Source organism: Comamonas sp. 23, from assembly GCF_049601575.1.
Taxonomy (GTDB): Bacteria; Pseudomonadota; Gammaproteobacteria; order Burkholderiales; family Burkholderiaceae_C; genus Comamonas; species Comamonas squillarum.
Window position 1 is genome coordinate 622,292 of record NZ_CP187127.1, and the last position, 112,662, is coordinate 734,953.

General features: G+C 63.8%; 99 protein-coding genes, 8 tRNA genes and 1 pseudogene (1 of these 108 running past the window's edge). 61 read left to right on the top strand and 47 right to left on the bottom strand.

Translation table 11 applies throughout. The features are described from left to right. Positions 1-49: 49 nt before the first annotated feature. From ACPEE1_RS02710 to ACPEE1_RS02735, 6 genes are all read left to right on the top strand, one after another. Positions 50-1,072, top strand: coding sequence for an ABC transporter substrate-binding protein (locus tag ACPEE1_RS02710; protein WP_116926834.1), 1,023 nt, complete (start codon positions 50-52; stop codon positions 1,070-1,072). Between the two features lie 30 nt (positions 1,073-1,102). After that, entirely contained in the window at positions 1,103-2,167 is a 1,065-nt protein-coding gene (locus tag ACPEE1_RS02715) for a FecCD family ABC transporter permease (protein ID WP_423935119.1), read from the top strand. Next, positions 2,164-2,967, top strand: a complete 804-nt coding sequence (locus tag ACPEE1_RS02720; protein WP_260718426.1) for an ABC transporter ATP-binding protein — start codon at positions 2,164-2,166, stop codon at positions 2,965-2,967. The genes ACPEE1_RS02715 and ACPEE1_RS02720 overlap by 4 nt, the downstream gene beginning before the upstream one ends. A 48-nt stretch (positions 2,968-3,015) precedes the next feature. After that, positions 3,016-3,429 (top strand): pseudoazurin, encoded by a 414-nt coding sequence (locus ACPEE1_RS02725; protein WP_260718424.1) that lies wholly within the window; start codon positions 3,016-3,018, stop codon positions 3,427-3,429. Between the two features lie 32 nt (positions 3,430-3,461). Beyond that, positions 3,462-4,796, top strand: coding sequence for an OprD family outer membrane porin (locus ACPEE1_RS02730; RefSeq protein WP_423935122.1), 1,335 nt, complete (start codon positions 3,462-3,464; stop codon positions 4,794-4,796). Between the two features lie 150 nt (positions 4,797-4,946). Next, positions 4,947-5,336 (top strand): Fur family transcriptional regulator, encoded by a 390-nt coding sequence (locus tag ACPEE1_RS02735; RefSeq protein ID WP_116926839.1) that lies wholly within the window; start codon positions 4,947-4,949, stop codon positions 5,334-5,336. Between the two features lie 14 nt (positions 5,337-5,350). On the opposite strand, the gene ACPEE1_RS02740 is transcribed toward ACPEE1_RS02735, so the two are convergent. The 4 genes from ACPEE1_RS02740 to ACPEE1_RS02755 form a co-directional block, all read right to left on the bottom strand. Next, entirely contained in the window at positions 5,351-6,541 is a 1,191-nt protein-coding gene (locus tag ACPEE1_RS02740) for a DUF1624 domain-containing protein (RefSeq protein WP_423935124.1), read from the bottom strand. A 121-nt stretch (positions 6,542-6,662) separates the two neighbouring features. Further along, complete coding sequence (locus ACPEE1_RS02745) at positions 6,663-7,181, bottom strand: TPM domain-containing protein (RefSeq protein WP_182343998.1); 519 nt, start codon at positions 7,179-7,181, stop codon at positions 6,663-6,665. Further along, positions 7,181-8,119, bottom strand: a complete 939-nt coding sequence (locus ACPEE1_RS02750) for a TPM domain-containing protein (RefSeq protein ID WP_182343996.1) — start codon at positions 8,117-8,119, stop codon at positions 7,181-7,183. Before ACPEE1_RS02750 ends, ACPEE1_RS02745 begins: the two co-directional genes overlap by 1 nt. 4 nt (positions 8,120-8,123) lie before the next feature. Beyond that, a complete protein-coding gene (locus ACPEE1_RS02755) occupies positions 8,124-8,726 on the bottom strand; it encodes a LemA family protein (protein ID WP_021027151.1) in 603 nt (200 codons plus the stop codon). Between the two features lie 130 nt (positions 8,727-8,856). On the opposite strand from ACPEE1_RS02755, the gene ACPEE1_RS02760 reads away from it, so the two are divergent. Further along, the gene (locus ACPEE1_RS02760) at positions 8,857-9,426 is read left to right on the top strand and encodes a DUF2946 family protein (RefSeq protein ID WP_423935127.1); all 570 of its coding nucleotides are present in this window, start codon (positions 8,857-8,859) and stop codon (positions 9,424-9,426) included. 29 nt (positions 9,427-9,455) lie between these two features. Here the strand turns inward: ACPEE1_RS02760 and ACPEE1_RS02765 are convergent, their stop codons facing one another. The 4 genes from ACPEE1_RS02765 to ACPEE1_RS02780 all read right to left on the bottom strand — a co-directional run bounded on the left by ACPEE1_RS02765 (position 9,456) and on the right by ACPEE1_RS02780 (position 16,532). Continuing rightward, positions 9,456-10,343, bottom strand: a complete 888-nt coding sequence (locus ACPEE1_RS02765; protein ID WP_260718411.1) for a c-type cytochrome — start codon at positions 10,341-10,343, stop codon at positions 9,456-9,458. A 194-nt stretch (positions 10,344-10,537) separates the two neighbouring features. Then, positions 10,538-11,977, bottom strand: coding sequence for an efflux transporter outer membrane subunit (locus tag ACPEE1_RS02770; protein ID WP_116926845.1), 1,440 nt, complete (start codon positions 11,975-11,977; stop codon positions 10,538-10,540). Continuing rightward, positions 11,970-15,188 (bottom strand): efflux RND transporter permease subunit, encoded by a 3,219-nt coding sequence (locus ACPEE1_RS02775; protein WP_260718408.1) that lies wholly within the window; start codon positions 15,186-15,188, stop codon positions 11,970-11,972. Before ACPEE1_RS02775 ends, ACPEE1_RS02770 begins: the two co-directional genes overlap by 8 nt. A gap of 15 nt (positions 15,189-15,203) precedes the next feature. Next, a complete protein-coding gene (locus tag ACPEE1_RS02780; RefSeq protein ID WP_420093969.1) occupies positions 15,204-16,532 on the bottom strand; it encodes an efflux RND transporter periplasmic adaptor subunit in 1,329 nt (442 codons plus the stop codon). 221 nt (positions 16,533-16,753) lie between these two features. On the opposite strand from ACPEE1_RS02780, the gene ACPEE1_RS02785 reads away from it, so the two are divergent. The 22 genes from ACPEE1_RS02785 to ACPEE1_RS02890 all read left to right on the top strand — a co-directional run bounded on the left by ACPEE1_RS02785 (position 16,754) and on the right by ACPEE1_RS02890 (position 37,589). Then, complete coding sequence (locus ACPEE1_RS02785) at positions 16,754-17,389, top strand: TetR family transcriptional regulator (protein WP_116926847.1); 636 nt, start codon at positions 16,754-16,756, stop codon at positions 17,387-17,389. A 114-nt stretch (positions 17,390-17,503) separates the two neighbouring features. Continuing rightward, a tRNA-Arg gene (locus ACPEE1_RS02790) sits at positions 17,504-17,579 on the top strand. A gap of 352 nt (positions 17,580-17,931) precedes the next feature. Next, a tRNA-Arg gene (locus tag ACPEE1_RS02795) sits at positions 17,932-18,008 on the top strand. Between the two features lie 153 nt (positions 18,009-18,161). Next, positions 18,162-18,247, top strand: a tRNA-Tyr gene (locus tag ACPEE1_RS02800). A gap of 53 nt (positions 18,248-18,300) precedes the next feature. After that, positions 18,301-18,374: transfer RNA gene (locus tag ACPEE1_RS02805), tRNA-Gly, on the top strand. Positions 18,375-18,413: 39 nt separating this feature from the next. Continuing rightward, positions 18,414-18,488: transfer RNA gene (locus ACPEE1_RS02810), tRNA-Thr, on the top strand. 66 nt (positions 18,489-18,554) lie between these two features. Next, positions 18,555-19,745 (top strand): elongation factor Tu, encoded by a 1,191-nt coding sequence (tuf, locus tag ACPEE1_RS02815; protein ID WP_116926819.1) that lies wholly within the window; start codon positions 18,555-18,557, stop codon positions 19,743-19,745. A 13-nt stretch (positions 19,746-19,758) separates the two neighbouring features. After that, a tRNA-Trp gene (locus ACPEE1_RS02820) sits at positions 19,759-19,834 on the top strand. A gap of 88 nt (positions 19,835-19,922) precedes the next feature. Further along, positions 19,923-20,306: a preprotein translocase subunit SecE gene (secE, locus tag ACPEE1_RS02825; protein ID WP_021025391.1), complete on the top strand. Its 384-nt coding sequence runs from the start codon at positions 19,923-19,925 to the stop codon at positions 20,304-20,306. After that, on the top strand, positions 20,306-20,899 hold the full coding sequence (nusG, locus tag ACPEE1_RS02830) for a transcription termination/antitermination protein NusG (protein WP_021025390.1): 594 nt from the start codon (positions 20,306-20,308) through the stop codon (positions 20,897-20,899). The genes secE and nusG overlap by 1 nt, the downstream gene beginning before the upstream one ends. A gap of 102 nt (positions 20,900-21,001) precedes the next feature. After that, positions 21,002-21,433 (top strand): 50S ribosomal protein L11, encoded by a 432-nt coding sequence (gene rplK / locus ACPEE1_RS02835; protein WP_021025389.1) that lies wholly within the window; start codon positions 21,002-21,004, stop codon positions 21,431-21,433. 1 nt (position 21,434) lies between these two features. Beyond that, the gene (gene rplA, locus ACPEE1_RS02840; RefSeq protein WP_021025388.1) at positions 21,435-22,130 is read left to right on the top strand and encodes a 50S ribosomal protein L1; all 696 of its coding nucleotides are present in this window, start codon (positions 21,435-21,437) and stop codon (positions 22,128-22,130) included. 242 nt (positions 22,131-22,372) lie between these two features. Then, positions 22,373-22,891, top strand: coding sequence for a 50S ribosomal protein L10 (rplJ, locus tag ACPEE1_RS02845; RefSeq protein WP_021025387.1), 519 nt, complete (start codon positions 22,373-22,375; stop codon positions 22,889-22,891). A 37-nt stretch (positions 22,892-22,928) separates the two neighbouring features. Next, positions 22,929-23,303 (top strand): 50S ribosomal protein L7/L12, encoded by a 375-nt coding sequence (gene rplL, locus ACPEE1_RS02850; protein WP_021025386.1) that lies wholly within the window; start codon positions 22,929-22,931, stop codon positions 23,301-23,303. A gap of 270 nt (positions 23,304-23,573) precedes the next feature. Then, positions 23,574-27,686, top strand: coding sequence for a DNA-directed RNA polymerase subunit beta (gene rpoB / locus ACPEE1_RS02855; RefSeq protein ID WP_116927794.1), 4,113 nt, complete (start codon positions 23,574-23,576; stop codon positions 27,684-27,686). A gap of 19 nt (positions 27,687-27,705) precedes the next feature. Further along, positions 27,706-31,935, top strand: coding sequence for a DNA-directed RNA polymerase subunit beta' (gene rpoC, locus ACPEE1_RS02860; RefSeq protein WP_116927795.1), 4,230 nt, complete (start codon positions 27,706-27,708; stop codon positions 31,933-31,935). Positions 31,936-32,218: 283 nt separating this feature from the next. Then, the gene (gene rsmB / locus ACPEE1_RS02865) at positions 32,219-33,628 is read left to right on the top strand and encodes a 16S rRNA (cytosine(967)-C(5))-methyltransferase RsmB (RefSeq protein ID WP_182343965.1); all 1,410 of its coding nucleotides are present in this window, start codon (positions 32,219-32,221) and stop codon (positions 33,626-33,628) included. 10 nt (positions 33,629-33,638) lie between these two features. Beyond that, positions 33,639-34,235 (top strand): DUF4390 domain-containing protein, encoded by a 597-nt coding sequence (locus ACPEE1_RS02870; RefSeq protein WP_165841254.1) that lies wholly within the window; start codon positions 33,639-33,641, stop codon positions 34,233-34,235. A gap of 20 nt (positions 34,236-34,255) precedes the next feature. Continuing rightward, on the top strand, positions 34,256-36,523 hold the full coding sequence (locus tag ACPEE1_RS02875; RefSeq protein WP_116927808.1) for a sensor histidine kinase: 2,268 nt from the start codon (positions 34,256-34,258) through the stop codon (positions 36,521-36,523). A 39-nt stretch (positions 36,524-36,562) separates the two neighbouring features. After that, on the top strand, positions 36,563-37,255 hold the full coding sequence (locus tag ACPEE1_RS02880) for a response regulator (protein ID WP_182343962.1): 693 nt from the start codon (positions 36,563-36,565) through the stop codon (positions 37,253-37,255). A gap of 52 nt (positions 37,256-37,307) precedes the next feature. Further along, a tRNA-Phe gene (locus tag ACPEE1_RS02885) sits at positions 37,308-37,383 on the top strand. A gap of 130 nt (positions 37,384-37,513) precedes the next feature. After that, positions 37,514-37,589 (top strand) — tRNA-Phe (locus tag ACPEE1_RS02890). Positions 37,590-37,643: 54 nt separating this feature from the next. Here ACPEE1_RS02890 and ACPEE1_RS02895 read toward each other — a convergent pair. The 3 genes from ACPEE1_RS02895 to ACPEE1_RS02905 form a co-directional block, all read right to left on the bottom strand. Further along, positions 37,644-38,132: an NUDIX hydrolase gene (locus ACPEE1_RS02895; protein ID WP_260718394.1), complete on the bottom strand. Its 489-nt coding sequence runs from the start codon at positions 38,130-38,132 to the stop codon at positions 37,644-37,646. Between the two features lie 24 nt (positions 38,133-38,156). After that, positions 38,157-38,513 (bottom strand): helix-turn-helix domain-containing protein, encoded by a 357-nt coding sequence (locus ACPEE1_RS02900; RefSeq protein WP_260718392.1) that lies wholly within the window; start codon positions 38,511-38,513, stop codon positions 38,157-38,159. 230 nt (positions 38,514-38,743) lie between these two features. Beyond that, the gene (locus ACPEE1_RS02905) at positions 38,744-39,103 is read right to left on the bottom strand and encodes a helix-turn-helix domain-containing protein (protein ID WP_423935135.1); all 360 of its coding nucleotides are present in this window, start codon (positions 39,101-39,103) and stop codon (positions 38,744-38,746) included. Positions 39,104-39,452: 349 nt separating this feature from the next. Here ACPEE1_RS02905 and ACPEE1_RS02910 point away from each other — a divergent pair, with 349 nt between their 5' ends. From ACPEE1_RS02910 to ACPEE1_RS02925, 4 genes are all read left to right on the top strand, one after another. Beyond that, a complete protein-coding gene (locus ACPEE1_RS02910; protein ID WP_165841255.1) occupies positions 39,453-39,590 on the top strand; it encodes a hypothetical protein in 138 nt (45 codons plus the stop codon). Positions 39,591-39,766: 176 nt separating this feature from the next. Then, positions 39,767-40,249: a DNA-directed RNA polymerase subunit alpha C-terminal domain-containing protein gene (locus ACPEE1_RS02915; protein WP_423935137.1), complete on the top strand. Its 483-nt coding sequence runs from the start codon at positions 39,767-39,769 to the stop codon at positions 40,247-40,249. Positions 40,250-40,265: 16 nt separating this feature from the next. Further along, the gene (locus ACPEE1_RS02920; protein WP_133248234.1) at positions 40,266-40,715 is read left to right on the top strand and encodes a hypothetical protein; all 450 of its coding nucleotides are present in this window, start codon (positions 40,266-40,268) and stop codon (positions 40,713-40,715) included. A gap of 214 nt (positions 40,716-40,929) precedes the next feature. Continuing rightward, positions 40,930-41,967 carry a hypothetical protein gene (locus ACPEE1_RS02925; protein ID WP_423935139.1) on the top strand — a complete coding sequence of 346 codons (1,038 nt, stop codon included), beginning with the start codon at positions 40,930-40,932 and terminating at the stop codon, positions 41,965-41,967. A gap of 141 nt (positions 41,968-42,108) precedes the next feature. Here the strand turns inward: ACPEE1_RS02925 and ACPEE1_RS02930 are convergent, their stop codons facing one another. Both ACPEE1_RS02930 and panC read right to left on the bottom strand, forming a co-directional pair. Continuing rightward, a complete protein-coding gene (locus ACPEE1_RS02930; RefSeq protein WP_423935141.1) occupies positions 42,109-44,112 on the bottom strand; it encodes a DUF5979 domain-containing protein in 2,004 nt (667 codons plus the stop codon). Between the two features lie 413 nt (positions 44,113-44,525). After that, the gene (gene panC / locus ACPEE1_RS02935) at positions 44,526-45,374 is read right to left on the bottom strand and encodes a pantoate--beta-alanine ligase (RefSeq protein ID WP_260718382.1); all 849 of its coding nucleotides are present in this window, start codon (positions 45,372-45,374) and stop codon (positions 44,526-44,528) included. Positions 45,375-46,039: 665 nt separating this feature from the next. Between panC and ACPEE1_RS02940 the strand changes: the two genes are divergently transcribed. Beyond that, positions 46,040-47,305 (top strand): Hsp70 family protein, encoded by a 1,266-nt coding sequence (locus ACPEE1_RS02940; protein ID WP_423935143.1) that lies wholly within the window; start codon positions 46,040-46,042, stop codon positions 47,303-47,305. 21 nt (positions 47,306-47,326) lie between these two features. Here ACPEE1_RS02940 and rsmI read toward each other — a convergent pair whose 3' ends face one another. Next, positions 47,327-48,259, bottom strand: coding sequence for a 16S rRNA (cytidine(1402)-2'-O)-methyltransferase (gene rsmI, locus ACPEE1_RS02945; RefSeq protein WP_182343919.1), 933 nt, complete (start codon positions 48,257-48,259; stop codon positions 47,327-47,329). Between rsmI and ACPEE1_RS02950 the strand changes: the two genes are divergently transcribed. The 3 genes and pseudogenes from ACPEE1_RS02950 to ACPEE1_RS02960 all read left to right on the top strand — a co-directional run. After that, positions 48,250-48,696 (top strand): YraN family protein, encoded by a 447-nt coding sequence (locus tag ACPEE1_RS02950; RefSeq protein ID WP_339521042.1) that lies wholly within the window; start codon positions 48,250-48,252, stop codon positions 48,694-48,696. The two genes, rsmI and ACPEE1_RS02950, sit on opposite strands and share 10 nt — an antisense overlap. Before the next feature lie 188 nt (positions 48,697-48,884). Then, positions 48,885-49,484, top strand: coding sequence for an SIS domain-containing protein (locus tag ACPEE1_RS02955; protein WP_116927665.1), 600 nt, complete (start codon positions 48,885-48,887; stop codon positions 49,482-49,484). After that, positions 49,484-50,143: pseudogene (locus ACPEE1_RS02960) on the top strand (BON domain-containing protein); the annotation flags it as partial. The gene ACPEE1_RS02955 and the pseudogene ACPEE1_RS02960, both read left to right, overlap by 1 nt. A gap of 206 nt (positions 50,144-50,349) precedes the next feature. Here the strand turns inward: ACPEE1_RS02960 and ACPEE1_RS02965 are convergent. From ACPEE1_RS02965 to ACPEE1_RS02980, 4 genes are all read right to left on the bottom strand, one after another. Next, complete coding sequence (locus tag ACPEE1_RS02965) at positions 50,350-51,276, bottom strand: NAD(P)-dependent oxidoreductase (RefSeq protein WP_021027360.1); 927 nt, start codon at positions 51,274-51,276, stop codon at positions 50,350-50,352. Positions 51,277-51,352: 76 nt separating this feature from the next. Beyond that, entirely contained in the window at positions 51,353-52,489 is a 1,137-nt protein-coding gene (locus ACPEE1_RS02970; RefSeq protein ID WP_116927663.1) for a PilT/PilU family type 4a pilus ATPase, read from the bottom strand. Between the two features lie 73 nt (positions 52,490-52,562). After that, positions 52,563-53,171: a cyclic nucleotide-binding domain-containing protein gene (locus ACPEE1_RS02975; protein ID WP_021027362.1), complete on the bottom strand. Its 609-nt coding sequence runs from the start codon at positions 53,169-53,171 to the stop codon at positions 52,563-52,565. A 107-nt stretch (positions 53,172-53,278) separates the two neighbouring features. Beyond that, positions 53,279-54,322: a type IV pilus twitching motility protein PilT gene (locus ACPEE1_RS02980; protein ID WP_021027363.1), complete on the bottom strand. Its 1,044-nt coding sequence runs from the start codon at positions 54,320-54,322 to the stop codon at positions 53,279-53,281. 83 nt (positions 54,323-54,405) lie between these two features. Between ACPEE1_RS02980 and ACPEE1_RS02985 the strand changes: the two genes are divergently transcribed. The 3 genes from ACPEE1_RS02985 to ACPEE1_RS02995 all read left to right on the top strand — a co-directional run bounded on the left by ACPEE1_RS02985 (position 54,406) and on the right by ACPEE1_RS02995 (position 56,875). Further along, on the top strand, positions 54,406-55,134 hold the full coding sequence (locus tag ACPEE1_RS02985) for a YggS family pyridoxal phosphate-dependent enzyme (protein WP_182343914.1): 729 nt from the start codon (positions 54,406-54,408) through the stop codon (positions 55,132-55,134). 105 nt (positions 55,135-55,239) lie between these two features. After that, on the top strand, positions 55,240-56,376 hold the full coding sequence (locus ACPEE1_RS02990) for a pyridoxal-phosphate-dependent aminotransferase family protein (protein WP_116927661.1): 1,137 nt from the start codon (positions 55,240-55,242) through the stop codon (positions 56,374-56,376). A gap of 82 nt (positions 56,377-56,458) precedes the next feature. Continuing rightward, entirely contained in the window at positions 56,459-56,875 is a 417-nt protein-coding gene (locus tag ACPEE1_RS02995; RefSeq protein WP_116927672.1) for an FKBP-type peptidyl-prolyl cis-trans isomerase, read from the top strand. 58 nt (positions 56,876-56,933) lie between these two features. On the opposite strand, the gene ACPEE1_RS03000 is transcribed toward ACPEE1_RS02995, so the two are convergent. Then, entirely contained in the window at positions 56,934-57,536 is a 603-nt protein-coding gene (locus ACPEE1_RS03000; protein WP_423935148.1) for a zinc-ribbon domain containing protein, read from the bottom strand. 27 nt (positions 57,537-57,563) lie between these two features. Beyond that, the gene (norR, locus tag ACPEE1_RS03005; protein WP_423935150.1) at positions 57,564-59,183 is read right to left on the bottom strand and encodes a nitric oxide reductase transcriptional regulator NorR; all 1,620 of its coding nucleotides are present in this window, start codon (positions 59,181-59,183) and stop codon (positions 57,564-57,566) included. 141 nt (positions 59,184-59,324) lie between these two features. Between norR and hmpA the strand changes: the two genes are divergently transcribed. Then, positions 59,325-60,500 (top strand): NO-inducible flavohemoprotein, encoded by a 1,176-nt coding sequence (hmpA, locus tag ACPEE1_RS03010; RefSeq protein WP_423935152.1) that lies wholly within the window; start codon positions 59,325-59,327, stop codon positions 60,498-60,500. A gap of 152 nt (positions 60,501-60,652) precedes the next feature. Here the strand turns inward: hmpA and ACPEE1_RS03015 are convergent, their stop codons facing one another. Further along, entirely contained in the window at positions 60,653-60,904 is a 252-nt protein-coding gene (locus tag ACPEE1_RS03015) for a DUF3297 family protein (protein ID WP_133858265.1), read from the bottom strand. 161 nt (positions 60,905-61,065) lie between these two features. Between ACPEE1_RS03015 and ACPEE1_RS03020 the strand changes: the two genes are divergently transcribed. The 4 genes from ACPEE1_RS03020 (at position 61,066) to ACPEE1_RS03035 (ending at position 68,606) form a co-directional block, all read left to right on the top strand. Beyond that, positions 61,066-62,391: a DUF445 domain-containing protein gene (locus ACPEE1_RS03020; protein WP_021025983.1), complete on the top strand. Its 1,326-nt coding sequence runs from the start codon at positions 61,066-61,068 to the stop codon at positions 62,389-62,391. Positions 62,392-62,734: 343 nt separating this feature from the next. Then, positions 62,735-64,804, top strand: coding sequence for a ligand-gated channel protein (locus tag ACPEE1_RS03025; RefSeq protein WP_423935155.1), 2,070 nt, complete (start codon positions 62,735-62,737; stop codon positions 64,802-64,804). 706 nt (positions 64,805-65,510) lie between these two features. Continuing rightward, the gene (locus ACPEE1_RS03030) at positions 65,511-67,556 is read left to right on the top strand and encodes a ligand-gated channel protein (RefSeq protein WP_423935157.1); all 2,046 of its coding nucleotides are present in this window, start codon (positions 65,511-65,513) and stop codon (positions 67,554-67,556) included. Positions 67,557-67,625: 69 nt separating this feature from the next. Continuing rightward, positions 67,626-68,606, top strand: coding sequence for a siderophore ABC transporter substrate-binding protein (locus tag ACPEE1_RS03035; protein WP_423935159.1), 981 nt, complete (start codon positions 67,626-67,628; stop codon positions 68,604-68,606). A gap of 67 nt (positions 68,607-68,673) precedes the next feature. Here the strand turns inward: ACPEE1_RS03035 and ACPEE1_RS03040 are convergent, their stop codons facing one another. Further along, positions 68,674-69,072 carry a rhodanese-like domain-containing protein gene (locus ACPEE1_RS03040; protein WP_116927654.1) on the bottom strand — a complete coding sequence of 133 codons (399 nt, stop codon included), beginning with the start codon at positions 69,070-69,072 and terminating at the stop codon, positions 68,674-68,676. 92 nt (positions 69,073-69,164) lie between these two features. On the opposite strand from ACPEE1_RS03040, the gene ftrA reads away from it, so the two are divergent. Beyond that, on the top strand, positions 69,165-70,163 hold the full coding sequence (ftrA, locus tag ACPEE1_RS03045) for a transcriptional regulator FtrA (protein ID WP_116927653.1): 999 nt from the start codon (positions 69,165-69,167) through the stop codon (positions 70,161-70,163). A gap of 174 nt (positions 70,164-70,337) precedes the next feature. Here the strand turns inward: ftrA and ACPEE1_RS03050 are convergent, their stop codons facing one another. The 8 genes from ACPEE1_RS03050 to ACPEE1_RS03085 all read right to left on the bottom strand — a co-directional run bounded on the left by ACPEE1_RS03050 (position 70,338) and on the right by ACPEE1_RS03085 (position 77,718). After that, entirely contained in the window at positions 70,338-71,564 is a 1,227-nt protein-coding gene (locus ACPEE1_RS03050) for a CaiB/BaiF CoA transferase family protein (protein ID WP_423935161.1), read from the bottom strand. 8 nt (positions 71,565-71,572) lie between these two features. Beyond that, positions 71,573-72,352 carry an enoyl-CoA hydratase-related protein gene (locus tag ACPEE1_RS03055; protein WP_182343904.1) on the bottom strand — a complete coding sequence of 260 codons (780 nt, stop codon included), beginning with the start codon at positions 72,350-72,352 and terminating at the stop codon, positions 71,573-71,575. Between the two features lie 192 nt (positions 72,353-72,544). Next, entirely contained in the window at positions 72,545-73,339 is a 795-nt protein-coding gene (locus ACPEE1_RS03060; RefSeq protein WP_423935164.1) for a MetQ/NlpA family ABC transporter substrate-binding protein, read from the bottom strand. A 109-nt stretch (positions 73,340-73,448) separates the two neighbouring features. Further along, positions 73,449-73,886 carry a hypothetical protein gene (locus ACPEE1_RS03065; protein WP_116927649.1) on the bottom strand — a complete coding sequence of 146 codons (438 nt, stop codon included), beginning with the start codon at positions 73,884-73,886 and terminating at the stop codon, positions 73,449-73,451. Between the two features lie 67 nt (positions 73,887-73,953). Further along, entirely contained in the window at positions 73,954-74,538 is a 585-nt protein-coding gene (locus ACPEE1_RS03070; RefSeq protein WP_116927648.1) for a DJ-1/PfpI family protein, read from the bottom strand. 216 nt (positions 74,539-74,754) lie between these two features. Next, complete coding sequence (locus tag ACPEE1_RS03075) at positions 74,755-75,480, bottom strand: OmpW/AlkL family protein (protein WP_182343900.1); 726 nt, start codon at positions 75,478-75,480, stop codon at positions 74,755-74,757. Positions 75,481-75,803: 323 nt separating this feature from the next. Beyond that, the gene (locus ACPEE1_RS03080; RefSeq protein WP_423935167.1) at positions 75,804-76,796 is read right to left on the bottom strand and encodes a Bug family tripartite tricarboxylate transporter substrate binding protein; all 993 of its coding nucleotides are present in this window, start codon (positions 76,794-76,796) and stop codon (positions 75,804-75,806) included. A 4-nt stretch (positions 76,797-76,800) separates the two neighbouring features. Then, positions 76,801-77,718, bottom strand: coding sequence for a LysR family transcriptional regulator (locus tag ACPEE1_RS03085; RefSeq protein WP_423935170.1), 918 nt, complete (start codon positions 77,716-77,718; stop codon positions 76,801-76,803). A gap of 150 nt (positions 77,719-77,868) precedes the next feature. Here ACPEE1_RS03085 and ACPEE1_RS03090 point away from each other — a divergent pair, with 150 nt between their 5' ends. Further along, complete coding sequence (locus tag ACPEE1_RS03090) at positions 77,869-79,239, top strand: hypothetical protein (protein ID WP_423935172.1); 1,371 nt, start codon at positions 77,869-77,871, stop codon at positions 79,237-79,239. A gap of 133 nt (positions 79,240-79,372) precedes the next feature. Here the strand turns inward: ACPEE1_RS03090 and ACPEE1_RS03095 are convergent, their stop codons facing one another. The 3 genes from ACPEE1_RS03095 to ACPEE1_RS03105 form a co-directional block, all read right to left on the bottom strand. Beyond that, positions 79,373-80,056, bottom strand: a complete 684-nt coding sequence (locus ACPEE1_RS03095) for a TetR family transcriptional regulator (protein ID WP_116927643.1) — start codon at positions 80,054-80,056, stop codon at positions 79,373-79,375. A 141-nt stretch (positions 80,057-80,197) separates the two neighbouring features. Beyond that, entirely contained in the window at positions 80,198-82,636 is a 2,439-nt protein-coding gene (locus ACPEE1_RS03100; RefSeq protein WP_423935174.1) for a membrane-bound PQQ-dependent dehydrogenase, glucose/quinate/shikimate family, read from the bottom strand. A 264-nt stretch (positions 82,637-82,900) separates the two neighbouring features. Next, positions 82,901-83,788: a LysR family transcriptional regulator gene (locus ACPEE1_RS03105; RefSeq protein ID WP_182343882.1), complete on the bottom strand. Its 888-nt coding sequence runs from the start codon at positions 83,786-83,788 to the stop codon at positions 82,901-82,903. Between the two features lie 93 nt (positions 83,789-83,881). On the opposite strand from ACPEE1_RS03105, the gene ACPEE1_RS03110 reads away from it, so the two are divergent. From ACPEE1_RS03110 to ACPEE1_RS03130, 5 genes are read left to right on the top strand one after another with little or no spacing between them, the layout of a single operon-like run. Then, positions 83,882-84,769, top strand: coding sequence for an amidohydrolase family protein (locus tag ACPEE1_RS03110; protein WP_423935176.1), 888 nt, complete (start codon positions 83,882-83,884; stop codon positions 84,767-84,769). Positions 84,770-84,790: 21 nt separating this feature from the next. Further along, positions 84,791-85,624 carry an SDR family NAD(P)-dependent oxidoreductase gene (locus ACPEE1_RS03115; protein ID WP_116927639.1) on the top strand — a complete coding sequence of 278 codons (834 nt, stop codon included), beginning with the start codon at positions 84,791-84,793 and terminating at the stop codon, positions 85,622-85,624. Positions 85,625-85,649: 25 nt separating this feature from the next. Then, positions 85,650-86,636, top strand: a complete 987-nt coding sequence (locus tag ACPEE1_RS03120) for a Bug family tripartite tricarboxylate transporter substrate binding protein (RefSeq protein ID WP_116927638.1) — start codon at positions 85,650-85,652, stop codon at positions 86,634-86,636. A 15-nt stretch (positions 86,637-86,651) separates the two neighbouring features. After that, positions 86,652-87,170: a carboxymuconolactone decarboxylase family protein gene (locus tag ACPEE1_RS03125; protein WP_116927637.1), complete on the top strand. Its 519-nt coding sequence runs from the start codon at positions 86,652-86,654 to the stop codon at positions 87,168-87,170. Then, entirely contained in the window at positions 87,170-87,817 is a 648-nt protein-coding gene (locus tag ACPEE1_RS03130) for a hypothetical protein (protein WP_207788105.1), read from the top strand. Before ACPEE1_RS03125 ends, ACPEE1_RS03130 begins: the two co-directional genes overlap by 1 nt. On the opposite strand, the gene ACPEE1_RS03135 is transcribed toward ACPEE1_RS03130, so the two are convergent. The 4 genes from ACPEE1_RS03135 to leuS all read right to left on the bottom strand — a co-directional run bounded on the left by ACPEE1_RS03135 (position 87,814) and on the right by leuS (position 92,639). After that, a complete protein-coding gene (locus ACPEE1_RS03135; protein ID WP_116927670.1) occupies positions 87,814-88,209 on the bottom strand; it encodes a VOC family protein in 396 nt (131 codons plus the stop codon). The two genes, ACPEE1_RS03130 and ACPEE1_RS03135, sit on opposite strands and share 4 nt — an antisense overlap. 119 nt (positions 88,210-88,328) lie before the next feature. Next, the gene (gene holA / locus ACPEE1_RS03140) at positions 88,329-89,381 is read right to left on the bottom strand and encodes a DNA polymerase III subunit delta (protein ID WP_116927636.1); all 1,053 of its coding nucleotides are present in this window, start codon (positions 89,379-89,381) and stop codon (positions 88,329-88,331) included. 40 nt (positions 89,382-89,421) lie between these two features. Continuing rightward, a complete protein-coding gene (lptE, locus tag ACPEE1_RS03145) occupies positions 89,422-89,934 on the bottom strand; it encodes an LPS assembly lipoprotein LptE (RefSeq protein ID WP_116927635.1) in 513 nt (170 codons plus the stop codon). 5 nt (positions 89,935-89,939) lie between these two features. Further along, the gene (gene leuS / locus ACPEE1_RS03150) at positions 89,940-92,639 is read right to left on the bottom strand and encodes a leucine--tRNA ligase (RefSeq protein ID WP_423935180.1); all 2,700 of its coding nucleotides are present in this window, start codon (positions 92,637-92,639) and stop codon (positions 89,940-89,942) included. Between the two features lie 302 nt (positions 92,640-92,941). On the opposite strand from leuS, the gene ACPEE1_RS03155 reads away from it, so the two are divergent. Further along, positions 92,942-94,168, top strand: coding sequence for a mechanosensitive ion channel family protein (locus ACPEE1_RS03155; protein WP_182345508.1), 1,227 nt, complete (start codon positions 92,942-92,944; stop codon positions 94,166-94,168). Between the two features lie 13 nt (positions 94,169-94,181). Here ACPEE1_RS03155 and ACPEE1_RS03160 read toward each other — a convergent pair whose 3' ends face one another. From ACPEE1_RS03160 to ACPEE1_RS03185, 6 genes are all read right to left on the bottom strand, one after another. Next, the gene (locus tag ACPEE1_RS03160; protein WP_423935182.1) at positions 94,182-96,023 is read right to left on the bottom strand and encodes a GDYXXLXY domain-containing protein; all 1,842 of its coding nucleotides are present in this window, start codon (positions 96,021-96,023) and stop codon (positions 94,182-94,184) included. Then, a complete protein-coding gene (locus ACPEE1_RS03165) occupies positions 96,023-97,024 on the bottom strand; it encodes a DUF2157 domain-containing protein (RefSeq protein ID WP_165841256.1) in 1,002 nt (333 codons plus the stop codon). Before ACPEE1_RS03165 ends, ACPEE1_RS03160 begins: the two co-directional genes overlap by 1 nt. Before the next feature lie 184 nt (positions 97,025-97,208). Further along, positions 97,209-97,637: an ExbD/TolR family protein gene (locus tag ACPEE1_RS03170; protein WP_116927822.1), complete on the bottom strand. Its 429-nt coding sequence runs from the start codon at positions 97,635-97,637 to the stop codon at positions 97,209-97,211. 28 nt (positions 97,638-97,665) lie between these two features. Continuing rightward, complete coding sequence (locus ACPEE1_RS03175) at positions 97,666-98,394, bottom strand: MotA/TolQ/ExbB proton channel family protein (RefSeq protein WP_423936379.1); 729 nt, start codon at positions 98,392-98,394, stop codon at positions 97,666-97,668. A gap of 51 nt (positions 98,395-98,445) precedes the next feature. Continuing rightward, on the bottom strand, positions 98,446-99,282 hold the full coding sequence (gene dapB / locus ACPEE1_RS03180; protein WP_116927820.1) for a 4-hydroxy-tetrahydrodipicolinate reductase: 837 nt from the start codon (positions 99,280-99,282) through the stop codon (positions 98,446-98,448). Between the two features lie 115 nt (positions 99,283-99,397). Continuing rightward, on the bottom strand, positions 99,398-99,964 hold the full coding sequence (locus ACPEE1_RS03185) for an outer membrane protein assembly factor BamE (protein WP_182343865.1): 567 nt from the start codon (positions 99,962-99,964) through the stop codon (positions 99,398-99,400). 100 nt (positions 99,965-100,064) lie between these two features. On the opposite strand from ACPEE1_RS03185, the gene fur reads away from it, so the two are divergent. The 3 genes from fur to ACPEE1_RS03200 all read left to right on the top strand — a co-directional run bounded on the left by fur (position 100,065) and on the right by ACPEE1_RS03200 (position 103,464). Next, the gene (gene fur, locus ACPEE1_RS03190) at positions 100,065-100,487 is read left to right on the top strand and encodes a ferric iron uptake transcriptional regulator (protein ID WP_021025553.1); all 423 of its coding nucleotides are present in this window, start codon (positions 100,065-100,067) and stop codon (positions 100,485-100,487) included. A 146-nt stretch (positions 100,488-100,633) separates the two neighbouring features. Continuing rightward, a complete protein-coding gene (locus ACPEE1_RS03195) occupies positions 100,634-102,244 on the top strand; it encodes a DUF1800 domain-containing protein (RefSeq protein ID WP_116927818.1) in 1,611 nt (536 codons plus the stop codon). 11 nt (positions 102,245-102,255) lie between these two features. Continuing rightward, positions 102,256-103,464 (top strand): DUF1501 domain-containing protein, encoded by a 1,209-nt coding sequence (locus ACPEE1_RS03200; RefSeq protein ID WP_423935186.1) that lies wholly within the window; start codon positions 102,256-102,258, stop codon positions 103,462-103,464. A 20-nt stretch (positions 103,465-103,484) separates the two neighbouring features. On the opposite strand, the gene hprK is transcribed toward ACPEE1_RS03200, so the two are convergent. The 3 genes from hprK to hpf form a co-directional block, all read right to left on the bottom strand. Next, positions 103,485-104,441, bottom strand: coding sequence for an HPr(Ser) kinase/phosphatase (hprK, locus tag ACPEE1_RS03205; RefSeq protein WP_021026712.1), 957 nt, complete (start codon positions 104,439-104,441; stop codon positions 103,485-103,487). A 127-nt stretch (positions 104,442-104,568) separates the two neighbouring features. Next, the gene (locus ACPEE1_RS03210; protein ID WP_116927816.1) at positions 104,569-105,054 is read right to left on the bottom strand and encodes a PTS sugar transporter subunit IIA; all 486 of its coding nucleotides are present in this window, start codon (positions 105,052-105,054) and stop codon (positions 104,569-104,571) included. A 137-nt stretch (positions 105,055-105,191) separates the two neighbouring features. Further along, positions 105,192-105,524, bottom strand: coding sequence for a ribosome hibernation-promoting factor, HPF/YfiA family (hpf, locus tag ACPEE1_RS03215; RefSeq protein WP_116927826.1), 333 nt, complete (start codon positions 105,522-105,524; stop codon positions 105,192-105,194). Positions 105,525-106,007: 483 nt separating this feature from the next. Here hpf and ACPEE1_RS03220 point away from each other — a divergent pair, with 483 nt between their 5' ends. After that, positions 106,008-106,928 carry a phosphoribosylaminoimidazolesuccinocarboxamide synthase gene (locus ACPEE1_RS03220; protein WP_021026709.1) on the top strand — a complete coding sequence of 307 codons (921 nt, stop codon included), beginning with the start codon at positions 106,008-106,010 and terminating at the stop codon, positions 106,926-106,928. Between the two features lie 56 nt (positions 106,929-106,984). Here the strand turns inward: ACPEE1_RS03220 and ACPEE1_RS03225 are convergent, their stop codons facing one another. Continuing rightward, complete coding sequence (locus ACPEE1_RS03225) at positions 106,985-107,272, bottom strand: hypothetical protein (RefSeq protein ID WP_232539465.1); 288 nt, start codon at positions 107,270-107,272, stop codon at positions 106,985-106,987. Positions 107,273-107,349: 77 nt separating this feature from the next. Here ACPEE1_RS03225 and ACPEE1_RS03230 point away from each other — a divergent pair, with 77 nt between their 5' ends. The 4 genes from ACPEE1_RS03230 to gshA all read left to right on the top strand — a co-directional run. Continuing rightward, positions 107,350-108,681, top strand: coding sequence for a glutamate-5-semialdehyde dehydrogenase (locus ACPEE1_RS03230; RefSeq protein ID WP_260720303.1), 1,332 nt, complete (start codon positions 107,350-107,352; stop codon positions 108,679-108,681). Positions 108,682-108,801: 120 nt separating this feature from the next. After that, positions 108,802-110,292: a Trk system potassium transporter TrkA gene (trkA, locus tag ACPEE1_RS03235; RefSeq protein ID WP_116927814.1), complete on the top strand. Its 1,491-nt coding sequence runs from the start codon at positions 108,802-108,804 to the stop codon at positions 110,290-110,292. Positions 110,293-110,301: 9 nt separating this feature from the next. Beyond that, positions 110,302-111,768 carry a TrkH family potassium uptake protein gene (locus ACPEE1_RS03240; RefSeq protein WP_182343859.1) on the top strand — a complete coding sequence of 489 codons (1,467 nt, stop codon included), beginning with the start codon at positions 110,302-110,304 and terminating at the stop codon, positions 111,766-111,768. A 116-nt stretch (positions 111,769-111,884) separates the two neighbouring features. Continuing rightward, positions 111,885-112,662: the 5' portion of a glutamate--cysteine ligase gene (gshA, locus tag ACPEE1_RS03245; protein ID WP_021026705.1), read on the top strand. 512 nt of this gene lie beyond the right edge of the window; 778 of the gene's 1,290 nt are visible here — the first part of the coding sequence; it begins with the start codon at positions 111,885-111,887; its stop codon lies off the right edge, out of view.

The window sequence follows — 112,662 nt, forward strand, 5'->3', positions numbered from 1 at the left end:
CGGCTCGCACGGCCCGCATGCCCAGCCTCTACCTGGAGAGACGATTCCGATGCCTGTTCGCCGTTTTGCGCTGCCTGCCCTGTTGGCTACCTGTGTATTCACCTCGCTGTCCGCCTGGGCTGCCCCTTATCCGATGCAGCTGCACAACTGCGGCTACGCGGTGTCCCTCAAGCAGGCGCCCGCCTCGGTCGTCACCATCGGCCAGGCCGGCACCGAGATGCTGTATGCGCTGGGTCTGGGCGACAAGCTGGTGGGCACCTCGCTGTGGTTCAACGCCGTGCTGCCCCAGTTCAAGGCGATCAATGACAAGGTGCCACGCCTTGCGGACAACGACCCGAGCTTCGAGTCGGTGATCGGCAAGCGCCCGGCACTGGTGGTGTCGCAGTTCGAGTGGATGGTCGGCAAGGACGGCGTCGTGGGCACGCGCGAGCAGTTCCATGACCTGGGCATTGCCACCTATGCGATGCCCTCCGACTGTGAAGGCAAGAACAACCTCAAGGGCGCCGATGGCACCCGCACCGCGGCCTACGATGTGCAGGCGCTCTACAAGAGCATCACGCAACTGGCGCAGCTCTTTGATGTGCAGCCCCAGGGCGAGCGCCTGGTCAAGGACCTGCGCGAGCGCCAGGCCAAAGCGGTCGCCAAGGTCCAGGCGGCGCAGCAGCCGAACCTCTCGGCTGCGCTGTGGTTCTCCAGCGCCGATCTGGCCATCGACCCGTATATGGCTGGTAAGAATGGCGTTGCCGGCTACATGCTGCAGACCTTGGGCCTGCGCAATATCGTCGACTCGTCCGAAGAATGGCCCACCGTGGGCTGGGAGACGATTGCCAAGGCCAACCCCTCGGTCCTGGTGATCGCCCGCATGGACCGCCGCCGCTTCCCTGCGGACGACTACCAAAAGAAGCTGGAGTTTCTGAAGATGGACCCGGTCACCCAGCACATGGATGCGGTCAAGAACAACCGCATCGTCATTGTTGATGCCGATGCGCTGCAAGGCTCGATCCGCCTGGTCGATGGCATGGAGCAGATCAGCGATGCGGTACGCAAGCTCGGCCCAGCGGCCGCGCGTTGATCAGCCGCTGATGCAAGGCTCTGCATAATGGTGGCAACGGCATCAGCGCGCCCATCGGCGCTGCGCAGGCCGCTGCATGGGGCCGCCTGGTGCCTGGGCGCGGCACTGGCGATGCTGCTGAGCGTGGCGCTGGGCATCGCCATTGGCGAGACGGCGCTGTCGCCCAGCCTGGTGCTGCAGGTGCTGGCCAACAAGCTGGCCGGTGCCCACTACGCCATCGATCCCATCAGCCAGGGCATTGTCTGGAACTACCGCCTGCCCCGCGCGCTGGTGGCGGCCAGCTGCGGCGCGGGCCTGGCGGTCTCGGGCGTCATTTTGCAATCGCTGCTGCGCAATGCGCTGGCCGAACCCTATTTGCTCGGCATCTCTGCCGGGGCCTCCACCGGCGCAGTGCTGGTGACCGTCGTGGGCATCGGCGCGGGCGCCATCTCGATGACCGTGGGCGCCTTTTTTGGCGCGCTCTGCGCATTTGCACTGGTCGCCCTGCTGGCCCACGCCGCCGGCAGCGGCGGGCTGCGCAACAGCGGCCAGATTGTGCTGGCCGGCATTGCGGGCTCGCAGCTGTTCAATGCGCTGACCTCGCTCATCATCACCAAGTCGGGCAGTGCCGAGCAGGCCCGGGGCATCATGTTCTGGCTGCTGGGCAGCCTGAGCGGCGTGCGCTGGCCCGATACCGTTCTGACCGCCTGCATCGCGATCCCCGGCCTGGTGCTGTGCCTGCTGCATACGCGCGCGCTCGATGCCTTCACCTTTGGCAGCGAATCGGCGGCCGCGCTGGGCGTGCCGGTGCGCCGTGTGCAACTGGTGCTGCTGCTGGCCGCGGCTCTGATGACGGCCGTCATGGTCTCCATCGTTGGCGCGATCGGCTTTGTTGGCCTGGTGATTCCACATGCCGCGCGCATGCTGGTCGGCGTCAGCCACGGCCGCCTGGTGCCTGCCAGCGCGATGATGGGCGCGGTGTTTCTGATCGCCGCCGATGTGCTCTCGCGCACCCTGATCCGGGGCCAGGTGCTGCCCATTGGCGTCATCACCGCCCTGGTCGGGGCGCCGGTGTTTGCCGTCATCCTGCTCAAAAGCCAGCGGAGGCGCGGATGACGGCGGCACCTCTGGTCACGGCGGATCAACCCGTGTTGCAGGCCTGTGCGCTGGGCCTGCGCCTGCAGGGCCGGCCGGTTGTCGAGCAGCTCAGCCTGCCGGTGCAGCGCCACGAAATGCTGGGGCTGATCGGCCCCAACGGCTCGGGCAAATCCAGCCTGCTGCGCTTGCTCGCCGGTGTGATCCGGCCCAACGAGGGCCAGGTGCTGCTGCAGGGTCAGCCGCTGCACAAGAGGGGGCGCCGCGCCATTGCGCGCGAGCTGGCCCTGGTGGCGCAGATGGCCGAGACGCAGGATGCCATCAGCGTCGAAGACGCGGTGGCGCTGGGGCGCACGCCCTGGCTGTCGGCGCTGCAGCCTTTTGCCGCGCAGGACTGGGAGGCCGTGCAGCAGGCCCTGGATGCCGTGGGCATGGCGGACCGCCGCCACAGCGCCTGGCACAGCCTCTCGGGCGGCGAGCGCCAGCGTGTGCACATCGCACGCGCGCTGGCGCAGCAGCCCGGTGTGCTGCTGCTCGATGAGCCCTGCAACCACCTCGATATCCACCAGCAGCTGTCGCTGATGGCCTTGATCCGCGCCTTGCCCGTCACCAAGGTCGTGGCCCTGCATGACCTGAACCAGGCGCTGGCCTGCGACCGGCTGGCCGTCATGCAGCAAGGCCGGCTCGTTGCGCTGGGCAGGCCCGAGCAGGTGCTCGATGCCGCGCTGCTGGCGCAAGTTTTTCGCGTCGAGGCCAGCGCGCTGGTCGACCCCTGGGACGGCAGCCGCGTGCTGCGTTTTCGCCCGCTTTCTTCTTCCTGACTGTGAGCCGATATGCCCACCCTGAACCACCGAATCTGGCTACCTGTTGTGTTGAGCAGCTTGCTGTGCAGCCAGGCGGGCGCAGAGACTTTTGAAGTCAAGATGCGCAACCGCAGCGCCACCGGCGCAATGACCTATGAGCCCGAGTTTTTGCAGATCAAGCCGGGCGACAAGGTCAAGTTCCTGGCTAGCAGCAGCGGTCACGATGCGGTCAGCATCCCGGGCATGGCGCCCGCCGGTGCCAAGCCCTTCAAGGGCAAGATCAACGAGGAGATCGAGGTCAGCTTTGATGCCGCAGGTTTGTATGGCGTGCAGTGCCTGCCCCATTACGCCATGGGCATGGTGATGCTGGTGCAGGTGGGCGATGCGCCGCTGCCCGGCCTGCAGGTGCCCGCCGAGGTGCCCGAGCGCGCGCAGCAGCGCTTCAAGGACATCGTCAGCCGTGCCTCGGCGCCGCGCTGAACCGCTATCGCAATTTTGGGCAACACAAGACAATGACTTATTTCAAATGGATGGCGCGCAGCAGCGGCCTGGCGGCGCTGGCCCTGGCGGCAGGCCATGTGCAGGCGGGCGCGCAGGACGAGGCTAAGGGCTTCATCGAGGGCGCGAGCCTGGGCATGGTCAACCGCATGGTCTATGAGCAGCTGGACTACCGGCGTGGCGACAGCACGCGCGTGGTGTCCGGCGGCGCGCGCTCGGACAAGGCCGCCGAAGCAGCCTATGGGCTGATGATGAACTTCAGCTCGGGCTACACGCAGGGGGTGGTCGGCCTGGGGCTGGATGCGCATGCCTATGGCGGCATCAACCTGGGCTCGGAGGCCGACAAGGTGCGCAGCAACCCGCGCTATATCGCCAAGGACGGCACGGACCTGCAGGACAGCTTTGGCCGCGCAGGGGCGGCGCTCAAGCTGCGCTGGTCGTCGACCGAGCTGAAGGTGGGTGAGATGCGCACCAAGAACCCGATCTTCCACTCGTCCGACACCCGCCTGCTGCCCGAGACCAACCGGGGCTGGCAGATAAGCAGCAACGATATTGCGCAGCTGACGCTGCAGGCCGGTCGCTTTACCCGCTGGGCCGACCGCAATGCGCGCAAGAATGGCCAGCCCCTGCTGGCCAATTACTCGGGCGTGCAAGGCGATGCCTTCAGCTTTGCCGGCGGCAGCTGGACTACGCCCTGGAGCGGGCTGAGCCTGTCGAGCTATGTGGGCCAATACGAGGATGTCTGGAACACCTGGTATCTGGGCGGCGTCTACAAAAAGGCGCTGGCCGAGAAGAAAAGCCTCTCGCTGAGCCTGAACCTGTACCGCAACAAGGACACCGGCGCGGCCAAGGCTGGCCGGGTGGACAACCTGACCTGGAGCCTGATGGCGACCTATGCGGCCGGCATGCACCAGCTGGGCCTGGGCTACCAGAAGGTCGATGGCGATACGCCGTTCGACTATGTCAACCGGGGCTCCATCTGGCTGGACAACGCGATGCAGCTGTCGGACTTCAATGCGCCGCATGAGGCGTCCTGGCAGCTCAAGTACGAGGCCGATCTGGGCCAGTGGCTGACACCGGGCCTGCGCGCGGGCGTCGCCTATACACGCGGCTCGGGCATTGACTACAGCCGCGCCGGCAGCGTGTACGCCAACTACCTGGGCGCCAGCGGCCGTGGCGGCCGCCACTGGGAGCGCGACATGCTGCTGCGCTACACCGTGCAGCAAGGCCAGGCCAAGGGGCTGGCGCTGCAGCTGCGCTACGGCGTGCACCGGGCCAACCAAACCCAGGGTGAGCTCAATGTGAACCAGGTGCGGCTGCTGGCGGAGATGCCCTTGCAGATTTTCTGAGGCACCAGCGCGGCGACGGAGGGCCACTGAGGGCAATGGCGGGCAGTGGCCTGCCCGCCAGCGCTGCCTGGCTGCAGGCCGCAGCCCAAGCGGCTATGATGGGCGCTCCCCCGATTGCCCATCCGTTCTTCGGAACGCCCCTGTCAGACCATGCAACGTCCTACCCGCCAGCGCGCCGCCATCGCCGATGCCTTTGCATCGCAAGGCCGTCCACTCTCACCCCAAGAGGTGCTGGAGATTGCGGGTGCTGCGCTGCCGGCCTTGGGCATTGCGACCGTCTACCGCAACCTCAAGTTGATGACCGAAGAGGGCCTGCTGCGCGTGGTCACCTTGCCCGGTGGCCTGCCGCTGTATGAGCCGGCCACGCATGACCACCACCACCACTTCCAGTGCAACAGCTGCCGGCGGGTGTTTGATATCCAGGCCTGCCCGGGCGACCTCAAGGGCATGGCACCGCCGGGCTTTCTGGTGGAGGGCCATGAGATCACCTTGTACGGCCAGTGCAAGGATTGCCGCAGCGGCGCGGGCCCTGCGGCTTAAGCTATCACGGCGGCTTACAGGTACTTGAGCCAGGCAATATCGCGCCGGCGGGCCTTGAACGCGGCAAAGGCCTTGACCGGCGGGTAGAGCGCAACGCCCAGGGCGAGGGTGCTGAGCCAGACCATCCACATCGAACCAAAGCCGAACAGCTCGCCCTGGTTGTTGCCCCAGATCGCCTGCGCGCCCAGGTAGAGAAACTTGAGCACATAGAGGTGCAGCACATAAAAGAACATCGGCGCGGCGCCAAACACCGTCAGCGGTGCCAGCCAGCGCATCTGTGGCCGGCGCTCAAAGGCGCGCAGCAGCAGCAGGCCGATGCCCAGGGTCAGCGCCAGAAACAAGAGGGATGGCGGGTACTTGGTGATGTTCAAAAAGCCCATGGCGCTCACGAGGAACGAATCGTCCACCACCCAGGGCTTGTCGCCATAGACGTTGGTGGCACGCAGCAGCACAAAACCCACCAACAGGCCCAGGCCCCAGGTCAAAAGGCGGCGCTGGCGCTGCAGTGCATCGGCACCCTTGGCAAACCAGGGGCCCATCGCATAGCCCAGTGCGATCACGCCGATCCAGGGCAGCAGGGGGTAAGAGGTGCGCAGGCGCAGGGTCTCGCTCACCTCGATCCAGCCCCGGTCATGCAGCACGGCCCACAGCGTGTGCAGCGCATGGTCGGGCGCAAAGTGCAGGTGGTCGAGCAGGTTGTGGCCGGCAACCAGCAGCAGGCCCAGCGGAATGATCAGGCGGCGCGGCAGCCAGACCAGGGCCGACAGCATCAGCATCGACAGGCCAATGGCCCAGATCACCTGCAAGAAGATCTTGGTGGGCGGGAACTGGAAGGTCCAGGCAAAGTTGACCACGGTCACCTCCAGCAGCACCAGAAACAGCCCGCGCTTGAACAGAAAGCCCGAGGCCGCCGCGCGCCCATCTTCGTACTTGCTGCCGTACAAAAAGGCCGACAGGCCCGTGAGCAGCACAAACACCGGCGCGCACAGGTGGGCGAGCAAGCGGCTGAAGAACAGCTCCGGTGCGGTGGCGGAGACATCCATCGGGTCGGGCACCTGGTGGTGCAGGTAGAAGGTCTCGCGCACATGGTCGATCAGCATGAAGAGGATGACCAGGCCGCGCAGGGCGTCAATCGATTGCAGGCGGCTGGCGCCCGGCAGAACGGCAGCAGGGCTGCGGGGGAGGATGGGGGTGTCGGAGGACATGGAGCAGGCAGGCGAGAAGGGCGGGCGAAAGGTGTATCAAATGATATTGATTGCGCATTATCATTTATATCGACTGCCCGGTTGGGCTGGGAGGCAGAAATTCGCCTCCCGTGCGCCGTGCTCAGCCGATCAGCGGCTGGTCATCGAGTTCGTTACCTGCCGCCGAGGGTGCGGCGCCGCGTGGGAACTGCTGCTCCAGATGGTGCGAAACCTGGCCAATGGCCGCCAGCAAGGCCTTTTCGTACTGGCCGCTGCGCAGGTCGTTAGCCAGGCTGTCGACCATCGCCTGCCACTGCGGGCCGCTGACGCAGCGCGAGACGGCCCGGTCGGCGACGATCTCGATCGCATGGTCGGTCAGCAGCAGGTAGATGAGCACGCCATTGTTGTGCTCGGTATCCCAGACGCGCTGCTTGCCAAACTGCATCACCGCGCGCTCGCGCGCGGGCGCATCACGGCGGATATAGCTCCAGGGCAGGGCGCTTTCCACATAGACGCGGATCTGGCCGCTGTGCCTGGCCTCCGATGCCGCGATGGCCTGCGCCAGGCGCTGCCTTGCGTCATCGGGCAAGGCATGGGAGGCATCGCGCTCCAGAAAGCGGTGGCGCAGTTGCCTGCCCCAGCGTTGCAACCAATGGCCCATCACCAGCTCCCCGAGGCGCCACCGCCCCCAAAATTGCCGCCGCCGCCGGAGCTGAATCCGCCGCCTCCACCGCCGCCGCCACCAAATCCACCCCCGCCAAAGCCGCCTCCGCCGCCAAAGCCTCCACCACCGCCGCCGATCGAGCTGCCCCCTCGCATGCTGCCGGCCAGCAAGACCACAAAGAGCGCAGCAACGCCAGCGCCAATGCCCAGCAGCACGCTGGAGGTGAGCCAGGCCGCTACCAGGCCAGCTGCGCCGCCGGTGGCCAGCGAGCCCAGCGCGCGGCCCAGCATGCTGCGCAACACGCTGCCGCCCACCATCACAAAGATAAAGAAGAACAGCAGCAGCTGCGCCGGGTCATCGGGCAAGGCCGACGACGCTTGGTTGCGGGCGGGGGGCGTGCTGCGGGGCGGCGGCAGCGCCTCGCCCTTGATCAGCGCGCTGATCTGGGCCAGGCTGTCGCCAATGCCGGCGGCAAAGTTGCCGGCGCGGAAAGCCGGTGCCATCGTCTGGTCAATGATGCGCGCAGCGCGCAGGTCGGGAATCGCGCCTTCCAAGGTCTTGGCGACCTCGATGCGCATGCGCCGGTCGTCCTTGGCCACCAGCACCAGCAGGCCATCGCCCACCTCCTTGCGGCCAATCTTCCAGGTGCTGGCCACGCGCTGGGCATAGGCGGCAATGTCTTCGGGGCTGGTGCTGGCGACCATCAGCACCACGACCTGCGCGCCGGTGTCGCGCTCCAGCGCCGTCAGCTGCGCTTCGAGCTGGGCCTGGTCCTGCGCGCTCAAGGTGGCGGTCTGGTCGATCACATGGGCGCTGAGTGCGGGCACCGGCTGCACGGCAGCGCGCGCTGGCGCGCTGAGCCAGGGCAGCAGCACGGCCACTGCCAGGGCCAGCACCCAGGCCAGCGGCGGGCGCCAAGCGGGCATCCGGGCCATGCGCTTACTTCCGCTCGGACGAGAAGTCGACGCTAGGCGGCTGGGAAATCTGGGCCTCGTTCTGCACCGTGAAATTGGCCTTGGGCTGGTAGCCAAAGACCTTGGCCGTCAGGTTGGTGGGGAACACGCGGGCCTTGATGTTGTAGGCCTTGACGGTGCCGATATAGCGGTCCCGCGCCACGGCAATGCGGTTTTCTGTACCTTCCAGCGTCACGCGCAGATCGCGGAAAGCCTGGTTCGCCTTGAGCTCGGGGTAGCGCTCCGAGACCACCATCAGGCGCGACAGCGCGCTCGACAGCTCGCCCTGGGCCTGCTGGAACTTGTTGAAAGCCTCGGGGTTGTTCACCAGCTCGGGCGTGGCCTGGATCGAGGTGGCCTTGGCCCGCGCTTCGATCACCTTGGTGAGCGTGTCCTGCTCGAAGTTGGCCTCACCCTTGACGGAGGCCACGATGTTGGGCACCAGATCCGCACGGCGCTGGTACTGGCTCAGCACCTCGCTCCAGGCGGCGGTGGATTCTTCGTCCAGCCGTTGAAAATCGTTATAGCCGCAGCCCGTCAGTGCCAGCGCTGCGGCTGCTACCACCAGAAATCGTTTCCATGCGTTCATGAGGGCTCCTCGCCATGTTCAGAGCCGCCATTGTTACCGATCTGGCAGCGGCCCATTGTCAGCGATTATTGACGGTCTGAGGGGCGCATGACCGGCATGCCGGCGTCAGCGCATGCAGTAGGATCAGCAGATGGACGATATCGTGAAACAAGCCATGGCCAAATGGCCCAACGTGCCCGCCTGCTGGGGCTGGCTGGCGCTGGATGCGCGCGGCAACTGGTGGCTGCGCGATGCGCAGGCCCAGGCCGCCGGTGCTTTTACCAGTGGCCTGCCAGGCGCCAAGGGCTCGCGGGTGGAGCACGACAAGCTCGCGCAGTTCATTGCCCGCAATTACCTAGCCGATGCCCAGGGCTGCTGGTATTTCCAGAATGGCCCGCAGCAGGTGTTTGTGGAGCTGGAGGCTACGCCCTGGGTCTGGCGTGCGCAGTGGCGCGATGAGGCCCTGCATCTGCATGCCCATACCGGCGCTGTGCTGGCGCCTGCGCAGGTGCAGGCCGTGCTGGCCGATGAGCAAGGCGCCGTCTACCTGCACACGGACCAGGGGCTGGGCATTGTGCATACGCAGGATGTGCTGGATGTGTCGCAGGCCCTCGAGCAGGGCCTGCTGCCCGAGCCGACCGAAGTGGCCAGCGTGCTGCTGGAAAAGCGCTATGGCTTTGTGCGCTCGCCCGCTGCGCTGAAGGCGGCGGGCCAGGCTTGATCTTTTAGGTCGCGCGGTGGGCGGCTTGGTTACTGCGCTTGCTCCACCATGTACTGCACCGCCGCATGGATCTCTTCATCCGATGCGCTGGAGCCGCCGCGCGGGGGCATTGCGCCCTTGCCGCTGATGGCAATCTTCACCATGCTGTCGATGCCCTGGGCGATATAGGGTGCCCAGGCGGCCTTGTCACCGAACTTGGGCGCGCCTGCCACACCAGCGGCATGGCAGACAAAGCAGGCCTTGTCATACAGCGCCTTGCCATTGGCGGCGGCGTTGGCTGTGGGAGCAGCGGCTGCGGGCGCTGCGGCTACGGCCGCTGCTGGCTCGGAGGCTGCCGCAGCAGGGGCACTAGTGGCAGCCGGTGCAGCCGCAGCAGCAGTGGCGGGGGTGGCACTGCCCGCCGCATCGGCGCTGGCAGAGGCCGGGCGCTGGGGTTCGTCAAACTTGGCGCCTGCAGCATTGGCCATGTAGACCACGCCGCGCGCGATTTCGGTGTCTTCAAAGTCACCGCCGCCTTGCGGGGCCATGGCGCCCTTGCCGGCCAGGGCCGAGTGCACCAGCGCTTCCAGGCCGGTCTTGATGCGCGGCGCCCAGGCAGCAGCATCTTCAAACTTGGGGGCGCCGGCGGCGCCGGTGGCATGGCAGGTGGCGCACTGCGCCTGGTAGACCTCCTGGCCGGATTTGAGGGGGCGGTTGGCGTCGCGTATTTCGACCGAGCCCACTTTTTGCAGCCGGCTTTCGATGGATCCTGCGTTATCGGCCGCGCCAGGGCCGGATTTGTTGGCCGAGGTCACAAAGGTCACCAGGCCAATGATGGCAAATACCGGGATCACAAAAGCAAAGATCACCGTCCACAAAAATTGCTTGGGTGATTTGACGGGGCCTGTATGTGCTTCTTCTTGCTGGATGTCGCTCATGGCTTCCTCAAATTCTCTGTGGGCTTGTTGTTCATCGTGCAGAGGCCAAAATCATTATATCGACGGGTTTTTTGGCAGGGCCTCCGGGCAAATACCTGCAGGTAAACAACCACAGTTGCACCGCGCGCGCATAAAAAAATGGCTTGCCAGCAGGTCTGGCAAGCCATTGTGGGGCCGCAGTCGCGGGCAGGAACCTATGGTTTGCCAGCAGTCGGGGCCGCCTGTGCGACAGTGTCGGCCGGTGCCGGATCGGTCCAGCCGCCACCCAGTGCCTTGTACAGGCCGACCTGGTTTTGCAGCTGGGTCAGGCGCACTTGCACCACGGCTTGCTGCAAGGTGAACAGCGAGCGCTGCGCATCGAGCAGGTCCAGGTAGCTGGCCACGCCATTCTTGTAGCGCAGGTCCGACAGCTTCAGGCGTGCCGACTCGGCCTCGACCTGGGCTTGCTGCGACTGCAGCTGGTCGGACAGCGTCTGGCGGCTGACGAGGGCATCCGACACTTCGCGGAACGCCGTCTGGATGGCCTTCTCATACTGCGCAGCCGCAATCTGGGTCTGCACCTGCGCCACTTCCAGGTTGGCCTGGTTGCGGCCGGCATTGAAGATCGGCAGGTACAGCGAAGGCGCGATCGTGAAGCCCTTGGACTTGGAGTCGAACAGGTCGGACAGCTCGGAGCTGGCAAAGCCGGCGCTGGCCGTCAGCGAGATCGCCGGGTAGAACAGCGCACGCGCCGCGCCAATGTTGGCATTGGCGGCGATCATGGTCTGCTCGGCCTGGCGCAGGTCGGGGCGGCGCAGCATCAGGTCCGAGGGCAGGCCCGCTGGTACATCGGCCATCACCGGCAGATCGGTCAGGCGCTTGCCCTGCAGGCTGGTCAGCAGCTCGGCCGGTGGCGTCTGGCCCAGCAGCAAGGTCAGGGCGTTGACGTCCAGCGCGCGCTGGCGCAGTTGCTGGGCCAAGGTGGCCTTGGCGTTTTCCGTCAGCGACTGGGCCTGGCGGTAGTCCAGCTCCGAGGCCACACCGGCATCGAGGCGCAGCTTGGACAGCTTGATCGATTCCTCACGCGTCTCCAAGGTGCGGCGCGAGATGTCGATCAGCTCCTCGTCGGCCTGCAGGGTCAGCCAGGCATTGGCAACCGAGGCCACCAGGCTGATCTGGGCCGACTTGCGGCCTTCTTCGGTGGCCAGGTACTGGGCGAGAGCCTGCTCCTTGAGGCTGCTGATGCGGCCAAAGAAGTCAATCTCCCAGCTCTGGATGCCGACACCTACGCTGAAGGCATTCGCATAGCCGCCAGTGATCTGGCTGCGCTGGCGCGAGGCCGCACCCGAGACGCCCACTTCCGGAAAGCGCTGGGCGTCCTGGATCTGGTAGAGCGCACGGGCCTGGGCGATGTTGAGCACCGCCACGCGCAGGTCACGGTTGTTGTCCAGCGCGGTCTGGATCAGCTGCTGCAGGCGCGTATCGGTGAAGAAGTTCTGCCAGGGAATATCGGCAGCGGCCTGCTGCGTCTCTTCCGTGGCCACCGGGTACTGCGCCGCCACCGGGCTGGCGGGCTTGTCCAGTGAGGGAATCAGCGAGCAGCCCGAGGCCAGCAGCGCTGCAGCCAAAACGGTTGGGATCAGTTTCTTATTCATGGTGGGTTCCTTTCCCCACATTGGCAGACAGAACGGCGTCATGTCCGCGGTCAGGCGAATGCGGCGCGGGCGGGCTGCCTTGCGGTCCCTGGTTCTGCTCGCCCTTGCGGCCGAACAGACGGAAGACCTCGACAAAGAACACCGGCACCAGGAACACGGCCAGGAAGGTGCCGATGATCATGCCCCAGAACACGCCGGTGCCGATCTCGTGCTGGCTCACGGCGCTGGCGCCCGAGGCGATGTACAGCGGCACCACACCCAGGATGAACGCGAGCGAGGTCATCAGGATCGGGCGGAAACGCAGGTGACCGGCTTCGAGCGCCGCATCGAGCGCACTCATGCCCTGGTCGTGCAGGTCCTTGGCGAACTCCACAATCAAGATGGCGTTCTTCGCAGACAAGCCGATCACGGTGATCAGCGCCACCTGGAAGTAGATGTCGTTGGGCATGCCACGCAGGTGCATACCGGCAACGGCGCCCAACACACCGAGCGGCACCACCAGCAGCACGGCCAGCGGAATGCTCCAGCTCTCATACAGCGCTGCCAGGCAGAGGAAGACCGCCAGGATCGAGAACGCGTACAGGATCATCGCCGACGAGCCGGCTTTCTTTTCGTCCAGCGACTGGCCGGTCCACTCATAGCCAAAGCCTTGGGGCAGCTCGGCCGAGAGCTTTTCCATCTCTGCCATCGCGTCACCGGTGGTGTAGCCGGGCTTGGCCTGGCCGGTGATGCTCATCGACGGATAGCCGTTGTAGCGCGACATCTGCATCGGGCCGGTGATCCACTTGGCCGTCACCAGAGTTGAGAGCTCGACCAGCTTGCCGTCCGCATTGGGCACGGTCAGCTTCAGCACGTCCTCGGGCTGCATGCGGGTGGCGGCGTCGGCCTGGATGGTCACGCGCTGCATATAGCCCTTGTTCGGGAAGTCGGTCGAGTTGCTCGAGCCCAGTGCTGTCGACAAGGTGGTGGCGATATCGCCCATGCTGACCTTTTGCGCATACACCGCATTGCGGTTGATATCGACCTGCCATTGCGGCGCATCGTCCACACCGTCAAAGCGCATACCCGTCAGAATCGGGCTCTTGCTGGCCTTGGCGATCAGGTCATTGCGGGCCTTGAGCAGCTCGGCGTGACCATGGTTGCCCCGGTCCTGCAGACGGAAGGTAAAGCCATCGCTGTTGCCCAGCTCGGAGATCGACGGCGGCACCAGAGTGTAGATGAAACCATCGCGCAGGCTCATCATCGCGCCCATGGCACGGCCGGCGAACGACGAGGCATCCGAGCCCGGCGCGGTGCGCTCTGACCAGTCCTTGAACACCGTGAAGGCCAGACCCATGTTCTGCGCTTGACCGGCAAAACTGAAGCCCAGAATGCTCACGATGTTGGCCGTCTCAGGTTGCGCCAGGGCAAAGTCTTCGAGCTGCTTCATGGTCTCGCTGGTGCGCTCCTGGGTGGCACCTGGGGGCAGCTGCACCAAGGAGATCACATAGCCCTGGTCTTCCACCGGCAGGAACGCGGTGGGCAGCGCCTTGAAGCCAAACACCACACCGACGATCACCGCTGCATAGACCAGGAAGGCCATGAAAGTGCGCTTGACGACGCCGACCAGGGTCTTCTGGTAGCCCTTGGTGGCCTTGCCGAACATGCGGTTGAACCAGTTGTAGAAGGGGCCCAGCAGGCCGGTCTTCTTGTCATGCGCATGGCCCTTGGGAATGGGCTTGAGCATGGTGGCGCACAGCGCAGGCGTCAGGGTCAGCGCGAAGAAGCCCGAGAAGAAGATCGAGATCGCCATCACCAGCGAGAACTGGCGGTAGATATTGCCGGTCGCGCCCGAGAACATGGCCAGCGGGATGAACACGGTCACCAGAATCACGGTAATACCGACCACGGCGCCCTGGATCTGGCCCATGGCCTTGATCGTCGCCTCCTTGGGCGATAAACCCTCTTCGGACATGATCCGCTCGACGTTCTCGACCACCACGATCGCATCGTCCACGACGATACCGATCACCAGCACCATCGCGAACATCGACAGAATGTTGATGGTCAGCCCCACGCTGTACATCACCGCAAAGGCCCCGAGCAGCGCAATGGGCACGACGATGGTCGGGATCAGGGTGTAGCGGATGTTCTGCAGGAAGATTAGCATCACGATGAACACCAGCACAATGGCTTCGAGCAAGGTGTGCAGCACTTTTTCAATCGAGATCTTGACGAACTTCGAGGTGTCATACGGCGCGGCCCACTTCACGCCGGCTGGCAGGAAGGGTTCGAGCTCGTCCATCTTGCTGTAGACCTCTTTGGCGGTGGCCATCGCGTTTGCGGTCGAGGTCAGCTGCACGGCCAGCGCCACGGCGGGCTTGCCATCCAGGCGCGAGTTGGTGGCATAGCTCTCGGAGCCCAGCTCCACGCGGGCCACGTCCTTGAGGCGCACGGTCGAGCCGTCCGAGTTGGAGCGCAGCACCACCTCGCCGAACTCTTCGGGCGTGGACAGCTGGCCCGGCACGACGATCGTGGCATTCATCATGGTGCCCGGCAGGCTCGGCGTATCGCCCAGCGCGCCGCCCGAGATCTGCTGGTTCTGCGCGGCAATGGCGGCATTGATTTGTGCGATCGACATGCTGTAGCCCTGCAGCTTGGCAGGGTCGACCCAGACGCGCATCGCGCGGCCGGCCGCAAACAACTGGGCCTTGCCCACGCCGTTCAGACGCTGGATTTCCGGCACCACATTGCGGTTGACGTAATCGGAGATTTCGTCACGCGAGGTCTCCCCGGTGTCCGACTGGAAAGTCAGAATCATCAGGAAGTTGCTCATCGACTTGTCGACACGCACCCCCAGCGATTGCACGATGCTGGGCAGGCGTGGCGTGGCGCGGGCCAGCCGGTTTTGCACATCCACCTGGGCCAGGTCGGGGTTGGTGCCGGGCTCGAAGGTCACGGTCAACTCGCCGCTGCCGGTGGCAGAGGCGGACGACGACATGTACATCAGGCCTTCGGCGCCATTGATTTCCCGCTCGATCAGTTGCAGCACCGAGTCAGTCAGGGTTTGCGCGGTTGCGCCAGGGTAGGTCGCCGTCACCGTGATGGTGGGCGGCGCCACACTCGGGAACTGCGCCACCGGCAGTCGGGTAATGGACACGATACCTGCGAGGACCACGAAGATCGCGATCACCCAGGCAAAAATCGGTCTGTGAATAAAGAACTTTGACATTCCGCTGTGTCCTGTTTATTTGCTGGCGGCGGTGTTGCCTGCAGCTTCTGGCGAGGCGGCAGGCTTGTCCGCCGCGGGTGCCTCAGCCTGGGGCGCTGCCCCGGCTGCGGGAGCCGCTGGCGCTGCCGCCTTGTCGCTCGGGTTCTTCCATGGCACCGGCGTGACGTGCGTCGCGCCCATGCCCAGCTTGATGAAGCCATCGACCATGACCTGGTCGCCCGCCTTGAGGCCTTCGCTGACCACCCAATTCGTGCCCTTGGACTGGCTGATCTGCACCGGCCGTGGGCTGACCGAGCCATCGGCAGCGACGACCATCACGGTGTTGCCCTTTTCATTGCGGGTGACGGCCTGCTGGGGCACCAGCACGGCGTTTTCCACTTGGGCTTCCTGGATGTGCACACGCACATACATGCCCGGCAGCAGCAGGTTTTCGGGGTTGGGCAGCTCGGCGCGCACACTCACCTGGCCGGTGGCAGGGTCCACCGTCAGATCGGTGAACAGCAGCTTGCCGGGGTGGGCATAGGGCTTGCCGTCGTCGGTGTAGACGATGACCTTGGCGGCGTTGTCACCGGCCTTGGCCAGCTTGCCGGACTTGAGGGCCTCCCGCATGCGCAGGATGTCGGACGACGACTGCGTCACGTTCACATACAGCGGGTTGATCTGCTGAATCACGGCCAGTTCGGTCACACCGCTTTGGCCCACCAGCGCGCCTTCGGTCACCAAAGAGCGGCCAATGCGGCCGGAGATCGGAGCCGTCACCGAGGCATAGCCCAGGTTGATGTTGGCATTGGTGACTGCAGCTTTGCCGGCCGCGACCTGGGCCTGTGCGGCCTTTTCGTTGGCGACGGCAACGTCGTATTCCTGCTTGCTGATGGCGTTGGCTTCGACCAGGGGCTTGTAGCGGCGGGCGGTGGATGCCGCCTGGGCCAGCGTAGCCTGGGCCTGGGCCAGAGTCGCCTGTGCGCTTTCCAAGTTGGCCCGGTAGGGCGCATTATCGATCTGGAACAGCACCTGGCCGGCCTTGACGTCCGAGCCTTCGGTGAACAGACGCTTTTGCAATATGCCCGCTACGCGCGCGCCGACCTGGGCGACGCGGACGGGCTCCAGGCGACCGGGCAGGTCGGAGACCACGGGAATGCTCTCCAGCTTCACCGTCAGAACGCTGACCTCAGGCGGCTTGGGCGCGCCTCCTTGTGGGGCTGCGTGTTCGTCTTTCTTGTTGCCGCAGGCGGTCAAGACCAGGGCAGCGACCAGCGTCAGGGCCAGCACGCCGGTTTTGCGGCGTGGGCTGGTAGCGGCTGGGCGGTTCCCGGTAGATTGGTTTGCTTCATACATCTGCTGCATGAAAGTCCCTTCGGTAGATGAGAAATGGTAAAGATGGAGAACCCGGAGGTTCCTCTAGGGCTTGTCTCACATCCGGGCGCGGATGATCCTCAATTCCCATGAAATTGCTGCGCGATTATACATACATGCGCAAATGTATAATTGTCGAAATTTGATAAATAACGCATGGCCTTTGGGTTGACAAACAGGGGTCATGTGCTTGCAAGAACGGAATACACGCGATGGCCCGACGTACCAAAGCAGAGGCAGATGAGACCCGCATCAAGCTGCTGGATGCGGCAGAACAGGTGTTCTTTGAGAAAGGCGTTGCGCGCGCCTCACTCAACGAAATCGCCCAGCGGGCAGGTGCGACCCGCGGGGCGGTGTACTGGCACTTCAAAGACAAGGTCGATGTGTTTTCATCGATGCTCGATCGCATTTGCATGCCCTTCGAGGAAATTTGTGATGACAAATACGGTGACCTCGCACCGCTGGACCGCATTCGCCGGTCCATCTATGCGGTGTTCGACAGTATGGATGGGGATGAACGCCGCCGCAAGGTATTTGACACGGCGCTGTTCAAGCTCGAATACGTCGGTGAGCTAGAGAGTGTGCGCGAAGGCCATGTCGAGAGTTTTGCCTGCTCGCAGCGCAAATTTGCCGCGGATCTGGAAGAGGCCGCCAGCCGGGACCGGGTGCAGATGCAGATGACGCCCCAGGAGGCGGCGCTGGGCTTGCACTCCCTGTTTGTGGGGCTGATCCATGGCTGGGTGCTCAATGAGGGCAACTTTCCGCTGCGCAGCATGGGTGAAAAAGCGGTCGAAGCCTATCTGGCAGGCCTGGGCTTTGGCCCCGGCAAGCTGCCTGCGGGTGCCTGAAGGCTGGTGGTGCCGGCAACAGGTGCGATGCCGCGCGACAACTGAACGGCCAGGGCATCCAAGCCATGCCATAATCTGCGGGTTGATCTGCAGCGCCTGGCGTCTGCAGCTTGTGCGGCTGTAGCTCAGTGGATAGAGTATTGGCCTCCGAAGCCAAGGGTCGTGGGTTCGATCCCCGCCAGCCGCACCAACGCCTTCTTTGTGCGCTGCCAGAGCAGCACCAACCCGCCTGTGGAGTCGCAGTGCGGGTTTTTTGTTGCCTGGTGCCTGGTGCCTATTGGGTGCTGCTGGTGTGCGGTTGTTGGGTTGCCCGGCTGCAGATGGGGCTGCATTCTGCGGAGGGAGGCGTTGCGCAGCGGTGGCTACCAGGCCTTTGCGTGTCGCTGGTTGGGCATTGCTATGTGTCTCTGCAGGTATTAAAGAGGAAAGAGGCCCCATGTGCGCCATCGCTGCGACGGATCGCACAGCTTTCGCACGATTTTTTGAAAAAACCTGGCCGATTCGTCTGAGGCACTCAAAAACCGCCTACAATATGCAGCTTAGCGGCTGTAGCTCAGCTGGATAGAGTACTTGGCTACGAACCAAGGGGTCGTGGGTTCGATTCCTGCCAGCCGCACCAGTTAAGAGCCTCGAGATTCAGGTCTCGGGGCTTTTTATATAGAGTGAAGCATTGTTTTCGGGTTTGTTCGGGTTGCGTCCCTTGAAGAAATTTGCGAGAAATCGGAAGTTTCTAAAAACAGCCAAAAATGATGCTACAATCTAGTTCTTCTTCGGAGGGGTGCCCGAGTGGCTAAAGGGGGCAGACTGTAAATCTGTTGGCTTACGCCTACACTGGTTCGAATCCAGTCCCCTCCACCAGAAATGGTTGAAGAAGAAAGCTTTGCAGCAATTGCGCTTCTGGCGCGGTTGATGCGGGAGTAGTTCAATGGTAGAACCCTAGCCTTCCAAGCTAATGACGCGGGTTCGATTCCCGTCTCCCGCTCCAGTCTGCAGTAAAGCGATCCTGTTGCAATTTGAAAAAATTGCCCATGTGGCTCAGTGGTAGAGCACCCCCTTGGTAAGGGGGAGGTCGGCAGTTCGATCCTGCCCATGGGCACCATATTTAAGTGCGCACGGTTCTTGTTGCGCTATATCCCATTAGGTTTAGGTTTTTTCGGAGTCTAGAATGGCAAAAGGAAAATTCGAGCGCACCAAGCCGCACGTGAACGTGGGCACCATTGGTCACGTGGACCACGGCAAGACCACGCTGACGGCTGCTATCGCAACCGTGCTGTCTGCCAAGTTCGGCGGCGAAGCCAAGAAGTACGACGAAATCGACGCTGCTCCTGAAGAAAAGGCACGCGGCATCACCATCAATACCGCACACGTTGAGTACGAAACGGCTAACCGCCACTACGCTCACGTGGACTGCCCAGGTCACGCCGACTATGTGAAGAACATGATCACCGGCGCTGCCCAGATGGACGGCGCTATTCTGGTTTGCTCGGCTGCTGACGGCCCCATGCCCCAGACCCGTGAACACATCCTGCTGGCTCGCCAGGTGGGCGTGCCTTACATCATCGTGTTCCTGAACAAGTGCGACATGGTGGATGACGAAGAGCTGCTGGAGCTGGTGGAAATGGAAGTCCGCGAACTGCTGGACAAGTACGATTTCCCAGGTGACGACACCCCCATCATCCGCGGCTCGGCTAAGCTGGCTCTGGAAGGCGACCAATCCGACAAGGGTGAACCCGCTATCCTGCGTCTGGCTGAAGCGCTGGACACCTACATCCCAACGCCAGAGCGCGCTGTGGACGGTGCTTTCCTGATGCCCGTGGAAGACGTGTTCTCCATCTCCGGTCGTGGTACCGTGGTGACCGGCCGTATCGAGCGCGGTATCATCAAGGTCGGCGAAGAAATCGAAATCGTCGGTATCAAGGACACCGTCAAGACCACCGTGACCGGCGTGGAAATGTTCCGCAAGCTGCTGGACCAAGGTCAAGCTGGTGACAACGTTGGCCTGCTGCTGCGCGGCACCAAGCGTGAAGACGTGGAGCGTGGCCAAGTGCTGTGCAAGCCTAACTCGATCAAGCCACACACCCACTTCACCGCTGAAGTGTATGTGCTGAGCAAGGACGAAGGCGGCCGCCACACCCCCTTCTTCAACAACTACCGTCCTCAGTTCTACTTCCGTACCACGGACGTGACCGGCGCCATCGAGCTGCCAGCTGACAAGGAAATGGTGATGCCTGGCGATAACGTGTCGATCACCGTCAAGCTGATCAACCCCATCGCTATGGAAGAAGGTCTGCGTTTTGCTATTCGCGAAGGCGGCCGTACCGTGGGCGCTGGCGTGGTTGCCAAGATCATTGCGTAAGTATTGATTTCGTAGGGGTATAGCTCAATTGGCAGAGCGTCGGTCTCCAAAACCGAAGGTTGTAGGTTCGATTCCTACTGCCCCTGCCACTGAATAAGTGGTCAACCAAGCCCGCCTGATTACAAGGCGGGCTTCGGCGTCTTGAGTGATGCCTATTTTCATCTCTGAATTGTCGACATGGCTGCTACACAAGTTGAAACTGTTAGTTCTGGTGCGGACAAGCTCAAGCTGTTCGCCGTAGCTGCATTGGTCATAGCTGGTATCGCCGGCTTTTACCTGTTGGCCAAACAAGGTGCGATTGCCCAGTGGGCCGTGCTGATTGTGGCTCTCATTGCGGCTGTCACCGTTTTTCTGGTGTCTGAACCAGGTAAGCAATTTGTTGGTTTTGCCAAGGACTCCTGGCGTGAAGTCAAGAAGGTTGTTTGGCCTTCGCGTAAAGAGACGCTGCAGATGACCGCCTACGTGTTCGCGTTTGTGGTCATCATGTCTTTGTTCTTGTGGATGACTGATAAAACGCTGGAATGGGTCTTGTATGACCTGGTTCTGGGCTGGAGGAAGTAATGTCGAACACGGACGAAACAACCAACACAGGCGCTGAGGCGCCTATGAGTGCTGCTAATCCCGATCTGCGCTGGTACATCGTGCATGCCTACTCGGGCATGGAGAAGGCCGTCGAGCGCAATATCCTGGAGCGCATTCACCGCTCGGACATGCAAAGCAAGTTCGGTCGCATCCTGGTGCCTACCGAGGAAGTGGTGGAAGTGCGCAATGGTCAGAAGAAGACCACCGAGCGCCGCCTGTTCCCCGGTTATGTGTTCGTCGAGATGGTCATGGATGACGACACCTGGCACTTGGTCAAGCACACCAGCAAGGTGACGGGTTTTGTGGGCGGTGCCAAGAACCGTCCGGCACCCATCTCCGAAGCAGAAGTTCAGAAGATCGTTCTGCAGATGGAAGAAGGCTCGGACAAGCCACGCCACAAGATCGAATTCACGGTGGGCGAATTCATCCGCGTCAAGGAAGGTCCGTTCACGGACTTCAACGGATCTGTCGAAGAAGTAAACTACGAAAAGAGTCGACTTCGCGTTTCTGTTATGATCTTTGGCCGTTCAACTCCGGTTGAGCTGGAATTTGCGCAGGTCGAAAAAACCTGATTCATTTTCATGCACTTACGGACTCGGTGCCTAAACAGAGTCTTAACCCCCGGGGAGCCCGCGCTATGCAGTGCGGGCGTTTTTACCCGTAAGGAGCTATAAATGGCAAAGAAAATTGTCGGCTTCATCAAGCTGCAAGTGCCAGCTGGTAAAGCCAATCCATCGCCACCCATTGGTCCAGCGCTGGGTCAACGTGGTCTCAACATCATGGAATTCTGCAAGGCGTTCAACGCCCAGACCCAAGGTGTCGAGCCAGGTCTGCCACTGCCTGTGGTGATCACCGCTTTTGCGGACAAGAGCTTCACGTTCGTCATCAAGACCCCACCCGCAACGGTGCTGATCAAGAAGGCGATCAAGCTGGACAAGGGCTCTTCGAACCCTCTGGCCACGAAGGTCGGCAAGATCACCCGCGCTCAGCTGGAAGAGATCGCCAAGACCAAGCTGAAGGACATGAACGCTGCTGACGTTGACGCCGCTGTGCGCACGCTGGCTGGTTCCGCCCGTTCGATGGGCGTTACGGTGGAGGGCCTCTAAGATGGCAAAGTTGACCAAGAAGCAAAAGGCCCTGCAAGGCAAGGTGGACACCACCAAGCTGTACGCATTCGCTGATGCAGTTGCAATCGTCAAGGACGCAGCAACGGCCAAGTTCGACGAATCCATCGACGTGGCTATCCAGCTGGGCGTGGACGCCAAGAAGTCGGATCAAGTGGTTCGTGGCGCTGTCGTGCTGCCTAACGGCACCGGCAAGACCACCCGCGTGGCCGTGTTCGCACAAGGCGCCAAGGCTGAAGAAGCCAAGGCCGCTGGTGCCGATATCGTGGGTATGGACGAGCTGGCCGCGATGGTCAAGGCTGGTGACATGCCTTTCGACATCGTGATCGCTGCGCCTGACGCCATGCGTATCGTTGGTACCCTGGGTCAAATCCTGGGCCCACGTGGTCTGATGCCTAACCCCAAGGTGGGCACCGTGACTCCCGACGTCGCTACGGCTGTGAAGAACGCCAAGGCAGGTCAGGTGCAGTTCCGCGTTGACAAGGCTGGTATCGTTCACTCGACCATCGGCCGCCGCTCGTTCGAGAACGACAAGCTGCAAGGCAACCTGGCAGCCCTGATCGACGCTCTGAACAAGGCAAAGCCAGCTACCAGCAAGGGTCTGTACCTGCGCAAGGTGGCGGTGTCGTCGACGATGGGTATCGGCGTGCGCGTCGATGCACAGACCATCGCAGCGTAATTGCTAAAAAAATCGTCAGGCAGGTGCTTGCACCTGTCTGGTGTGGTGGGCTGGCAAGGGGTTTTGAAAAAGACGCCATGCCAGGCCATCCAAGACCGTTGGTGTGATTCGATCACTTAAATCTTTTTGCCAACGCAGATGGCGATCCCGCTGCAGATGGATGAATTTCCAAAACAGTTGGTCGCTGCAACAAGAGCGCGCAGGTGGAGTTCGCTCCTAATGCGCATTTGAAGGAGTAGACCTTGAGTCTGAATCGCAGTGAGAAAGAAGCGGTCATCAATGAAGTGACCAGCCTCGCCGCTAAAGCTCAAACGCTTGTGTTCGCGGAATACCGCGGCATCACGGTCGCTGACATGACGAAGCTGCGTGTGGAAGCACGCAAGCAAGGCGTGACGCTGAGTGTTCTGAAGAACACCCTGGCTCGTCGCGCTGTTGCTGGTAGCAGCTTTGAAGTGGTCGCTGACCAGATGACCGGCCCGCTGATCTACGGTTTCTCTGAAGATGCAATCGCCGCTGCCAAGGTAGTGGCCGATTTCGCGAAGACCAACGACAAGTTGGTGATTCGCGGTGGTGCATTCGAAGGAAAGGCGTTGGACGCTAACAGCGTTAAGCAACTGGCAAGCGTGCCTTCCAAGGAAGTGCTGCTGGCCCAATTGTGTGGCTTGCTCATGTCGCCAATCTCGCGTACGGCCGTTGTGCTGGGCGCACTGGCGGCCAAAAAGGGCGAAGGCGCGGAAGTCGCCGAAGTCGCTGCAGCTTAAGCGCGGCAAAACCAACCGATATATTTAGGAAATCAAAATGGCATTCGATAAAGACGCATTCTTGACCTCCCTGGACAGCATGACTGTTCTGGAACTGAACGACCTGGTCAAGGCAATTGAAGAGAAGTTTGGCGTGAGCGCTGCTGCTATGGCCGCTCCTGCTGCTGGTGGTGGCGGTGCCGCTGCTGCTGCTGAAGAAAAGACCGAGTTCAACCTGGTGCTGCTGGAAGCCGGCGCTAACAAGGTTGGCGTGATCAAGGCCGTGCGTGAAATCACCGGTCTGGGTCTGAAGGAAGCCAAGGACATGGTCGACGGCGCTCCTAAGGTTCTGAAGGAAGCTATGCCTAAGGCTGACGCTGAAGCCGCTGCTAAGAAGCTGGTGGACGCTGGTGCAAAGGCCGAACTCAAGTAATTGAGGGCTTTTTCAAGGCTGGAGTACCCGAAAAGGTGCTCCAGCCTTTGGCGCTTCTGGAATATCGTTCGCTAGAGCACACCAAAAACTGGCCGTTGATGGCTGATTTTTAGTGTTTTCTAACATCCGACACTAGAAAACCCCTTGGTTCGGGTGGTGTGCAATGCACCACCGTCTGCCATGGTTGGTAGTGGCCAACCCACCAAGCTGCAACCCCCTCGCGGGGGTGTCGTCGAAGACCCAGGACTCATGTCTTTGCCCGGAGATCTCATGGCCTATTCTTACACCGAACGCAAGCGAATCCGCAAAAGTTTCGGCAGCCGCGATAGCGTGCTCGAAGTGCCTTACCTGCTGCAAATGCAAAAAGATGCTTACACCGCATTTTTGCAAGCAGACTCGGCCCCCAAAAAGCGTACTGATGAAGGCTTGCAAGCTGCCTTCAACTCGGCTTTCCCCATCGTCTCGCACAACGGTTTTGTGGAGATGAAGTTTGTCGAGTACAACCTCGCCAGGCCCGCTTTCGACGTGCGCGAATGCCAGACCCGTGGTCTGACCTTCTCGTCCGCTGTGCGTGCCAAGGTGCAGTTGATTATCTATGACCGTGAATCCTCCACGCCCCAATCCAAGGTGGTCAAGGAAGTGAAGGAGCAGGAAGTCTACATGGGCGAAGTGCCCCTGATGACGGACAAAGGTTCATTCATCGTCAACGGCACCGAGCGCGTGATCGTCTCGCAGCTGCACCGCTCGCCAGGCGTGTTCTTTGAACACGACAAGGGCAAGACGCACAGCTCGGGCAAGTTGCTGTTCTCGGCTCGCATCATCCCTTACCGCGGCTCCTGGCTGGACTTCGAGTTCGACCCCAAGGACCTGCTGTTCTTCCGTGTGGACCGCCGCCGCAAGATGCCGGTGTCGATTCTGCTCAAGGCCATCGGCATGACGCCCGAGTCCATCCTGGCGACGTTCTACGAGAACGACAACTTCCGCCTGATGGACAGCGGCGCGCAAATGGAATTTGTGGCTGACCGCCTCAAGGGTGAAGTCGCGCGCTTTGACATCACCGACAAGTCGGGCAAGGTCGTCGTCGCCAAGGACAAGCGCATCACCGCGCGCCACACCCGCGAGATGGAGCAATCGGGCACCAAGTTCATCAGCGTGCCTGAAGACTTCCTGCTCGGCCGCGTCGCTGCCAAGAACATCGTTGACCCTGACACCGGTGAAATCATCGCCAAGGCCAACGAAGAGATGACCGAAGCGCTGCTCAAGAAGCTGCGCGCAGCTGGCATCCAGGATCTGGCTTGCATCTACACGAACGAGCTGAGCCACGGCGCCTACATCTCGCAGACCCTGCGCACCGATGAAACCGCTGACGAGTTCGCTGCACGCGTTGCCATCTACCGCATGATGCGCCCTGGTGAGCCTCCCACCGAGGACGCCGTGCAGGCGCTGTTCCAGCGTTTGTTCTACAACGAAGACACCTACGATCTGTCGCGTGTCGGCCGTATGAAGTTCAACGCCAAGATCGGCCGCGACACCGCGATCGGCCCCATGGTGCTGTCCAACGAAGACATCCTCGAAGTCGTGAAGATCCTGGTGGATCTGCGCAACGGCAAGGGTGAAGTCGATGACATCGACCACTTGGGCAACCGCCGCGTGCGTTGCGTGGGCGAGCTGGCCGAAAACCAGTACCGCACCGGTCTGGCACGTATCGAAAAGGCTGTGAAGGAGCGTCTGGGCCAGGCTGAGCAAGAGCCCCTGATGCCGCACGACCTGATCAACAGCAAGCCGATCTCGGCCGCCCTGAAGGAATTCTTCGGCGCCTCGCAGCTGTCGCAGTTCATGGACCAGACCAACCCCCTGGCTGAAATCACGCACAAGCGCCGTGTTTCCGCTCTGGGCCCAGGCGGTCTGACCCGCGAACGCGCAGGCTTCGAAGTGCGTGACGTGCACGTGACCCACTACGGCCGCGTCTGCCCGATCGAAACGCCTGAAGGTCCCAACATTGGTCTGATCAACTCGCTGGCTCTGTACGCGCGTCTGAACGAGTACGGTTTCATCGAAACCCCTTACCGTCGCGTGATCGATGGCAAGGTGACCGATCAGATGGACTACCTGTCGGCCATCGAAGAAGGCAAGTACGTGATCGCGCAGGCCAATGCCGAGCTCGACGCCGAAGGCCGCCTCACCGGTGACCTGGTCTCTGCCCGTGAAAACGGTGAATCGACCCTGCTGTCCGCCGAGCGCGTGCAGTACATGGACGTGTCGCCCGCACAGATCGTGTCGGTGGCTGCGTCGCTGATTCCGTTCCTCGAGCACGATGACGCGAACCGCGCATTGATGGGTGCCAACATGTCGCGCCAGGCCGTGCCTGTGCTGCGCCCTGAAAAGCCCATGGTCGGTACCGGTATCGAGCGCGTTGCAGCGGTCGACTCGGGCACCGTCGTGACGGCTACCCGTGGCGGTATCGTCGATTACGTGGACGCGACCCGTATCGTGATCCGTGTGAACGACGAAGAAGCTGTGGCCGGTGAAGTGGGTGTGGACATCTACAACCTCATCAAGTACCAGCGTTCCAACCAGAACACCAACATCCACCAGCGTCCCGTGGTTCGCCGCGGCGACAAGCTGGCCAAGGGTGACGTGATTGCCGACGGTGCATCGACCGACCTGGGCGAAATCGCCATTGGTCAGAACATGCTGATCGCCTTCATGACCTGGAACGGCTACAACTTCGAAGACTCGATCCTGATCTCCGAACGCGTGGTGGCTGAAGACCGCTACACCTCGATCCACATCGAGGAGCTGGTGGTGATGGCCCGTGACACCAAGCTGGGTGCCGAGGAAATCACACGCGACATCCCGAACCTGTCCGAGCAGCAACTCAACCGTCTGGACGAGTCCGGCATCATCTACGTGGGTGCAGAAGTGCAGCCCGGCGATGTGCTGGTGGGCAAGGTCACGCCAAAGGGCGAGACCACGCTGACCCCAGAAGAGAAGCTGCTGCGCGCCATCTTCGGTGAGAAGGCGTCCGATGTGAAGGACACCTCGCTGCGCGTGGACCAGGGCTCGCAAGGTACCGTGATCGATGTGCAGGTCTTCACCCGTGAAGGCATCACGCGCGACAAGCGCGCCCAGCAGATCATCGACGACGAACTCAAGCGTTTCCGTCTGGACCTGAACGACCAGCTGCGTATTGTGGAAGCCGATGCGTTTGACCGTATCGCCAAGCTGCTCAACGGCCGCGTGGCCAATGGCGGCCCACAAAAGCTGGCCAAGGGCACCAAGATCGACAAGGCCTATCTGGACGGCGTGGAGAAGTTCCACTGGTTCGATATCCGCCCTGCCGAAGACGACGTCGCCGCGCAGCTGGAGTCCATCAAGAACTCCATCGAGCAGCAACGCCACAACTTCGACCTGGCTTTCGAAGAAAAGCGCAAGAAGCTCACGCAAGGCGACGAGCTGCCCGCTGGCGTGCTCAAGATGGTCAAGGTCTACCTGGCCGTCAAGCGCCGTCTGCAGCCTGGCGACAAGATGGCCGGCCGTCACGGTAACAAGGGTGTGGTCTCCAAGATCGTGCCGGTGGAAGACATGCCTTTCATGGCCGATGGCACCACCGCCGACATCGTGCTGAACCCGCTGGGCGTGCCTTCGCGCATGAACATCGGTCAGGTGCTCGAAGTCCACCTGGGCTGGGCCGGCAAGGGCCTGGGCCAGCGTATCGGTGACATGCTGCAGGCCGAAGCCCGTGCCACTGAAGTGCGCTCCTTCCTCGAAGAGGTGTACAACAGCCGCGGTCGCAAGGAAGACCTCAAGCAACTGTCCGATGACCAGATCATGTTCATGGCGGAGAACCTGAAGAACGGCGTGCCTTTCGCAACGCCGGTGTTCGACGGTGCTTCCGAGCAGGAAATCAAGGACATGCTCAAGCTGGCGTACCCGGATGACATCCAGGCACGCAAGGGTCTGACCGAGCCACGCACGCAGGCCTACCTGTATGACGGCCGCACCGGTGAGCGCTTCGAGCGTCCCACCACGATCGGCTACATGCACTACCTGAAGCTGCACCACTTGGTCGATGACAAGATGCACGCCCGCTCCACCGGTCCTTACTCGCTGGTGACGCAACAACCTCTGGGCGGTAAGGCCCAGTTCGGTGGTCAGCGTTTCGGTGAAATGGAAGTGTGGGCGCTGGAAGCCTATGGCGCCGCTTATGTGCTGCAGGAAATGCTGACCGTGAAGTCCGATGACGTGGTGGGCCGTACCAAGGTGTACGAATCCATCGTCAAGGGCGAACACGCTATCGAAGCCGGCATGCCGGAGTCGTTCAATGTGCTGGTCAAGGAAATCCGTTCCCTGGGCCTGGACATCGAACTGGAACGTTCTTAATTGAAGGGGGAAAGAGTCTATGAAATCGCTACTCGACCTGTTCAAACAATTCACGCCTGATGAGCATTTCGATGCCATCAAAATCGGCCTGGCTTCGCCCGAAAAGATCCGTTCGTGGTCTTTCGGTGAAGTGAAGAAGCCCGAGACCATCAACTACCGTACCTTCAAGCCCGAGCGCGATGGTCTGTTCTGCGCCAAGATCTTTGGCCCGATCAAGGACTACGAATGCCTGTGCGGCAAGTACAAGCGCTTGAAGCACCGCGGTGTGATCTGCGAGAAGTGCGGCGTTGAAGTCACGCAGACCAAGGTGCGCCGCGAACGCATGGGTCACATCGACCTGGCCGCGCCTTGCGCCCATATCTGGTTCCTCAAGTCCCTGCCATCGCGCCTGGGTCTGGTGCTGGATATGACCCTGCGCGACATCGAACGCGTGCTGTACTTCGAAGCCTATGTGGTGACCGACCCCGGCATGACCCCGCTGAAGAAGTTCAGCATCATGTCGGAAGACGAGTACGACAAGAACGTCGAAGAGTACGGTGATGAATTCGTGGCCAAGATGGGCGCCGAAGGCATCAAGGACCTGCTCGAAGGCATCGAGATCGACTCGGAAATCGAGCGCCTGCGCAACGACCTGACCGGCTCCGAAGTCAAGGTCAAGAAGAATGCCAAGCGCCTGAAGCTGCTCGAAGCGTTCAAGAAGTCCGGCATCAAGCCCGGTTGGATGGTGATGGAAGTGCTGCCTGTGCTGCCTCCCGATCTGCGTCCGCTGGTGCCGCTGGATGGCGGCCGCTTTGCGACCTCCGACCTGAACGACCTGTACCGCCGCGTCATCAACCGTAACTCGCGTCTGCGCCGCCTGCTGGAGCTCAAGGCCCCAGAGATCATTGCCCGCAATGAAAAGCGCATGCTGCAAGAAGCGGTCGACTCGCTGCTGGACAACGGCCGCCGTGGCAAGGCCATGACCGGCGCGAACAAGCGTGCCCTCAAGTCGCTGGCCGACATGATCAAGGGTAAGAGCGGTCGTTTCCGTCAGAACTTGCTGGGTAAGCGCGTCGACTACTCCGGTCGTTCCGTGATTACCGTGGGCCCAACGCTCAAGCTGCACCAGTGCGGTCTGCCCAAGCTGATGGCGCTGGAGCTGTTCAAGCCTTTCATCTTCGCGCAGCTCGAAGCGCGTGGCATCGCCACGACCATCAAGGCCGCCAAGAAGGAAGTGGAAACCGGCACCCCCGTGGTGTGGGACATCCTGGAAGAGGTGATTCGCGAGCATCCGATCATGCTCAACCGTGCGCCTACGCTGCACCGTCTGGGTATCCAGGCGTTCGAGCCTATCCTGATCGAAGGCAAGGCCCTGCAACTGCACCCGTTGGTTTGCGCGGCATTCAACGCTGACTTCGACGGTGACCAGATGGCTGTTCACGTGCCGCTGTCGGTGGAAGCACAGATGGAAGCCCGCACCCTGATGCTGGCCTCCAACAACGTGCTGTTCCCCGCTTCGGGCGAACCCTCGATCGTTCCTTCTCAGGACGTGGTGCTGGGCCTGTACCAGGCCACCCGTGAGCGGATCAACGGCAAGGGCGAAGGCATGGTGTTCTCCGACATCGGCGAAGTGCAACGCGCACTGGATGCCGAGCAGGTCGAGCGCGCCACCAAGATCAGCGTGCGTCTGACCGAGTGGAACAAGAACAAGGCCTCGGGTGAGTTCGAGCCGACGACCAAGCTGGTGGAAACCACCGTGGGCCGCGCGCTGCTGTCCGAGATTCTGCCCAAGGGTATGCCTTTCTCTTCGATCAACAAGACGTTGAAGAAGAAGGAAATCTCCAAGCTGATCAACATCTCGTTCCGCAAGTGTGGCTTGAAGGAAACCGTGGTGTTCGCCGACAAGCTGCTGCAAAACGGCTTCCGTCTGGCAACGCGCTCCGGTATCTCGATCGCCATTGGCGACATGCTGGTGCCACCGCAAAAGGCCGAGATCATCGCCCGCTCCGAAGCGGAAGTGAAGGAAATCGAGCAGCAGTACGTCTCCGGTCTGGTGACGGCTGGCGAGCGCTACAACAAGGTGGTGGACATCTGGGGCAAGGCCGGTGACGAAGTCTCCAAGGTCATGATGGCCCAGCTGGCCAAGGAAAAGGTCATTGACCGCCATGGCAACGAAGTCGATCAGGAATCGTTCAACGCGATTTACATGATGGCCGACTCCGGCGCCCGTGGCTCGGCCGCACAGATCCGCCAGCTGGCAGGTATGCGTGGTCTGATGGCCAAGCCCGATGGCTCGATCATTGAGACGCCTATTACCGCGAACTTCCGCGAAGGCCTCAACGTGTTGCAGTACTTCATCTCCACCCACGGTGCCCGTAAGGGTCTGGCCGATACGGCGCTGAAGACGGCTAACTCCGGTTACCTGACGCGTCGTCTGGTGGACGTGACGCAGGACTTGGTGATCACCGAGCTCGACTGCGGCACGCACAACGGCACCTTGATGCGCGCTGTGGTGGAAGGCGGTGAAGTGATCGAATCGCTGCGCGACCGTATCCTCGGCCGTACCGCTGCGGACGAAGTGCTGCACCCCGAAACCCGCGCGGTGCTGGCCAAGGCCGGCGACCTGCTGGACGAAGACCTGATCGAAGATCTGGAAGCGGCTGGCGTGGACGAAGTGAAGGTGCGCACCGCACTGACCTGCGAAACCCGCTTTGGTCTGTGCGCTACCTGCTACGGCCGCGACCTGGGCCGTGGCGGCATGATCAACCTCGGCGAAGCCGTCGGTGTGATCGCTGCCCAGTCGATCGGTGAGCCTGGCACGCAGCTGACCATGCGTACGTTCCACATCGGTGGTGCGGCTTCGCGTGCGGCTGTGGCCTCCAGCGTGGAAGCCAAGTCCAACGGTATCGTGGGTTTCAACCCACAGATGCGCTATGTGACCAACAACAAGGGCGAACTGGTTGTGATTTCCCGCTCCGGCGAAATCGTGATCCAGGACGAGTACGGCCGCGAGCGCGAGCGTCACAAGATGCCTTACGGCGCTATCTTGTCGATCAAGCCTGATCAACAGATCAAGGCGGGCACCGTGCTGGCCAACTGGGATCCGCTGACCCGACCCATCATTACCGAATACGCCGGTCAGGTGAAGTTCGAGAATGTGGAAGAAGGTCTGACCGTGGCCAAGCAGGTCGACGAAGTGACCGGTCTATCCACCCTGGTGGTGATCGATCCGAAGCACCGTGGTTCTGCCAAGGTGGTGCGTCCGCAGGTCAAGCTGGCTGATGCCAACGGCCAGGAAGTCAAGATTCCTGGTACCGACCACGCGGTGACGATCGGCTTCCAGGTCGGCGCTCTGCTGCAGGTGCGTGATGGCCAGGAAGTGGGCCCCGGCGAAGTGCTGGCCCGTATTCCTATGGAAGGCCAGAAGACCCGCGACATTACCGGTGGTCTGCCACGTGTGGCCGAGCTGTTCGAAGCCCGTACGCCGAAGGACAAGGGCGCGCTGGCCGAGATGACCGGTACCGTGTCCTACGGTAAGGAAACCAAGGGCAAGGTGCGCCTGCAGATCACCGATCTGGAAGGCAAGGTCTGGGAAGAGCTGGTTCCAAAGGAACGCAACATCCTGGTGCACGAAGGCCAGGTGGTCAACAAGGGCGAGCTGATCGTCGACGGCCCAGCCGATCCGCAGGACATCCTGCGTCTGCTGGGTATCGAAGAGCTGTCGCGCTACATCGTTGACGAAGTGCAGGACGTGTACCGCTTGCAAGGCGTGAAGATCAACGACAAGCACATCGAGGTGATCGTTCGCCAGATGCTGCGCCGCGTGGTCATCGAAGCCCCAGGTGATACCTCCTACATCCAGGGTGAGCAGGTCGAGCGCTCCGAAGTGCTCAACACCAACGAAGCTGCACAGCGCGATGGCAAGATCCCAGCGGTCTACTCCAACGTGTTGCTGGGTATTACCAAGGCTTCGCTGTCGACCGACTCCTTCATCTCGGCCGCTTCCTTCCAGGAAACGACCCGCGTGCTGACCGAGGCTGCCATCATGGGCAAGCGCGACGAGCTGCGTGGCCTGAAGGAAAACGTCATCGTGGGTCGTCTGATCCCCGCTGGTACCGGTCTGGCTTACCACCAGGCACGCAAGGCCAAGGACGAGATGGACGAGGCCGAGCGCCGCGCCATCGCCGATGCAGAAGCGGCCGATCTGGCCGGTGTGTCGGAAGAAGCGGTGGCCGCTGCCGACAGCGCTGCAGACCCTGCTGCTGACTAAGCCGCCAATCCCTGACCGATACCTATCGGTCAGGTTGGGCTGAGCAAGACCCGTAATTTCGCGCCGCGGAATTACGGGTTTTTTAATGCCTGGCAGCCCGGCTGCTGACGCGCCCTGATGATGGCTCTGTGCAAAGTCCTCTGCTCCATTTCGTGTCTGAAGCAGGTCACTTTGCACAGCGTCTTTACCAGGCAGGCTCTGCACGCGCAGAGGCCTCCTGGGGCATATCGATTAGTATTCCTTTTGATCCGCAGCGGCACCCAGGCCATTGCACTCCTTCGGCATGAACCTCCCTTCCCGTCCACGACAACCCTCCCGGGCCGCCACAGCGCCCAACACCAACCAGGGCCCCAGCCTGTCCGCCCAGCTGCTGGCGGTGGCGCGCGCCTTGCAGGATGTGCGCCAGGGGCAATCTGCCCGCGCCGTGTTGGGCGGGGTAGAGCCCGCGCTGCGCGCCGGCGTGCAGGCCTTGCTGATGGATGTGCTGCGCGTGCTGGGCACCGCAGAAGCCGTGCGTGCCGAGCTGGCCCCGCGCAAGCCTGCCAGCGCGGTCGATGCCTTGCTGTGCACGGCGCTGGCCTTGCTGCTGCCCGAGGTGCCGCGCTACGACGCCTTCACCGTGGTGAACCAGGCGGTGGATGCGGCCAAGAAGCGCTCGGCCACCAAGTCGCAATCGGCCTTCATCAACGGCTGCCTGCGCAGCTTTTTGCGCGAGCGCGATGACCTGCTGCGCGCCGTGGCCCAGGAGCCGGTGGCGCAGTACAACCACCCGCAGTGGTGGCTGGGGCGCCTGCAAAAGGACTATCCGCAAGATTGGCAGGCCATTGTGGCGGCCAACAATGCGCAGGCGCCGATGGCCTTGCGCGTGAACCTGCAGCGCTGCAGCCGCGCCGATTACCTGGCGCTGCTGGATGAAGCGGGCATCGAGGCCGTGGTGGGCGTGGGCGAGGCCGGCCTGGTGCTGACGCGCGGCGTGCCGGTGGACCAGCTGCCGCAGTTTGCGCAGGGCTGGGTCTCGGTGCAGGACAGCGCCGCCCAGATGGCCGCGCCGCTGCTGCTCGATGGCTTGCAGCCGCACGATGGCCGCGCGCTGCATGTGCTCGATGCCTGCGCCGCGCCCGGCGGCAAGACCGCGCATCTGTTGGAAGCCGCCACGCCCCAGCGCCCCATCGACATGGTGGCGCTGGAGATCGATGCCAAGCGCGCCGAACGCATTGGCGATACCTTGGCGCGGCTGTCACTGCAGGCCGATGTGGTGGTGGCCAGCGGCAGCGAAGTGGCCAGCTGGCTGCCGGCGGTGCAAGCGCGCCACGGGTTGCAGCAATTTGATGCAATTTTGTTGGATGCGCCTTGCTCGGCCTCGGGCATCGTGCGCCGCCAGCCCGATGTGCGCTGGCTGCGCCGCGCCACCGACATCGCGCAGCTCGCCGCCATCCAGCGCCAGCTGCTCGAAGCCCTGTGGCCCCTGGTCGTGCCCGGCGGCCGGCTGCTGTACTGCACCTGCTCGGTCTTCCATGAAGAGGGCGAGGGCCAGGTGGCGCAGTTCCTCCGCCGCCACGCCGATGCCCAACGCCTGCCTGCGCCAGGGCATTTGTTGCCACAGTTGCGCGAGGCCGGTCACAATAGCCTGGGCAGCCTGGCGCGCGACCATGACGGTTTTTACTACGCGCTGCTGCACAAGCCGCTTCGTTGAGCCCGTCCGTATGCGATTGATCCACCATTTCCTCCTTGCGCTGATGCTGTGCTGTGCCGCAGCGGCACCGGCCATGGCGTCGGAGAATGAGAAAAAGGTCGAGCTGCAGCTGGTGCGCAATGCCGACGGTGCCTTTGCCACGGTGGCGCTGCAGTTTGCGCTGCCCGACCAGATCGAAGATGCCCTCAACAAAGGCGTGGCGCTGTACTTTGTGCAGGAGGCCGAGGTCATCTCCGAGCGCTGGTACTGGCGCGACAAGACCGTCAAGAAAACCGCCCGCTACCTGCGCGTGAGTTACCAGCCGCTGACCCGGCGCTGGCGCCTGCATGTCTCGAGCATGCCGCTGACCGACGCCGGCGCGGTGACCTCGCTGGGCCAGAGCTTTGACAGCCTCGAAGAAGTGATGCTCGTGGTCAAGCGCGTGCGCAACTGGAAGATCGCCAGCGCCGATGAGCTCGCAAGCGATGTGGACTACCTGGTCAAGTTCAGCTTCCGGCTCGACAGCAGCCAGCTGCCGCGCATCTTCCAGTTCGCGCCGTTCAGCAATGGCGGCCTGAACCTGCAGCTCAGAAGCCAGCTGCCGCTGCCCGAGGCGAGCGCGCCGTGAAAATCGAAAAGTCATCGTCGATGCGCGTGGCCTACACGCCCAGCCGTGCGCGCTGGTCGGTGATCGTTGGCCTGTCGGCGATGATCGGCATCGGCCTGGTGCTGCTCTTCCTGCTGTCTTTCGCCACCAACAACCGCGTGCTGTACGAGCGCTATTACGGCGTGCTGCTGGGCGTGAACATCGGCGTGGCCTGTGTGCTGAGCATGGTGGTGCTGTGGGGCGTAGTCATCCTGGTGCGGCGCCTTGTGGCTCGGCGCTTTGGCAGCAAGCTGCTGCTCAAGCTGGCTGCCACCTTTGCGCTGGTGGGCGTGCTGCCCGGCGTGGTGATCTATTTCGTCTCCTACCAGTTCGTCTCGCGCTCGATCGAGAGCTGGTTCGATGTCAAGGTCGAAGGCGCGCTGGACGCCGGGGTCAACCTCGCGCGCATCACGCTCGACACCACCTCCACGGCGATGGCCGAGCGCACCCGCACCGCCAGCAGCCAGCTGTCCCAGATATCGGATGCCGCATCGGGCCTCGTGCTCGAGCGCATCAAGGACCAGCTCGGCGCCGATGATGTGGTGCTGTGGTCGGCCAGCTCCCAGGCCATTGCCAGCACCGGCCAGTCGCGCTTTGTGCTCAACCCCGACAAGCCCTCGGCCGCGTTGCTGCGCACCGCCACCCAGCAGCAGCGCGCCTATCAGATCGATGGCCTCGAAGAGGTGGCCGACATCAACGGCGCCATCACCGGCGACCCGTCCAAGGTGCGCGTCAAAACCCTGGTGCAGGTCGCCAATGGCGATGTGGGGGTGATCCCCGACGGCCGCTTTTTGCAGGCCACCATGCCGCTGCCAGCGGCCTTGGTGGTCAACGCCCTCAAGGTGCAGGAGGCCAACCGCGAGTACCAGGAACGCGCGCTGGCGCGCGACGGCCTGCGCCGCATGTACATCGGCACGCTCACCTTGAGTCTGTTCCTGGCCGTTTTCGGCGCCGTGGTGCTGGCCGCCTTGCTGGGCAACCAGCTGGTGCGCCCGCTTTTGGTGCTGGCCGAAGGCGTGCGCGAGGTGGCATCGGGCAATCTGCGACCCAAACCGGTGCTGCCCAGCAAGGACGAGTTAAGCGGCCTGACCCGCTCGTTTGCCGAGATGACCCAGCAGCTGCTCGACGCGCGCCGTGCGGTCGAGCGCGGCATGCGCCAGACCGATGAGGCGCGGCAGAGCCTGCAGACCATTCTGGACAACCTTACCGCCGGCGTCATCGTGCTTGATGCCCAGGGCGTCATCCACTCCAGCAACCCCGGGGCCACCCGCATTCTGCGTGCGCCGCTGGCCGCCTTTGAAGGCCGCCCGCTGCGCGATCTGCCCGGCCTGCAGGCCTTTGCGCAAGAGGTGGACCGGCAGTTTGCCCGCCTGCACGATGTCACCGACGAGCACTACCTGGACCACTGGCAGCAGCCCTATGAGCTCCATGGCGACAGCCAGCTGCCCAACCAGAACAGCATCAACCTGGTGGCGCGCGGGGCCACCTTGCCCGACAACCGCCGCCTGCTGGTGTTTGACGACATCTCCGAAATCGTCTCGGCGCAGCGCGCCCAGGCCTGGGGCGAGGTGGCCAGGCGCCTGGCCCATGAGATCAAGAACCCGCTCACACCGATCCAGCTGTCGGCCGAGCGGCTGGAGATCAAGCTGGGCAACAAGCTCGAAGGCCAGGACCAGGCGATTTTGAAAAAGTCTGTCACCACCATCGTCGACCAGGTCGATGCGATGAAGCGCCTGGTCAACGAGTTCCGCGACTACGCCCGCCTGCCGGCCGCCGAGCTGCAGTCCATCGACCTCAATGCGCTGGTGATGGACGTGCTGCATTTATATGGCGCGGAAAATGCTGTCGTACCGGTGGAGGCGGAGCTGGACAGTGCGGCTCCACGTATCATGGGCGATGCGCAGCAGTTGCGGCAGGTCATCCATAACTTGCTGCAAAATGCGCAGGATGCAACGCAACAGGCCTGGGTGGGCAAGGAGGCATCAGCACCGGCGGTGCGGATCTCCACCCGGTTCAGTGGCAACAGCAAACGCGTGCGTTTGACAATTGCTGACTGCGGTTGCGGTTTTCCAGAACATATATTACAAAAGGCATTTGAGCCCTACGTGACGACCAAGCCCCGAGGTACCGGCCTGGGCCTGGCCGTCGTCAAAAAAATTGCGGACGAGCATGGCGCTCGCGTAGAAATCTCTAATCGAGTCGAGGGGGAAAAAATCTTAGGTGCCCAAGTGTCGTTATCATTCTCTATCGAAAAAGAGTTGATGATTTGAAATAACTCTCACACCTGCTGCACTGGATTTTCAAAAAATATGGCAAATATTCTGGTTGTCGATGACGAATTGGGAATTCGGGATCTCCTGTCGGAGATCTTGAACGATGAAGGCCACAGCGTGGACGTTGCGGAGAACGCCACACAGGCGCGCTTGGCCCGCAACGAAAGCGGCTACGACCTGGTGCTGCTCGACATCTGGATGCCCGACACCGATGGTGTGTCGCTGCTCAAAGAGTGGTCGATGACCGGCCTGCTCACGATGCCCGTGATCATGATGAGTGGCCACGCCACCATTGATACCGCCGTCGAAGCAACGCGCATTGGCGCGTTCTCTTTTTTGGAAAAGCCCATCACGATGCAAAAGCTGCTCAAGGCAGTAGAGCAGGGCTTGCAGCGCAATGTGCCCGCGCCCGCCGCAGCCCCGGCGGCTGCCGTACCGGGCAAGGTGGTGCCAACTTTCACCCCCACAGGCTACAGCGCCCCGGTGGTTGCCACCGTGGCCACCGCAGCTGCAGCGGACGCCGCGCCCAATGCCCACCAGGGCTTTGATCTGGACCGGCCGCTGCGCGAGGCACGGGACGGCTTCGAGAAGGCCTACTTCGAATTTCACCTGGCGCGCGAAGGCGGCTCGATGACCCGCGTGGCCGAGAAGACCGGCCTGGAGCGCACCCACCTCTACCGCAAGCTGCGTCAGCTGGGCGTGGACCTGAGCCGCAATAAAAAGAACTGATTTCAGTTTTTTGAAAAAGCGCCCTTTTTTTCGGGCTATAATTCAACTCGTGGGCCCGGTAGCTCAGTTGGTAGAGCAGCGGATTGAAAATCCGCGTGTCCGTGGTTCGATTCCGCGCCAGGCCACCACAAAACAACAAGCCTCTGCACCAGTGATGGTGCAGAGGCTTTCTTGTATCTGCACATGCATCGCATGTGCAGCAATTCCCCCAAATTTCCGAACGGGCGCGCGGCGCAGGCTATAATGCTAGCTTGTGTTGGCCCGGTAGCTCAGTTGGTAGAGCAGCGGATTGAAAATCCGCGTGTCCGTGGTTCGATTCCGCGCCAGGCCACCAAACGCATTCCCAAGCCCATCCTCTGTGATGGGCTTTTGTGCGTCTGGTGCGGGCTCAGCGGCTGGGCGGCGCCGTGCCGGCAGCTCGGTCAAGCAGCACTTGCTTGAGCCCTGCCGGGTAGAGCGCCGGGCCGCCCGGGGCATCGAGCGCCGCCAGGTCAAACCAGCGCGCTGTGCACAGGGTGCCGCTGTCTTCGTGAAAGCAGATGTGGTCCAGGTGCGCAAAGGGCGCTGCATCAAACACGACATTGGCGATAAACAGCACCTCGTGGCCTACCGCCCCGTGGTGCGTGTAGAGGTTCTCCATCACGATGGGTGGTCCCTGGACTTGCGCTTCCACGCCCAGCTCTTCCAGGAACTCGCGTTGCAGCGCTGCCTGCCAGCGCTCGCCAAACTCCACGCCGCCGCCAAGGGGGCGCACCCCTGTCAGGCGGCCCGCATCATCCATGACCTCGGTCGCCAGCAATTGGCCATTGCGCCAGTGCAGGCCAAGGGCTTTGACTTTGATGTGCTGGGGTGGGCGCCATGGGGTGGTTGCCGTCATGCTTGCTTCTATAAAAGTAGGTTGTTAGTGGTGGCCGCTGCGTGCGCGCATACGCTCACACAGTTGCTGTATGACTCCGGTCACCAGCGCGTGGTCGGCTGGCTCCAACTCAGCAAGCCATTCACTGATCTGCATGGCTTGCTGATCAGGGGTGGCTGCGCGTTCGCTGACCAGGTCACTGATATGCACCTGCAGCGCTGCCGCGAGGCTCTCTAGCGTTTGCAGCGAGGGCGTTGATTTTCCGCATTCGAGGCGGTCAATGGCCTCGGGCTCGACCTGCAGGCGGTATGCCAAATCTGCTTGCGACCAGTTGCGTGATTGTCTGAGTTCTGCAATGCGATTTCCAACTCGCTTGGTGATGGACTCTCTCTTTTTCGCCATATTCGTTCAACTCCCATTCGCCCCACCTTCAAGCGCAAGAAGAGAAGGGGGCAGGGCACGAGTTTCAGGAGTTCTTCAAATGCTGTCGTCACGAAATACGTGACAACAAACAGGCGCGTTGATGGCACAGTCCGGTGGAGTCAATGGGCGCTGCGTTCTGCTGCCGGACTAAGGTTTTTGTCTACTGTGCGATGCGAGGGTGCCGCGATGTCGATGATGGATACGCCCTCTCAACCACCAGGTGAACGCAGCCGCTCACAAAGCTGCTGCACGATACCGGTCACAAAGGCGCGGTCGGCCGGTTCCAGCTCGGAGAGCCAGGCGCTGATCCGCATGGCCTGGTCATCGGGGGCGGTGGAGCTGTGGGCGAGCAGATCGGCGATGCCCACGCGCAGTACCGAGGCAAGGCTTTCGAGCGTATGCAGTGAGGGCACGGAGGCCCCGCGTTCAAAGCGGCTGATGGTCTCGGGCTCCACCTGCAGGCGCTCTGCCAGTTGCGCCTGCGTCCATTGGCGCGACTTGCGCAGCTGGGCAATGCGCTGGCCCAGCAGTTGGGCCAGGGGCTTCTCGGCAAGCTTCTTATTGATCATATCTGTCTAGTTCAAATCCAACAGTTATGGTTGTGTGCCGGTGTGGAATGGGCCAGAATGCAATATGTGGAATCCAATGTAATTTCGCTATATATGGTGCGGCCGCCGGGCGCTGCCATGCGGCGATGCAGACCCGGATCCATGGCATCCGAGCATTCACACCACCCAATGAAAGGAAGTCAGCGCCATGCAGCAGGTCCGGCCGCAGAAGCGACATAGCCCAGCCGCCGATGGGAGGGCAGGCAGCGACGGTGCGATACAGACCGGCACCACCGCGGCAAGGCCTGCTCCCGGCGTGGCGGCGGCCCCCGTGCGCCGCCGGTGGGGCGCGATACAGATAGGCATTTGCGTGCTGTTCTTTGTGGAAGGTCTGTGGGGCCTGTACCTGGTGGGCTGGCCGGCGCTGAGCCTGTGCGTTCTGGGGGCGATGTACATGGCCAAGGTGGCCAGGCGCCATGGGGCGCCGCAAGGCAGCGGTAAGCGCTAAGCCCTCCACGCCCTCCGAATGAGGCGGTTGTTGGCACTGGGCATCACCAACCACAGCGATGGCGGCAGGAAAAAAGGCATGCGGACATGCTGCTCTGTGTATAAGACATGTCAACAAATCTAATTTCAGTGGCGCCTGTAATATTTTGCAAGGCCAAAGGGATACGATGGTTACAGATGACTACATCACCATCCCCACCGCCTGACCGGCCTGATAAGCCGCTCCAGGATCTTCTGCCGCCAGATCTATGGAAGCTGCTGGCCAGGCACGACATCACCACGCTGGCCCAGGTCGACGCACTGTATCCGGCCAAGCTGCTGAAAATCCACTACCTGGGGCCGGTGCGTTTTCGGCAGATCGAGGCGCTGCTTTTTCCGGGGCGGCGCTATGAGGTGCCTGTGCTGGCACCGATCGAGACAGAAGATCTGGATGGGACCTCGCTAGAAGGCCTGGTGTCCCGGCGCGTATTGATCACCCTGCGCCGGCATGGCATCAAGACCGTGCAGCAGCTGGTCGCCGCCTATCCCCGGCGCCTGGTGGAGATAACGGGCTTTGGTATCAAGGCGCTGCGCGAAGTGGAGGCCACGTTTTTTGATGGGCAGCGCTTTGAGCCGATGAAATCAAGAAAAACCATAAGTAACACAATTAAGCAAAGATGATTATGATTTCATAAATATGGCAAATGGTTCAGAGATCCACCCCTCCACTTCACTAGACGGGAAGCTGCCTGCGCCATTGGTACGGATTCTGGTGCACCACGGCATCGATAGCGTCGAGGCGGTGCGCAAGGCCTACCCGCTGGGGCTGCTCGCGATCAAGGGCATTGGTCTGCTGCGGCTGCGCAAGATCGAAAAGGCCTTTTTGCCTGGCCAGTCCTATGTTCCCATGCACTCGAGGCCCAAGCTGCCCTTTGTCTCCGGCTCTTGCCTCAATGGCTCGCTGCCCGTGGCCATTGTCCGGGCACTGGCGCGCGGTGACATCACCACCCCCGAGCAACTGCGCCAGGCCTACCCGCATGAACTGCTCAAGATCCGCTCGCTGGGCGAGGGCTCGCTGCGCGAGATTGAACGGGTCTACTTCCCAGGCCAGCGCTACGTGCCGCCAGGCAACGGAAAAATCCGCTAATCGGGCGGTTGTCCATGTTGTCCTATCCGTAGCTAGGTGCATCGGATTTGGTTATGCGGTGCCAGGGGTGCCGCAGGCGCCGCCCGTAATATTCACGGAAGACTTTCAAAATATTTCGCCCGCCACCAGCGGGGATATTCTGACGGATTATGTGGGTGTAACGGGCCAAACCTATACGGCCGCTCCGTCTTGGCTCACAGGCTGCAACGGGCTGATGTCCTCGGCAGACCAGCCGGTTGCGGGAGCGGATGGCCAGACGGCCAGCTGTGGCACCCAGGAGGCCTGGAATGTCACCCAGCAGTTGGCACAGGCGCTTGGCGCCTTCAAGGGCCAGGCCGCCCCCGCGACCAATTTCGCCGTGTCGGCCTATACCTCCAACAATCCTGGCGCGGGCAATGTGGAGTTTGAAACGGCGACGCCCCTGACGCTGCCGATCCCCAGCCGCTTTATCGCCGTGGGTATCGATGTGGCTGCCGCCAACTGCTACCGGGCCCCCGCGCCGCAGTTGCAGTTTGCTTTGCTCGATGAAGGCACCCCAGTTGCTGCCGGTGGTCAGATCAATGGATGTGGCGGCACGTTGCAGGACATGCCAGCGCTGGGCGCTGCTGGCGCCGCGACGGCGGGGCAAGGTGCACGGGTGGGCACCAATACCAGTGGCGGTGTACTGGTCAACAGCGCCTCGGTCGGCATCCGCATGACCAATGCCAATGGCAGTGGCGGCGGTAATGACCATGCCTTTGACAATATCCAGTTGCTGGACGTCAGCCCGACCCTGGACAAATCGTTCAGCCCGGCGACCCAGCCAGTAGGCGGCGTGAGCGTGCTGACCTTCACGGTCACCAATACGACGGAGCTGGGCGCCAAGGCCGGCTGGTCGTTTACCGACAACCTGCCTGCAGGCCTGGTGGTAGCGCCCACACCTGCAACTGCTACGACCTGCCCCAGCGGCGTCGTGACGGCAGCAGCCGGTGCCACCAGCATCGATGTGACCGGCAATCTGGCCGATGCGATGGAGTCCTGCACGGTGTCCGTCAACGTCACATCTGCCACTGCTGGCGCCTATGCCAATGGGCCTGACAACATTGAATCGGCGGGCTTGAACCCACCGCAGGTGTCCACCGTGACCTTCACTGCGCCCAGCACGCCATCCACCCCAACACCGGTTCCCGCCAATGCACCTTGGGGCGTGCTGCTGCTGTCGGCCTTGGTCGCAGGCTTTGCCAGCCTGCGCGCCGCTCGCAACCGCGCCTGATCTGGCGCGCTGCGACAGCGCAGCACCGGGTTGGGTCCCGCCACCAAGGCACAAGGCCTGGGTTCAGCACCATGCCGAACCCAGGCCTTTTTTTGATAGTGGGGCGCTGTACCACTGTCAGTGGCACGCGCTGCCATCATCTCAGCGGCGTTGCGCGCGTCGCAGCACCAGCATGCCCATCAGCGCCATCGCCACGGCCATCAGCAGCAGCTTGATGGTGTCCAGCGCAGGCACTGCAGCGGGCACAGCAGGCGCCGTGCGCACCAGCGTGTTGACGAAGGAGGCCGTGTTGCCATTGGCTGCGGTGACCAGCGTCACTGGCGCGGGCAGGCTGGTGCTCCAGGTGTAGCCTGCTGGCGCCTCGGGCATGGTGGGCGCTTCGCTCACGGTGCAGCTGGCGCCCTGGGGCACGTTGGTGATGGCGATGGCGCCTGCGTTGCTGCCGCTCAAGCCCACCGCCGTAGTAAAGCTGCCGTCTGCACCGCAGTTGGCGCTAAAGCTGAAGCTGCCGCTGATGCCCGCTGCCGGGCCGCCGGCCACGGTCTTGCTGATCGTGATATCAGTGTTGGCGCGTGCCAAGGTGTTGACCAGCTGCGCGCTATTGGCCGCTGGGGGCGCTGCCATCGTGACGGAGACGCTGGGCGCAGGGTCTTCCACCCAGAGATGGTTGGCGGGCGGCGTGGGGCGCGTGCCCTCGGTCACCACGCAGCTGCCGCTGGCGATCACCGGCGTGATGGAGACGCTGCCGGTGGTGGCCGTGTCCAGCGTGATCGAGGTGTTGATCGCTGGCGCGACCACGCCATCGCTGCCGGTGCAGACCACCGAGACCGGGAAGCTGCTGCCCGTCAGATCCACGGGCGTGACGTTGGCGGGCCAGACCACCTGCTTGGAGATGGCAAGCTGCGCGGCATGGCAGGCGAGTGTTGCGGTGGCTGGCGTATTGACCTGGCCGGTGGGCGAGACAAAGTCGGTACCCGGCGTGATGGTGTTGGTCACCGATGGGGTGCTGATGCATGCCTGGCGGCCGGCATCGGTGTTGGGCCATTGCACGGGCACGGTGATGGTGCAACCGCCGGAAGGGATGGTAAAGCCGTTGTTGCTGATGACGCTGGAATCCACGGCAGCACTGAGGTTGCCTGCTGTGCAGGTGTTGCCCACCGCGCCTGCAGCCACTACCAAAGGCGCGGGTAGGTTGTCGGTCAGGTTAACGTTGGTGATGGGGTTGGGTGTGCCGTTGGACAAGGTGATGGTCAGCAGCGTGTTGTTATCGCTGCCGCCCAGATAGACATCCGCCCTGTCAAAGCTCTTGCTGACCTTGGGCAGGCCGCAGGCACCGGTCTCGGAGGTGGCGGCGCTCAGGAAGGCAGGAGCGATTTTTCCTTGGTTGGCAGCCCATGGCGCAGCGTCAAATAACGAGATGTCGACCACGGCAAACACGCAAGCGCCTCGGCCTGCATTGGACTGGGCTGTCGGAATCAGCAGGCCATAGACGTTGTCCCATGGCGCAGATCCTGTCGGTGGGAGAGCGCCCCCGGGTACATACAGTGCATTGTTGGCAGGTACGTTATTGATATAGGTGTAGTAGCCCCCTTGCAAAGGGTTCAGCGCTGCAAAAGAGCTTGCATAGGGCGAGTTGGTGTTCAGTGAGAAGGCTTGAAATCCATTGACCGTGGCGCCCAAGGTAAAACTTGCCTGGGCACCGGCGTTTAGCGTAGCCACCATCCTTCTCGCATTGCCGCTATTTTGTCCCTCACAGCATCCATCGACAAAGAACACTATGGAATTGGCCCAGCGGTTGGCGACTGCATTTTGCAGAACGGCCCAATTGGTATCGTCGATCGAGCGGTAGGTGCCAGCGACAATCACGATGTCGTAAGGGCCAGGAGCATCGGTGAACGTGGTCGCCGAGATCGCATTGGCATTGCCCAGCACGGACATTCGAGTGAGGTCACTGGTGCTGGCGAGTTGGGAAGAGAACTCGTTTTGCAGGTTGGTATATGCGCGGATTGCATCATCCTGCTCTGCATTGGGCCCTGCAATATTGGTCGTTAGCAGCAACACCTTTTGCGCCAGGGCATGCTTCGCGCCGAAGCTCAACAAAAAAGCTGCCAGCAGCAGCCTGAAAAACATCAATGGATTGGTCATGTCTCTTCCCATGGAATCTGCTCAGCCACAAAACGCAGCACATAGCCTCATCCAGCAATGTAACTAGTAGATGCTATATGTATCAATATGAATCATAAACCAGGCGTGTAATGGCCGATGCAGGCACTCGACAAAGCCATGCATGGACCTTCAATCCAGGTAATGTATTGATTAATTAAATGGGAATGTACTGTCTATTGATGATTGGGCGTGTATGTTTTTGCCCGACTGCAGCGCGAATGCAGCAAACAATTGTCAGCCCAGAGGCAGCCTTCACTGCCGCCTGTGTGCTTTCTTGATTGCTATCAAAAGTGGAGCGTTTTAAGGTTGGGTGCGCCCATCACACTCTGGCTGCCCAGACCCCGGCCGGGCTGCTGGCCCATGGGCCACAGCGATGGGGCTGGCGCAGCGCCTTAAAACTCCAGGTTATCGATCAGCCGCGTGCTGCCCAGGCGTGCCGCGCCCAGCGCCACCAGCGGCGCGCTGGCCAGCTCGCCTTCGGCGGGCGCCAGCAGGTTGTGGCGCTGGCGCACGGTCAGGTAATCGGGCTCCCAGCCCAGGGCCCGCAACGACTGCATGGCCTGGGTTTCGAGCTCCGGCAGGTTGGCGGGCGCGTTGCGGGCGGCAGCGGCCAGCGCCTTCAATGCTTGGGACAGGGCCATGGCCTGCTGGCGCTCGGCCGCGCTCAGGTAGCCATTGCGCGAGCTCAGCGCCAGGCCGTCGTCGGCGCGCGCGGTGGGGCAGCCGATGATCTCGATGGGCAGCGCAAACTGCGCCACCATGCGGCGGATGACCATCAGCTGCTGGTAGTCCTTCCAGCCAAAAATGGCCGCGCCCCCGCCGGTGCTGGCAAATACGCAGCTGAACAGCTTCATCACGACGGTGCAGACCCCGGTGAAAAAGCCGGGGCGGAACTCGCCTTCCAGAATGTCGGCCAGTGCTGGGTCGGGCTGCACCTTGAACAGCTGGGGCTCGGGGTACAGGTCCTTCTCGCGCGGGGCAAACAGGATGTCGCAGCCGGCCGCCTGCAACTGGGCGCAGTCGCCCTCCCAGGTGCGGGGGTAGCTGTCGAAATCCTCGGTCGGCAGGAACTGCAGGCGGTTGACGAAGATGCTGGCCACCGTCACCGCGCCATGGCGTTTGGCCTCATGCACCAGCGAGATATGGCCTGCATGCAGATTGCCCATGGTGGGCACAAAGGCGGGCCGGCCGCGCTCGGCCAGGGCTTGTCGGAGTTCTGCGATGGTATGGGTGACTTGCATGGTGGGCATGGGCGTTGCCAGCGGTGGTGCAGGGAGCGCAGAGCATAGCAGCACGCCGATGGGCTTTGTATAGGGCTATTAGAACCTGTTCAAAGTCTCTACGCAGCCGCGTTGGAGTGCAATCGGGATGAGTTCGAAGGGATGGAACGCAGCTTGCACCGGGGTGCAAGCCAGGGCCAGCGCGCAGAAATCGCCCGATTTCACTCCAACCCTTAGGGGGACAGTGGCTTTGCGCTGCCCGGGAAGGGGCGCCCGGCGAGGGCCGCCCGGGCAGGGGCGGTCTGCGTCGTTGCAAATCCTCGCAATAGCTGGGCTATTGCTGCGGTATTGCGCGGCTGGGCGCCCCCCCCCCCCCCCCCTCGCATCCCATCCCGCAAAGACACTGTCGCGGCGCGAGGAGACTTTGAACAGGTTCTTAAGGGGTTATGGTTTGCCTGCGGTCGCTGCATGCGCTTGCCCTATAATTTTCCGGTCGCGGCGCGCAAAGACCGTTCTTGCAGCGCACGCCTGGGTCAACCGACTCCGTGTCAGGCCAGTCGCATTTGGGCCTCTGCATCCGCTAGGGTACAGAGGCTTTTCCCTTTTTATACCGGCACCGGATCTGCATTTTTGCAACCGGCATGCCTTGATTTTTTCGTCCGATTCCCGCGTCGGATCTGGTCTTTATGTCATCTGCATCCGCCATCTTGGGCATTGATTTCGGCACTTCCAATTCGGCCATGGCGTTCAAGGCCGACTTGGCTGCGCCCGGGCCCTCGACACTCCTGCAGGCCGAGGGCGCCGCGCAAGCGATGCCGACGGCCGTGTTCTTTAACACCGAGGACCACAGCACCCACTATGGGCGCGACGCCGTCTCGCGCTATCTGGAAGGCACTGAAGGGCGGCTGATGCGCTCGCTCAAAAGCCTGCTGGGCAGCGCGCTGATGCAGGAGAAAACGGTGGTGCACGGCAAGCTGGTGGCCTACCAGGACATCGTGGCGCTGTTTGTGCAGCAGCTGGCCGCTACGGCCGAGCGCCAGATGGGCCATCTGCCCAGCACCGTCGTCATGGGCCGGCCGGTGCATTTTGTTGACGAGGACGCGGGGCGTGACCAGGCGGCGCAAACGGCCTTGCAGCATGCCGCGCAGGCAGCAGGCTTCAAGGATGTGCGCTTCCAGCTGGAGCCGATTGCCGCAGCGCTGGACTATGAGCAGCGCATTGCCAATGAGGCGCTGGTGCTGGTGGTCGACATCGGCGGCGGTACCTCGGACTTCACCGTGGTGCGCCTGGGCCCCGAGCGCCGCAACAAGCCCGAGCGCAGCAGCGATATTCTGGCCACCACCGGTGTACACATTGGCGGCACCGATTTTGACCGGCGCCTGAGCCTGATGGCGGCCATGCCGCTGTTGGGCCTGCAGCATGTGGGGCCCAGCGGGCGCGAGGTGCCCAGCGCGGTCTTCCATGACCTCTCCACCTGGCACCTGATCCAGTGGCTGTACAGCCCGCAGCGCCAGCGCGAGGTGCAGGCGCTGCGCAGCAGCTACAGCGATACGGCTCTGCATGACCGGCTGGTGCGGCTCTTGCAAGAGCACTGGGGCCACCGCCTGGCCAATGCGGTCGAGGAAACCAAGATCGGCCTGTCCAACCACCAGCGCGTGCAAAAGCTGGAAGTCGATTGGCTGGAGCCGGGCCTGAGCCCCGAGGTCTGGCCCGACGATCTGCAGCAATGCCTGCAGGCATTGCTGGCCCAGGTGGCGCAGTGCGCGCTGGACTGTGTGCAGGCCGCCGGCCTGCAGCAGGGGCAGATCGATGCGATCTACCTGACCGGCGGTTCATCGGCCTTGCAGCCGCTGCGCGCGGCGCTGGCGCAGGCTTTTCCCGATACCCCGCAGGTCGAGGGCGATCTGTTCGGCGGTGTGGCGGCGGGCCTGGTGCACGGCCAGGCGCTTTAAACCTCAGCGCAGCAGCGGCGATCAGTCGTCGCCTTGCTCGGCATCGCGCTTCCAGGCGAGTGCCGTGTCATATAGCGCATTGCGCGGCGCGCCGGTGATGTCGGCGGCCAGCTTGACGGCGGTCTTGGTCGGCAGCTCGGCCAGCAGCAGCGCCAGCACGCGGTGGGCATCGGCCAGGCCATCGGTTTGCACCGCCTGCGGGTGCAGCAGCAGTGCAAACTCGCCCTTGCTGCGGTGCGGGTCGGCCGCCAGCCAGCCGGGCACATCGGCCGCAGCCATGGTGGCAATGTCTTCAAACTGCTTGGTCAGCTCGCGGCCCAAGGTCACGGGCCGCTCCTGCAGCACGGCCAGCGCCTGGGCCAGGTCGGCAATGCGGTGGGGGGCCTCCAGCAGCACGAGGGTGCGCGGGTCTTGCGCCAGTTGGGCGACGGCCTGCTGGCGCTCCTGCGCCTTGGTGGGCAGAAAACCGATAAATGCAAAGCCGCTGCTGGCGCCTTCACCGGCCACCGCACCGGCGGCACTGACCAGCGCGGTCACGCTGCTGGCGCCGGGCAGGGGGCTCACGCGCAGGCCCGCGCGCGCCACAGCGGCGGCCAGGCGCGCGCCCGGGTCGCTGACGCCGGGCGTGCCGGCATCGCTCACATAGGCAATGCGCTGGCCTTGCTGCAGGCGGTGGATGACCTGCTCGGCCGCCTCGGCCTCGTTGTGTTGGTGCAGCGCAATCAGCTGGCCGCCCGACTTGCCAACGCCATAGGCGCGTAGCATGCTGTGGGTGTGGCGGGTGTCCTCGCAGGCGACGGCATCGGCCAGCTCCAGCACATGCAGCGCGCGCAGGGTGATGTCGGCCAGGTTGCCGATGGGCGTGGCCACCACATACAGGGTGGAGGCAGGGTAGTGCTGGGTGCCGGCGGCAGCCTGGGCTGCTTGCAAAGCGGAGGTGAAAGATGCAGACACCGTGGAAGATCCTTGAAAAATGGCGCGGCCAGGGCCCGTCTGCTGCATCGCCCGGCGCCACCAGCGAAGGGGCAGACAACAGCAAGCTGCGTGGCCAGCAGGCAGAAGATGCCGCGCTCCATTATCTCCAACAACAGGGGCTGCGCCTTTTGGCGCGCAATTACCGCACGCCCGGGCGCGGCGGCGGCGAGATCGATCTGGTGATGCAGGAGCGCGATGGCACCGTCGTGTTTGTCGAGGTGCGCCAGCGCCAGCACAGCGGCTTTGGCGGTGCGGGCGGCAGCATTGGCAGCACCAAGCAGCGGCGCATTATCCTCGCCGCCCGCCACTACCTGGCCAGCCTGCGCCAGCAGCCGGCCTGCCGCTTCGATGCGGTGCTGGTCGAGCAGGAGATCGTCTGGCTGCGGGCGGCCTTTGATGTGCCAGAAGGGGGCTAGGGCCCTCTGCAAAATTCGCTGCTTGGTCTGAACGCGGGCTCGTGCGATTCGCGCCCATCCCATGGGGCGAGGGTGGTGCAAAGGGCCCTGAAGCGCGCAGTTGCTGGGCTTTGCATGCGCATGGAGACTGAGAAAAGTCATCATCCCGACCCAAGGGGGAAACCGGCCAAGGTTATCATCGGGCCTCCATGCTTGAGCAACACATCCAACAGCACTTTATCGATAGCGCCGATCTCCACTACCAGGTGTCACAGGAGATGAGCGAAAGCGTCGCCAGCGCGGTCTACGCGCTGCTCGCCTGTGTGACCAGCGGCAACAAGGTGATGTGTTGCGGCAATGGCCTGTCCTGGGCGCAGGCGGCGCAATTTGCCGCCATGTGCGTCAGCGGCATGGAGCGCGAGCGCCCCGAGCTGGCGGCCCTGGTGCTAGACAACGATGCACTGGCGCAGGCCCAGCTGGGCAGCAGCCTCACGCCCGAAGGCCTGCCGCAGGCGCTGGCGCGCCAGGTGCGAACTTTGGGCCAGCCTGGCGATCTACTGCTGGTCATCAGTGCCGATGGCCATGACAGGGCCCTGTTGGGTGCGATCGAGGCGGCGCATGAGCGCGACATGTCGGCCGTGGTGCTGACCGGTCGCACCGGCGGCCTGCTGGCCAATGCCTTGAGCGAAACCGATGTACTGATGCGCGTGCCGCATGACCGCAGCACCCGCGTGCGCGAGGTGCACCAGCTGGTGCTGCACTGTCTGATTGACGGAATCGATACCCAATTGTTAGGAGAAGAGGAATGATGCCTGTGTCTTGGAAGCGATTGACCCTGTGTCTGGTGGCGACCGGCGCCGTCGCTGGGGCCGTGTCCGGCTGCGTTCCGCTGGTGATCGGCGGCGCTGCCGTCGGCGGCACGGTGATGGCGATCGACCGCCGCACCGCCGGCATCCAGGTGGAGGACGAGAGCATTGAGATGCGCGTGGCCAGCGCCATCCGCGAGCGTGCCGGCAATGACGGGCATATCAATGTCACCAGCTACAACCGCCAGGTGCTGCTGACCGGTGAGGCGCCCAACGAGGCCTTCAAGCAAAAGGCCGAAGAGGCCGCCAAAACCGCGCAGAATGTGCGCTCCGTCGTCAACGACGTGGGCGTGATGTTCAACTCCAGCCTGTCGCAGCGTTCGACCGATACCCTCATCACCGGCAAGGTGCGCGCGAGCATCATCGACGCCAAGGACCTGAGCTCCAGCGCCATCAAGGTGGTGACCGAGCGCAATGTGGTCTACCTGATGGGCCGGGTGACCGAGCGCGAATCCAAGCGTGCGGCCGAAATCGCACGGGGCGTGGCCAATGTGCAAAAGGTGGTGCGCGTGTTCGAGGTGATCAGCGAGGAAGAGCTCAAGTCGCTCAGCAACAACCGCAGCACCGGCAATGCCGCCCCGGTTGTCAACGACAGCAGCGCATCGGCCATCACCACCCAGCCTGCGACCGTGGTGCCCGCACCGGCAGCGCCTGCGGCAGCGCCGGTGTCAACGGGCGTGACCACCTCGCCGGTCAACACCACGCCGGTGCAACCGCTCAATGATGGTTTCACGACCAAGCCCTGATCTGCACAGATCCTCCAGCAAAAAGGCCGCATCAGCGGCCTTTTTGCATAGGGTGATCCGTATCAGGCCTTCTTGCCCAGGCGGGTGATCAGGCTGGACGTATCCCAGCGGTTGCCGCCCGATTGCTGCACATCGGCATAGAACTGGTCGACCAGGGCCGTGAGCGGCAGGCGCGAGCCGTTGCGCTTGGCCTCGTCGAGCACCAGGCCCAGGTCCTTGCGCATCCAGTCCACGGCAAAGCCAAAGTCGAACTTGCCCTCGACCATGGTCTTGCCCCGGTTTTCCATCTGCCAGCTTTGCGCTGCGCCCTTGCTCACCACGTCCAGCACCTGGGGCATGTCCAGGCCGGCATTCATGCCAAAGGCAATCGCCTCGGACAGGCCTTGCACGACACCGGCGATGCAGATCTGGTTGACCATCTTGGCCAGCTGGCCCGCACCGCTGCTGCCCAGCAAGGTGAAGGCGCGCGAGAAAGCCATGGCCACCGGCTTGACGGTGTTGAACACGGCCTCATCGCCACCGCACATGACGGTGAGCTGGCCGTTGACGGCCCCGGCCTGGCCGCCGGAGACGGGCGCATCGATAAAGTGCAGGCCCTGGGCCTGGGCCGCGGCATAAAGTTCACGGGCCACATTGGCCGAGGCGGTGGTGTGGTCGACAAAGATGGCGCCGGGCTTCATGCCGGCCAGCGCGCCATCGGCGCCCAATACGACCGAGCGCAGGTCATCGTCATTGCCCACGCAGCAGAACACGATATCGGCGCCGGCAACGGCCTCGCGCGGCGTGGCCGCATGGCGGGGCGCCTTGGAGCTGGCAAATTCGTCGCACCAGCCTTGCGCCTTTTGCGCGGTGCGGTTGTAGACGGTGACCGCGTGCCCGGCCTGGGCCAGGTGGCCCGCCATGGGGTAGCCCATGACGCCCAGGCCCAAAAAGGCGACGTTCAGGGAAGGGGTGCTGTCATAGCTGCGTGCTTGAATACTCGATGCCATTGCGGTGACTCCAAAAAGAGCGGCACCCAAGGCGGGCCTGGGTGCCGTGTCGCTGAAAACCCAAAACGCTGACAGCTTAAACGATTGTCAGGTGCTCCGTGCCCTCGGCCAGGTCACTGCGCTTGGCGCGCTGGCTGCCCAGCTTGATCTGCAGGCGCAGGTCGTTGACCGAGTCGGCGTTGCGCAGCGCGTCTTCGTAGGTGATCATGTTGGCCTCGTAGAGGTCAAACAGCGCCTGGTCAAAGGTCTGCATGCCCAGGTTGCGGCTTTTCTTCATGATCTCCTTGATCTCGCCCACTTCGCCCTTGAAGATCATGTCGGAGATCAGCGGCGAGTTGAGCATTACCTCGACGGCGGCGACGCGGCCCTTGCTGTCCTGCTTGCTCAAAAGGCGCTGCGACACCAGGCCGCGCAGGTTGAGCGACAGGTCCATCAGCAGCTGCGCGCGGCGCTCTTCGGGGAAGAAGTTGATGATCCGGTCGAGCGCCTGGTTGGCGCTGTTGGCGTGCAGGGTGGCCAGGCACAGGTGACCGGTTTCGGCAAAGGCCACCGCGTGCTCCATGGTTTCGCGGTCGCGGATTTCGCCCATCAGGATGACGTCGGGCGCCTGGCGCAAGGTGTTTTTCAGCGCCGCTTCCCAGTTGTCGGTGTCCAGGCCCACTTCGCGCTGGGTCACGATGCAGTTCTTGTGCGGGTGGACAAATTCCACCGGGTCTTCGACGGTGATGATGTGGCCGTAGGAGTTTTCGTTGCGCCAGTCGACCATCGCCGCCAAGGTGGTGGACTTGCCCGAGCCGGTGGCGCCCACCATGATGCACAGGCCGCGCTTGGTCATCGCCAGGTCCTTGAGCACCTGGGGCACGCCCAGGCCGTCAATCGTTGGCAGGGTCAATGGAATGGTCCGCAGTACCAGACCCACATGGCCTTGCTGCATGAAGGCATTGACCCGGAAGCGCCCGATGCCCGAGGGCGAGATCGCGAAATTGCATTCCTTGGTCTTTTCGAACTCGGCGACCTGCTTGTCGCTCATGATCGAGCGGGCCAGCGTCAGCGAGTGGGTGGGCGACAGCGGCTGGCTGGAGACCTTGGTGACCTTGCCATCGATCTTGATGGCCGGCGGAAAGTCAGCGGTGATGAACAAATCGCTGCCATTGCGCTGCACCATCAGCTTCAACAGGTCGTTGATGAACTTACTGGCCTGATCCCGTTCCATGACAATCCTCTCTGCGCTCCGTTATTGTTGCGGATGCAGCAGAAGCGCCCTGGGAACGGCCGCCCTGAGGGGCTCAGGGTTCGATCCGGGCGCTGGTCTGCCGCAGCCGCGTGGAGAGTTTGCGCGTGAACAGGGCCAGCAAATAGGCGGCCGTGGACGCGTCCAACTCCATCATGGCATCCAGTGTATCGGCCTTCAGCACGGCCAGTGCACAGTCGGTGGTGGTGGTGCACGAAGAAAAACGCGGACTGCTGTCAAACAGAGACATTTCGCCCAGCACTTCGCCGGGGTGGGTGTCGGCCAGGTGCACGCTCTGGCCATTGGCGAGTTGCCGATCGACCCGCACCTGGCCGCTCAGCACGATCAGCAGGTAGTCGCCCAGCTCGCCTTGCTGGATCAGGGTTTGCCCGGCCGGCACCTGGTAGAACTCCAGGTACTGCACCATCTGGTCGATAAAGGGCGATTGCAGCAAGGACAGTGCCGCATCCTGGGCCCAGACCATGCGCAGCGCGGTGGCCGGGTCGGCCGGGGCCAGCAGCTGGGCGTGGATGGCCTTGCGGCGCTGGCTCCAGAGCACATAGGGGACCTCCGATGTGCTGGCCTGCTGGAAACCATGGAGGAAGAAGCCGGTGTCTGCCTCGGCGGCATCGTCTGCCGGGGATGCGGAATGCAAGCGGTTCATGGCCCAGGGTCTCCTTTGATCCCGCAAAGCATAAAGGGCACCTGCGGTACTGGCAATGACCGCTGGTGCCCTTCGTGCAACCGTTTGTCAGTTGGTGACTGTGGCGATTAGCCCGGGAAGTTCTCCGGCGTCTTCGCCTTGGCGCGGGCCTCGGCCGGGCTGATCACATTGCGGCGCACCAGGTCGGTCAGGTTCTGGTCCAGCGTCTGCATGCCCATGCTATTGCTGGTCTGGATGGTGGAATACATCTGCGCGACCTTGGCCTCACGGATCAGGTTGCGGATGGCGGGCGTGCCCAGCATGATCTCGTGGGCGGCCACGCGGCCCTGGCCGTCCTTGGTCTTGCACAGCGTCTGGGAGATCACAGCCTGCAGCGATTCGGACAGCATCGCGCGGACCATTTCCTTTTCTTCGGCGGGGAAGACGTCGATGATCCGGTCAATGGTCTTGGCGGCGCTGGAGGTGTGCAGGGTGCCGAACACCAAGTGGCCGGTTTCTGCGGCCGTCATCGCCAGGCGGATGGTTTCGAGGTCACGCATTTCGCCCACCAGGATCGCGTCCGGGTCTTCACGCAGCGCAGAGCGCAGCGCGGCGCTGAACGACAGCGTCTGCGGGCCCACTTCGCGCTGGTTGATCAGGCATTTCTTGGACTCGTGCACGAATTCGATTGGGTCTTCCACCGTCAGGATGTGGCCGTATTCGTTTTCGTTGAGGTAGTTGACCATGGCCGCCAAGGTGGTGGACTTGCCCGAGCCGGTCGGCCCGGTCACCAGCACCAGGCCGCGCGGCTTGAGCGACAGGTCGGCAAAGATCTTGGGGGCGTTGAGTTGCTCCAGGGTCAGGATCTTGCTCGGAATGGTCCGGAACACGGCGCCCGAGCCACGGTTCTGGTTGAAGGCATTGACACGGAAGCGGGCCAGGCCTTCGATCTCGAACGAGAAGTCGACCTCGAGAAACTCTTCATACTGCTTGCGCTGGGCATCGCTCATGATGTCGTAGACCATCGCATGGACCTGTTTGTGGTCCAGCGGATCGACATTGATGCGGCGCACATCGCCATGGACCCGGATCATCGGCGGCAGGCCTGCAGACAGGTGCAAGTCCGACGCTTTATTTTTGACACTGAATGCCAGCAATTGGGTGATATCCACTGCAGTTCCCTCGTTGTTTTGGTACGCTTTGCGTGCAAGGCCTCGTTGTCAACCAGTTCCAAGGCCGTGCATATTTTTACATTATGAGCACGATTCCCGAAAAAATTCAGCAGGTTCGCCTGCAAATCGACAACGCCTGTCGTGCCAGCGGCCGGCCCGAGGGCAGCGTGCAGCTGCTGGCCGTCTCCAAGACCTTTGGCGTGGACGCCATTGCCGAGGCGGCCGAAACCGGCCAGCGCGCCTTTGGCGAAAACTACATCCAGGAAGCGGTCGAGAAGATCCGCTATTTTGCCGAGCATGACAGCTGGAAGGACCAGGGCCTCATCTGGCACTGCATTGGCCCGATCCAGAGCAACAAGACGCGCCTGGTGGCCGAGCACTTTGACTGGGTGCATACGGTGGACCGGCTCAAGACGGCTGAGCGCCTCTCCGCCCAGCGGCCCGCGCAGCTGGCACCGCTGCAGGTCTGCATCCAGCTCAATGTTGATGGCGGCATCACCAAGTCGGGCGTCGCGCCGGCCGAAGCCGCGGCGCTGGTGCAGCAGATTGCGCAGATGCCCCAGCTGCAGCTGCGCGGCGTGATGAGCATCCCCGATGTGCTGCCCGACTTTGCCGCCCAGCTGGCCGTGCACCAGCGCGTCAAGGCCGTGTTCGATGACATCGCCGCACTGGGCCTGCCGCAGCTGGCGCAGTGGGACACCATCTCGCTGGGCATGACGGCCGATCTGCAGGCCGCCGTCGAGGCCGGCTCGACGATGGTGCGTGTGGGCAGCGGCATCTTTGGCCAGCGCGACTACGGCAGCGCCCACTGAAGGGCCCCCTCTGCCAACCCGCCAGCCCCGCAGCAGCGCTTGAAGCTGCGTGCTAAGCTGGCCCCCGATTGTTCTGTGTACCCCTCAAATAGACAGGAGACCCCCATGCCAGGATTGCTACCCGACGTTGACCCCGATGGCCTGTTGGAGTTTTCGGTGGTCTACACCGACCGCGCGCTCAACCACATGTCGCACCGCTTTATCGGTGTGATGGGCGAGGTGCTGCGCATCCTCAAGACCACCTACCACGCACACACGGCCGTGATCGTGCCGGGCAGCGGCACCTTTGGCATGGAGGCTGTCGCCCGCCAGTTTGCCAACCGCGCCAAGGTGCTGATCGTGCGCAATGGCTGGTTCAGCTACCGCTGGACGCAGATTTTCGACGAAGGCGGCCTGGGCGGCAGTGCGGTGATCTGCAAGGCCCGCCCCCAGGGCACGGGCCCGCAAGATGCCTGGGCCCCATGCCCGGCCGAAGAAGTAGCCGCCGCCATCCGCAAGGAAAAGCCCCAGGTGGTGTTTGCCCCGCATGTCGAGACGGCCAGCGGCATTGTGCTGCCCGACGACTACATCCAGACCATCAGTGCCGCGGCGCATGAGGTCGGCGCGCTGATGGTGCTCGACTGCGTGGCCAGCGGCGCGATCTGGGTGGACATGCAAAAGACAGGCGTCGATGTGCTGATCACCGCGCCGCAAAAGGGCTGGAGCGGCCCGCCTTGCTGCGCGATGGTGATGCTGTCCGAGCGTGCGCGCAAGGCCATCGAAGATACCAAGAGCAGCAGCTTCTCTTGCGACCTGAAGAAGTGGATGCAGATTGCCGAAGGCTACGAAAAGGGCCAGCATGCCTACCACGCGACCATGCCCACCGATTCGCTGGTGCAGCTGAGCAAGGTGATGCAGGAGGCCGAGGCCTATGGCCTGGACAAGCTGCGCAAGGAACAGACCCAGCTGGGCAAGGAAGTGCGCGCACTGCTCAAGGCGCGCGGCTTTCCGAGCGTGGCGGCGCCAGGTTTTGAGGCGCCCGGCGTGGTCGTCAGCTTCACCACCGACCCCGAGATCCAGAACAGCAAGAAGTTCGCCAGCGTGGGCCTGCAGACCGCCGCTGGCGTGCCGCTGATGTGCGACGAAGGGCCGGAGTTCAAGACCTTCCGCATCGGCCTGTTTGGCCTCGACAAATGGCATAACGTCGATCGCACCGTGGGCCATCTGCGCCAGGCGCTCGATGGTTTGGGTATCAAGGGTTAACTTGTGTTTTTAACGTGTTCTGCGCCTGCTATCCGGGTGCAGAATGCTGGTTTTTCTGAAGAACATTGGATTGGATTTCGCCATGAAAGCATTGACCGCCAGCGCCCTGTTCGCTGCCATCGCCCTGACCGCCGGCTTTGCCCAGGCACAAAGCAAGCCTGTGACGACCAAGAGCGGCCTGGTGTTTGAAAGCATCAAGGACGGCACCGGCGCCAGCCCCAAGGCCAGCGACACCGTCAAGGTGCACTACAAAGGCACCTTCCCCGACAGCGGCAAGGAATTTGACAGCTCCTACAAGCGTGGTGAGCCGATTGAGTTCCCGCTGCAAGGCGTCATCCCCTGCTGGACCGAAGGCGTGCAGCTGATGAAGGTTGGCGGCAAGGCCAAGCTGACCTGCCCGGCCTCCATTGCCTATGGCGCCCGTGGCGCGGGCGGCGTGATCCCGCCCAACGCCACCCTGAACTTTGAAGTGGAACTGCTGGGCATCAAGGGCCAGTAAACGCCGCTACTCACAAGCTAAAAAGCCTCCGCGTCTTGCTGGCGCGGAGGCTTTTTATTTAGTCGCTTTTACTGTCAGTGGGCATCAATGCGTCCTTGTTGCGCAGCGCTTCCACCAAGGCCAAGGTGCCCGGGTAGTCCGGAATCAGCCGGAGCGCAGCATTTTTGAGCTGGCCTAAGCGATCACGACTCTTGAGCGTGCCTTGTGCATGCAGCGTTAGCGATGCATCGACCAACTGCTGCAACTCATCTGGGGTCGGCTTGGCAAGCAGAGTCAAAGCGGAATAGCGTTGAAACGCGCGTTTGGCGGCCATGCGCTGCACACGGCATTCGGGGCAATGCACGCAGTCGGCGTCTACGTAAAACTGCAACACTTCAAACCAGTGTCTTTGTTCGGCCGCAAAAAAGATGAAGGGACGTTTGCAGCTACGACAGGTTTTGCGCATGTCGACATAGCACTCGCGCGGGAAGATGCTGAAATTCTGCTTGCTGGTATCCGCCATCAGCACCGATTCTGGAAAAATCTCCTCGGATTTATAGGACCAATGGCACTGCAAAATGGCCTTTTCTGAGACGCCTTGCACATGCGATGGCATGGGTGCACTTCCATAGCGCGGGTGCGGTACAAAGTCAGTTGACTGGCTGTGCTTTTTCTTTTTCATGTGCCTCATGTGCGGATGCTGTCCGGCTTAGTGTCGTTCAATCCCCAACCGCTTGGCCAGCCGCTGTAGGTTGGCGCGGTCCAGTTGCAGCTCGCGCGCGGCGGCGGCCCAGTTGCCGTTGTGGCGGGCCAGGCTGGCGCTGAGCAGCTGGCGCTCGTAGCGCTCCACCTGGGTGCGCAGGCCCAAGGTCTCGGCACTGGCTGTTAGCCCTCCGGCCACTTCGGCCATTTCGGACGCGCGCAGGGGCGCGATAAGGCCCGTTGCCTGCTGGCCGGGCGGCAGCGGTGCGGCGGCGGCGCCGTCCCACAGGTCTTCCTCGCCAATGCTCAGCATGCGGGGTTTGCTGCTGTCCTTGCGCTGGCCCAGGGTGCGGCTGAGCGCCTTGAGCACGGCGCGGCTGATGCAGTGCTCCAGCTCGCGCACATTGCCGGGCCAGGGGTAGCGCAGCAGGGCGGCCTGGGCGGCGGCATCGAGCCGCAGACCGCCCAGCTGCAGGCGGGCGCGGTTTTCTTCGAGAAAGCAGCCGGCGAGGACCAGGGTGTCGCTGTCCCGCGCGCGCAGCGGCGGCACCACGACCGGGTAGACGCACAGGCGGTGGTAGAAATCGGCGCGCATGCGGCCGGCCTGCACTTCGGCGGCCAGGTCGCGGTTGGTGGCGGCAATCACGCGCACATCGACCTGGTGCTCGCGGTCCGAGCCCAGGCGCTGCAGCTGGCCGCTTTGCAGCACGCGCAGCAGCTTGGCCTGCACCGACAGCGACAGCTCGCCGACCTCGTCGAGGAAAAGAGTTCCATGCTGGGCCTGCTCGAACTTGCCGCGCCGCTCGCTCAACGCGCCGGTGAAGGCGCCGCGCACATGGCCGAACAGCTCGCTCTCGACCAGGTTGTCGGGCAGGGCGGCGCAGTTGATGCTGACCAGCGGTTGTGCCGCACGCAGCGACTGCGCATGCACGGCCTGGGCGACCAGCTCCTTGCCGGTGCCGGTCTCGCCGGTGATCAGAACGCACAGGTCGCTGGCGGCGACCAGCGCAATGCTGCTTTGCAGCTGGCGGATCGCAGGGCTGGTGCCCAGGATCTGGCGGCTGCGATCCGCACCCGGGCTGCGCGGCGCCGGCGCGCTGGCGCTGCGGGCAGCCTGGGACAGCTGCTGCACCCGCTCGGCCGTGGCCACGGTGGCGGCAGCCAGGTTGCTGAAGGCCTGCAGCAGTTCGAGCGCATTGCCATCGGCAAAACGGTCGGGCTCCAGCGCATCCAGGGTCAACAGGCCCCAGGCCAGGCCCCCGGTCTGCAGCACGCAGCCCATGCAGTCATGCACATGCAGCTCACCCGGGGTGGTGATCAGGCCGTCATAGGGGTCGGGCAGGGGGCTGTCGGGCGCAAAGCGCATGGCCTGGCCAGCGGCCAGCAGCTGGGCCAGGCGCGGGTGCTCGGCCACCTTGAAGCGCCGGCCCAGCGTATCGGGCACCAGGCCATCGATGGCCACGGGCTCGAGCCATTCGCCGTTGAGGCGCAGCAGCGCCACTGCATCGGCGGGCAGCAGGGTGCGCAGGGCCGCAAGCAGGCGGCGCAGGCGCTCGCGCTCGGGCAGCTCCTGGGCCAGATCGGCCACCAGCGGAATGACCGCGTTGAGGATTTTGGAGGATGTCAAAACGACTCGGGGTGTCAAAAACACAGCATTTAGGTGATGTCAGTATGACTGCATGCATTGTGCAAGGTATTGATATTCCACAAACCCGGTGTTGGCACGCTGCATGCATTGTCAAGACCAACCACATGCAAGGAGAGTTAGATGCTGAGCGATAGCCAAAAACAGATCATCCAGGCCACCGTCCCGCTGCTGGAGACCGGCGGCGAGGCGCTGACCACACACTTCTACCAGATGATGCTGAGCGAGTACCCCGAGGTGCGCCCGCTGTTCAACCAGGCCCACCAGCAAAGCGGTGCCCAGCCCCGTGCGCTGGCCCATAGCGTGCTGATGTATGCCAAGCATATCGACAAGCTGGAGAACCTGGGTGACCTGCCCGCGCAGATCATCAACAAGCATGTGGCGCTGCAGGTGCAGCCAGACCAGTACCAGATCGTTGGCAGCTGCCTGCTGCGCGCGATCCGCGAGGTGCTGGGCGCCGAGATCGCCACCGATGCAGTGATCGATGCCTGGGCCGCTGCCTACACCCAGCTGGCCGACATCCTGATCGCTGCCGAGGCCAAGGCCTATGACGACATTGCCCATACGGAAGGCGGCTGGCGCGGTGCGCGCACTTTCAAGCTGGTGCAAAAGGTGGCCGAGAGCGCCGAGATCAGCTCCTTCTACCTGGAGCCGGTCGATGGCCAGGCCGTGATCGCCCACCAGCCGGGCCAGTACATCGGCCTGCGCGCCATCGTGGGTGGCACCGAGCAGCGCCGCAACTACTCGCTGTCGGCCCCGAGCAATGGCCGCAGCTATCGCATCAGCGTCAAGCGCGAGCCCGGTGGCAAGGTCTCCAACTACCTGCATGACCTGCAAGTGGGCGACACCTTGGAGCTGTTTGCACCGGCCGGCCATTTCACCTTGCAGGCGAGCGAGCGCCCGCTGGTGCTGATCAGCGGCGGCGTGGGCATCACCCCCACGTTGCCGATGCTCGAAGCCGCGCTGCAGACCGAGCGCCCCATCACCTTTATCCACTGCGCCCGGGACAGCGCCGTGCATGCCTTCCGCCCGCAGATCGATGCGCTGGCCCAGGCGCACCGCCAGCTGCAGCCGCTCTATGTGTACGACAAGGTGGCCGAGGGCGAGGCGGTGGCTGCCCAGGGCCATCTGACCGAGGACCTGCTGGGCCAGTGGCTGCCCGCCTCGCGCGATGCCGATGTCTACTTTCTCGGCCCCAAGCCCTTTATGCGTTCGGTCAAAGCCTCGCTGCACAAGCTCGGCGTGCCCGAGGCTCAGGTGCGCTATGAGTTCTTTGGCCCAGCCGAGGCGCTGGCCTGATCGCAAGCTTCTGAAGCGCTGAGGCGCGCGCCATCGACCGCGCCACATGCAAAAACCCGAGCCATGCTTGCCTTGAAAGGCCAGCGTGGGTCGGGTTTTCGTTTTACCGGGCCGCATTCTATGCAGCCCAGCGGGGGCGATCAGGCCAGGACTCAGTCCTTGTAATAGGCCTCGACCTTGCCCTTGAGCTTGATCAGCAGGGGCTTGCCCTTGCGGTCCACGGTCTTGCCGGCAGGCACCTTGACCCAGCCTTCGCTCACGCAGTATTCCTCGACATCCACGCGCTCGGTGCCGTTGAAGCGGATGCCGATGTCGTGGTTGAAGACCTCGCGCACAAAGTGCGGGCTCTTGGGGTCGATGGACAGGTGGTCGGGCAGTTCGGGGCGGGCAGTGGTATCGGTCATGGTTGGGTGCAGAAGAGAACGCGGCCCTGGGCCGCACAGGCCGCCATTGTCCACACTTTGTCGGCACCTCGCCCGGTGGAGGGAAACCCGCGGGCATGGCAGGCAAGCCGCGCAGTTGGCTGACTTGGCAAGCCCCGCTGCTTGCCGCTACAGTGGTCGCCATGCCTTTGCTACTGACCGACGAGCAGCAGCGTTTGCTGCGCCGCGCCAAGCTCACCCCGTTGCTGCTGCTGCTGCTGGTGGCCTTGCTGTTCATCGTGGCCAGCTGGTGCCTGGGCCAGCCCTTTGCGCAGTCACGCCACTGGCAGCTGGCGCTGCGCTGCCTGCGGGCGATGACCGAGGCGGGCATGGTCGGCGCGCTGGCCGACTGGTTTGCGGTGGCCGCGCTCTTCAAGCACATCCCGATACCGTGGATCTCGCGGCACACGGCCATCATTCCGCGCAACAAGGACCGCATTGGCGAGAACCTGGCCGTCTTTGTGCGCGAGCGTTTTCTCGATGGCGACTCGCTGGTGCAACTGGTGCGCACGCACCAGCCGGCCGACAAACTGGCGCAGTGGCTCAAGTCGCCCGCCAACGCCGAGCTGCTGGGCCACCAGGTGGCGCGCCTGGCCGCCGCTGCGCTGGCCACGGTGCAGGATGCGCAGGTCGAGCGCTTCATCAAGCTGGCGCTGCGCACCTTGCTCGGCCAGATCGATCTGTCGCAGTCGCTGTCCAAGGTGCTGGCGGTGCTGACGCACAACGGCCGCCACCAGGTGCTGCTGGCGCAGGCGCTGGACAAGCTCGTCGAGCTGCTGCACGAGGCCGAGACCCGCGCCCTGATCGCGCAGACCATTGCGCATTGGCTCAAGACCGAGCACCCGCTCAAGGAAAAGATGCTGCCCACTGGCTGGCTCAGCGACAAGGGCTCGGCGATGATTGCCAGCAGCCTGGAGCACCTGCTCGACGCCATTGCCGACAACCCCAGCCATGTGCTGCGCGCCAAGTTTGACCAGACCATGCAGGAATGGGTGGAGCGGCTGGCCCAGGACCCCGCCTGGCATGCCAAGGGCGAGGAAGTGCGCCGCTACCTGCAGCACGACCCTGCTGTGGGCCAGTATGTGCAGGAGCTGTGGCAAAGCCTGCGCGCCAGCCTGCAGGCCGACCTGGCCAACGAGCATTCGGCGATGGCGCGCAATGTGCGCGGCATGGGTCTGTGGCTGGGCAAGTCGCTGGCGGGCGACGCGGCGCTGCGCACCGCACTCAATACGCGCATGGAGCTGTGGGTGCGGGAGCTGGCGCCCGAGATTTCGCAGTTCTTCGGCACCCATATTGCCGACACCGTCAAGCGCTGGGATGCGCGCGAGCTGGGCGAGCTGATCGAGTGGAACATTGGCCGCGACCTGCAGTACATCCGCATCAATGGCACCTTGGTGGGCGGGCTGATCGGCTTTGCGCTGTTCTGGCTGGGCTGGCTGGTGAACCACCTGGGTGCGGGCTCCGTGTAGGTAAAACCGCAACAGTGGGCGGCGTCTATGCTTCACGCCGGCTTCACATTAGTGAACACTTCTTTATTGTTCTATATAATAAGAAGCATTCGCATTTGCTAAGCGTCAATCCACGTTCTTCGTTGCCCAGCCAGGTGGCGCCAGCCATCTCCATGCCGCACAGCCCGGCATGCACGCCAGGGCGGCCCAGGCTCAGCCCGTCCTGACCCTGCCGCGCCGCGACTGACCGCGCCAACCCCCCGCGAATAACCGCTGGCCCTGCGCTTGCGCCTTTGCCTGCTCGTTACGAGCGAGCAGGTAGCGCTGCCGCATGCCATACCTTGATCTGAAACGGAGTTTTTCCATGACCGCCCGCCCCCTCTGTGCAGCCCTTGCTGCCCGCCATTCCTTGCTGTTGCACGCCAGCCCGTCGCCGCGCAGTGCCGTGCCCCATGCATGGCGCGCCACGGCGCTGGTGGCCGCTGCCCTGCTGGCTGCGGGCCCTGCGCTGGCGCAGACCGAGGCGGAGGCTGACAAGACCTTGTCGACCGTGGTGGTGACGGCCTCGGGCTTTGAGCAGGCGGTAGAAGATGCACCGGCCTCGATCACGGTGATTCCGCGCCAGGAGCTGGAGAAAAAGGCCTACCGCGATGTGACCGATGCGCTGCGCGATGTGCCCGGCGTGGTCATCACCGGCGGCGGCAGCTCCAGCGACATCAGCATCCGGGGCATGGCCTCGAACTACACAATGATCCTGGTGGATGGCAAGCCGCAAAACTCGCGCGAGACCCGCCCCAACAGCGATGGCGCCGGCATCGAGCAAGGCTGGTTGCCGCCGCTCAGCGCCATCGAGCGCATCGAGGTGGTGCGCGGCCCCATGTCCTCGCTTTACGGCTCGGATGCGATGGGCGGTGTGGTCAACATCATCACGCGCAAGGTGGCCAAAGCGTGGACCGGCACCCTGAGCGCCGAGACCACGCAGCAGGAGTCTTCATCGTCGGGTGATATCTACCAGAGCAACTTCTACCTGGCCGGCCCGATCAAGAGCGAGGTGCTGGGCCTGCAGATCTACGGCCAGAAATCGCGCAGGCTGGAGGACAGGTTCGTCGGCGGCTTCAACGAGCAAGACAGCAGCTCGGGCACCGCCAAGCTCACGCTCACGCCCAACAAGGACCACGACCTGGCGCTCGAAGTGGGCCGCACCCTGCAGGACCGCTATGCGACGGCCGGCAAGAGCGCGAGCCGCGCCTCCAGCTACTCGGACTATGCGCGCAACCACATCGCCCTCTCGCACACCGGGCGCTGGGGCTTTGGCACCTCGACCACCTACCTGCAGCACGAGGAGATCGACAACCCAGGCCGCCAGATGAACCTCAAGAACACCGAGTTCAACAGCCAGATCGTGGTGCCGATCGGCGAGCGCAACCTGACCACCTTGGGCCTGAGCTACAAGCATGAAAAGCTCGTGGACAACGGCAACCAGATGAAGGTCGACAACCCGATCAACACGCTCAAGCGCTACCAGTGGGCGCTGTTTGCCGAGAACGAATGGCGGGTGACCGATGCGATTGCGCTGACCACCGGCCTGCGCATGAACCATGACCAGAACTACGGCACCGATTGGACGCCGCGCGTCTATGGCGTCTGGCATGCAACGCCCGAGTGGAGCGTCAAGGGCGGCATCTCGACCGGCTTCAAATCGCCCAGCCTGCGCGCTGCGGTGGCCGATTGGGGCCAGATTACTGGCGGCGGCGGCGACCCGGCCATCATCCGAGGCAATCCCAACCTCAAGCCCGAGAAAAGCACCAGCCAGGAGCTGGGCGTGATCTGGGACAACCGCCGCGATTTCACCGGCAGCCTGACCTTGTTCAACACCGACTTCAAGGACAAGATCACCGAGGTGCGCAGCTGCGAGGACACCGAGGGCGGCGGCCGCGCCATCGTCACTGGCAACTGCACGGTGCTGGGCACGCCCTACAAGTTCATCAGCGACCGCACCAATGTGGACAAGGCCACCATGCGCGGCGTGGAGGCGACCGCCACCTGGAAGGCCAGCGAAGCGCTGCGCCTGGCGGCCAACTACACCTTCACCCGTTCGGAGCAAAAGAGCGGCCGCTTTGCCGGCCAGCCCCTCAACAAGATGCCCAAGCACATGCTCAACGCCACCCTGGACTGGCAGGGCACGGACAAGCTGGGCGTCTGGAGCCGCCTCAACTTCCGGGGCAAGAGCTCGGATTACCTCAGCCGCACCTCGATGGCCAAGGGCACGCCGTCCTTCAGCTTCATGGACCTGGGCCTGAACTATGCCTACAGCAAGGATGTGCGCTTGAGCACCGGCATCTACAACCTGTTTGACAAGCGGGTCGATAGCGCCACCTATGACGCAGTCTATGACGGCCGCCGGTACTGGGCCAAGGTGACGGTCGGGTTTTAAGAACCTGTTCAAAGTATCCTCGCGCCGCGACAGTGTCTTTGCGGGATGGGATGCTAGGGGGCGCCCAGCCGCGCAACACCGCAGCAATAGCCGCGCTATTGCGAGGATTTGCAACAACGCAGACCGCCCCTGCCCGGGCGGCCCTAGCCGGGCGCCCGCAAAGCCACTGTCCCGAAGGGTTGGAGTGAAATCGGGCGATTTCTGCGCGCTGGCCCTTGCTTGCACCCCGGTGCAAGCTGCGTTCCATCCCTTCGAACTCATCCCGATTGCACTCCAACGCGGCTGCGTAGAGACTTTGAACAGGTTCTAAGGCTGTAGCTTTTAAACCATAGCCAATTGCTGGCGCCGCCGCAGGGGCGCCAGCAGCCGCAAACCCGCGCCCCGCCTGGCTGTCACGCGGCAGCACAGGGAGGTGAATTGGTTGCGCCCGAAATAACTTTACAGTCGCGAAACTTCGCAAACCGTAACAATTCTTCATCAATCTATATAATGAGAACTATTCGCATATAAACGTCTCGCGTCCCTCTTGCTGCCTATCGCGCGATAGCGCAGCCATGCCTTCCCGGGACGGCGCCCTGACAAGCGCCGTGACCGCAGACCTGCACAACAAGCGAAGCATCGCTGGCCCGCCGCCAGTGCCTGCGGGTGGTCTCCATCTGCAGGCGCCTGGGGCGAGCTGTTGTCTACCTGATTACCGATTATTCCCATGTCCTCCTCTGCCCCGTTGGCAGCGGGTCGCGCGCCAGCACGGCCTCTGCGTCTTGATTTCCACCCACTGCCATCGGCACCCCAGCGCCATGCACTGCGCGCCATCGCGGGCGTGGTGGCCGGCATGCTGGTCCATGGCGCAGCGGCCGCGCAGACGGCCGATGCCGAAGGGCAAGCTGCCAGCGACAAAACGCTGGGCACCGTGGTGGTGACAGCTGCAGGCTTTGAGCAGGAAGTGACCCAGGCGCCGGCCTCGATCACCGTGATTCCGCGCGAGAAGCTCGAGCAGGGCGCGTACAGCAACCTGCACGACGCGCTGCGCGATGTGCCCGGCGTCATCATGACGCCCTCGGACAACAACTCCAACGACATCAGCCTGCGCGGCATGGGTGCCAACTACACCTTGATCCTGGTCGATGGCAAGCGCATGAGCACGCGCGAGACGCAGACCAATGGCTCGACGGGGACCGACCAAAGCTGGGTGCCGCCGCTCGAAGCGATCGAGCGCATCGAGGTGGTGCGTGGGCCCATGTCCTCGCTCTACGGCTCGGACGCGATGGGCGGCGTGGTCAACATCATCACGCGCAAGGTCGCCAAAGAGTGGCATGGCTCGCTGCGTGCCGACGCCACCTTGCAGGAGCGCTCGGCATCGGGCAATGCCTACCAGAGCAACTTCTACCTCTCGGGCCCGATCAAGGACGAGCTGCTGGGCATCAGCCTCTACGGCAACTACAGCAAGCGCGACGAAGACCGCATCTACCAGGGCTACAACGACAGCGATACCAAGGCGCTCAATGCCCGCATTGCGCTCACGCCCAACAAGGACCACGACATCATTGCCGAAGTGGGTTCGGCCAGGCAGCACTTCATCTCCACCCCCGGCAAGACCTTGCTGGAGACCGGCGAGCTGTCGGACCGCAAGTTCGAGCGTGAGAATTACTCGCTGCAGCACAAGGGCCGCTGGGGCTGGGCCTCGTCCGATACCTATGTGCAGCATGAGAAGACGCGCAATATCTCGCGCGAGATGACAATCAAGAACACGGTGGCCAACAGCAGCTGGGTGATTCCGGTGGGCGACGCGCACATCGTCAGCACCGGCTTGTACTACAACAAGCAGGACCTGACCGACACCACCACCAACACCTTGCCCGGCAGCAACCGCACCACCGCCGACCGCACCCAGTACGCCTGGTTTGCCGAAGACGAATGGCGCCTGCGCGAGGACTTTGCGCTGACCGGTGGGCTGCGCTATGACCACGACAGCAAGGGCGGCTCGCAATGGAGCCCGCGCCTGTATGGCGTGTGGAACCTGAGCCCGCGCTGGACTGTCAAGGGCGGCGTCTCGACCGGCTTCCGCGCCCCATCCTTGCGCCAGACCCTGGGCGACTGGGGCCAGGCCAGCCGAGGCGGCAATATCTATGGCAACCCGGATCTGAAGCCGGAGAAATCGCTGTCCAAGGAAGTGGGCGTGCTCTACAACGATGGCGCCGGCCTGTCGGCGGGCCTGACGGTGTTTGACAATGACTTCCGCGACAAGATCACCCGCATTGCCTGCCCCGAGTGTGGGCCGCTGAATTCGTCCGGCAACACGCCCACCACCAATGTCAATATCGACAAGGCGGTGACGCGCGGCATCGAGGCAACGCTGACCACGCCGCTGGCGCGCAACCTGGACCTGAACTCCAGCTACACCTTCACCAAGTCCGAGCAAAAGAGCGGCGAGTTTGCCGGCCAGCCGCTGTCGCAGCTGCCGCGGCACATGCTCAATGTTGCGCTCGACTGGAAGCCGTCGGACCGCTGGAACGGCTGGACCAAGCTCTCCTACCGGGGCAAGGAAAGCCAGCCCACTGGCGGCCGCTCGGCCCGCACCTGGGTCGCTGGCAGCTATGCGATGTTCGATGTGGGCGGCTCGTTCCACTACAACAAGAACACCACCTTCTTTGCCGGCATCTACAACCTGTTCGACAAGGACGTGTACTACGAAGACTACGCCACGGTGCAGGATGGGCGCCGTTACTGGGTCGGCATGAACCTGAAGTTCTAAACCACCGCGCGGCGCCCCGCATGCCTGCGGGCGCCGCCTCAACTTGATTGACATGCATTGGAGAAAGACATGACCCAGCCATTGACCACGGCCTGCTGGCGCGCCAGCGCCGGTGCTGCCCTCGCCACGTCGCTGTTTGCTGCCCCGGCAGCCTTTGCGCAAGCCCCCGCCCCCAAGGCCCCGGCAACGATCACCGTGCAACACGCCAAGGGCAGCACCGTGGTGCCCTTGGCGCCCAAGCGCGTGGTGGTCTACGACCTGGCATCGCTCGACACCATGCAAGCACTGAACCTGCCAGTGACCGCCTTGGCCAAGGCCAACTTCCCCAGCTATATGCAGGCCTATGCCGATGCGCGCTACCTGCCAGCGGGCACCTTGTTCGAGCCCGATTTTGATGCGCTCAGCCACATCCGTCCGGACCTGATCGTCGTGGCGGGGCGCAGCGCCGGCAAGTACGAGATTCTGAGCAAGATTGCGCCTACGCTGGACCTGAGCGTCAACAACCAGCAGCTGCTGGCCGATATGCAGCGCAATGTGACGACGCTCGCCTCGCTGTGGGGCAAAGAGGCCCAGGGCGAGCAGCTGATGCAGCGCGTACGCGCCGAGGTGGACAGTACCCGCGCGCTGGCCCAGCAGCAGGCACCGGGCCTGTTGGTGCTGGCCATCAGCACCATGCTCAATGCCCAGCCTCCCGGCGCGCGCTTTGGCCTGCTGCACGATGTGCTGAGCGTCCAACCTGCCCTGCCCGCCGATGCCAGCAAGCCGCGCGGCGTGCCGATGAAGTTGGAAGAGATCCGCCAGCTCAACCCCGCCTGGCTCTATGTGATCGACCGCAATGCCGGCACCGGCAGCACCACCGGGCGCGACGGCAAACCGGTCGTCGCCAGCACCGAGCTGTTCAACAACGACGCTATCCGCAACAGCGCTGCGGGCCAGCAGGGCCGGGTGGTGTTCCTGGATCCACAGGTCTGGTACCTGCTGGGTGTGGCCGGGCCGCAGGCGATGCTGCATACGACGGCGCAGCTGAAGGCCGTTTGGAGCGCACGCTGAGGTCTTGACGCGGGAAGACGCTTTCAGGGGGCGGCATGTTATGCCTCCCCTTTCTTGCGACGGGCGGTCAGGATGCCGTTGCCAGCGCAAAGCCCTCATCCAGCCAACCGGTGATGCCGCCGGCCATGATCTTCACGGGCCTGCCCAGTTGCGCTAGGCGCAAGGCGCCCCGGGCCGCGCCATTGCAGTGCGGGCCGGCGCAATAGGTCACAAACAGCGTATCGGCGGGCCAGGCCGCCAGCTTGCTCGTAACGATCTTGCCGTGCGGCAGATGCAGGGCGCCAGGGACATGGCCTTGTGCATACAGTGCCGCGCTGCGCACATCGAGCAGCACAAAGTCGGGCTGGCCATGGCCTAGGGCATCGTGCACATCCCAGCAGTCGGTCTCGAACGTGAAGGACCGGGAAAAATGCGCCACGGCATCGGCACTGGCGGCAGCGGGAATCTGGCTGACATAGCGGCTCATGAAGTACTCCTGGTAAACATGCCAGCGATTTTGCGGATCGAACCTGTTGCCTACAATTGGCGCAGAAGACATAAAGGGAAGGATTTGCGCCAATGTCTGCACGCTTGCTGGGCCCGCTGGTCGTCGCACCGGTCTACAACGGTCTTTGCACCTTTGAGTTCTCGATGGTGGCCGAGGTGTTTGGCCTGGAGCGGCCCGAGATGGGTGAGGGCTGGTACCGTTTTGCGAGTGTGGCCGTTGAGCCGGGCCCGCTGCGGGCCCAGGGGGGCTTGCTGGTACAGGCCAGTGCAGATATGGCCTTGCTGGAACAGGCGGACCTGATCGTGGTGCCCGGCTGGCGCGGCATGGACGAGCCGGTCCCGCCCGCGCTTCAACAAGCCCTGCGGCGCGCGGCGCGGCGCGGGGCCACCCTGGCATCGATATGCTCGGGCGCGTTTGTGCTGGCCGCCGCCGGCTTGCTTGACGGGCGCCGTGCCGCCACCCATTGGCGCTACGCCCAGGCGCTGGCGCAACGCTACCCGGCCATCGACGTGGATGCCCAGGTGCTGTACGTGCAGGATGAGCGCATCTTTACCTCGGCGGGCAGTGCGGCGGGGCTCGACCTGATGCTGCATCTGGTGCGCTGCGATTTTGGCGTGCAGGCGGCCAACAGCGTGGCTCGGCGCCTGGTGGTTGCTGCGCACCGCAGCGGTGGGCAGGCGCAGTTCATCGAGCAGCCGCTGGTGGCCGATACATCGGGCAAGCTGGCGCAGCTGCTGGACCAGGTGCGCGCCGATCTGCGGCGGGACTGGACGGTGGCCGCGATGGCCGAGGTGCTGGCGATGAGCCGGCGCACCTTTTTGCGCCGTTTCACGGCAGGCACCGGCATGGCGCCCAGCGCCTGGTTGGCGCAGGCGCGGATGGAGGAAGTGCGGCGGCTGCTGGAGAGCACCAGCCTGCGTGTGGAGCAGATTGCCGACCAGGCAGGCTACCGCAGCGTGCAGGTGCTGCGCGACCAGTTCAAGCGCAGCCTGGGGGTGTCCCCCAGGGCATACCGCGCATCATTCACCGCGCCCTTGGGACCCTCTGCAAAACTCCCTGCCGTGGTCTGAACGCGGTCTCGGGCGATCCGCTGCGTTGTCTTCCTTGTCAATAGCTACGGCTATTGACTGCAAAAGACGCCTTGCGGCTCATCCCGATCCGCGTCCATCCCGCTTGGCGAGGGTTTTGCAGAGCATCCCTAGCGCCCAGACCCGCCGCTGTGGCGGCCGGGCTGCTGCACAGTCTCAGCGGCCGTGCAACTGCACCGCCTGGCTGGCGGCCAGCGCCGCGATGTCGTCGCTGCTGTAGCCCAGCTCCTGCAGCACCTCGGCGGTGTGCTCGCCATACTGCGGCGCGCCGCGCCGCGTGACGCCATTGCCGTGCGAGAACTTGATCGGCAGGCCCAGCGCCTGCACCTGGCCGGCGACGGGGTGGTCGACCTCGATCACCATGTCGCGCGCCAGCGTCTGCGGGTCTTCGAGCATGTCCTTGATCTTGCGCACCGGGCCTGCAGGCACACCGGCCTGCTCGAACTTCTCGACCCAGTAGTCGGTGGTGTTGCTGCGCATGGCCTCGGTGATGATCGAGATCAGCAGATCGCGGTGGGCCATGCGCTCGCGGTTGCTGGCAAAGCGCTCGTCTTCGAGCAGGTGCTCGAGCTGCAGCACGCGGGTCATGCCGACCCAGGTGGACTGGCTCACCGCGCCGATGTTGATCCAGCCGTCCTGCGTCGGTATCGCCTGGTAGGGCGCGGCCACCGGGTGGGCCGAGCCCATGGGGCCGGCCGATTCTCCGGTGGCAAAGGCCATGGCCACCTGCCAGTAGGTGTGGACCAGCGAGGCCTCGTACAGCGAGGTGTCGACATACTGGCCTTCGCCGGTGCGCAGCCGCTCGATGTAGGCAGCCAGCACGCCGGTCGAGGCCAGGATGCCGGCGGTCACGTCGCCAATCGGCACGCCGACCTTGACGGGCGGGCGGCCCGGGCCTTCGCCGGTCAGGCTCATGATGCCGGACATGCCCTGCGCAATCAGGTCATAGCCGGCGCGCTTGGCATAGGGCCCATTGAGGCCAAAGCCGGTGATCTTGCAGTAGATCAGGCCCGGGTTGCTCGCGCGCAGCACGTCGTAGCCCAGGCCGAGCTTTTCCATCGTGCCGGGGCGGAAGTTCTCGATCACCACATCGGCCTTGTCGATCAGGCGGCGCACCACCTGCAGGCCATCGGGGTGCTTGAGGTCGACCGCAATACCGCGCTTGTTGCGGTTGACGATCATGAAGGTGGCGGACTCGCCCTGGATCTCGGGCGGGATCGCGCGGCGGGTGTCGTCGCCGCCGGGCAGGCGCTCGACCTTGACCACCTCGGCGCCCATGTCGGCCAGCAGCAAGCCGCCAACGGGCCCTGCCATGACATTGGTGAGCTCAACAACAACGAGGCCCGACAGCGGGCCTTTGCGCGGGGTAGGGGAGGGCTGCATGAACGCTGTTACTTTCCTGTGAATACCGGCTTGCGCTTGTCCAAAAAGGCGCGATAGCCTTCGATGAAATCCTGCGTGTCAAAGCAGGCGTAGCCCTCTTGCTGGTCGGCATCCGTCAATGGGGTGCCGCTTTGCAGCCGGGCGATGAATTTTTTGTGCCAGCGCGCCGACAGCGGCGCTAGATCACTGATGCGGGCGATGGTCTGGGCCAGCTCCTCGTCCCATGCAGCTTGGGGCACCACGCGGGTCACCAGGCCTTTGCTGAGGGCCTCTTGGGCATCGAGCAGGCGGCCTTCGAGCAGCAGCTCCAGCGCCACCTGGGGGCCGGCGACATGCACCAGCGCCTCGAGCTCCGGGTAGGCGAGCACACCACCGAGGCGGCCGATGGGAATGCCAAAGCGGGCGTCGTCGCTGGCCAGGCGCAGATCGCAGCAGGCTGCCAACTCCAGCCCGCCGCCGACGCAGGCGCCACGGATCGCGGCCAGGGTGGGAATGGGGCAGTGGCGCAGCAGGGCCATGGCCCGGTGCGCCTGCTCGGCAAACGCAATGCCCTTTTCCTTGGATGAGCGCAGCGATTCGAACTCGTCGATATCAGCGCCGCTGCCAAAGGCCTGGGTGCCGGCGCCGCGCAGCACGATGCAGCGCAGATCGCTGTCTTGCACCAGCGCGTCCAGTTGCTCGGCCAGGTGGACCCACATCTGGTGGCTGATGGCATTGCGTTTGGCCACGTTGTCGATCCACAAGGTGGCGACATGGCCTTCACGGTTTAAGCTGATCTGTCCGCTCATGGGCTGGCTTTATGAAAGAGGAGGATGGAAAAGGCGCGCCCGTTTGCGCGCCTCTGGGGTGAATGGTTGCGGAGGGGCTAAGACGGCCCAGCAAACCCAAGGTTTGCGGTTGAGACGAGGCGCGATGCCGCAGGCAGTACAAGGGTACGACAAGGCATCGCAACGACGTATCAAGGCTCGTGTCAGCCCCTGTCAGAACGCGGGGACGATGGAGCCCTGGAACTCCTTGTCGATGAACTGGCGCACCTCGTCCGAATGGTAGGCCTTGACCAGGCGCGCCACCCAGGGCTTGTCCTTGTCAGCCTGGCGCACGGCAATCAGATTGGTATAGGGCGACTTGGCTGACTCGCGGGCAATGGCGTCCTTGGTGGGGTTGAGCTTGGCTGCAATCGCATAGCTGGTGTTGATGACGGCGGCATCGAGGTCATTGAGCGCATGCACCAGCTGGGCGGCATCGAGCTCGCGCAGGCGCAGCTTCTTGGGGTTGTCAACAACATCCAGCGGTGTGGCCTTGATGCCGGCCGAGGCGCGCAGCTTGATGAGGCCATGCTCTTGCAGCAGCAGCAGCGCGCGGCCGCCGTTGGTGGGGTCATTGGGCAGACCGATCTGCGCGCCGGCGGGCAGGTCGGCCAGCGATTTCACTTTCTTGGAGTACAGCGCAATGGGCAGCACCACGGTGTTGGCGGCTGCCACCAGCTTGTAGCCCCGGTCCTTGACCTGCTGGTCCAGATAGGGGTGGTGCTGGTAGGCATTGGCATCCAGATCGCCGGCTACCAGCGCGGCATTGGGCTGGATGAAGTCGCTGAACTCGATCACCTGGATGCTGAGACCCTCTTTGGCGGCCGCTTGTTTGACGGCCTCGGCAATCTGCGCATGGGGGCCCGCCGTCACGCCCAGCTTGAGGGGCTTGTCCTGCGCAAAGGCAGACGCGGCAAAGGTGGCAGAAACCGCCAGCAGGGCGGCGAGGGTGAAATGGCGCTTGAGCATGGAGGGCAGTCAGAAACAGGTAGACGGGCCCACATGCTACGTTCGATCGCTCAGATTAAAAAATAATATTATCGAATAACCAAAGACGCCATTAGCTATATGGAGCTGGTCAGTCGTCTGTTGGGTCGCCAGGTTCGGGGGCTTGGTCGCCGCCCGATGCCAAGTGCTGGCCGATCTGCATCCAGGCCTGGGCGGCTTCGGCATCGCCGGCAAAGTGGTGGCAGCTGGCCGCAGCCATGGCGATGCGGGCATTGCGCGGATCCAGGTCAAAGGCCAGCTCGTTCTGGGCGGCGGCGTTTTGCCACATCACCGTGGCATTGGGCGAGCCTTCCTTGTGCAAGGCATGGGCCTCGGCCATCCAGGCCTGGGCCAGGCGCAGCGCGGCTTCGGGCTGGTTGCGGTCGGCCTGGTGGGCGCGGTAAAACGCCTGGCCCGCCTGCTGCCACAGCGCGCGGGCGGCAGCGAAATCGGTGGTGGCAATCTTTTGTGCCTCGGCAACGAACTGGTTGCCGGTGGCGAGGTGGTGGCTGTAGCTGTCTGCGGTCATGGGGCTGCGATGGTAGCAGCGATGGCAAGGGCTTGCAGGCGGCCCAGCACTTGCCACCGCGCGCGGTTTAGCTGTGCGAAATACGCGTTCCGAGCAAGGCCAGGAACTGCGCCAGCCACTGCGGGTGGGCAGGCCAGGCGGGGGCGCTCACCAGGTTGCCGTCGGTATGGGCCTGGTCCACGGCGATATCGGCATAGGTGCCGCCGGCCAGCACCACCTCAGCTTTGCAGGCCGGGTAGGCCGAGCAGGTTCGGCCTTGGAGCACACCAGCGCCGGCCAGCAGCTGCGCGCCGTGGCAGACGGCGGCGACGGGCTTGTTGGCAGTGAAGAAATGGCGCACGGCGGCCAGCACCGCTTCGTTGTTGCGCAGGTATTCGGGGCCGCGTCCACCGGGGATCACCAGCGCGTCGTAGTCCTCTGCCTTGACGTCGGCAAAGCTTGCGTTCAGCGTGAAGTTGTGGCCGGGCTTTTCGCTGTAGGTCTGCGCACCTTCAAAGTCATGGATCGCCGTCTTGATATGGTCACCGGCTTTCTTGTCCGGGCAGACCGCATGCACCTGGTGGCCGACGGCCAGCAAGGTCTGGAAGGGCACCATGGTTTCGTAGTCCTCGCAGTAGTCACCACAGATCATCAGGATTTTCTTGGCCGGCATAGGGTCTCCAAAGGTTGGGTTCAGGCGGGTCTGCCTGCGCCATTGTGGGCCGGGCGGGCCCGGATGCCAAGGGCGGCGCGCGCGGGCAAAAAAAACCCTGCTCGTGGAGCAGGGTGGCAAAAGATGGCTTGGAGCCATCGCATGCTGTGGCATTCATGGATACAGGCCACATCTTGGGCGCAGCGCAGGCGCTACGGGCTTCTCCTCTCGGAAAAATCAGAACTTGTAGGTGACGTAGAGGAACGGGATGATCGGGTCCAGCGTCAGGCGGGTCTGCGATACCGCCACCTTGTTGCCATTGACCGTGGTGGTCAGCTTGGCGTCGGTCTTCATCGGCACATAGGACACCGAGAAGGTGATGCCCCAGTTCTTGTCGATCGCGTAGTTGGCACCGATGTTGAAGACCGGCGCCCATTGGCTGTCGATCTTGGCCGTGGTCTTGGCAACCCCTGGAGGCGCGCCGATCACACTGCCCAGCGTGTTTTGCAGACCGCTGGTCAGCCGCACACTGCGGAACTGCGAGTAGGTGACACCCAGGCCCAGCGAGACGCGGAACTTGTCATCGGCATTGCCAAAGAAGTACTTGCCCAGCAAGGAAGGCGCATACAGGCGCGCATTGCCCAGCTCACCAATGGGCTCCAGGGTGCCGGCGCCGTTGAGCTTGAGGCGCGGCGGAATGCCCAGCACGCCTTCGACTGCCCAGTTGTCGGTCAGGAAGTAGTGCACGTTCAAGCCCAAGGTGGTGGCGCTCTTGAGATCGGCACCCGAGCCAGGGATCTGGCGCTCAAAGGGCTCGACAAAGGTCAGCGGCTTGCTCTTGTCCTGGGGCGAGTAATTGAGCGCTCCGGCCCCTAACACCCAGTCGCCTGCCTTTTGGGCATAAGCGCTGCTTGCGAGCAAGGCGGTGGCCGCCAGCCACATCCATTTCTTGGCTTGTCTCATTGCTTTGTCTCCTTGGGTTGCTGTTTGAACGATCGTCAAATCTGGCTTGTCTCGAAGACAGAGCATAGGAAGCCTGGCAGCCCATGTCGACAGGGTAAGCGCTGAATTTCAGCAAAAAAAGCACACTCGTTCTAATTTGTGCAGACTTGGGGAAAATGCAGATGGGAAAGGGCGGGAGTTTGTTGTAAAAGCAGGCCTTTCTTATGCAGGCGTCTGCGGATCAAATGCAAGGATTTCCCATGCGGAGGGCGTGTAAACCTCGAACGATCCGGATGTGCAGCCCCTATCTATTGGTGCAAACATTTCATTCCAACCGGCTTGAATCAACGATCGGTTTCGCGCTCCACCTGCCGTGCAAAGTCCTGCACCGATCCCTCGTAGGGCTGGTTGTTGGCATCGAGCAGGATCTGGCGAATGGCAGGCGAGCGAAGGGCTTGTTCGATCAATGCATGCAGATGCACCACCACCTGGGAGGGCGTACCCGGTGGGGCGAAGAGCCCGAACAGGGAATCCAGATTCGCGGATGGGTAACCTAGTTCCGCGAGGGTCGGCACCTCTGGGAGCACTGGCAGGCGACGCGGTGCGCCAACCGCCAAGGCCTTGAAGCGCCCGTCACGCAAGGCTGCGAGCTGGCTCGGTGCGACGTTGGTCGACAGCAGCTCGAAGTGGCCACCGAGCGCATCAGTCAATTGCTGCCCGCCGCCCTTGTACGGAATATGGCTGATGCGCACGCCCGCAAGCTGACTCACGCGTTGCAGCACGGTGTGCCCCGTCGTGCCTTCGCCTGTCGTTGCCCAGCGCAGCATGCCCGGGTGCTTGCGCGCCTCGTCGATCATGTCGGCGAACGCAGTGGGTGCGAGCGCGGAGGTGCCCACCAACAGCAGCGGCGTGCGCATGACACCCGCCACGGGCTGCACGGGCAATGGCGCTGCACCCCCTGGCGCTCGGGCACGCCGCGCGGCCGCGTGGCGCAGCAGGCCCAATGCGGCGGCGGCGGTAAAGACCAGCATCTGGCCATCGGGCGGACTGCGTTGCAAGAGCTCAAGCGCCAGCGTTCCACTCGCGCCAGACCGGTTCTCGACGATCACTGGCGCCTGGCGCTGCTCGGCCATGGCTTTGGCCAAGGCGCGCGCCACCAAGTCGCTGACACCGCCGGGTGGATAGGCCACCAGAATCTTGAGACCAGCGCCTGGCCTTTTCTGGGCGGCCAGTCCCTCAGTGGCCACGAGCGATGCGCCCATCAAGCCGCTCAGTAGCATGGCTCTTCGCGACCATCGTGGGGCGTTTGCCGGGGTCAGCTTGGGCCATTCGGACATAGGTTCACCTGCTTTTGGAGGCATGGCGCTTGGCCAGCTTCTTGGCCAAGGCGATCACCGTGCCCAACGGGCCATCGCAGTCATGCGCGCGGTACACCAAGGTCAACGGCGCCCAAAGGTCGAGGGACGGATCGAGTGAGCGATACACCACCGCATGGCGATGCGATCCTTTGATCGACGCCGGAACAATGGACAAGCCCACGCCTGCTGCCACCAGGTTCACATTGGTCATCATGCGCTCGACTTCGGCGGCCACTTCCACATGGACATGGCGTTGTGCACACAGCGCCAGCAGATTGGCATACAGGCCCGGTGCACCGGGCCTGCGCACCAGCACCAGTTTTTCGCCATCGAGCTCCTCCAGCATGACGGGCTGGGCGCTGTTGTGCGCCAACCGGTGGTCCACCGGGATGGCCAGCAGCGCTTCTTCCCGCAGCAGGGGCTCGAACGCCAATCCCTCCGGGTGTGCCACCGGCACGCGCAAAAAGCCGCAATGCAGACGTTGGGCCGCGACCGCTTCGGTGATTTCAGCGGCGTTGTTTTCGCTGACGCTCAGCAAGATGTCGGGGTGCGACTTGCGGCAGGTGCGCAGCACTTCCGGGGTGAAGGCATGCGCCGCCGCCGAGCTGGTGAAGCCTATGCGCAGATGGCCCCGCTCACCGCGCGCATACGCCTCGATGCGCTGATGCATGGCGCCAAAGTCGCCCAGCAGCCGCTCGGCTTCTGCGCGCAGCTCATGGCCCAGATCGGTGAGATCCACGCCTTTGGGATGGCGACGAAACAGCGCGCTGCCCAGCTCGTTCTCCAGCGCCAGAATCTGCTGCGACAACGGCGGCTGCTGGATGCCCAGGCGCTCTGCGGCACGCGTGATATGGCCGCATTCGGCCACCGCAAGAAAATACCGGAGATGACGCAGTTCCATATATTTGAAAAGTATGCAGTTGATATCTTAGAAATCTTTGAAATATTTCGCAAGCCGACCAAGAATAGGGAGGCCCTCGCCAACCAAGCGCTGGTCCGCCAGCCTTGCGGGGAGCCGCACCCATAAAAAACGCTTGATAGGAGACAAACCATGAAATCGCCTCTTCCCAAACTCGGCCTGCCCCTGCTGGCGCTGCTCGCGCTCAGCGGCTGCGGCGACGGCTCCCTGGTGCTGCAAGGGCCGTCCACCTCCAACGAGGCAGCGCCGGTGACGGCCACTTGCCCTGCCGATGTGCCCAGCGACGCGAAATGCCTGTCTGGCCGCGACTCCAAGGGCGCGTTCTACATGATTGCAGTGCCGGCAAAGTGGAATGGCATCCTGGTAATGCATGCGCATGGAGGCCCCGATCTGGCCGCCCCCGATCTGGACCGCTCCATGGAAGACCTGACCCGCTGGTCCATCATGGTGAAGTCAGGCTACGCATGGGCGGGCTCCTCCTACCGCCAGGGCGGAGTGGAAGTGCGCGCTGCCGCCGAAGACACGGAGCGTCTGCGCGGCATCTTCCGCAAGCATGTGGCGATCCCCAGCAAGACCATCTTGCATGGTCAGTCCTGGGGCGCTGGCGTGGCAGCCAAGGGCGCGGAGATGTTCACGCTAGAGACCGTCGGCGAGCGTCCCTACGATGGCGTTTTGCTGACCAGCGGCGTGCTGGGCGGGGGCACCCGTTCCTACGATTTCCGGCTTGATCTGCGCGTGGTCTACCAGTACCTGTGTGGCAACCACCCACGCCCCAGCGAACAGCCCTACGCACTCAACCTCGGCCTGCCCGCCAATGTCACGATGAAGCAGGCAGATGTGGCGCTGCGCGTCAACGAATGCCTGGCGCTCAACAAGCCCGCTGCCGAGCGCACACCCGAGCAGAAGGCCAAAATCCAGACCATCGTCGATGTGATCAAGATTCCCGAGAGCGCCATCCAGTCGCACATGAACTGGGCGACCATGCACTTCCAGGATATCTCCGCCAAGCGCACCGGCGGCGAGAGCCCGTTCGGCAATGAAGGCGCGGTCTACACCGGCTCCGCCGACGATGCGGCCCTCAACGCCGGCGTGCTGCGCTACAAGGCCCATCCCGCCGCCTACCAGACGTTCGCCACCGACACCGACCCGGTCGGCAAGATTCCTGTGCCGGTGCTGTCCACCAAATGGATCAGCGACCCGACCGCGTTCGTGGAGCTTGATTCTCGTTTCCGCGAGGTGATGCAAGAAGGCGGCAGTGCTGCTCGTCTGGTGCAGACCTTCACCACCCATGGCATCCACAGCTTTATCAGCGATCCCACCTATCCCGCGCTGATGGACGCGCTGCTGCAGTGGGTGAACACCGGCACCAAGCCCACGCCTTCCGGTATCGCCAGTGCCTGCCTGGCCCTGGAAGCGACCTACGGCAAGGGTTGTAGCTTTGATGCGAGCTACACGTCGCCTGCACTGTCCACACGCGTCGCTCCACGCCAACGTCCGCAGTGATCTCTGCTTGCGCTTGCCCGGTGCTTGGGTTCCACACGCAAGCGGGCAATGGTTGTTGCACTGGCCCAAGCTGAGGCCGGTGCAAAATCTGCTGCACAACACGGCACACCGGCCCGTGTTTCTGCGTCCTTCCTCAGCCTTGCGCTGCCCGCACACACACCAGCGCATCCACCTGGTCCAGCAGCATCTGCAGATGGCGCTCGCGCAGTGCGTGGCCCAGCAGGTCCACCTGCAGCAGGCTGCGCCAGGTGGCGGCGTGGTCGATGCGAAAGCCGCTCAGCGCAGAGATCAGGTAGTGCACATCGGTGGCAGTGACCTCGGGCTTGAACAGGCCCTGGGCCACGCCGCGCTCCAGGATGCGCTCCAGGGGGGTGAGGGCCGCCCGGCGCAATGATTCGGTGTTGGATATCTGGCCCAGCATTTCGCCGCCCTGGAAGTTCTCCTGCAGCACCAGGCGCGTGAAGGCCTGGTTGTTGGCGTGGTAGTCAAAGCTTTTCTGGGCCAGCGCATGCAGGGCTTGCAAGGGCTCTAGCGCGTCGAGGTTCAGGCTTTCTTCGGAGGCGCGGATATCGGTGTAGCTTTGCTCGATGACGGCCAGGTACACATCCTTCTTGTTGCCGAAGTAGTAGTACAGCATGCGCTTGGCGCAGCCGGCCTTGGCCGCTATGCGTTCAAGCCGGGCGCCGTCATAGCCATAGTTGGCAAACTCGGTCTTGCCGGCGTCGAGCAGGGCCTGGCGCATGCCTGCCGATGCGCCGGGCTCATCGGTCTGGGGGGGTTGAGAGGTTGGCTCTTGCTGGCCTTGCTGCTTGCTCACTGCCGGATCTCCGTGGACACAAGCGGGCAAGCGTACCATGCGCGCCCTTCGCGGAGCGTCGGCAACAAAAAAGCCATGGCTTGCAGTGCAGGCCATGGCGGGTTGTGGGTCAAGGGGCTGGGTCCGACCCCATGCAGGTGCTTACTGGGCCTTGTCAGGCAGCGCGTAGGCGATCACATAGTCGCCACGGTCGGGCGACTGGCGCGCGCCGCCAGCGGAGATCAGCACATACTGCTTGCCGGTCTTGGGCGATTGGTAGGTCATCGGGCCGCCCTGGCTGCCCACGGGCAGGCGGCTTTTCCAGATCTCCTGGCCGTTGGCGGTGTTCCAGGCGCGCAGGTAGTAGTCCTGCGTGCCGGCAAAGAACACCAGACCGCCCTGGGTGGACAGGCTGCCGCCCAGGGTGGGCAGGCCCACTGGCATCGGCATGCGCATCTTGATGCCCATCGGGCCGGTGTCCTGCACGGTGCCCACGGGCACCTGCCAGACCACTTGCTGGGTCTTCATGTCAATCGCCGAGAGCGTGCCAAAAGGGGGCTTTTGGCAAGGGATGCCCAGCGGCGACATGAAGCGGTCCTTGATGACGGCATAAGGCGTGCCGCCCAGCGGCACCTGGCCCATGCCGGTGTTGGGCTGCTCGCCACCATCGGACAGCGCGGCCTTGGGCTTTTGCGGCATCATCTGCACCCACAGGCCCAGGCGCATGTCGTTGACAAAGATCAGGTGGTTGTTCGGGTCGGCCGAGATACCGCCCCAGTTCATGCCGCCCAGCGAGCCGGGGAAGCTCAGCGACACATCGGTGTCGGGGGCGGTGAATAGGCCTTCATAGCGCATCGACTTGAACTTGATGCGGCAGATGAGCTGGTCCAGTGGCGTCGCGCCCCACATGTCCGCTTCGGTCAGGGTCCGGGTGCCAATCTGCGGCATGCCGACGGAGACGCGCTGGGTGGCGGCATATTTCTCACCTGGGATGCCTGCGGGCTTGACGGGCACATCGTCCACCTGGGTCAGCGGCTGGCCGCTTTGGCGGTCCAGCACAAAGATCTGGCCGGCCTTGGTGCCCACCACGAGGGCGGGCGTGGTGCTGCCATCCTTTTTGGGGAAGTCGATCAAGGTCGGAGCCATCGGAATATCAAAATCCCAGAGGTCGTTGTGCACAGTCTGGTAGACCCATTTCTCATGGCCGGTGGAGGCGTCGAGTGCGAGGATCGAGGCGCCGTACTTCAGATCGGCGGCCGAGCGGGGCACGCCATACAGATCGACCGAGGGCGAACCCATCGGCAGGTAGACGGTGTTGGAGCTGGGGTCGTAGGTGGTACCGGCCCACACATTGGCGGACGAGCGCGTGTAGGTGGCGCCGGGGGGCAGCACCTCGTTGGGCGTGTTGGAGCCCGCATCAAAGGCCCAGCGCAGCGCGCCGGTCATCACGTCAAAGCCACGGATCACGCCGCCGGGCATATCGACCTGGACGTTGTCGGCCACACGGCCGCCGACGACGATGGTGGTGCCGGCCACGGTGGGGGCCGATGTGAGGGTGTAGTAAGCGGGGTTGGCAATGGCGCCCAGGCCTTGCTTCAGATCGACAATGCCCTGGTTGCCAAAGCCGGCGCAGAGCTCGCCGTTGTCGGCATTGATCGCAAACAGGCGCGCGTCGATGGTGTTCATCACGATGCGGCGCTGGCACTGGTCGCCTGCGGGCAGCGCAACGGGCTGCACCGGCGACGATCCCGCCACCTGCGGCACCGGCAGCGGCGCATTGGCATCAAAGTAGGCCAGGCCCCGGCAGCGTTCCCAGACACCGCCCACATGCGAGTTGGTGTCGTGGCGCCACAGCTGCTTGCCGGTATCGGCATCGAGCGCAATCACGTTGTTGCTGGGCGTGCAGACAAAGACCTTGTCACCCACTTGCAGCGGCGTGGTCTGGTCTTCGGCACCGGCGCCAGTCGATTTGGGCACATCGCCGGTGTGGAAGGTCCAGGCCACCTGCAACTGGTTGACGTTGTCCACATTGATCTGGTCCAGCGCCGCAAAGCGGTCGTTGTTCGTGCCGTTGCCGTAATGGCTCCAGTCCTTTTGCGCGCTGGCTGCATCGACCGGCTTGCGGCTGATGGCCGCCTGGTTCTGCACCTCAGGATGGATCTGGAACATGGATGCAAAGCTCACCAGGCCCACGAGCAGCAGCACGCCCGCCAAAGCCAGCGGGCCCTTGTTGCTGCGCGCGCGCGGGGCGCCCGCCTGCAGCAGCGGCAGGCAGGCGCTGACCACCGCTGCGCCAAAGGTCATCGCCAGCAGGCGCGAGACCAGGCTCCAGTAGTCCAGCCCCACTTCGGCCAGGGCCCACAGCACCGTAGCGGCAAAGGTGGCCAGGTACAGCCAGCCGCCCGAGCGGCGGCCGCGCAGCACCTGCACGCCCGACAGCAGCAGGCCCAGGCCCGCCAGCAAAAAGTACCAGCTGCCGCCCAGGCTGATGAGCTTGCCGCCGCCGACCAGGAAGGCCAGGCCGGCGATGGCCAGCACTGCGCCCAGCACGCCGAGCAGCAGGCGCACGGCCAGTGACGGTACACGCGCTTGTTGTGTCATATCGATCCTCGAATCTGTCTTGGGCCTGGCAGGCGCAGCAGCCCTCTGCACCAGGCCCGGGATGGGGCGTTGTGCAGAGGGCCCGAAGCAGTCGCTGCTACAGACCTTGTCTTGTGTGAGAAAAAATGTCCATTGTGGTGAGAAATAAAGTCCATCGCTGCCTGATGTGTACCGGATATTTCAAGAATTTCTGAAACAAATAGCCGCCGAGCAGCCATGGGCTGGCGCAAATGCTGCTGGGGCGCGCGCTGAAGCGGCGTGGATTCAGGCGCTGAAATGCTGCTTCATCAGCGGCTTGAGGATGCCGTGCACGGCTTTGACCAGGCGGTTGTGCGGCCGCGCGGCCGGTGTGGCCAGCACGATGCGGTTGCGGATCACAGGGTGGCTGACCTGGGCGGTGAACACCGGCGCGCTGCCTGGCCAGGTCTTCACGGCGCTGGCGGGCACGACCGAGCAGCCCACATTGCGGGCGACCAGGGACAGCACCATCTTGATCGAATCGACCTCGGCGACGATGCGTAGCGGCAGCTGCTGGTCTTCGACTGCGTCGTCAAAAATCATGCGCAGCGCCTGCGGGCGGCTGGGCAGCACCAGCGGGTAGTCCACCAGCTGGGCCACTTTGACCCGCTCGGGCAGGGGGCGGGTGCTGATCAGCACCAGGGGCTCGCGCGCCAGCGGCTCGGTCAACAGCTGCGGCGTGGGGCTGGGGTCAAACAGCACGGCCACATCCAGGCGGTCGGCCAGCAGCCATTCGCGCAGGCGAATGCTCAGGCTCTCTTCGACAATGATCGAGGCATCGGGGCAGGCCTGCAAAAACTGCTGCACCACATCGGGCGTGACCAGGCTGGCCACCAAAGGCGGCAGCCCCAGGCGCACCTTGCCGCGCGGGCTTTGCAGACGCGCGGCCATGTCGGCCTTGGCGGCATCGACGGCCGCGCTGATGCTGCGCCCATGGGCCAGCATGGCCTTGCCCGATTCGGTCAGCCGCACGCCCCGGCCATGGCGCTCGAGCAGCGGCTGGCCCAGCTCGGCCTCCAGCAGCTGCACCTGGCGGCTCAGGGTCGGCTGGCTCAGGTTCAGCGCCGCAGCGGCCTTGCTGTAGCTCTGTGCCTGGGCGACCGCCATGAAGTACTGCAAGCGCACAAAATCCATGCATCACCTCTATATCTGATATTTGGATTTTATAGGCGATCAAAAAACTGGCAGTTCCACAATGCGCTCAAGACGACTCTTTGATGGCCTTGCATGAACGCCCCGACCCCCCACCTCCAGCAGCCCGTACAGACCTATACGCTGGCGCCCTCGCGCCCCAGTCTGGTGCTGCCCGCCGGCAGCTGCGACAGCCATGTGCATGTGTTTGGCCCGGTGAACGAATTTCCGTATGCGGAGCCGCGCAGCTTCACCCCCGCCGATGCGGGCAAGGAGACCTTGTTTGCGCTGCACCGCCATCTGGGCATCAGCCGCTGCGTGATCGTGCAATCGGCCTGCCATGGCTATGACAACCGCGTGGTCGAGGATGCGATTGCGCATGGCGGCGGCCGCTACCTGGGTGTGGCCCTGGTGCCGCTGTCGGTCGAACGCACCGAGCTGCAGCGCCTGGCCGCAGCAGGTTTTCGGGCGATCCGCTTTAACTTCATGAAGCACCTGAACACCGGCGCCTCGGTTGAGGACGTGGTGGCCTTGACGCCCATGCTGGCCGAGCTGGGCATGCACCTGCAGATCCATTTTGAGAGCGCGCTGATCCACAGCCTGGGCCCCGTGCTGCAGCAATCGGCCTGCCCGGTGGTGATCGACCACATGGGCCGTGTGGATGCCACGCTGGGCCGGGAAGGCGCCGATTTTCAGGCACTGCTGCGGCTACTGGAGCAGCCGCTGTTTTACGTGAAGGTCAGCGGTATCGACCGCATCGATGCGACGCCGCCCTACCAGCACGGCATTGCGCGGGCGCAGGAGCTGGTGGCCCATGCGCCCGACCGCGTGCTCTGGGGCAGTGACTGGCCGCACCCCAACCACACGCATGTGCCCGATGACGGTGTGCTGGTCGATGCGCTCGCGCGGTTCAGCCCCAACCCGGCGCATCTGCAGGCCCTGCTGGTGGACAACCCCCAGCGCCTCTACCGCTTCCCAGCCTGAGATATTCGCAAGGAAAAAAGCATGGCGATTTTTGATGCCCATACCCCCGTCAACCCGCAAGGCCGGCTCGCCGGCAAGGTGGTCTATATCACCGGTGCCGGGGCCGCTGGCGCGGGCTGGGGCAATGGCCGGGCGACGGCGATCCGCTTTGCGCAGGAAGGCGCACTGGTGTTTGGTGTGGACCGCAATGCCCAGGCGCTGCGCGAGACCGAGGGCAGCATCCGCAGTGCGGGCGGCCAGTTTGTCGCCGGCCACTGCGATGTGATGGATGCGGCCTCGATAGCGGCATCGGTGCAGGCCTGCCAGGCGGCGCTCGGGCGCATCGATGTGCTGGTCAACAACGTGGGCGGCTCGGCCAAGGGCGGGCCGGTCGAGATGGACGAAGCGGTCTGGGATGCCCAGCTGGACTACAACCTCAAAAGCGTGTTCCTGTGCTGCAAGGCGGTGCTGCCGCTGATGCAGGCGCAGGGCGCGGGCAGCATCGTCAATATCTCGTCGACCTCGGGCATGCGCTGGACCGGTGCGGCCCAGATTGCCTATGCATCGAGCAAGGCGGCGGTGATCCAGTTTTCCAAGGTGCTGGCCGTGCAGTACGCGCCGCACCGCATCCGCGTGAACACCGTCGTGCCGGGCCAGTTGCACACGCCGATGGTCGAGACCCGCTTGGCCGGCCAGCGCGCTGGTGGCGATGTCGAGGCGCTGCTGGCCCAGCGCCAGGCGCGTATTCCGCTGCCCTTCATGGGCGATGGGCGCGACACCGCCAATGCGGCGCTGTTTCTGGCCTGTGACGAATCGCGCTTTGTGACGGGCACCGAGATTGTGGTGGACGGCGGTATGACCGTGCGCTGCGGATAAAGCAAGATTATTGAAGGAGACAACGATGAGATTCCACGCCTTTCCCGCAGCCCGCCAGTGGCTGCACGCTGCCGTGCTGGGCACCGCGCTGGGTTGCGCCAGCAGCGCCATGGCGCAAAGCGAGATGACGCGCCTGCTGGTGGCCTTTCCGCCCGGCGGCCCGGTGGACTTCATTGCGCGCACGATGTCGCAGCAGCTGGCCAAGGAATTGGGCCACCCGGTGATTGTGGAAAACAAGCCAGGCGCCAACGGCGCGATTGCTGCCGACAGCGTGATCCGCTCAGCACCCGACGGCAAAACCCTGTGGCTGACCAGCGTGGGTGCGGTCGCCATCAACCCTGCCCTCTACCCCAAGCTGAACTACAAGCCCGCCAGCGACCTGGTGCCCGTCTCGCTGGTGGTCAACAACGTGGAGATCATGGTGGTCAATGCGCAGACCAGTTTCAAGGACGCCAAGGACTTTGTGCAGGCCGCCAGCCAGCGCAAGGACAAGCCGATGACGATGGCGTCGTCCGGCACCGGCAGCGTGCCGCATCTGGCAGCCATCCAGCTCAATGAATCGGCCGGCCTGAATCTGATGCATGTGCCCTACAAGGGCGCGGCCCCTGCCATTACTGACCTGATGGCCGGCCATGTCGATGGCTTCTTTGGCGATATTCCCGGCCTGGTGGGCGCCATTGACAGCGGCAAGTTCCGGCCCGTGGGCATTGCCGCTGCCAAGCGCAGCGCCCGCTACCCGAACGTGCCCACCTTTGACGAGCTGGGCTACAAGGGCGTGGATTCGAACAACTGGTATGCGGTGTTTGCGCCCAAGGGCACCAGCGCCCCGGTGGCAGCCGCTTTGAGCCGCGCCATCCATGCGGCCTTGCATGCACCCGATGTGCAGCGCAAGATCGAGGCCTCGGGTGCCGAAGTGGTGGGCTCCAGCCCCGAAGCGCTGGCCCAGCAGCTGGCGACCGACACGGAAAAGTGGACCGCCATCATCCGCCGCAACCGCATCACCCCCGATTGAGTTTGAAAGACTGCCATGCGCATTGAAGCGATTGAGCCAGGCACGCGCAGTGCCCTGGCGGAGTTGGAGCAACAGATTAAGGCCGAGCGCGGCCGCATCTCGCCGCTCTACCAGGTGCTGCTGCACAGCCCGGCCATTGCCAAAGGCTGGGAGCAGATGCTCTCTGCCGTGCGCAACTACAGCAGCATCGATGCCGGGCTGCGCGAGCTGATCATTCTGCGGGTGGCCATGCTCAACCAGGCCGCCTATGAGTTCGAGGCCCATGTACCGCATGCGCTCAAAGCCGGCGTGACGCAGGCCGCCATCGATGCGACGCGCGACACCGGCACCACTGCCAGCCCGGCCTGGGATGGCCTGCAGCAGCTGGCCATCGCGGTGACCGACGCGCTGACCCGCGATCTGCAGGTGCCCGAACCCTTGTTTGCGCAGGTGGCTGCGCGCTTCAATGCACAAGAGCAGGTGGAACTGTTTGCCACCATCGGCGCCTACAACATGGTGTCGCGCTTTTTGAACGCCTTTGAGATTGGCCACTGATGCCCGCACCTGCTAACGCTATCGACAGCCTGCTGCTGCGCTGCACGCCGGCAGCCCATGAAACCGCCACCACGCTGGCGCAGGCCGCCCTGGCGCTGCTGCGCCAGGACTTGGCCGATCTGCAGCTTGACCTGCGCCTGGCGCGCGTGGCCCAGCAGCCCCAGGGCATTGCCTATCTGTACTTTGCACTCGGCAACCCGCAGCCGCTGAGCGCTGATCAAACCGCGCAGGCCGAGTGCCGTTTGCAGGGCGCGGGCATGGCCGGCCTGGCCGCTTGCGAGCTCTCGCGCCTGCAGCTGGTGATGCACCGGGTGGGCCCCACACACGGCGAGGCCACACCGGTGCACTATGCCGTTGAGATGGACCCCGAAGCCGGCTGGCAAGACGAGTTGTTCGCCTGGTATGACCAGGAGCATCTGCCCGGCCTGGCCGCCGTGGCCGGCACCGCCCAGGCCTTTCGCTACCTGAACCTGGACCATGGCCCGCTGTCGCTCGCCTGCTATGACCTGGTCGATGCCGAGGTGATGGGCTGCCCGGCCTGGCTGGCGGTGCGGGGTACAGATTGGAGCGCGCGCGTGCGGCCCCATTTCACCAACACGCGGCGCACGATGTTTGATGCGCAGCCGCTGGTTGTGGCGATACGCTAGGCACCGGCCACTGGCGAGCACAGCTCCACCAGCGTGCCATGCGGGCAGCGCACATAGGCCACTACCTGGCCCCAGGGCTTGGTGGTGGGCGCAGCGAGCGCCGTAGCACCGGCCGCCAATGCGCTGGCATAGGCCTGGGCCACATCACTGCTGACCAGCGCAATCTCTACCCCCAGCGGTTGGGCCGATTCGGACGCGGCCACATGACCGCCGCTGAAGTTGGCATGGCCCAGCGCATGGTCGGCAAAGGCCAAGGTGGTGGCACCGGTCTCCAGCTCGCCATAGCTGCCCGAGGGGTGCAGAAAACGGGTGGCCAGGCCAAAGGCCTGCGAGAAAAAAGCCAACGATGCCGCGACATCGGGCACATAGACGATGGTGTAGCCGAACTGCAGTGCTTGCATGGTGGGCGCCCTTTTTTTAGAACATATTCCTGGACCCGCACCAGCGGGCCACGCTTGCCGAACGCCCGAGACCGTGTTCAGACCACGGCAGGGAGTGGGGCTGAGGGACTTTAGCGGCTGGTGCAGGCCTTGCAGGTTTGCAGGGCCAGGCGGTGCAGTGCCTGCCAACCATTGGCCGGCCACTCGGGCACCTTCAGGCCCTTGACGATGCCATCGACCGCGTGGGCCGAGTGCAGCAGGCGGGCGACGGTGGCATCGCTGATGCGGGGCAGCACGCGCTCAAAATGGCGCTCCTTGTTGCCCCAGACGCGGTTCTCGCGCAGGGCCATTGGCATGGGCCGGCCGTTGCGCAGCGCGTCTTTCACCCGCTTCATCGCGCGGATGTCTTCGGCCAGCGCCCAGTGCACCAGCACCTCGGCCTCGCCCTCAGCCTGCAGGCCGTTGAGCATGCGCTCGGTGCGCAGCACCTGGCCGGAGAGCACGGCATCCGAGAGCTTGAACACGTCGTAGCGGGCGACATTCAGCACCGCCTGTTCGACCTGCTCAAAGCCGAGCTCGCCTGCCGGGTAGAGCAGGCCGAGCTTTTGAATTTCCTGGTGGGCGGCGAGCAGGTTGCCCTCGACCCGGTCGGCAAAAAAGGCCAGGGTGCGCTGGCCTTCCTCGCCGGCTTTGACATGCTGCTCCTGCCGCTGCAGGCGCTGGGCGATCCAGGCGGGCAGCGCGGTGCGCTCGATGCTGTCGACCTGCAGGGTGACGCCATGCGACTCCAGCGCGGCAAACCAGGCGCCGGTCTTGGTGGCCTTGTCCAGGCGCGGCAGCACCACGATGGTCAAGGTGCTGTCGTTGTCCACACTGCTGCTGACCAGCTGCTGCAGCGCCGTGCTGCCATCCTTGCCAGGCTTGCCGCTGGGGATGCGCACTTCGATGATCTGCTTGTCGGCAAAGAGGCTCAGGCTCCCGCCGGCAGCGAGCACTGCGCTCCAGTCAAAATGCGCGCCAGCGACGGTGAAGCTGCTGCGCTCGGTGTAACCGTTGGCGCGCGCGCTGGCACGGATGGCATCCACGGCCTCCTGCACCAACAGGGGCTCGTCGCCATGCACGGTGTACAGAGACCGCAGCCCCTTGCCCAACTGGGCACTCAACTGATTCAACGGCACTTGCATGCTTGGTGGCGCTTCCAGCGCGGCGTGGCCGCAGCGCTTGTCATTCGGTAGGGGTGACGGACTTGACGATGGCCAGGCGCCGCACGATCTGCTGAACGATGTCGGTCTGCATGTTGCGGTAGAGCATGTCCTCTTCGTTCGCCTTGGACAGTGCGTAGGTTTCCAGGTAGCTGATCTCGCGGTACTGCATCAACTCGGAATCGGGCACATAGAGGGCGCCCTTGGCATCACGCACCCGAAAACGTGTGATCAGGCGGATCTGCAGCTCGCGCACCTCGCCGGCCGCATTGCGCGAGACGACGACGCGCTCGCGGCGCTGGCCCAGGTCATCGAAGATGGCCTCGGCCTGCGTGGCCTGGCTCGGGTCGCGCAGCACCTGCAGGCTGCCGGCAGCCTCCAGGTGGCGTTGCAGCTCTTTGAGGAAGCCCGAATTGGCGTTGCCGTTCAAATACAGCGATTTGAACGCGAAATCCACCGATCCGCGCAGTTTGAAGCCGCATGCCGCCAGCAGCGGCACGCTTGCCAGGGCAGTAAGCAGCGTGCGTTTTTGCATGGCGCTTAGACTACCACGTTCACCAGGCGGCCCGGCACGATGATGACTTTCTTCGGGGTCGCGCCATTGGCGATTTTCTGGAAGTCTTCATTGGCCAGAGCAGCCGCTTCAATCGTGGCCTTGTCAGCGCCGGCAGCGACGATGATGGAGCCGCGCAGCTTGCCGTTGACCTGCAGCATCAGCTCGATTTCGTCCTGCACCAGCGCCTGGGCATCGACCTCGGGCCAGGCGGCATCCAGCAGGCCGCCAAAGGCCTGCTGGTAGCCCAGCGCATCCCACAGCACCTGCGTCAGGTGGGGCGTGGCCGGGTAGAGCGCGCGCAGCAAAATGCCAAAGCCCTCGACCAGCGCGGCGCGGCCGCCTTCGCTGTCCACGGCCTTGAAGTCTTCCAGCGCGTTGATCATCTTCATCGCGCCCGACACCACCGTGTTGTACTGCATGCGGCTGTAGTCATAGGCCACTTGCTTGAGCACGGTGTGGATCTCCAGGCGCAGCGCCTTGGCTTCCTTGCCAAAGGCGGCGTTCGCAGCACTGGCCGCCTGGGCGCGGGCGGCATCGAACTCAGGCGCATGCAGCTTGCTGCCGAAGTTGTAGACGCGGCGCAGGAAGCGGTAGCTGCCTTCGACGGCCGACTCGTTCCATTCCAGGGTCAGCTCGGGTGGCGCGGTGAACATGGTGTAGAGGCGCGCGGTATCGGCGCCGTACTTCTCGATCAGGTCCTGCGGGTCGACCCCGTTGTTCTTGGACTTGGACATCGTGCCCACGCCCTCGTAGTCGATCGCGGTGCCAACGGGCAGCAGGCCATCGGCGCTGTCCACGGCCACCTTGAGCTGGGCGCCCACGACCTTGCCGGTCTCGTCCAACACCTGCTCCACATCCTTGGGCCAGAAGTATTCCTTGCCACCCTTGGCGGTGCGGCGGCTGTAGATGTGGTTGAGCACCATGCCTTGCGTGAGCAGCTTGGTGAAGGGCTCGTCGACCTTGACCAGACCCAGGTCGCGCATGACCTTGGTCCAGAAGCGTGCATACAGCAAGTGCAGGATCGCGTGCTCAATGCCACCGATGTACTGGTCCATCGGCATCCAGTAGTCGGCGCCGTCGGCCACCATCTTCTCGCTGTTCTTGGCATCGCAATAACGCATGAAGTACCAGGACGAATCCACAAAGGTGTCCATGGTGTCGGTCTCGCGGCGGGCCGGCTTGCCGCAGCAGGGGCAGACCACGCCGGCGTGGAAGGCTTCGCTCTTGATCAGCGGGTTGCCCGAGCCATCGGGCACCAGGTCTTGGGGCAGCACGACTGGCAGGTCCTTCTCGGGCACGGGCTGGGCACCGCAGTCTTCGCAGTGGATGATCGGGATGGGGGTGCCCCAGTAGCGCTGGCGGCTCACGCCCCAATCGCGCAGGCGCCAGGTGGTTTTCAGTTCGCCCAGGCCCTTGGCTTCGAGCGCCTTGGCCACCGCTTGCACGCCTTCCTTGTAGTGCAGGCCATCAAAGGCGCCGGATTCGATGAGGACGCCGCGCTCCTTGTCGCCATACCAGTCATGCCACTGCTGCTGGTCGTAGGGGCCTTCGCCTTCGACGGCCACCACCTGGCGGATCGGCAGGCCGTATTTGTTGGCAAACGCAAAGTCGCGCTCGTCGTGGGCGGGCACGCCCATCACGGCGCCGTCGCCATAGCTCATCAGCACATAGTTGCCGATCCAGACCTCGACCTGCGCGCCGGTGATCGGGTGCGTGACGAACAGGCCCGTGGGCTTGCCTTCCTTTTCCTTGACGGCGAGTTCGGCCTCGGTGGTGCCGCCCTTCTTGCATTCTTCGATGAAGGCCGCCAGCTCGGGGTTGGAGGCAGCGGCATGGGTGGCCAGTGGGTGCTCAGGGGCCACGGCGCAGAAGGTCACACCCATGATGGTGTCGGCACGCGTCGTGAAGACATACATCTTGCCCTCGCCGATCAAGCTGCCATCGGCGTTCTTCACGCCATGCGTGAACGCAAAGCGCACGCCGGCACTCTTGCCGATCCAGTTTTCCTGCATCAGGCGCACCTTGTCGGGCCAGCCAGTCAAGGTCGCCTTGTCGTTGCCCATCTGCACATGGTCCAGCAGCTCTTGCGCGTACTGGGTGATGGCCAGGTAGTAGCCCGGGATCTCGCGCTTTTCCACCAGCGCGCCGGTGCGCCAGCCGCGGCCGTCGATCACCTGCTCATTGGCCAGCACAGTCTGGTCCACCGGGTCCCAGTTCACGGTCTGGGTCTTGCGGTAGGCGATGCCCTTGTCCAGCATCTTGAGGAACAGCCACTGGTTCCACTTGTAGTAGTCGGGGTCGCAGGTGGCCACTTCGCGGCTCCAGTCGATCGCCAGACCCATCGCCTGCATCTGCTTTTTCATGTAAGCGATGTTGTCGTAGGTCCACTGCGCAGGCGGCACGCTGTTCTTGATCGCGGCGTTCTCGGCCGGCAGACCAAAGGCATCCCAACCCATGGGCATCAGCACGTTGTAGCCTTGCATGCGCAGCTGGCGCGTGAGCATGTCGTTGATCGTGTAGTTGCGCACATGGCCCATGTGCAGCTTGCCGCTGGGGTAGGGCAGCATGGAGCAGGCGTAGAACTTTTTCTTGCCCGCGTCCTCGGACACGCGGTAGGCATCTTGGGCTTGCCACTGGCTTTGCGCGGCGGCTTCTACGTCGGAGTGGTTGTATTTTTCTTGCATGGAACTGGTCAGGAAAAAGCGGCCGCCCACGGGCTTTCCGGGGCGAGGTCAATTGGGCAAAGATTGTAGGCCCATCGCCATTGCCCGTGGATGGCGAGTGCCGCACGCTGGGGTGCGGTTATACATGCCATGTAAAAATAAATGAATATCTCTCTATTGATAGCCAATATGGTGGTGGCTTGCCCTTGGCGGGACGCCCTGGGCGGCGCCGGCCGCATCCCCCCATTTCCAACCGATTTATCCCCCCTTTGAAAGGACTCTGCCTCGTGACCTGGGAAACCCTGGACCAATACGAACCCTGGATGCAAACGGCCGCCGGTCTGGCGGCCTTGGTATTGCTGGCCTATGCACTGCGCCTGGTGGTGCGCATGGCGCTGCTGCAGATCGTGCCGCGCTTTCGCTCCAGCCTGGGCGCGGCCTGGCTGCGCACCTTGCTGGACAACCGCATTCTGGTGCGCGTGGCGCAGATCGTGCCCTCGCTGGTGGTTCAGACGGGCATTGCCGCGGTGCCGCACCTGCCAGTCATTGCCAGCACGGTGATCCGCAATGTGGCGATTGCGGTGACGGCGCTGCAGGTGGCGCGCCTGCTGTGCGCCATCATGGACGGCATCCAGCAGGCCAACGAGAGCCAGCTGGAATCGGCCCAAAGCACGCGCTCGGTCAAAAGCTATGTGCAGCTGGGCAAGATGCTGGTGATGGTGGTCGCGGGCATCGTGATGGTGGCGACCTTGATCGACCGCTCGCCGCTGATTCTGCTCAGCGGCCTGGGCGCCATGTCGGCGGTGCTGATGCTGGTGTTCAAGGACACGATCCTGTCGTTTACCGCTGGCGTGCAGCTGTCGAGCAATGACATCCTTCGCGTGGGCGACTGGCTGGAGATGAACCAGGTCGGCGCCGATGGTGCCGTGGTGGACATGGCGCTCAACACCGTCAAGGTGCGCAACTGGGACAACACGATCACCACCATCCCCACCTGGCGCTTGATGAGCGACAGCTTCAAGAACTGGCGCGGCATGTCGGAATCGGGCGGCCGCCGCATCAAGCGGCCCCTGTGCATCGACACCACCTCGGTGCGCTTTCTGACCCGCGCCGAAATCGCTGAGCTCAGCCACATCGCCTTGCTGCGCCCCTACCTGGAAGGCAAGGTCGCTGAGATCACCGCCTACAACCAGGATTTCTCGGCCAAGGCGCCGGACATGGCCGACGAGATCGTCAACCTGCGCCAGCTGACCAATATCGGCACCTACCGCGCCTACTGCAATGCCTATTTGCAGGCCCACCCCAAGCTGCGCAAGGACATGACCTTGATGGCCCGCGCGATGGAGCCGACCAACCAGGGTTCGCCGCTCGAGATCTATGCATTTACCGATACCACCGCCTGGCTCGAGTACGAGGCGATCCAGGGCGATATCTTTGACCACCTGATCGCCATCCTGCCGGAGTTCGGCCTGCGCGTGTTCCAGGTGCCCTCGGGCAATGACATGCAGGTGGCGCTGCGCCAGCACGAAGTGCAGGCCCTGCAGCGCTGATCGTGTCTGTTGCCTAGCGCCGCGCCCCCTGGGCCGGTGCTGGCACGGGTGACGGCGACGATGAGGGCACATTCGCTACCGCTTCGGGCAGCGGCTCGGGCGCCACGGCCACCGGCTCGTCGGCCTCTGGCACGGGCGCTTCGCTGGCCACACCGGTCGCTTCCGGGCTGGTGATGCCCAGCGGGCTTTCCCAGATCGAGCGGCCTGGCAGCGGCAGCACCGGCTGGCCATCGCCATCGGCCAGGCCCACCAGCAGCGCGCGGCCATCGGGCAGCACGCGGAAGTCGCCATAGCGGGTCTGCTCAAAATGCCGGCCCTGGCCTTCGGGGAAGAAGTAGGCATCGGTCACCAGCACCCACTGGCCCTTGAGGCGCTTGAGCGGCAGCGCCACCTCGCCTTTTTGCAAGGGCTCGGTCGCGGTCAGCAAGCCCAAGATGGTGGCCACGCCCTGGTCGTCAACGCTGGCGCGCACCAGCTGGCTGGCGCTGACGATGTCCTTGAGCTTTTCACGCATCTCAAAGGGCAGCGCAAAGTTCAGCGCCATATAGTCGCCCTGCATCAAGGAGCGCGGGTCCACCGGGATCAGCGGCACCAGAATGCGCTGGCCATGGGCAATGACCTGCTCCTTGCCGCGCACATCCCAGTTGACCAGGCCCAGCGCCAGCACCGCGCCCACGACCAGACCGACCCATTGCAGCCGGCGCTGCGGCGCTGCAGGCGGCGTGTCTGCGCCAGCGCCGGCATCGGCCGCGCGGCGCAGCGCCCACAGGCAGGCCAGCAGCAGCGCGCCAGCCAGCGCCAGGCCCAGGCCCTTGGCCGCCAGCGACCAACCCAGGTGGTAGTAGAACTGGCCTAGCGCGACCAGCGCCAGCAGCGCGCAGAGTACGGCAATTCGCCAGCGCGCCGCCAGCAAGGCACCCGCGGCGACCAGGCCAACAACGGCCAGCCCGGTGCTGAACCAGGCGGCCAGCGCCAGCATGGCGCCCGCCAGCAGCAGGCTGTGCTCGCCCTGGCGGTTGGTGGTGCCGCGCGCACGCCATTGGCGGGCCAGCATCCAGGCCGACAGCGCCACCACCACCACGGCCAGCGCGCGCCCGGCAGGAATGGCCCAGGGCATGAAGTCGCCGCTCTGCTCCCAGAAGATGGCGCGGGCGACATAACCCGAGGCGAAATTGCTGATCAGCACGCCGACGATGGCCGCATCGGCAAAGGCGGCCCAGCGCGGCCGGGACCAGCGCTGCGCCGGCGTGGCCAGGCGCGCGGGTTCGGCACGCAGCCACAGGCACCACAGCAGCGCGGGCAGCAGCGCATCGAGCTGCAGCGGCAGCAAGGCCGGCAGCCAGGACTGCAGCGCCATGAGGCTGACCACCACGGCCATGCCCCAGCCCAGGCCCATCAGCGACTGGATCCAGCGCATCTGCGCCAGCGCGGCGCCCAGCATCAGCACCAGCGCCGAGACCGTACCAATCAGCAGCACACCCAGGCGTGAGTCAGCCACATCGCCCAGGTTGACCAGCACCAGCAGCCCGCCCGCGCACCAGAGCACCAGCGCCACGCAGTTGATGAAGGCATGGCGGGACTGGCGCATCAAACCACCGGCTGCGGCCAGAAACACCAGGCCCAGCACCACGCCGCCGGCACCAAAGACAAAACGCTCGCCCAGCGCCAGCGCCAGAAATACCGCCAGCGGCACCAGGCTGGCCAGCGCACCCAGCATGGCCAACGCCAGCACCAGGACCGGGGGCTCATCCAGATCTTGCACAGGCGCATCGCCTTGCACCAGGCCTTGCTGGCGGGCCGGGGACCACCAGGCCGGTTGCGTGCGCAGAAATGACAGAGGACGGATAGCAGCCATCACAGCACCTCCTGGTGGTCGCGCTGCTGGGCATGCAGGTAGTGCTGCGCTGCCATCAAGGCCTTGACCGAAGCGCCCAGGCAGACCATCACCACCACGGCAAAGGCGAGCAGGGCCTCGGTCTCATGCCACTCGAATATCCAGCGGGCAATCAGCGACAGCACCAGCACATTGGCGGCCAAGGTGGCCAGGCAAGTGCAGATAAAGTCGCGAAAACGGCTGAACAGCGCCACCAGCAAGCTGGCAGCCACCAAGGCGCCGCTGAGCGCAAAGGCCGCCAGGGTCTGGCGCGTGGCCTCGTCAAATAGCTGTACGGTGGCAATGGCCGACCAGGCTGCCAGCGCGCCGCCCAGCGCCAGGCGCTGCGACCACCAGCCCATGCCGCCGCGCACCCGCAGGGCCGGCACGCAGTACACCAGCAGCGGCACCAGCGCCAGCGCCAGCCAAAGCGCCAGGCGCAGCAGCAGCTGGGGCAGGGTATCGCGGTCGGCGACCAGGACCTGCCAGAGGTCGAGCTTGCCGGTCCAGAACACGATGGCGGCTGCGACGATCAGCACCCAGACGCACCAGAGCAGATCGCTGGCAGCCAGTGCCACCCAGATGAGCGAGAGCGCCGCCCAGGCGGCAAACAGCTGCCAGGCATCGGCGCCGGTCTGGTAGGTCTGGCCCACATAGGCCAGCAGGCCGCCCAGCACCAGGGTGGCGCACAGCAGCGCCGCCAGCCGCAGGCGCGGCCACAGACAGGCGGCCAGCACGGACAGCGCCAGCGTGCCCTCGATCAGGCCCAGCTTGAACCAGTGCGACTGCGCCTGCCAGTTGGCCGCCACCCAGAAGATCAGCCCGCTGGCCACCAGCAGCGCGGCCACCAGCAGCAGGCCGGCGCGGATTTTGCGGGCCAGATCGGCCGGGGCACCGGCTGAGACAGCCAGTGCATACAGCGGCGCGATGCGCGGGTCGCCTGGCGCCGACTGGGCGCTGACCTGGTACAGGGTGGAGTCCATGCGTTTGTTCCTCGTTGGTGGGCCGCTTGCACGGCGGTGCAGCGGTGGCCCTGGTGCAGCCGCCCCAGGCAGCCTGCACACAGCCTGCAATATAACCAAACGCTTCTGGGCCAGGGCATGCGCCAGTTCAGGTAGCTTCAAACGATACTGCCGGAGCCCGCCAGGCGAGACCGGGCCGGGGTGCTCAGCGTGCGGCGGCAGCCTGGGGTTGGGCCACAAAGCCCATGCGGCTGAGGCCGGCGCTTTGCGCCGCATCCATCAGTTCGACGGCGCGGGCATAGGGCAGGCTCTGGTCGATGGACAGCTGCACCTCGGTCTGCGGATTGCGCTCGGCCTGCTGCTTGAACAGCGCTTTGAGGGCCTCCATGTCGGTGGGCTGGCCATCGGCAAACAGCGCGCCCTGGGCATTGAGCTGCACCGCAATCGCCGCCGGCGGATTGGCCCGGGTGGCGCTGGCGGCCTGGGGCAGGTCCAGGCGGATGGAGGCGGCCAGCAAGGGCGCTGCCATGATGAAGATAACCAGCAGCACCAGCATCACATCCACCAGCGGCGTCACATTGATGGCGCTGATCGGCGCGCTGGCCGGGGTTTTGTTGAAGCGACCGAATGCCATGGTGCGAAGGGCCTGGGTTGGCGGCGGCTCAGCGGCTGCCCACCAGGGCGATGCTATCCACGGCATTGTGGGCCTGCATGCCGGCGTAGGCCTGCGGCGCCTGGGCGGCTTGCTGCAAGGCCCAGGTCTGCATGTCGTGGGCAAAGCCTTCGAGCAGCTCCTCGACCTGCGCGAGCTTGCGGCCCAGCAGGTTGTAGGCCAGCACGGCCGGCAAGGCAACGGCCAGGCCGGCGGCGGTCATCACCAGCGCCTCGCCCACGGGGCCGGCCAGTTGCTCCAGGCTGACATGCTCGGCGCCGGCCAGTGCCGCCAGCGCCTGGTGGATGCCCCAGACGGTGCCCAGCAGGCCGACAAAGGGGGCAGTGGCGCCAATGGACGCGAGCACCGTCTGCCCCCATTGCAGCCGGTGGCTGGCGCCATGCAGCGCCTCGCGCAGCACGCGGGTGGTTTGCACCTGGGCGCCGCTGGCCACAGCCAGGCTGTGGTTGGCTGCGGGCTCGGCCGCCACAATGTGCGCAATCGCATCGGCTACCGGGGTCAGCAAGGCGGCGCGGTCAATGGTTGGCAGCGCCAGGCGTGCCTGCTCCCAGCTGCTGGCCTGCCAGAAAGCATCGGTGGCCCGCAAGGTGGCGCAATGGGCGCGGCCCAGCCACCAGGCCTTGTAGAGAATCAGCACCCAGCTGGTGACGGACATGAGCAACAAGACCAGGGCCGTGGCCCGGGCGACGCCGTCTGCTTGCGAGAGCCATTGCCCCATCGTCATGGTTGGCCGTCCTTGTAATAGCGGGGTGGGTGTGCCGGGCTGGGTTTATTTCAGGCCGAGCACGTCGTACATGTCGAACAGGCCGGTCTTCTGGCGCGCCAGGTAGCGCGCTGCCCGCAGGCTGCCATTGGCGTAACCGGCGCGGCTGCTGGACTTGTGCGAGATCTCGATGCGCTCGCCATCGCCGGCAAACAACACGGTGTGGTCGCCGACGATATCGCCGCCGCGCATGCTGGCAAAGCCAATGCTGTTGGCCACGCGCGCGCCGGTGTGGCCAAAGCGCTCGTAGACGGCGCGGTCGGCCAGCTGTGTGCCCTGGGCCTCGGCAATCACCTCGCCCATTTTCAGCGCCGTGCCCGAGGGGGCATCGACCTTGTGCTTGTGGTGCGCTTCGACGATCTCGATGTCGTAGCCGCCTTCTTGCAAGGCCTTGGCCGCCATCTCCAGCAGCTTGAAAGTCACGTTCACGCCCACGCTCATATTGGGCGAGAGCATCACCGCCGTCTTGTCGGCAAACTGGCGGATCTGCGCCTTTTGCTCCTCGCTAAAGCCCGTGGTGCCGATGACCACGCCCACGCCGCGCTCGGCCGCCAGTGCCAGGTGGGCCAGCGTGCCTTCGGGGCGGGTGAAATCGATCAGTACATCAGCGCCTTGCAAGCCCTGGGCCAGGTCGGCGGTGATCTGCACGCCGGTGTTGCGGCCCAGGAATGCACCCGCATCAGTGCCCAGGCTGGGGTTGCCGGCGGCATCGAGCGCGCCGCTCAGTTGCAGGTCCGTGCTGGCCAGCACGGCTTCGATCAGCATGCGGCCCATGCGGCCGCTGGCGCCTGCAATGGCGACGGCAATACGGGGGCTGTTGTCGGGGGAGAGGGGGGCGGTCATGGGTAGTTTCCTGGGGCTCAAACGGGCGGCATCTCAGCAAACATCGGACACGGCCCAAAGACGGCGCTGGCCACCCGCTGCCAGTGCAGGGCGGGGGCATGCCAGCGCCATGGCATCAGCGCTGGGGGGATTCCAGCGGCGGGTAGCTGGCAGGCGGCGTGGCGGTGCTCGTGTCGCTGCTGCTGGTGTCGGCGCTGGGGGCGGGGGCTGGCTGATCGGCCTTGTACTTGGCCAGTTCCTCGGGCGTTGCTTCCAGGCGCGGCACCTTGGGGTTCTTGATCGAGGTCGTGACCGAGGCGACGAACTCCTGCTCGCTGGGCATCTCATCGCCTTCAAAGCGCTCCAGGCCGGTGTCGTTGAAGTACACGGTAAAGCGGCGCTCCTGCTCGGGCACACCCTTGCGCTTGATGGTGAACACGTAGTCCCAGCGGTTGGCGTGGAACACGCTGGCCAGCAGCGGGGTGCCCAGCAGATCCTTGACCTGCTGGCGGCTCATGCCTTTTTGCAGCGCGTCGACCTGCTCCTTGGTGATCACATTACCCTGCACCACCTCCACCTTGTAGGGGGTGATGGCGCTGGCGAACTTACGGCTGGCTTCATTGAAGGAGCCGCAAGCGGCCACACTGGCGCCCAGGGCCAACAGCGCCGCCATGCGGACACCGGAACGAACAAATTCAGGCATGGTTTTAGACATAGCGATATGATCGGCCATTGTAGCGGCTGGTCTCCAGGCCTTCTCCAGAAGTCCGTATACCAATCGGGCCCACTTGAAAGACCTTGTTATGAAAAATATTGAAGAACTCAAAAGCACTGGCCTCAAGGCAACGCTGCCTCGGCTGAAGATTCTGGATATCTTCCAGAATGGTGCTCAGCGCCACATGACGGCGGAAGATGTGTTCCGCGTGCTGCTGGAAGAGCGCTCCGACATCGGTCTGGCCACGGTCTACCGCGTGCTGACCCAGTTCGAGCAGGCCGGCATCCTGATCCGCAGTAACTTCGAGAGCGGTAAGGCGGTTTACGAGCTCAACGAAGGCCAGCACCACGACCATTTCGTCTGCACCAGCTGCGGCAAGGTCGAGGAGTTCTATGACCCCGAGATCGAAAAGCGCCAGCAGTCCATTGCCAAGAGCAAGGGCTGGATCGTGCATGACCACTCGATGGCCCTGTACGGCCAATGCGCGGAGTGCGCGGTCAAGGCCAAATAAGCACGGCATCCCACCGCTGCCCGCCAGAATCTGAAAAGCGAAGCGCCGAAAACGCTTCGCTTTTTACGTTTTGCACACATAGCTTTACAGCAGCGCGACGGCACAGGCGCACCATGGGGCCTTCTGCACCAGGCTCCAGACTCCCCATGCGCCCTAACAGACTGCCCCGACTGCTCACCCTCAGCGCCGCCGCCTTGGCGGGCACCTTGTGGCTTGGCGCCTGCGCCTCCCATGCGCCGCCAGATGCGGCCAGCGCGCAGGCGGCGTTGCCCGATACGGCAGCGGTGCCGCTGAGCGCCACCCAGCGCCTGCAATGGCTGGACCGCGTCAGCTGGGGCGCGAGCGACAGCGCCGACCAGCAGCTCCAGCGCCTGGGCCTGCAGCGCTGGCTGGATGCGCAGCTCGCGCCGCGCCAGCCGCCCCGCCTGCCCGCCCAGGCCGAGCAGCAGATTGCGGCCTTGGAAATCAGCCAGCGCAGCATGCTGGAGCTGCAGCGCGACATTGCTGCGCAGCGCCTGGCTGCCCGCACCGCCACCGAGCAAGGCCAGGGAGAGGGCGAAGGCGCGCGCCTGCGCCAGGAAGTGCAGCGCCACCTGAACCAGCTCGCCGCCCAGGCCCAGCAGCGCCAGGTGCTGCGTGCGCTGTACTCGCCCGCCCAGCTGCAGGAGCAGATGACCTGGTTCTGGATGAACCACTTCAATGTCAGCACGCGCAAGGCCGAAACGCGGCTGTGGATAGCAGATTACGAGGAGCGGGCGATCCGCCCCAACGCCCTGGGTAACTTCCGCACGCTGCTCGAAGCGAGCATGCGCCACCCGGCGATGCTGCTCTACCTGGACAACGCCAGCAACGCCAAAGGCCACATCAACGAAAACTACGCCCGCGAGCTTCTGGAGCTGCACACCATGGGCGTGGGCAGCGGCTACACCCAGGCCGATGTGCAGGCCATGGCCCATGTGCTGACGGGCGTGGGCTTCAGCACCCGCGATGCCGATGCACCGCCGCCGCGGATGGACCCCGAGCTGCAGGCCGATTACCTGCGCGATGGCTTTTTCGAGTTCAACCCCAAGCGGCACGACTATGCGCCCCAGGTCTTGCTGGGCCAGCCGCTGCGAGCCAAGGGCATGGCGGCGGTGGACGAGGCGCTGGACCGCATCGTGGCCTCGCCCGCCACGGCGCAGTTCATTGCGCGCAAGCTGGCGGTGTTCTTTATCAGCGACAACCCGCCACCCGCCTTGGTGCAGCGCACGGCAGCGGCTTTCTCGCGCAGCCATGGCGATATGGCCACCACCTTGCGTGCGCTGCTGACCGCGCCCGAGGCGCTGGCCCAGCAAGGCCAGCGCTTCAAGGACCCCATGCACTATGTGCTGGGCGCCGTGCGCCTGGGCTATGACGAGCGCGTAGCCAGCGATGTGCGCCCGGTGATCGGCTGGATCAACCGCCTGGGCCAGCCCCTCTACGGCCATGAAACGCCCGATGGCTACCCCGTATCGCAATCGGACTGGGCCAGTTCCGGACAGATGGCCGCGCGCTTTGATGTGGCGCGGCAGATTGCGACACGCAGTGCCGTGCTGTTCCGCGCCGAACCTCAGGCCGCGCTGGAGCAGCCGCCGTACCCGGACCTGGCGCAGCGTGCCACCGCCCAGGCGCGCGTGGCCCAGTGGAGCGCGGCATCGCGCGACGCGCTGGCCAAGGCGCGCAATGTGCCCGACTGGAATACCTACTTTCTCTCCGCCCCCGAAATGATGGTTCGCTGACGAGGTACGCCATGCAAAGACGCCACTTTCTCTCTGCCGCCGCCAGCCTGCCGCTGGCCTTCAGCCTGGCACGGGCCCGCGCAGCAGCGCCCCGCAGCGATACACCGCGCTTTTTGCTGGTGTTCCTGCGCGGCGCCTACGACAGCAACAGCCTGCTGGTGCCCACGCACAGCGACTTCTACTACGCCGCGCGCCCCACGATCGCCATCGCACGCCCGGACGAGGCCAATGGCGCGCTGCCGCTGGATACGCGCTGGGGCCTGCACCCGGCGATGGAAGGCAGCGTGCTGCCGCTGTGGCGCAGCAAGCAGGCCTGCTTTGTGCCCTTTGCCGGCACCGACGACCTCTCCCGCAGCCATTTTGAAACCCAGGACTCGATCGAGCTGGGCCAGCCGCTCGATGCCCACCCGAGTTTGCGCAGCGGCTTCATGAACCGCCTGGCGCAAACCTTGCAGGGGCGCAGCGACCTGGCGCCGATGGCGTTCACCGCGCAACTGCCGCTGTGCATGCGCGGGCCGGCCCGCATTGCCAATACCGCGCTGGCCAATGTCGGCAAGGGCGGCGTGGATGCCAACCGCAGCCGCGCCATTGCCGCGATGTATGCCGGCACCGCACTGGCGCCTGCCGTCAACGAAGGCTTTGAGGTGCGCGCGGCCGTGCTGCGCGGCATGCAGGAGGAGATGGACAAGGCCGGGCGTGATGCCATCAGCGCCAAGGGCTTCAGCCTGGTGGCCCAGCGCATGGCCACTTTGATGCGTGACCAGTTCGATCTGGGCTTTGTCGATGTGGGCGGCTGGGACACCCATGTGAACCAGGGCAATGCAAGCGGCAACCTGGCCAACCGGCTCGATGACCTGGGCCGGGGCCTGGCCGCCTTTGCGCAGGAGATGGGCGCCGAGCCCTGGCGCCACACCGTCGTCGCGGTGGTCAGCGAGTTTGGCCGCACCTTCCGTGAAAACGGCAACAAGGGCACCGACCACGGCCATGGCACCGCGTACTGGATATTGGGCGGCGGCCTGTCGGCGCAGGCCGGTGGGCGCATTGTGGGCGAGCAGATCGAGGTGAGCGAGGCGAATCTGTTCCAGAACCGCGACTACCCCGTGCTCAACGAGTACCGCAGCGTGCTGGGCGGCCTGTTTGCGCGCATGTACGGCCTGTCAACGGCGCAGCTGCAGCAGGTGTTTCCGCAGGCCGCGGTCAAGGACCTGCGGCTGGTTTGAGGCTGCAGGCCTCGGTGGTTTTAAAACTCACGCCCGCTGGCCATGGCCTTGCGGTGCCGGTCGACAAACTCCTGGTAGGTGTCAATGCCGCGCAGCTGCAAGATGGTGTTGCGCACCGCCGCTTCCACCAGCACGGCGATATTGCGGCCGGCCACCACCTGGATGACCACCTTCATCACCGGAATGCCCAGCACATCCTGGGTCAGCGGTGCGGCGGGCAGTCGGTCGTAGTCGCGCTCCATGGTTTCCTTGCGCACCAGGTGCACGATCAGCTTGAGCCGCATCTTGCGGCGCACGGCCGTCTCACCAAAGATGGCGCGGATATCGAGCAGGCCGATGCCGCGCACTTCCAGCAGGTTCTGCAGCAGGTCGGGGCATTTGCCCTCGATCGTGGTCTGGTTGATGCGGTACAGGTCCACGGCGTCATCGGCCACCAGGCCGTTGCCACGGGTGATCAGCTCCAGGCCCAGCTCGCTCTTGCCCAGGCCGGATTCACCGGTGATCAGCACGCCCATGCCCAGTATGTCCATGAACACGCCATGCATGGTGGTGCGGTCGGCGAAATGCTTGGACAGGAAGGCGCGCAGCACATCGATGACAAAGGCGGCCGACTCCTTGGTGGAGAACATCGGGATGTGCGCGCGCTCGCACATGGACAGCAGCTCGTCAGGGGCGCCCTGGCCATCGGCCAGCACCAGCACCGGCGGCTCCAGGGTCACGATGCGGGCGATGCGGCGGCGGCAGTCTTCGGTGGTGGAGTTGGTGAGGTAGGCGATCTCGCGCTCGCCCAGCACCTGCGCGCGGTAGGGGTGGATGTAGTTGAGGTAGCCCACCAGGTCGGCGCTGGAGCGGGCGCTGCGCACCGCCACTTCGTCAAAGCGGCGCTCGGAGGCCCCCAGGCCCGCCAGCCATTCCCAGCGCAGCGAGGCACGGAACTCCTCGAACAACACATCTGCGCTTACGACATTGGGTTTCACGGTGCAGTCCTTTCAAAGCCAGAGCGCGCAGCAAAGCCACCCGCCAGTGTGAAAGACTAGCAGGAAAAACGGGGTTCAAGGCAGATACGCGTGCTTGCTTAGGCCTGCTGGCGCAGGCGCGCGGCGTTCAGGCGTGGGCGGTCGAGGTGTTGTTGGTAGACGATTGCCAGGTGTCGATCATCTGGTGGAGCTGCTCGGCATTGGTACTGGCCTTCATCTGCTCGCGCAGGCTGGCATTGGACAGCAGCTCGGCAATCTCGCCGAGGATCTCCAGATGCTGCTGGGTGGCCGCTTCGGGCACCAGCAAAAAGATCAGCAGGTTGACCGGCTGCTCATCAGGGGCGTCAAAGCCAATGGCGCGCTCGAGCTGGAACACCGCCGCCATCGGGGACTTGAGGCCCTTGATACGCCCATGCGGAATGGCCACGCCATGCCCCAGACCGGTCGAGCCCAGTCGCTCGCGTGCAAACAGGCTGTCGGTGACCAAGGCGCGCGAGAGGCCGTGCAGACTCTCGAACAGCAGGCCCGCTTCTTCAAATGCACGTTTTTTACTGGAAACATCCACACTCACTAGCACTTGAGCTGGAGGCAAGATAGAGGCAAGACAGTTCATAGTGGAGTGCGGCTATATGGCTAGCTACTGGAGAGCATGATCAAACGAACGCAGCAACACCTGGATGCAGGTGTTGCTGCACGTATTATCGGTCAGTACTCAAACAGAATCTTTTTCCTCAGCAAAAAGCAGAGGGTTTACGCCATTGCTTGCCGCAACGCATCGCTGTAGTGGGATTGAACACGTTGCTTGTGACGGGCCACCATACGGTCCAGCCTGTCGACCAAAGCATCTACCGCGGCGTACAAATCGTGGTGAGAGCACTGAACACAGAGTTCATCACCCTTCACCCGCAGATTGCACACCACACGCTGCCGTTTCTCCTTTTCCTTCTGCTTTTCCACCGAAAGTAAAACTTTGGCATCCACCACCTGGTCAAAGTGTCGCGTAATGCGCATCAGCTTGGATGTTACATATTCGCGCAGCGCCGGGGTCACCGCCAAATGGTGACCACTGATCGTCAGGTTCATGAATAAGTCTCCTTCTGCAAACCGAGAAAAGTGACTGAGGCCGTTTAAAACCCAAGCCACCCCGAGGGGGAAACACATGCATGCGTGTAAACCATGATGCGCCCGGACCTGCAAAATTGCAAGTCTATGACAACCCGGTTCACTGGGTTTCTGGGCCTGGGTGGCCGCGCAAGGCCGCCGCGTTGGTTACAAATGTGCCGCGCCGTACTGCAAAAAATGGAGGGCCCATGCGCGGCGCATGGCGCTTTGGGCGCAATTGCAACCAGTGGCAAGCAGCGTTGACTTGGTGCGCCAGCACGTAAGGGCCTACGTGTTCGAGGCGCTGCGGCGCCCAATACTGCACTGCAATCCAAGGCATCCCGGCAACCCGGGCGAGGTCATGGGGGGTGACGACTACAATCGAGCGCTTGCCTTGCCGAGGTTGCGCGGCTGTCCGTGCCTTCCGTTTTCCCGCAGGGTGCCTGTCCATAGTTCTGCATCACCATGACCCAGCCCGTACCTTCTGCACTGCATACCTCCAAGCTCCATTCCCTGCCCCTGCTGGCCCGCGGCAAGGTGCGCGACAACTACGCCGTCGGCAACGACCGCATCCTGATGGTGGCCTCGGACCGTCTGTCGGCCTTCGATGTGATCATGGGCGAGCCCATTCCGGGCAAGGGCGCATTGCTGACGCAGATGGCGCTGTACTGGTTCGACAAGCTCGGCGACATCTGCCCCAACCACCTGACCGGTGAGGCGCCCGAGTCGGCCGTGCAGCCCGATGAAGTGGCCCAGGTGCATCTGCGCTCCATGCTGGTCAAGCGCCTGAAGCCCGTGCCGATCGAGGCGGTGGTGCGTGGCTACCTGGCGGGCAGCGGCTGGAAGGAATACCAGGAATCGCAAGCGGTCTGCGGCGTGCCCCTGCCCGCTGGCCTGATCAACTCCGCCAAGCTGGCCGAGCCCATCTACACGCCAGCGGCCAAGGCCGAAGCGGGCGAGCACGATGAGAACATCACCTTTGAGCGCACCGTCGAGATGGTGGGCCCCGAGCTGGCCGCGCAGATCCGTGACATCAGCATCGCCATCTACAAGAAGGCCGCCGCGATTGCGCTGACCAAGGGCATGATCATTGCCGACACCAAGTTCGAGTTTGGCCTGGATGAAGACGGCAAGCTGGTGCTGATGGACGAGGTGCTGACGCCCGACAGCTCGCGCTACTGGCCGGTGGAAGGCTATGCCGACGCGCTGGCGACCGGCGCCAACCCCCCCAGCTATGACAAGCAGTTTGTGCGCGACTGGCTCGAGCAGGCCAAGGTCAATGGCAAGCCCTGGGACAAGACGGCCCCGGCACCGCGCCTGCCGCAAGAAGTGATCGACAAGACCGCGGCCAAGTACCGCGAAGCGCTGGAGCGCCTGACGGCCTGACGGCCTGACGGCTGGGGGCCTGATGGCCCCGCAGGCTGGTATGTGCTGCGGCCCGCTCAGGCCGTGGCGCTCAGTCTAGCGTCTGCCTTTTTCAGCCACAGGCGCAGGCTGTCCACCAGGTCTTTGCGGCTGAACGAGCAGCTTTCCTCGTCAAACAGCGCGCTCGATTCGAGCCGGTCGAGCAGCTGCAGCAACACCTCCTGGAACTGCGCAGGCAGCGCGCCGAGCAAATCGGTGTAGCCGCGTGCCTGCTGGCTCAGGGCCGCCGCATCCATGTGGCCGGCCTCGAAATGGTCCAGTCCGTCTTGTAAGGCACCCAACTGGCGCAGCGCAGCGGATTGCATGGGGGTCTCCTGGTGGCTCAACATGGCTGCAGTGTAGAGGCCTTTGTGCCGGCCGAGCCTGGGATTTGCCAGGGGCCATTGGCCGTGCAGCCTCGCCGCCCGGGCGCAAATGCCCGACAATAGCCCCCATGAATGCCCTGAACATTTCGGAAACCATGCAGGCCCTGGGGCTCCAGGCCAAACAAGCCTCTGCCCAGATGGCTAAAGCGCCTTCTGCTATCAAAAACAAGGCCTTGCTGGCGCTGGCACGTTTGCTGCGCGACCAGACCGAGGCCTTGCAGGCCGACAACGCCAAGGACCTGGCGCGCGCGCAGGCCAACGGCCTGTCTGCGCCGATGGTCGATCGCCTGCGCCTGACGCCCAAGGTGCTGGAGACCTGTGCCCAGGGCTGCGAGCAACTGGCGGCCATGGCCGATGTGGTGGGCGAGGTGGTGGGCATGAAGCAGATGCCCAGCGGTATTCGCGTGGGCCAGATGCGTGTGCCCCTGGGTGTCTTCGGCATGATTTATGAAAGCCGCCCCAACGTGACCATCGAGGCGGCCAGCCTGTCGATCAAGAGCGGCAATGCCTGCATTTTGCGCGGTGGCTCCGAAGCCATCGACTCCAACAAGGCGCTGGCACGCCTGGTCGAGCAGGCATTGCAGGAGGCTGGTTTGCCCGCCACAGGCGTGCAGCTGGTGCAGACCACCGACCGCGAGGCCGTGGGCCAGCTGATTGCGATGCCCGAATTTGTCGATGTGATCATTCCGCGCGGCGGCAAGGGCCTGATCGAGCGCATCAGCCGCGAAGCCAAGGTGCCGGTGATCAAGCACCTGGACGGCAACTGCCATACCTATATCGATGCGCCTAGTGATCTGGACATGGCCGTCAAGGTGACGGAAAACGCCAAGACGCAGAAATACAGCCCCTGCAACGCGACCGAAAGCCTGCTGGTGGCGCGCGCCGTGGCGGCAGATTTTCTGCCCCGCATTGGCGCGGTGTTTGCGGCCAAGGGCGTGGAGATGCGTGCCGATGCCGAAGCGCTGGCGCTGCTGCAGGGCGTGCCCGGTGCCCGCCTGCAGGCGGCGACCGAGCAGGACTGGTCCGAAGAGTACCTGGCCGCCGTCATCAGCATCAAGGTGGTGGCTGGGGTGGACGAGGCGATTGCCCATATCAACCACTACTCCAGCCACCATACCGATGCGATCATCACGCGCGACCACATGCATGCGCAGCGTTTTTTGCGCGAAGTGGATTCGGCCAGCGTCATGGTCAACGCCAGCACGCGCTTTGCCGATGGTTTTGAGTACGGGCTGGGCGCCGAAATCGGCATCAGCACCGACAAGTTCCATGCCCGGGGACCGGTGGGTATCGAGGGGCTGACCTCGCTGAAATACATTGTGCTGGGCGAAGGTGAAGTGCGCGGCTGATGCCGGTCGCTCCCAGCTGCTCTGGCTCGCTGGTCGGTGATCTTTGCTGACCGGCCGCCTCTTGCCCACGTTATGATGCGGCCATGCCAGGCCGCTCCCTAGCGGCTGGCGCCTCATGCTATGAAAATTCTGATCCTCGGCGCAGGCCGCGTGGGCGAGAGTGTCGCCGAAAGCTTGCTGAGTGAAAAAAACGACATCACCGTGATCGACACGGATGGTGTGCGCCTGCGCGATCTCGAAGGCCGCTTCGATCTGCGTGGCGTGGTGGGCAATGGCATCAGCCCCGAGGTGCTGGCCGAGGCCGGTGCGGCGGACACGGACATGCTGATCGCCTGTACCTCCCAGGACGAGACCAATCTGACCGCCTGCAAGATCGCGCAGGTGCTGTTCAACATCCCCACCCGCATTGTGCGCGTGCGCTCGGTGGCACTCAAAAGCCATGCCGAGCTGCTGTCCGACACCGGCTTTGGGGTGACGCATGCCTTCTGCCCCGAAGAAGCGCTGATGGGCTACATCGGCAAGCTGGTGACCTACCCCGAGGCGCTGCAGGTGCGCGAGTTTGCCCAGGGCCATGTGGCGCTGGCGTCAGTGCGCGCACGCGGCGGCGCGCCGGTGGTGGGCTTGAGCGTGGCCGATGTGCGCCAGAACCTGCCCCATGGCACCGTGCGTGTGGTGGGCGTCTACCGCCGCTTTCACCACGAGGCCGACCGCCTGGTGCCGACCGAGGGCAGCACCCGCATCGAGCCGGGCGACGAGGTGTTTGTGCTGTCGGACAAGGAGCAACTGGGCGATGTGCTGGCAGCCTTCAACCGCCAGGTGGGTGAACAGGCCGAGGTGGTGCGCCGCGTGATGGTGGCCGGCGGCGGGCGTGTGGGCATGCGCCTGGCGCGCGCGCTGACCAAGGAATCCCGGCGCTTCCAGGTCAAGATCATCGAGAAAAGCGAGGACCGCTGCGTCTATCTGGCTTCGCGCCTGCCGTCGGATGTGCTGGTGCTCAAGGGCGATGCGACCGACGAGACCTTGATGGAGAACGAGAACGTCGAGGATGTGGACCTGTTCGTGGCCATCACCGATGATGACGAAGACAACATCATGTCCTGCCTGCTGGCCAAGAAGCTGGGCGCGACCCGGGTGCTGGCGCTGATCAACCGCCGCACCTATGCCGACCTGATGCATGGCACGCAGATTGATATTGCGCTGTCGCCCGCCCAGGCCACCCTGGGCGAGCTGCTGGCCTATGTGCGCCAGGGCGATGTGCAGGCCGTGCACAGCCTGCGCCGGGGCGTGGCCGAGGCGATCGAGATTGTGGCGCGTGGCGATGCGAAAACCTCGCGGGCCGTGGGCCGGCGCGTGGGCAGCCTGCGCCTGCCGCGCGATGTGCACATCGGCATGATTGTGCGCGGCCTGCCCGCGCCCGATGCGCGCAACACCAATGGCAGCGAGGCGGCCGAGCGCGATGAAGACGAGCGCGATGACGAGAAGGTGGAGGTGATCGTGCCCACCAGCGGCACCATCATCCAGAGCAATGACCATGTCATTCTCTTCTTGCCGAACAAGCGCCTGGTGCATGAGGTCGAGGCCCTGTTCCGTGTCGGGGTGACCTTTTTCTAGGCACGGCCGATGACTGATCTTCGACCCGTGCTGCGCGTATTGGGCATTTTGCTGCTGATGTTTGGCGGCACGATGGCCGTGCCCGCGATCTCCTCGTGGTGGCTCGATGACGGGGTGTTTGGCGTCTACCCGCTCACGATGGGCATCACCTGGGCCTGCGGCCTGGTGCTGTGGTGGATGGCGCGCCATGAGCAGCGCGAGCTGCAGGCGCGCCACGGCATCATGCTGGTCGCCTTTGTCTGGATGGTGTTCCCGCTGTTTGCGGCGCTGCCGCTCTACCTGGGCTTTGAGCGCATCGACCGGGCGCTGAGCTGGCAGCATGCCTATTTTGAAGCGGTCTCGGGCCTGACCACCACCGGCTCCACCGTGCTCAACCATGTGGATACCCTGCCGGTGTCGCTCAACATCTGGCGCACTTTCTTGCAGTGGATGGGGGGCATGGGCATTTTGATTCTGGCCGTGGCCATCCTGCCGATGATCGGCATGGGCGGCAGCCAGCTCTTCCGCGCCGAGGCCGCCGGCCCGGTGAAGGACACCAAGCTCACGCCGCGCATGGCCGAAACTGCCAAGGGGCTGTGGGGTGTGTACGGCCTGTTTTCCGTACTCTGCGCGCTGGCCTACTGGCTGGCCGGCATGACGCCGCTGGACGCGGTGATGGTCATGTTCACCACGGTGAGTCTGGGCGGTCTCACCCCCCATGACGCCAGCTTTGCCTATTTCAATTCACCGCTGATCGAGGGCATTTGCACCGTCTTCATGCTGCTGGCCAGCTGCAACTTCGCGCTGTATTTTGTGGCCATCCGCAAGCGCAATGTCTGGGTGCTGTACCGGCAGCCTGAGTTCCGCGCCACCATCGGCACCTTGCTGGGTGGCGGCTTGCTGGTGGCGGCACTGCTGTGGTTCAAGGGGGTGTATGGCCCGCTGGAATCGCTGCGCATGGGCGTTTTCCACACCGTATCGGTTGCGACCACCACCGGCTATGCAGCCGTCGATTTCGGGCTGTGGCCGCCTTTTGCGCCCGTCTTCATGCTGCTGCTGTCAGGCGTGGCCACCAGCGCCGGCTCGACCGGCGGCGGCATCAAGATGATCCGCATGCTGCTGCTGCTCAAGCAAACCCGGCGTGAAATGCGGCGCCTGGTGCACCCCAATGCGGTGCAACCGGTGACGGTGGGGGGCCTGGCAGTGGATGAGCGGGTGATCTTTTCGGTGCTCGCCTTCATGCTGGTGTACTGCGCCACCATCGCTGTGCTGACCATGGCCTTGCTGTTCACGGATATGGATTTGCAAAACGCGCTGGGCGCTGTGCTTGCCAGCGTGAACTGCGCCGGTGTAGGCTGGGGCGATCTGGGCCCCAGCAACAATTTCGCCGGCCTGACCAGCTTTCAGCTGAGCGTGACCACCTTGGGCATGTTGATGGGCCGGCTGGAGATTCTCAGCTTTCTGGCCCTGTTGACGCCGGCTTTCTGGAGAAGGTGAGTGCTTGCTAGGTAGGGCGGCAGCAAAGTTCTGGTGACTTTGGCCCTCAACTCTCTACAATTGGTACTCAATTGTTTTTTGCTCGTTTTTTTTGAGCCCTCAAACAGTATTCATTTATGGTCCCGAATCTCATAACAGCCCTAACGGGGCCCATCAACGAATTGGAACAGCGCATGCTCGATGCCATGCCCGCGATCGAGCGCTGGTTCCGTCTGGAGTGGATGGAGCACACGCCTCCGCTCTATTCGTCGGTGGATATCCGCAATGCTGGCTTCAAGCTCGCACCGGTTGATACCAACCTGTTCCCTGGCGGTTGGAACAACCTGACGCCAGAGATGGTGCCGCTGGCTGTGCAATCGGCGATGGCTGCGATTGAAAAGATCTGCCCTGAGGCGCGCAACCTGCTGATCATTCCCGAGAACCAGACGCGCAACCCGCAGTACCTGGCCAATCTGGTGCAGCTGCAGCATATCTTCTCGATGGCGGGGCTGAATGTGCGCATCGGCTCGATCGATCCGGAAGTCAAGGAGACGATCAAGCTCAAGGTGGGCAACAAGGAGCTGGTGATCGAGCCGGCGCTGCGCCATGGCCGCCGCGTGGGCCTGAAGTATTTCGACCCCTGCACCATCTTGCTGAACAATGACCTGTCCACCGGCGCACCCGGCATTCTGGAAGAGGTCTACGAGCAGTTTGTGCTGCCGCCGCTGCATGCGGGCTGGAGCGTGCGCCGCAAGAGCCGCCATTTTCAAAGCTATGAAGAGGTGGCCAAGCGCTTTGGCAAGCTGATGGGGATCGATCCCTGGCTGATCAACCCGATGTTCAGCAGCCGCAAGGGCGTGGACTTCACCGACGGCAGTGAGCATGCACTCGATGAGTTGCGTGAAGATGTCGACG

What these genes read in the sequence shown, in the direction of transcription:
- ACPEE1_RS02710 (WP_116926834.1), top strand. Translation starts at nt 50, where the DNA reads ATGCCTGTTCGCCGTTTTGCGCTGCCTGCCCTGTTGGCTACCTGTGTA.
- ACPEE1_RS02720 (WP_260718426.1), top strand. Translation starts at nt 2,164, where the DNA reads ATGACGGCGGCACCTCTGGTCACGGCGGATCAACCCGTGTTGCAGGCC.
- ACPEE1_RS02730 (WP_423935122.1), top strand. Translation starts at nt 3,462, where the DNA reads ATGACTTATTTCAAATGGATGGCGCGCAGCAGCGGCCTGGCGGCGCTG.
- ACPEE1_RS02735 (WP_116926839.1), top strand. Translation starts at nt 4,947, where the DNA reads ATGCAACGTCCTACCCGCCAGCGCGCCGCCATCGCCGATGCCTTTGCA.
- ACPEE1_RS02740 (WP_423935124.1), bottom strand. Translation starts at nt 6,541, where the DNA reads ATGTCCTCCGACACCCCCATCCTCCCCCGCAGCCCTGCTGCCGTTCTG.
- ACPEE1_RS02745 (WP_182343998.1), bottom strand. Translation starts at nt 7,181, where the DNA reads ATGGGCCATTGGTTGCAACGCTGGGGCAGGCAACTGCGCCACCGCTTT.
- ACPEE1_RS02750 (WP_182343996.1), bottom strand. Translation starts at nt 8,119, where the DNA reads ATGGCCCGGATGCCCGCTTGGCGCCCGCCGCTGGCCTGGGTGCTGGCC.
- ACPEE1_RS02755 (WP_021027151.1), bottom strand. Translation starts at nt 8,726, where the DNA reads ATGAACGCATGGAAACGATTTCTGGTGGTAGCAGCCGCAGCGCTGGCA.
- ACPEE1_RS02760 (WP_423935127.1), top strand. Translation starts at nt 8,857, where the DNA reads ATGGACGATATCGTGAAACAAGCCATGGCCAAATGGCCCAACGTGCCC.
- ACPEE1_RS02765 (WP_260718411.1), bottom strand. Translation starts at nt 10,343, where the DNA reads ATGAGCGACATCCAGCAAGAAGAAGCACATACAGGCCCCGTCAAATCA.
- ACPEE1_RS02770 (WP_116926845.1), bottom strand. Translation starts at nt 11,977, where the DNA reads ATGAATAAGAAACTGATCCCAACCGTTTTGGCTGCAGCGCTGCTGGCC.
- ACPEE1_RS02775 (WP_260718408.1), bottom strand. Translation starts at nt 15,188, where the DNA reads ATGTCAAAGTTCTTTATTCACAGACCGATTTTTGCCTGGGTGATCGCG.
- ACPEE1_RS02780 (WP_420093969.1), bottom strand. Translation starts at nt 16,532, where the DNA reads ATGCAGCAGATGTATGAAGCAAACCAATCTACCGGGAACCGCCCAGCC.
- ACPEE1_RS02785 (WP_116926847.1), top strand. Translation starts at nt 16,754, where the DNA reads ATGGCCCGACGTACCAAAGCAGAGGCAGATGAGACCCGCATCAAGCTG.
- tuf (WP_116926819.1), top strand. Translation starts at nt 18,555, where the DNA reads ATGGCAAAAGGAAAATTCGAGCGCACCAAGCCGCACGTGAACGTGGGC.
- secE (WP_021025391.1), top strand. Translation starts at nt 19,923, where the DNA reads ATGGCTGCTACACAAGTTGAAACTGTTAGTTCTGGTGCGGACAAGCTC.
- nusG (WP_021025390.1), top strand. Translation starts at nt 20,306, where the DNA reads ATGTCGAACACGGACGAAACAACCAACACAGGCGCTGAGGCGCCTATG.
- rplK (WP_021025389.1), top strand. Translation starts at nt 21,002, where the DNA reads ATGGCAAAGAAAATTGTCGGCTTCATCAAGCTGCAAGTGCCAGCTGGT.
- rplA (WP_021025388.1), top strand. Translation starts at nt 21,435, where the DNA reads ATGGCAAAGTTGACCAAGAAGCAAAAGGCCCTGCAAGGCAAGGTGGAC.
- rplL (WP_021025386.1), top strand. Translation starts at nt 22,929, where the DNA reads ATGGCATTCGATAAAGACGCATTCTTGACCTCCCTGGACAGCATGACT.
- rpoB (WP_116927794.1), top strand. Translation starts at nt 23,574, where the DNA reads ATGGCCTATTCTTACACCGAACGCAAGCGAATCCGCAAAAGTTTCGGC.
- rpoC (WP_116927795.1), top strand. Translation starts at nt 27,706, where the DNA reads ATGAAATCGCTACTCGACCTGTTCAAACAATTCACGCCTGATGAGCAT.
- rsmB (WP_182343965.1), top strand. Translation starts at nt 32,219, where the DNA reads ATGAACCTCCCTTCCCGTCCACGACAACCCTCCCGGGCCGCCACAGCG.
- ACPEE1_RS02870 (WP_165841254.1), top strand. Translation starts at nt 33,639, where the DNA reads ATGCGATTGATCCACCATTTCCTCCTTGCGCTGATGCTGTGCTGTGCC.
- ACPEE1_RS02875 (WP_116927808.1), top strand. Translation starts at nt 34,256, where the DNA reads ATGCGCGTGGCCTACACGCCCAGCCGTGCGCGCTGGTCGGTGATCGTT.
- ACPEE1_RS02880 (WP_182343962.1), top strand. Translation starts at nt 36,563, where the DNA reads ATGGCAAATATTCTGGTTGTCGATGACGAATTGGGAATTCGGGATCTC.
- ACPEE1_RS02895 (WP_260718394.1), bottom strand. Translation starts at nt 38,132, where the DNA reads ATGACGGCAACCACCCCATGGCGCCCACCCCAGCACATCAAAGTCAAA.
- ACPEE1_RS02900 (WP_260718392.1), bottom strand. Translation starts at nt 38,513, where the DNA reads ATGGCGAAAAAGAGAGAGTCCATCACCAAGCGAGTTGGAAATCGCATT.
- ACPEE1_RS02905 (WP_423935135.1), bottom strand. Translation starts at nt 39,103, where the DNA reads ATGATCAATAAGAAGCTTGCCGAGAAGCCCCTGGCCCAACTGCTGGGC.
- ACPEE1_RS02915 (WP_423935137.1), top strand. Translation starts at nt 39,767, where the DNA reads ATGACTACATCACCATCCCCACCGCCTGACCGGCCTGATAAGCCGCTC.
- ACPEE1_RS02920 (WP_133248234.1), top strand. Translation starts at nt 40,266, where the DNA reads ATGGCAAATGGTTCAGAGATCCACCCCTCCACTTCACTAGACGGGAAG.
- ACPEE1_RS02925 (WP_423935139.1), top strand. Translation starts at nt 40,930, where the DNA reads ATGTCCTCGGCAGACCAGCCGGTTGCGGGAGCGGATGGCCAGACGGCC.
- ACPEE1_RS02930 (WP_423935141.1), bottom strand. Translation starts at nt 44,112, where the DNA reads ATGACCAATCCATTGATGTTTTTCAGGCTGCTGCTGGCAGCTTTTTTG.
- panC (WP_260718382.1), bottom strand. Translation starts at nt 45,374, where the DNA reads ATGCAAGTCACCCATACCATCGCAGAACTCCGACAAGCCCTGGCCGAG.
- ACPEE1_RS02940 (WP_423935143.1), top strand. Translation starts at nt 46,040, where the DNA reads ATGTCATCTGCATCCGCCATCTTGGGCATTGATTTCGGCACTTCCAAT.
- ACPEE1_RS02950 (WP_339521042.1), top strand. Translation starts at nt 48,250, where the DNA reads ATGCAGACACCGTGGAAGATCCTTGAAAAATGGCGCGGCCAGGGCCCG.
- ACPEE1_RS02955 (WP_116927665.1), top strand. Translation starts at nt 48,885, where the DNA reads ATGCTTGAGCAACACATCCAACAGCACTTTATCGATAGCGCCGATCTC.
- ACPEE1_RS02965 (WP_021027360.1), bottom strand. Translation starts at nt 51,276, where the DNA reads ATGGCATCGAGTATTCAAGCACGCAGCTATGACAGCACCCCTTCCCTG.
- ACPEE1_RS02970 (WP_116927663.1), bottom strand. Translation starts at nt 52,489, where the DNA reads ATGGAACGGGATCAGGCCAGTAAGTTCATCAACGACCTGTTGAAGCTG.
- ACPEE1_RS02975 (WP_021027362.1), bottom strand. Translation starts at nt 53,171, where the DNA reads ATGAACCGCTTGCATTCCGCATCCCCGGCAGACGATGCCGCCGAGGCA.
- ACPEE1_RS02985 (WP_182343914.1), top strand. Translation starts at nt 54,406, where the DNA reads ATGAGCACGATTCCCGAAAAAATTCAGCAGGTTCGCCTGCAAATCGAC.
- ACPEE1_RS02990 (WP_116927661.1), top strand. Translation starts at nt 55,240, where the DNA reads ATGCCAGGATTGCTACCCGACGTTGACCCCGATGGCCTGTTGGAGTTT.
- ACPEE1_RS02995 (WP_116927672.1), top strand. Translation starts at nt 56,459, where the DNA reads ATGAAAGCATTGACCGCCAGCGCCCTGTTCGCTGCCATCGCCCTGACC.
- ACPEE1_RS03000 (WP_423935148.1), bottom strand. Translation starts at nt 57,536, where the DNA reads ATGAAAAAGAAAAAGCACAGCCAGTCAACTGACTTTGTACCGCACCCG.
- hmpA (WP_423935152.1), top strand. Translation starts at nt 59,325, where the DNA reads ATGCTGAGCGATAGCCAAAAACAGATCATCCAGGCCACCGTCCCGCTG.
- ACPEE1_RS03015 (WP_133858265.1), bottom strand. Translation starts at nt 60,904, where the DNA reads ATGACCGATACCACTGCCCGCCCCGAACTGCCCGACCACCTGTCCATC.
- ACPEE1_RS03020 (WP_021025983.1), top strand. Translation starts at nt 61,066, where the DNA reads ATGCCTTTGCTACTGACCGACGAGCAGCAGCGTTTGCTGCGCCGCGCC.
- ACPEE1_RS03025 (WP_423935155.1), top strand. Translation starts at nt 62,735, where the DNA reads ATGACCGCCCGCCCCCTCTGTGCAGCCCTTGCTGCCCGCCATTCCTTG.
- ACPEE1_RS03030 (WP_423935157.1), top strand. Translation starts at nt 65,511, where the DNA reads ATGTCCTCCTCTGCCCCGTTGGCAGCGGGTCGCGCGCCAGCACGGCCT.
- ACPEE1_RS03035 (WP_423935159.1), top strand. Translation starts at nt 67,626, where the DNA reads ATGACCCAGCCATTGACCACGGCCTGCTGGCGCGCCAGCGCCGGTGCT.
- ACPEE1_RS03040 (WP_116927654.1), bottom strand. Translation starts at nt 69,072, where the DNA reads ATGAGCCGCTATGTCAGCCAGATTCCCGCTGCCGCCAGTGCCGATGCC.
- ftrA (WP_116927653.1), top strand. Translation starts at nt 69,165, where the DNA reads ATGTCTGCACGCTTGCTGGGCCCGCTGGTCGTCGCACCGGTCTACAAC.
- ACPEE1_RS03050 (WP_423935161.1), bottom strand. Translation starts at nt 71,564, where the DNA reads ATGCAGCCCTCCCCTACCCCGCGCAAAGGCCCGCTGTCGGGCCTCGTT.
- ACPEE1_RS03055 (WP_182343904.1), bottom strand. Translation starts at nt 72,352, where the DNA reads ATGAGCGGACAGATCAGCTTAAACCGTGAAGGCCATGTCGCCACCTTG.
- ACPEE1_RS03060 (WP_423935164.1), bottom strand. Translation starts at nt 73,339, where the DNA reads ATGCTCAAGCGCCATTTCACCCTCGCCGCCCTGCTGGCGGTTTCTGCC.
- ACPEE1_RS03065 (WP_116927649.1), bottom strand. Translation starts at nt 73,886, where the DNA reads ATGACCGCAGACAGCTACAGCCACCACCTCGCCACCGGCAACCAGTTC.
- ACPEE1_RS03070 (WP_116927648.1), bottom strand. Translation starts at nt 74,538, where the DNA reads ATGCCGGCCAAGAAAATCCTGATGATCTGTGGTGACTACTGCGAGGAC.
- ACPEE1_RS03075 (WP_182343900.1), bottom strand. Translation starts at nt 75,480, where the DNA reads ATGAGACAAGCCAAGAAATGGATGTGGCTGGCGGCCACCGCCTTGCTC.
- ACPEE1_RS03080 (WP_423935167.1), bottom strand. Translation starts at nt 76,796, where the DNA reads ATGTCCGAATGGCCCAAGCTGACCCCGGCAAACGCCCCACGATGGTCG.
- ACPEE1_RS03085 (WP_423935170.1), bottom strand. Translation starts at nt 77,718, where the DNA reads ATGGAACTGCGTCATCTCCGGTATTTTCTTGCGGTGGCCGAATGCGGC.
- ACPEE1_RS03090 (WP_423935172.1), top strand. Translation starts at nt 77,869, where the DNA reads ATGAAATCGCCTCTTCCCAAACTCGGCCTGCCCCTGCTGGCGCTGCTC.
- ACPEE1_RS03100 (WP_423935174.1), bottom strand. Translation starts at nt 82,636, where the DNA reads ATGACACAACAAGCGCGTGTACCGTCACTGGCCGTGCGCCTGCTGCTC.
- ACPEE1_RS03105 (WP_182343882.1), bottom strand. Translation starts at nt 83,788, where the DNA reads ATGGATTTTGTGCGCTTGCAGTACTTCATGGCGGTCGCCCAGGCACAG.
- ACPEE1_RS03110 (WP_423935176.1), top strand. Translation starts at nt 83,882, where the DNA reads ATGAACGCCCCGACCCCCCACCTCCAGCAGCCCGTACAGACCTATACG.
- ACPEE1_RS03115 (WP_116927639.1), top strand. Translation starts at nt 84,791, where the DNA reads ATGGCGATTTTTGATGCCCATACCCCCGTCAACCCGCAAGGCCGGCTC.
- ACPEE1_RS03120 (WP_116927638.1), top strand. Translation starts at nt 85,650, where the DNA reads ATGAGATTCCACGCCTTTCCCGCAGCCCGCCAGTGGCTGCACGCTGCC.
- ACPEE1_RS03125 (WP_116927637.1), top strand. Translation starts at nt 86,652, where the DNA reads ATGCGCATTGAAGCGATTGAGCCAGGCACGCGCAGTGCCCTGGCGGAG.
- ACPEE1_RS03130 (WP_207788105.1), top strand. Translation starts at nt 87,170, where the DNA reads ATGCCCGCACCTGCTAACGCTATCGACAGCCTGCTGCTGCGCTGCACG.
- holA (WP_116927636.1), bottom strand. Translation starts at nt 89,381, where the DNA reads ATGCAAGTGCCGTTGAATCAGTTGAGTGCCCAGTTGGGCAAGGGGCTG.
- lptE (WP_116927635.1), bottom strand. Translation starts at nt 89,934, where the DNA reads ATGCAAAAACGCACGCTGCTTACTGCCCTGGCAAGCGTGCCGCTGCTG.
- leuS (WP_423935180.1), bottom strand. Translation starts at nt 92,639, where the DNA reads ATGCAAGAAAAATACAACCACTCCGACGTAGAAGCCGCCGCGCAAAGC.
- ACPEE1_RS03155 (WP_182345508.1), top strand. Translation starts at nt 92,942, where the DNA reads ATGCAAACGGCCGCCGGTCTGGCGGCCTTGGTATTGCTGGCCTATGCA.
- ACPEE1_RS03160 (WP_423935182.1), bottom strand. Translation starts at nt 96,023, where the DNA reads ATGGCTGCTATCCGTCCTCTGTCATTTCTGCGCACGCAACCGGCCTGG.
- ACPEE1_RS03165 (WP_165841256.1), bottom strand. Translation starts at nt 97,024, where the DNA reads ATGGACTCCACCCTGTACCAGGTCAGCGCCCAGTCGGCGCCAGGCGAC.
- ACPEE1_RS03170 (WP_116927822.1), bottom strand. Translation starts at nt 97,637, where the DNA reads ATGGCATTCGGTCGCTTCAACAAAACCCCGGCCAGCGCGCCGATCAGC.
- ACPEE1_RS03175 (WP_423936379.1), bottom strand. Translation starts at nt 98,394, where the DNA reads ATGGGGCAATGGCTCTCGCAAGCAGACGGCGTCGCCCGGGCCACGGCC.
- dapB (WP_116927820.1), bottom strand. Translation starts at nt 99,282, where the DNA reads ATGACCGCCCCCCTCTCCCCCGACAACAGCCCCCGTATTGCCGTCGCC.
- ACPEE1_RS03185 (WP_182343865.1), bottom strand. Translation starts at nt 99,964, where the DNA reads ATGCCTGAATTTGTTCGTTCCGGTGTCCGCATGGCGGCGCTGTTGGCC.
- fur (WP_021025553.1), top strand. Translation starts at nt 100,065, where the DNA reads ATGAAAAATATTGAAGAACTCAAAAGCACTGGCCTCAAGGCAACGCTG.
- ACPEE1_RS03195 (WP_116927818.1), top strand. Translation starts at nt 100,634, where the DNA reads ATGCGCCCTAACAGACTGCCCCGACTGCTCACCCTCAGCGCCGCCGCC.
- ACPEE1_RS03200 (WP_423935186.1), top strand. Translation starts at nt 102,256, where the DNA reads ATGCAAAGACGCCACTTTCTCTCTGCCGCCGCCAGCCTGCCGCTGGCC.
- ACPEE1_RS03210 (WP_116927816.1), bottom strand. Translation starts at nt 105,054, where the DNA reads ATGAACTGTCTTGCCTCTATCTTGCCTCCAGCTCAAGTGCTAGTGAGT.
- hpf (WP_116927826.1), bottom strand. Translation starts at nt 105,524, where the DNA reads ATGAACCTGACGATCAGTGGTCACCATTTGGCGGTGACCCCGGCGCTG.
- ACPEE1_RS03220 (WP_021026709.1), top strand. Translation starts at nt 106,008, where the DNA reads ATGACCCAGCCCGTACCTTCTGCACTGCATACCTCCAAGCTCCATTCC.
- ACPEE1_RS03225 (WP_232539465.1), bottom strand. Translation starts at nt 107,272, where the DNA reads ATGCAATCCGCTGCGCTGCGCCAGTTGGGTGCCTTACAAGACGGACTG.
- trkA (WP_116927814.1), top strand. Translation starts at nt 108,802, where the DNA reads ATGAAAATTCTGATCCTCGGCGCAGGCCGCGTGGGCGAGAGTGTCGCC.
- ACPEE1_RS03240 (WP_182343859.1), top strand. Translation starts at nt 110,302, where the DNA reads ATGACTGATCTTCGACCCGTGCTGCGCGTATTGGGCATTTTGCTGCTG.